Origin of the sequence: Streptomyces sp. AHA2, assembly GCF_036857595.1 — a bacterium.
GTDB lineage: Bacteria > Actinomycetota > Actinomycetes > Streptomycetales > Streptomycetaceae > Streptomyces.
Genome location: NZ_JAUQWJ010000026.1, coordinates 1 through 85,340 on the forward strand (window position 1 = coordinate 1; position 85,340 = coordinate 85,340).

The 85,340-nt window shown below is 73.3% G+C and carries 69 protein-coding genes, 3 pseudogenes and 1 riboswitch; of the genes and pseudogenes, 26 read left to right on the forward strand and 46 right to left on the reverse strand.

Annotated elements, in window-relative coordinates:
- The first annotated feature begins 393 nt into the window (after positions 1-393).
- Entirely contained in the window at positions 394-843 is a 450-nt protein-coding gene (locus Q5694_RS31455; protein ID WP_333936917.1) for a PTS sugar transporter subunit IIA, read from the forward strand.
- A 77-nt stretch (positions 844-920) separates the two neighbouring features.
- Positions 921-2,591 carry a phosphoenolpyruvate--protein phosphotransferase gene (gene ptsP / locus Q5694_RS31460; RefSeq protein WP_333936918.1) on the forward strand — a complete coding sequence of 557 codons (1,671 nt, stop codon included), beginning with the start codon at positions 921-923 and terminating at the stop codon, positions 2,589-2,591.
- 70 nt (positions 2,592-2,661) lie between these two features.
- On the opposite strand, the gene Q5694_RS31465 is transcribed toward ptsP, so the two are convergent.
- Together Q5694_RS31465 and Q5694_RS31470 are read right to left on the reverse strand one after the other, a co-directional pair.
- Positions 2,662-3,552: a hypothetical protein gene (locus Q5694_RS31465; RefSeq protein ID WP_333936919.1), complete on the reverse strand. Its 891-nt coding sequence runs from the start codon at positions 3,550-3,552 to the stop codon at positions 2,662-2,664.
- Positions 3,553-3,741: 189 nt separating this feature from the next.
- Positions 3,742-5,709 (reverse strand): acetoacetate--CoA ligase, encoded by a 1,968-nt coding sequence (locus Q5694_RS31470; RefSeq protein WP_333936920.1) that lies wholly within the window; start codon positions 5,707-5,709, stop codon positions 3,742-3,744.
- 211 nt (positions 5,710-5,920) lie between these two features.
- Here Q5694_RS31470 and Q5694_RS31475 point away from each other — a divergent pair, with 211 nt between their 5' ends.
- Positions 5,921-8,278 (forward strand): glycoside hydrolase family 31 protein, encoded by a 2,358-nt coding sequence (locus tag Q5694_RS31475; protein ID WP_333936921.1) that lies wholly within the window; start codon positions 5,921-5,923, stop codon positions 8,276-8,278.
- Positions 8,279-8,280: 2 nt separating this feature from the next.
- Here the strand turns inward: Q5694_RS31475 and Q5694_RS31480 are convergent, their stop codons facing one another.
- Positions 8,281-8,814 (reverse strand): NUDIX domain-containing protein, encoded by a 534-nt coding sequence (locus Q5694_RS31480; protein WP_333936922.1) that lies wholly within the window; start codon positions 8,812-8,814, stop codon positions 8,281-8,283.
- A gap of 58 nt (positions 8,815-8,872) precedes the next feature.
- Positions 8,873-9,688, reverse strand: a complete 816-nt coding sequence (locus tag Q5694_RS31485) for a M15 family metallopeptidase (RefSeq protein ID WP_333936923.1) — start codon at positions 9,686-9,688, stop codon at positions 8,873-8,875.
- A gap of 719 nt (positions 9,689-10,407) precedes the next feature.
- Between Q5694_RS31485 and Q5694_RS31490 the strand changes: the two genes are divergently transcribed.
- Positions 10,408-11,205, forward strand: coding sequence for an MIP/aquaporin family protein (locus Q5694_RS31490; protein ID WP_333936924.1), 798 nt, complete (start codon positions 10,408-10,410; stop codon positions 11,203-11,205).
- Positions 11,206-11,224: 19 nt separating this feature from the next.
- Entirely contained in the window at positions 11,225-12,745 is a 1,521-nt protein-coding gene (glpK, locus tag Q5694_RS31495) for a glycerol kinase GlpK (protein WP_333936925.1), read from the forward strand.
- Between the two features lie 84 nt (positions 12,746-12,829).
- Here the strand turns inward: glpK and Q5694_RS31500 are convergent, their stop codons facing one another.
- The 4 genes from Q5694_RS31500 to Q5694_RS31515 form a co-directional block, all read right to left on the reverse strand.
- The gene (locus Q5694_RS31500) at positions 12,830-13,435 is read right to left on the reverse strand and encodes a GTP-binding protein (protein WP_333936926.1); all 606 of its coding nucleotides are present in this window, start codon (positions 13,433-13,435) and stop codon (positions 12,830-12,832) included.
- Positions 13,436-13,522: 87 nt separating this feature from the next.
- On the reverse strand, positions 13,523-13,918 hold the full coding sequence (locus Q5694_RS31505) for a DUF742 domain-containing protein (protein ID WP_333936927.1): 396 nt from the start codon (positions 13,916-13,918) through the stop codon (positions 13,523-13,525).
- Between the two features lie 9 nt (positions 13,919-13,927).
- Entirely contained in the window at positions 13,928-14,362 is a 435-nt protein-coding gene (locus Q5694_RS31510) for a roadblock/LC7 domain-containing protein (RefSeq protein ID WP_333936928.1), read from the reverse strand.
- Complete coding sequence (locus Q5694_RS31515; RefSeq protein WP_333936929.1) at positions 14,359-17,376, reverse strand: sensor histidine kinase; 3,018 nt, start codon at positions 17,374-17,376, stop codon at positions 14,359-14,361. Before Q5694_RS31515 ends, Q5694_RS31510 begins: the two co-directional genes overlap by 4 nt.
- A 418-nt stretch (positions 17,377-17,794) precedes the next feature.
- Between Q5694_RS31515 and Q5694_RS31520 the strand changes: the two genes are divergently transcribed.
- A complete protein-coding gene (locus tag Q5694_RS31520; protein ID WP_443040979.1) occupies positions 17,795-18,355 on the forward strand; it encodes a hypothetical protein in 561 nt (186 codons plus the stop codon).
- Between the two features lie 111 nt (positions 18,356-18,466).
- On the opposite strand, the gene Q5694_RS31525 is transcribed toward Q5694_RS31520, so the two are convergent.
- From Q5694_RS31525 to Q5694_RS31540, 4 genes are all read right to left on the reverse strand, one after another.
- Positions 18,467-23,104 (reverse strand): hypothetical protein, encoded by a 4,638-nt coding sequence (locus Q5694_RS31525; protein WP_333936931.1) that lies wholly within the window; start codon positions 23,102-23,104, stop codon positions 18,467-18,469.
- 48 nt (positions 23,105-23,152) lie between these two features.
- Positions 23,153-24,034, reverse strand: a complete 882-nt coding sequence (locus tag Q5694_RS31530) for a hypothetical protein (protein ID WP_333936932.1) — start codon at positions 24,032-24,034, stop codon at positions 23,153-23,155.
- Between the two features lie 433 nt (positions 24,035-24,467).
- A complete protein-coding gene (locus Q5694_RS31535; RefSeq protein WP_333936933.1) occupies positions 24,468-25,994 on the reverse strand; it encodes a hypothetical protein in 1,527 nt (508 codons plus the stop codon).
- 78 nt (positions 25,995-26,072) lie between these two features.
- A complete protein-coding gene (locus Q5694_RS31540; RefSeq protein WP_333936934.1) occupies positions 26,073-26,768 on the reverse strand; it encodes a GntR family transcriptional regulator in 696 nt (231 codons plus the stop codon).
- Positions 26,769-26,938: 170 nt separating this feature from the next.
- Here Q5694_RS31540 and Q5694_RS31545 point away from each other — a divergent pair, with 170 nt between their 5' ends.
- The 5 genes from Q5694_RS31545 to Q5694_RS31565 are packed head-to-tail and all read left to right on the forward strand — an operon-like array spanning position 26,939 to position 31,320.
- A complete protein-coding gene (locus tag Q5694_RS31545) occupies positions 26,939-28,240 on the forward strand; it encodes an MFS transporter (RefSeq protein ID WP_333936935.1) in 1,302 nt (433 codons plus the stop codon).
- On the forward strand, positions 28,237-29,064 hold the full coding sequence (locus Q5694_RS31550) for a putative hydro-lyase (RefSeq protein ID WP_333936936.1): 828 nt from the start codon (positions 28,237-28,239) through the stop codon (positions 29,062-29,064). Before Q5694_RS31545 ends, Q5694_RS31550 begins: the two co-directional genes overlap by 4 nt.
- A gap of 17 nt (positions 29,065-29,081) precedes the next feature.
- Positions 29,082-29,840, forward strand: coding sequence for a LamB/YcsF family protein (locus Q5694_RS31555; protein ID WP_333936937.1), 759 nt, complete (start codon positions 29,082-29,084; stop codon positions 29,838-29,840).
- Entirely contained in the window at positions 29,837-30,454 is a 618-nt protein-coding gene (locus Q5694_RS31560; protein ID WP_333936938.1) for a 5-oxoprolinase subunit B family protein, read from the forward strand. The genes Q5694_RS31555 and Q5694_RS31560 overlap by 4 nt, the downstream gene beginning before the upstream one ends.
- Positions 30,451-31,320, forward strand: coding sequence for a biotin-dependent carboxyltransferase family protein (locus tag Q5694_RS31565; protein WP_333936939.1), 870 nt, complete (start codon positions 30,451-30,453; stop codon positions 31,318-31,320). Before Q5694_RS31560 ends, Q5694_RS31565 begins: the two co-directional genes overlap by 4 nt.
- 51 nt (positions 31,321-31,371) lie before the next feature.
- Here the strand turns inward: Q5694_RS31565 and Q5694_RS31570 are convergent, their stop codons facing one another.
- The 5 genes from Q5694_RS31570 to Q5694_RS31590 form a co-directional block, all read right to left on the reverse strand.
- Positions 31,372-32,247: an SGNH/GDSL hydrolase family protein gene (locus tag Q5694_RS31570; protein ID WP_333936940.1), complete on the reverse strand. Its 876-nt coding sequence runs from the start codon at positions 32,245-32,247 to the stop codon at positions 31,372-31,374.
- A 176-nt stretch (positions 32,248-32,423) separates the two neighbouring features.
- The gene (locus tag Q5694_RS31575; protein ID WP_333936941.1) at positions 32,424-33,779 is read right to left on the reverse strand and encodes a glycosyltransferase; all 1,356 of its coding nucleotides are present in this window, start codon (positions 33,777-33,779) and stop codon (positions 32,424-32,426) included.
- Complete coding sequence (locus Q5694_RS31580) at positions 33,776-34,903, reverse strand: glycosyltransferase family 4 protein (protein WP_333936942.1); 1,128 nt, start codon at positions 34,901-34,903, stop codon at positions 33,776-33,778. The genes Q5694_RS31575 and Q5694_RS31580 overlap by 4 nt, the downstream gene beginning before the upstream one ends.
- A gap of 197 nt (positions 34,904-35,100) precedes the next feature.
- Positions 35,101-36,519: a HEAT repeat domain-containing protein gene (locus Q5694_RS31585; RefSeq protein WP_333936943.1), complete on the reverse strand. Its 1,419-nt coding sequence runs from the start codon at positions 36,517-36,519 to the stop codon at positions 35,101-35,103.
- 299 nt (positions 36,520-36,818) lie between these two features.
- Complete coding sequence (locus Q5694_RS31590) at positions 36,819-37,211, reverse strand: ankyrin repeat domain-containing protein (protein WP_333936944.1); 393 nt, start codon at positions 37,209-37,211, stop codon at positions 36,819-36,821.
- A gap of 299 nt (positions 37,212-37,510) precedes the next feature.
- Here Q5694_RS31590 and Q5694_RS31595 point away from each other — a divergent pair, with 299 nt between their 5' ends.
- Together Q5694_RS31595 and Q5694_RS31600 are read left to right on the forward strand one after the other, a co-directional pair.
- Positions 37,511-37,705, forward strand: a complete 195-nt coding sequence (locus tag Q5694_RS31595; RefSeq protein ID WP_030843336.1) for a hypothetical protein — start codon at positions 37,511-37,513, stop codon at positions 37,703-37,705.
- 52 nt (positions 37,706-37,757) lie between these two features.
- Positions 37,758-39,291: pseudogene (locus Q5694_RS31600) on the forward strand (hypothetical protein); the annotation flags it as partial.
- Between the two features lie 565 nt (positions 39,292-39,856).
- On the opposite strand, the gene Q5694_RS31605 reads toward Q5694_RS31600, so the two are convergent.
- Positions 39,857-41,356: an SCO1417 family MocR-like transcription factor gene (locus Q5694_RS31605; protein ID WP_333936946.1), complete on the reverse strand. Its 1,500-nt coding sequence runs from the start codon at positions 41,354-41,356 to the stop codon at positions 39,857-39,859.
- Positions 41,357-41,457: 101 nt separating this feature from the next.
- On the opposite strand from Q5694_RS31605, the gene yczE reads away from it, so the two are divergent.
- The 4 genes from yczE (at position 41,458) to Q5694_RS31625 (ending at position 44,915) form a co-directional block, all read left to right on the forward strand.
- Positions 41,458-42,111 (forward strand): membrane protein YczE, encoded by a 654-nt coding sequence (gene yczE, locus Q5694_RS31610; RefSeq protein WP_333936947.1) that lies wholly within the window; start codon positions 41,458-41,460, stop codon positions 42,109-42,111.
- Positions 42,108-42,875, forward strand: a complete 768-nt coding sequence (locus tag Q5694_RS31615) for a glycerophosphodiester phosphodiesterase (protein ID WP_333936948.1) — start codon at positions 42,108-42,110, stop codon at positions 42,873-42,875. Before yczE ends, Q5694_RS31615 begins: the two co-directional genes overlap by 4 nt.
- 55 nt (positions 42,876-42,930) lie before the next feature.
- Positions 42,931-44,274 carry an MFS transporter gene (locus Q5694_RS31620; RefSeq protein ID WP_333936949.1) on the forward strand — a complete coding sequence of 448 codons (1,344 nt, stop codon included), beginning with the start codon at positions 42,931-42,933 and terminating at the stop codon, positions 44,272-44,274.
- Between the two features lie 266 nt (positions 44,275-44,540).
- The gene (locus Q5694_RS31625) at positions 44,541-44,915 is read left to right on the forward strand and encodes an RNA polymerase-binding protein RbpA (RefSeq protein WP_003977404.1); all 375 of its coding nucleotides are present in this window, start codon (positions 44,541-44,543) and stop codon (positions 44,913-44,915) included.
- A gap of 104 nt (positions 44,916-45,019) precedes the next feature.
- Here the strand turns inward: Q5694_RS31625 and fxsA are convergent.
- From fxsA to Q5694_RS31645, 4 genes and pseudogenes are all read right to left on the reverse strand, one after another.
- Positions 45,020-45,594 (reverse strand): annotated as a pseudogene (fxsA, locus tag Q5694_RS31630) (FxsA family membrane protein).
- Positions 45,595-45,911: 317 nt separating this feature from the next.
- The gene (locus Q5694_RS31635) at positions 45,912-46,715 is read right to left on the reverse strand and encodes a polyprenol monophosphomannose synthase (RefSeq protein WP_333936950.1); all 804 of its coding nucleotides are present in this window, start codon (positions 46,713-46,715) and stop codon (positions 45,912-45,914) included.
- Between the two features lie 532 nt (positions 46,716-47,247).
- Positions 47,248-48,849 (reverse strand): amidohydrolase, encoded by a 1,602-nt coding sequence (locus Q5694_RS31640; RefSeq protein WP_333936951.1) that lies wholly within the window; start codon positions 48,847-48,849, stop codon positions 47,248-47,250.
- A 100-nt stretch (positions 48,850-48,949) separates the two neighbouring features.
- Positions 48,950-49,390, reverse strand: a complete 441-nt coding sequence (locus Q5694_RS31645; protein ID WP_004002750.1) for an Lrp/AsnC family transcriptional regulator — start codon at positions 49,388-49,390, stop codon at positions 48,950-48,952.
- Between the two features lie 268 nt (positions 49,391-49,658).
- Between Q5694_RS31645 and Q5694_RS31650 the strand changes: the two genes are divergently transcribed.
- Positions 49,659-50,090, forward strand: coding sequence for a hypothetical protein (locus Q5694_RS31650; RefSeq protein ID WP_333936952.1), 432 nt, complete (start codon positions 49,659-49,661; stop codon positions 50,088-50,090).
- 398 nt (positions 50,091-50,488) lie between these two features.
- Here Q5694_RS31650 and Q5694_RS31655 read toward each other — a convergent pair whose 3' ends face one another.
- Entirely contained in the window at positions 50,489-51,661 is a 1,173-nt protein-coding gene (locus Q5694_RS31655) for an acyl-CoA dehydrogenase family protein (protein WP_333936953.1), read from the reverse strand.
- 330 nt (positions 51,662-51,991) lie between these two features.
- Here Q5694_RS31655 and Q5694_RS31660 point away from each other — a divergent pair, with 330 nt between their 5' ends.
- Positions 51,992-53,257: a glycoside hydrolase family 18 protein gene (locus tag Q5694_RS31660; protein WP_333936954.1), complete on the forward strand. Its 1,266-nt coding sequence runs from the start codon at positions 51,992-51,994 to the stop codon at positions 53,255-53,257.
- 48 nt (positions 53,258-53,305) lie between these two features.
- On the opposite strand, the gene Q5694_RS31665 is transcribed toward Q5694_RS31660, so the two are convergent.
- From Q5694_RS31665 to Q5694_RS31675, 3 genes are all read right to left on the reverse strand, one after another.
- Positions 53,306-53,962, reverse strand: coding sequence for a TetR/AcrR family transcriptional regulator (locus Q5694_RS31665; protein WP_333936955.1), 657 nt, complete (start codon positions 53,960-53,962; stop codon positions 53,306-53,308).
- Between the two features lie 75 nt (positions 53,963-54,037).
- Positions 54,038-54,190: an SCO1431 family membrane protein gene (locus Q5694_RS31670; protein ID WP_333936956.1), complete on the reverse strand. Its 153-nt coding sequence runs from the start codon at positions 54,188-54,190 to the stop codon at positions 54,038-54,040.
- Between the two features lie 92 nt (positions 54,191-54,282).
- Positions 54,283-55,659, reverse strand: coding sequence for a peptidase C39 family protein (locus Q5694_RS31675; RefSeq protein ID WP_333936957.1), 1,377 nt, complete (start codon positions 55,657-55,659; stop codon positions 54,283-54,285).
- A gap of 194 nt (positions 55,660-55,853) precedes the next feature.
- Between Q5694_RS31675 and Q5694_RS31680 the strand changes: the two genes are divergently transcribed.
- Positions 55,854-56,510: a uridine kinase family protein gene (locus Q5694_RS31680; RefSeq protein WP_333936958.1), complete on the forward strand. Its 657-nt coding sequence runs from the start codon at positions 55,854-55,856 to the stop codon at positions 56,508-56,510.
- 430 nt (positions 56,511-56,940) lie between these two features.
- Positions 56,941-58,803, forward strand: coding sequence for an AAA family ATPase (locus Q5694_RS31685; protein WP_333936959.1), 1,863 nt, complete (start codon positions 56,941-56,943; stop codon positions 58,801-58,803).
- A 401-nt stretch (positions 58,804-59,204) separates the two neighbouring features.
- Here Q5694_RS31685 and Q5694_RS31690 read toward each other — a convergent pair whose 3' ends face one another.
- The 10 genes from Q5694_RS31690 to Q5694_RS31735 form a co-directional block, all read right to left on the reverse strand.
- Positions 59,205-60,281 carry a hemolysin family protein gene (locus Q5694_RS31690; protein ID WP_333936960.1) on the reverse strand — a complete coding sequence of 359 codons (1,077 nt, stop codon included), beginning with the start codon at positions 60,279-60,281 and terminating at the stop codon, positions 59,205-59,207.
- Positions 60,278-61,609 (reverse strand): hemolysin family protein, encoded by a 1,332-nt coding sequence (locus Q5694_RS31695; RefSeq protein ID WP_333936961.1) that lies wholly within the window; start codon positions 61,607-61,609, stop codon positions 60,278-60,280. The genes Q5694_RS31690 and Q5694_RS31695 overlap by 4 nt, the downstream gene beginning before the upstream one ends.
- Positions 61,610-61,857: 248 nt before the next feature.
- Positions 61,858-62,313 carry a PH domain-containing protein gene (locus Q5694_RS31700; RefSeq protein WP_333936962.1) on the reverse strand — a complete coding sequence of 152 codons (456 nt, stop codon included), beginning with the start codon at positions 62,311-62,313 and terminating at the stop codon, positions 61,858-61,860.
- Between the two features lie 13 nt (positions 62,314-62,326).
- Positions 62,327-63,175 carry an ATP phosphoribosyltransferase gene (gene hisG / locus Q5694_RS31705; protein WP_333936963.1) on the reverse strand — a complete coding sequence of 283 codons (849 nt, stop codon included), beginning with the start codon at positions 63,173-63,175 and terminating at the stop codon, positions 62,327-62,329.
- A gap of 47 nt (positions 63,176-63,222) precedes the next feature.
- The gene (locus Q5694_RS31710) at positions 63,223-63,495 is read right to left on the reverse strand and encodes a phosphoribosyl-ATP diphosphatase (RefSeq protein ID WP_028423093.1); all 273 of its coding nucleotides are present in this window, start codon (positions 63,493-63,495) and stop codon (positions 63,223-63,225) included.
- A gap of 34 nt (positions 63,496-63,529) precedes the next feature.
- Entirely contained in the window at positions 63,530-64,015 is a 486-nt protein-coding gene (gene ribH, locus Q5694_RS31715) for a 6,7-dimethyl-8-ribityllumazine synthase (protein ID WP_031116695.1), read from the reverse strand.
- A 20-nt stretch (positions 64,016-64,035) separates the two neighbouring features.
- Positions 64,036-65,328 carry a bifunctional 3,4-dihydroxy-2-butanone-4-phosphate synthase/GTP cyclohydrolase II gene (locus Q5694_RS31720; RefSeq protein WP_333936964.1) on the reverse strand — a complete coding sequence of 431 codons (1,293 nt, stop codon included), beginning with the start codon at positions 65,326-65,328 and terminating at the stop codon, positions 64,036-64,038.
- A complete protein-coding gene (locus tag Q5694_RS31725; protein WP_333936965.1) occupies positions 65,325-65,966 on the reverse strand; it encodes a nicotinamide mononucleotide transporter family protein in 642 nt (213 codons plus the stop codon). Before Q5694_RS31725 ends, Q5694_RS31720 begins: the two co-directional genes overlap by 4 nt.
- A complete protein-coding gene (locus Q5694_RS31730; RefSeq protein WP_333936966.1) occupies positions 65,963-66,571 on the reverse strand; it encodes a riboflavin synthase in 609 nt (202 codons plus the stop codon). The genes Q5694_RS31725 and Q5694_RS31730 overlap by 4 nt, the downstream gene beginning before the upstream one ends.
- Positions 66,572-66,715: 144 nt before the next feature.
- Positions 66,716-66,846, reverse strand: a riboswitch (FMN riboswitch).
- Between the two features lie 398 nt (positions 66,847-67,244).
- Positions 67,245-68,525 (reverse strand): ROK family transcriptional regulator, encoded by a 1,281-nt coding sequence (locus tag Q5694_RS31735; protein WP_333936967.1) that lies wholly within the window; start codon positions 68,523-68,525, stop codon positions 67,245-67,247.
- A gap of 135 nt (positions 68,526-68,660) precedes the next feature.
- On the opposite strand from Q5694_RS31735, the gene Q5694_RS31740 reads away from it, so the two are divergent.
- The 3 genes from Q5694_RS31740 (at position 68,661) to Q5694_RS31750 (ending at position 72,295) form a co-directional block, all read left to right on the forward strand.
- Positions 68,661-69,866, forward strand: coding sequence for an MFS transporter (locus Q5694_RS31740; protein WP_333936968.1), 1,206 nt, complete (start codon positions 68,661-68,663; stop codon positions 69,864-69,866).
- A gap of 111 nt (positions 69,867-69,977) precedes the next feature.
- Positions 69,978-71,357, forward strand: coding sequence for a uracil-xanthine permease family protein (locus tag Q5694_RS31745; RefSeq protein ID WP_333936969.1), 1,380 nt, complete (start codon positions 69,978-69,980; stop codon positions 71,355-71,357).
- Between the two features lie 224 nt (positions 71,358-71,581).
- Complete coding sequence (locus tag Q5694_RS31750; protein WP_333936970.1) at positions 71,582-72,295, forward strand: DUF5995 family protein; 714 nt, start codon at positions 71,582-71,584, stop codon at positions 72,293-72,295.
- Here Q5694_RS31750 and Q5694_RS31755 read toward each other — a convergent pair.
- Together Q5694_RS31755 and Q5694_RS31760 are read right to left on the reverse strand one after the other, a co-directional pair.
- Positions 72,292-73,989 (reverse strand): flavin monoamine oxidase family protein, encoded by a 1,698-nt coding sequence (locus tag Q5694_RS31755; RefSeq protein ID WP_333936971.1) that lies wholly within the window; start codon positions 73,987-73,989, stop codon positions 72,292-72,294. The two genes, Q5694_RS31750 and Q5694_RS31755, sit on opposite strands and share 4 nt — an antisense overlap.
- Positions 73,990-74,039: 50 nt before the next feature.
- Entirely contained in the window at positions 74,040-74,828 is a 789-nt protein-coding gene (locus Q5694_RS31760) for a carbon-nitrogen hydrolase family protein (RefSeq protein ID WP_333936972.1), read from the reverse strand.
- A 317-nt stretch (positions 74,829-75,145) separates the two neighbouring features.
- Here Q5694_RS31760 and Q5694_RS31765 point away from each other — a divergent pair, with 317 nt between their 5' ends.
- On the forward strand, positions 75,146-75,682 hold the full coding sequence (locus tag Q5694_RS31765) for a Repetin (protein ID WP_333936973.1): 537 nt from the start codon (positions 75,146-75,148) through the stop codon (positions 75,680-75,682).
- On the opposite strand, the gene Q5694_RS31770 is transcribed toward Q5694_RS31765, so the two are convergent.
- From Q5694_RS31770 to rpe, 7 genes are all read right to left on the reverse strand, one after another.
- The gene (locus tag Q5694_RS31770) at positions 75,651-76,847 is read right to left on the reverse strand and encodes an MFS transporter (RefSeq protein ID WP_333936974.1); all 1,197 of its coding nucleotides are present in this window, start codon (positions 76,845-76,847) and stop codon (positions 75,651-75,653) included. The two genes, Q5694_RS31765 and Q5694_RS31770, sit on opposite strands and share 32 nt — an antisense overlap.
- Positions 76,848-76,983: 136 nt before the next feature.
- Positions 76,984-77,436, reverse strand: coding sequence for an Lrp/AsnC family transcriptional regulator (locus tag Q5694_RS31775; protein ID WP_104778814.1), 453 nt, complete (start codon positions 77,434-77,436; stop codon positions 76,984-76,986).
- Between the two features lie 10 nt (positions 77,437-77,446).
- Positions 77,447-78,916 carry an amino acid permease gene (locus Q5694_RS31780; protein ID WP_333936975.1) on the reverse strand — a complete coding sequence of 490 codons (1,470 nt, stop codon included), beginning with the start codon at positions 78,914-78,916 and terminating at the stop codon, positions 77,447-77,449.
- A gap of 340 nt (positions 78,917-79,256) precedes the next feature.
- On the reverse strand, positions 79,257-80,699 hold the full coding sequence (locus tag Q5694_RS31785) for a GuaB1 family IMP dehydrogenase-related protein (RefSeq protein ID WP_333936976.1): 1,443 nt from the start codon (positions 80,697-80,699) through the stop codon (positions 79,257-79,259).
- 108 nt (positions 80,700-80,807) lie between these two features.
- Complete coding sequence (locus tag Q5694_RS31790) at positions 80,808-81,179, reverse strand: barstar family protein (protein ID WP_333936977.1); 372 nt, start codon at positions 81,177-81,179, stop codon at positions 80,808-80,810.
- 3 nt (positions 81,180-81,182) lie between these two features.
- Positions 81,183-82,226 carry a sugar-binding transcriptional regulator gene (locus Q5694_RS31795; protein ID WP_333936978.1) on the reverse strand — a complete coding sequence of 348 codons (1,044 nt, stop codon included), beginning with the start codon at positions 82,224-82,226 and terminating at the stop codon, positions 81,183-81,185.
- A gap of 78 nt (positions 82,227-82,304) precedes the next feature.
- On the reverse strand, positions 82,305-82,991 hold the full coding sequence (gene rpe / locus Q5694_RS31800; protein WP_333936979.1) for a ribulose-phosphate 3-epimerase: 687 nt from the start codon (positions 82,989-82,991) through the stop codon (positions 82,305-82,307).
- Positions 82,992-83,130: 139 nt separating this feature from the next.
- Between rpe and Q5694_RS31805 the strand changes: the two are divergent.
- Positions 83,131-83,448, forward strand: a pseudogene (locus Q5694_RS31805) (MMPL family transporter); the annotation flags it as partial.
- Positions 83,449-83,551: 103 nt separating this feature from the next.
- On the opposite strand, the gene Q5694_RS31810 reads toward Q5694_RS31805, so the two are convergent.
- Positions 83,552-84,970: an RsmB/NOP family class I SAM-dependent RNA methyltransferase gene (locus tag Q5694_RS31810; RefSeq protein ID WP_333936980.1), complete on the reverse strand. Its 1,419-nt coding sequence runs from the start codon at positions 84,968-84,970 to the stop codon at positions 83,552-83,554.
- Positions 84,971-85,340 lie beyond the last annotated feature (370 nt).

Consider the following 85,340-nt stretch of genomic DNA (forward strand, 5'->3'; position numbering starts at 1 on the left):
ACGCTGTTGAGTTCTCAAGGAACGGTCGCTTCCTTTGTACTCACCCTCTCGGGCTTTCCTCCGGGCGCTTCCCTTCGCTGTTCCAAACTCTATCAGTGTTTTTCCGGCCCTCCGACCACCGTCCTGCAGGCATGCAGAAGATGATCAAAGTTCGGATCTGATCAGTTTGGTTGCTGCCGGGCCGATGCGCGTACTCGCGTCGGTCAGCCCCAAGCAGGAGTTCGACTGTACACGCGGCCGCGGAGCGCATGCAAATCCCTTTGGGGTATGGTCTAGACCACTTCGGAGTGCCCGCGCGGAACGGGCACTTCAGGTGACATACGCTGCTGAACAGTGTGCCGTCCGGTACCTACAGGGACGGCCATACCGATCTCCACCCCTGGGAGGCTTCCCATGACCACCGTGACGTCCCCGCTCGCCGGACGCGCCATCGGACTGGCAGCCGTGCCGGATCCCGTCTTCTCCGGGGCCATGGTCGGCCCGGGTACCGCCATCGACCCCGTGCGTGAGCCCTCCGAGGCGATCTCCCCCGTGGACGGCGTCATCGTTTCCCTGCATCCGCACGCCTTCGTGGTCGTCGACGAGAGCGGGCACGGTGTGCTCACCCACCTCGGCATCGACACCGTGCAGCTCAACGGTGAGGGGTTCGAGCTGCTCGTGAACAAGGGCGACACGGTCCGGCGCGGGCAGCCCGTCGTGCGGTGGGACCCGGCGGCGGTCGAGGCCGCAGGCAAGTCCCCCGTCTGTCCGGTCGTGGCGCTGGAGGCCACGGCCGAAGCCCTCTCCGATCTTCGCGACGACGGCGATGTGAAGGCCGGCGACAGCCTCTTCCTCTGGAAGTGACCCGGTGCCGTCCGGGGACGGCGAGTACGACAACCAACGCGGGGGCGGGAGCCGCCGCACTAGCGGAGACGGGTGAGATGGAGACAACGCTGCGAGGCGTCGGTGTCAGCCACGGTGTGGCGATCGGCGAGGTTCGGCACATGGGGACGGCGGTGCTCGAACCGCCCGCGAAGCAGATCCCGGCCGAGGAGGCGGAGCGGGAACAGGGGCGCGCCCGCATGGCCGTGGAAGCGGTGGCGGCCGACCTGATGGCGCGGGGAAATCTGGCCGGGGGCGAGGCCCAGGCCGTGCTCGAGGCGCAGGCCATGATGGCGCAGGACCCCGAGTTGATGGCCGACGTGGAGCGGCGGATCGCCGTGGGCAGCACGGCCGAACGCGGGGTGTACGACGCGTTCGCCTCGTACCGGGAGCTGCTGGCCGGAGCCGGTGAGTACCTCGCCGGTCGTGTGGCCGACCTGGACGACGTGCGCAACCGCATCGTCGCCCGGTTGCTCGGGGTGCCGATGCCGGGTGTCCCGGACAGTGACGAGCCGTACGTGCTGGTGGCGCGTGACCTCGCGCCCGCCGACACCGCGCTGCTCGACCCGACTCTGGTGCTGGGCTTCGTCACCGAGGAGGGCGGTCCGACCAGTCACAGCGCGATCCTGGCCCGGGCGCTCGGTGTGCCCGCCGTGGTCGCGCTGCCCGGTGCCGGTGAACTGGCCGAGGGCACGATGATCGCGGTGGACGGCAGCAGCGGCGAGATCTTCGTCAACCCGAGCGATGAGAAGAAGGCGCAGCTCGAGGCGGCCGCCGCCGAGCGGAAGGCCGCGCTGGCGGCGTCGACCGGCCCGGGTGCGACGGCGGACGGCCACAAGGTGCCGCTGCTGGCGAACGTCGGAGGTCCCTCGGACGTCGAGGCCGCCGTCGAGGCCGGTGCCGAGGGCGTGGGGCTGTTCCGTACCGAGTTCCTGTTCCTGGACGACAGCGAGCAGGCGCCGGCCGAGGAGAAGCAGGTCGTCGCGTACCGGCAGGTGCTGGAGGCGTTCCCCGAGGGGCGTGTCGTGGTGCGCGTGCTGGACGCGGGTGCGGACAAGCCGCTGGACTTCCTGACGCCGGCGGACGAGCCGAACCCGGCGCTCGGGGTGCGCGGGCTGCGGACGCTGCTCGACCACCCGGAGGTGCTGCGCACGCAGCTGACCGCGCTCGCCAAGGCCGCGGAGGGCCTGCCGGTCCACCTGGAGGTCATGGCCCCGATGGTGGCGGACCGTGCCGACGCCCGGGCCTTCGCGCAGGCATGCCGGGAGGCGGGACTCCGGGCGAAGTTCGGTGCGATGGTCGAGATCCCGTCGGCCGCGCTGCGCGCCCGTTCGATCCTGCAGGAGGTCGAGTTCCTGTCCCTGGGGACGAACGACCTCGCGCAGTACACCTTCGCCGCCGACCGTCAGGTGGGTGCGGTCTCCCGTCTGCAGGACCCGTGGCAGCCGGCGCTGCTCGACCTGGTGGCGCTGTCCGCCGAGGCTGCCAAGGCCGAGGGCAAGAGCTGCGGCGTCTGCGGTGAGGCCGCCTCGGACCCGCTGCTCGCGTGTGTGCTGACCGGTCTGGGCGTCACCTCTCTGTCGATGGGCGCGGCGTCGATCCCCTACGTGCGGGCGACGCTGGCGAAGTACACGCTGGCGCAGTGCGAGCGGGCCGCCGCCGCGGCTCGGGCGACGGACAGCGCGGAGGATGCGCGCAACGCGGCCCAGGCGGTGCTGTCCGGCGAGTAGGACCGGGGACGGTCCGTGCGACCGGCCGGACGGGGGCGCTCCGCCATAAGCGGGGCGCCCCCGTCCGCGTTCAGTGCTGATGTCCGTGGGCGGGCCTGTCGTCGCCCAGGTCGGGTGGGGCGCAGTAGTCGACACCGGACTCCGGGGGGATGAGGTCTCCGGTGTCGACGTCGGTGCAGTAGGCGTCGAAGACCTCGCCGGCGGTGAGCGGCCGGAGTCCGTGGTCGCGCAGGCGCCAGCCGTAGACGCGGTCGGGCCGGTCCGGGGCGCTGGTGCGGACGACGAGCCCGCCGGGGCTTTCGGTGGCCAGTCCGAGGGCGAGGACGGTGGTGAACTCGAGTGCCTCCGTCTCGTCGAGTGCGAGGGAGTCGCCGTCCTGGGTGGTGTGCAGGGCGGCGACGAGGGTTTCGGGCCGTCCGGTGACACTGCAGACGAGGTGGCGGTCGCCCGCCGGGGCCGTGTCCAGGATGCGGGCGAGCAGGTCGGAGGCGCGGGTGAAAGCGGCACGTCCGATGTCCTCGCCGCAGGCGGTGCAGGCGCCGAGGCGGGCCAGGAGGGTCGTCGCGTACTCCCAGGTGGCCTGCCTCACCCCCTCGTCGACGAGCGAGGTGAGGAGGTCGGCCAGTGGCTGGCCCTCGTAGGGAACGGTGGGGCCGGTGACCGCGAGTCGAGCGGTGAAGCGGGTGCGGCTCGACGGATGGTCGGGGTCCAGGCCCTTGCGGGTGCAGAACTCCGCGTATTCCTCGGGGTCGAAGAGGGCCACGGTGGTGTGGCTGCCCTGGAGGGCGCGGGTCCTGAGCAGGCCCTCGACCTGTTGCAGGTAGACCGCGTGGTCGTCGAAGGTGAAGGTGCGGTAGCGCCGCATGGCACGGAAGTCGTGTTCGTCGGTGAGCAGGCCGATCGTGCCGGCGATCTCGCGGCGCAGGACGCGCCGCATGGTCCGGATGTCGGTGTGCGCCATGGTTCCCCCTGTTGCCTGTCGATCAATGCTCACTCACAGTAACCGGCGGCACTGACAACGGGGGCGGTGGTGCGGGCGCGGGCGAGGGCAGCCGCTGGTGCGACGCGGTGGCGCCGGCGGGAGTCTTCGCGGACGCCCCGCACGGTGAGTGACCGGGGCGTCCGCGAAGGCCGAAGGCGTCGGGCGCGCTCAGCCGCGCTTGCGGGCGATGTCCTCGTAGAAGCTCAGGAGGTCGAGGTTGTCGATGGAGCCCGGGTTGACGGCCTTCTCCAGCGGGGTGCCCTGCAGGAGGCGCTTGACGGGGACCTCGATGCGTTTGCCGGTGAGGGTGTGCGGGACGCCCGGCACCTCGATGATCTCGTCGGGGACGTGGCGCGGGGACAGTTGCTCGCGGATGGTCTGCTTGATGCGGTTCAGCAGGGCCTCGTCGAGGACGGCCCCGGGCGTCAGGTGGACGAACAGGGGCATCCAGTAGCCGCCGTCGGGCTGTTCGATGCCGATGACCAGGGATTCCTTGATCTCGGGCAGCCGTTCCACGGCTTCGTAGATGTCGGCCGAGCCCATGCGGACGCCCTGGCGGTTGAGCGTGGAGTCGGAACGGCCGTGGATGACGACGGAGCCGCGTGAGGTGACGGTGATCCAGTCGCCGTGGCGCCACACGCCGGGGTAGGTGTCGAAGTAGCTGTCGTGGTAGCGGCTGCCGTCGGGGTCGTTCCAGAAGTGGATGGGCATCGACGGCATGGGGTTGGTGACCACCAGCTCGCCGACCTCGTCGGTGAGGGGGTTGCCGCCGGGGTCCCAGGACTGCAGGTCGGTGCCGAGGCAGGGGGCCTGGAGCTCCCCCACGTACACCGGGAGGGTGGGGACGGCTCCGGCGAAGCAGGAGCAGACGTCGGTGCCGCCGCTGACGGAGGCGATCCACAGGTCGGCGCGGACCTCGTCGTGCAGCCAGCGGAAGCCGTCGGGCGGCAGCGGCGAGCCGGTGGTGGCGACGCACTGGACGCTGGAGAGGTCGAAGTCGCGGGAGGGGTGGACGCCGGCCTTGCGGCAGGCCATGACGTAGGCGGCGGAGGTGCCGTAGAGGGTGGCGCGGGTGCGTTCGGCGATGCGCCACTGGGCGCCGGTGTCCGGATGGCCGGGGCTGCCGTCGTACAGGACGATCGTGGTGCCGGTGAGCAGGCCGGAGACGAGGAAGTTCCACATCATCCAGCCCGTCGACGTGTACCAGAAGAAGCGGTCCCCGGGGCCGAGGTCGCAGTGCAGGCCGAGCTGTTTGAGGTGCTCGACGAGGATGCCGCCCTGGGACTGGACGATGGCCTTGGGCAGGCCTGTCGTCCCGGAGGAGTAGAGCACCCACAGGGGGTGGTCGAAGGGGACCGGCTCGAAGACCGGCTCGGTGTCGGCCGAGGTGAGGGCCGACCAGTCGAGGGCGCCCTCGGGTGCCTCGGTGCCCAGGAGCGGGATGTGGACGACGGCCCGCAGAGTGGGCAGTTCGCCGCGCAGTTCGGCGACGGTCTCGCGCCGGTCGTGCTCCTTGCCGCCGTAGCGGTAGCCGTCGACGGTGAACAGGACGACGGGTTCGACCTGCTGGAAGCGGTCGAGGACGCTGCGGGCGCCGAAGTCGGGCGCGCAGGAGGTCCAGACGCCGCCGACGGCCGCCGTGGCCAGCAGGGCGACGACGGCCTCAGGGATGTTGGGGAGGTAGCCGCTGACGCGGTCCCCGGGGCGCACCCCGAGGGCACGCAGTTCGGCGGCGAGGGAGCCGACCTGGCGGCGCAGCTCCGCCCAGGTCACGGGGCGTGGTTCGTGGGTCTCGTCGACGTACAGCAGGGCCGGTTCGTAGGCGCGGGTGTCGGCGGCGCGCAGGGCGTGTTCGGCGTAGTTGACGGTCGCTCCGGGGAACCACCGGGCGCCGGGCATGGTGCGGTCGTCCAGCACGCGCGCGTAGGAGGTCGAGAAACGGACGTCGAACCACTCGGTGACGGCTTTCCAGAAGGTGTCCAGTTCGTCCACGGACCAGCGTTGCAGTGCCGCGTAACCGCCTTCGGCGGGGGCTCCGTGGTGTTCGGCGGCCCAGGTCTGGAACTGGGTGATCCGTGCCCGGGCGATGCGCTCGGGGTCGGGCTGCCAGAGCGGCTGGGGACTTGCGGTCGACATGGTCGGCTCCCGGACTGTGCGCGTCGTGTGCGTCCTCCGCGCACGGGCTGGGGTGTGCGCGTGAGCGGCTGGCACGGACAATGCCACGTGATCGACTTCGACACCAGGGTGCGCCCCACATAGTCCGTGTCGTGAAGATGTGGTCTTGGCACGGGTGAACGGCAGTTGAACGACACGCCCGCGCGGGGCCGTCAGTGGCAGGCTGAGCAGCATGAACGGTCGTGACCTGGTGCGTTCGGTGAGAGCGGTGGCTTCGGTGGGGGCGGCGCAGGGTGTGCGTACCGTACGGGCAGCGTGGCGCAGGCAGCGGGCCGACGCCACCGGGCTGCCGCCGCGGGGGCCGGAGCGGGCCCGGGTGCCCGGGACCGTGCGGGACGCGGAGCCGGGGCCCGGGGGCGGTGTCGTCCGGTTCGGCCGGTCGGAGCTGCGGATCCTGGTGGCGGTCAACGGGGCGGTCTTCCTCGGCTGGGACGGGGCGGGGCCCGAGCCGTCGTACGCATTGGCCGGCCGGTGCCCGGAGCCGGATCCGCGGGCGGTGCTGGAGCCGGACACGGACGGCGGCTGGCGGGTGGTGGCCGAGCGGGTGACGGTCGTGGTCTCGCGGCACGGGGCGGTGGAGGTGCAGACGCCCGGTGGGGTGCTGCTGCGCCGTGATCTGCCGCCGCGCTGGTGGGAACCGGTCGGCGGGGGTCCGGCGCGCTGGGCGCAGCGGTCGGAGGTGCCCGCCGACGCCCGGTTCTTCGGGCTGGGCGGGCGCGCGGTGGGCCCCCGGCTGCCGGACGGGACGTACCGGCTGTGGAACACCGATCCGGGCCGGTCGTTCGCGCCGGGCGACGACCCGCTGTACCTGACGATGCCGGTGCAGCTGGTGGTGGCCGACGGCGGGACGCATCTGGTGTTCCACGACAACTCCTGGGACGGCACGGTCACCCTGCGGCAGGGCGAGGAGGGCGCGGGTTCCGGGCACGACCGGGCCGGGACGAGCGAGTGGCGCGTGGACGGCGGCCCGTCGCGGTACTGGGTCATGGCGGGCACCCCCGCGCGCGTGCTGTTCGCCTGGGCGTCGCTCACCGGGGCGCCCGCGCTGCCGCCGGCGTGGGCGCTGGGCCACCATCACGCGCGGTGGGAGTTCGGCAGCGAGGAGGAGGTGCGGCGGGTCGTCGCGGGCTATCTGGAGCGCGGGCTGCCGCTGGACGCCGTGCACCTGGACATCGATCATCTGGACGCCCGCCAGGTGTTCACCGTCGACCAGGACCGCTTCCCGAAGTTGCCCGTGCTGGCCGAGGAACTGCGGCGGGACGGTGTCCGGCTGGTGTCGGTCGTCGATCCGGCCGTGCGGGCGCTGCCCGGCAACGACGTGTACGACGCGGGCACGGCCGGGGACGTGTTCGTGCGGGACGCGGCCGGTGAGGTGGTGGAGGGGGTCGCGCGGCCCGGAGAGGCGGTGTTCCCGGACTTCACCGACGCGCGCGTGCGTGAGTGGTGGGGCGGCCAGTACGCGGAGCGGCTCGCGCAGGGGTTCTCGGGCTTCTGGCACGACATGAACGAGCCGACCTCGTTCACCGCCTTCGGGGAGGCGACCCTGCCGCGGTCGGCGCGGCACTTCCTGGAGGGCCGGGGCGGCGACCATCGTGAGGCGCACAACGTGTACGCCCTGTGCATGGCCAGAGCGGGCTTCGAGGGGCTGCAGAGGCTGGCGCCCGACGAGCGGCCGTTCCTGTTCTCCCGGTCCGGCTGGGCCGGGATGCAGCGCTACGGCGGTACGTGGTCGGGGGGCGTGGCCACGGGCTGGCCCGGGCTGCGGGCGTCGCTGTCGCTGGTGATGGGGCTCGGGCTGTGCGGTGTTCCGTACTCGGGGCCTGACATCGGGGGTTTCGGCGGGGAGCCGTCACCGGAGCTGTATCTGCGGTGGTTCCAGCTGGGCGCCCGCTTGCCGCTGTTCCGCACTCGCGCGAGCCCGGGGACGGGGCGGCGGGAGCCGTGGGAGTTCGGCCCCGAGGTGCTGGAGCACGCGCGCGTGGCGCTGCTGGAGCGACGCCGGCTGCTGCCGTACTTCGTGACGCTGGCGCATCTGGCCCGGCGTACGGGTGCGCCTTACGTGCGGCCCCTGTGGTGGCACGCGCCGGAGGAGCGGGCTCTGCGGGACTGCGGGGACGCCTTTTTGCTGGGCGACGCTCTGCTGGTGGCTCCGGTGCTGGACCCGGGCACGGACCGGCGCGCCGTGCGGCTGCCGCGCGGACGCTGGTACGACGTGGTGACCGAGGAGGCGTACGAGGGCCCGGGGCAGGTGCTCGTCGACGCGCCGCTGTCCCGGATCCCGGTGCTCGCGCGCGCGGGTGCCGTGCTGCCGGTGCGCGGGGAGGACGGCGGGCTGGAGCTGGAGGTGTGGGCGCCCGCCCGGGGCAGGACCGGCGGCGGGCTGGTCGTGCCGGACGGGGGCGAGGGGCGGGACGAGCCGGAGATCCGGCGCTACACCGTACGGTGGGCCGGCCCACGCGTGGTCGTGGAGCGGGAGGGCGGGGGTGAACCGCCCTTCCCGGTGCGTCTGCGCGGGGCCGGGGGCGGGTGAGGTCAGTAGCGGCCTTCGAACCAGGCCCGTACCGCCACCGTGTGCAGGGGGAAGGCCAGTTCCTGGGGCCTGCGCAGGAGGTGCCAGCCCTCCGTCTCGTCCGTCGCGGTGGAGGCCGGCAGTCCTTCCACCGGGCGCTCGGGCAGGAGACCGAACAGCAGCAGGTGCCCGTCGGGTGAGCTCATCGCGTCGACGAGCCGTACGTCGCGGACGGCCGCGTCGATGCCCGTCTCCTCCCCGAGCTCGCGGACGACGGCGTGCCGCCAGTCCTCCCGGTGGTCGACGAAGCCCCCGGGCAGGGCGATGCCCCCGCGCGCGGGGGCGACGGTGCGTGTGATGACGACCAGGGCGGTGCCCTGGGTGTCGTACACGGGTTGCAGGGCCACCGCCACGGGGAGCGGATTGCGGTAGGCGACGGCACCGCACGCGGTGCAGGTGCGGGGCCATCCGGAGACGCCCTCTCCGTAGGGCGCGCCGCAGCTCGAACAGTGGGAGTCCGGCGCGGAGTTGGGAACGGAGGCTTGAGTTTCGGACACGCGGCGGACTGTAGCCGATCACGGAGAGGGCGTTGCGGGCGGGCGGCTCGACGGTGCTTCAGCGGCCCCCGGACAGGGACTTCCCGGACACGGGGAAGTCGAAGTAGGTGTCCGGGTACGGCTCGGGCTTGAAGGTGTAGTGCCACCACTCCTCGGCGAGGTTCACGAAGCCGAGGCGCTCCAGGGTGGACTTCAGCAGCAGCCGGTTGGCGCGCTGTGGGCCCTGGACCCGGGGGTCGAGGGTGTGCGAGAGGGTGTCGAAGCAGTCGAAGCCGGTGCCCATGTCGACGGAGTTGTCGGGGAAGCGCTCGCCCTGCGGCGCGTGGCACGGGACGAGGGGTTCGCCGGGGCGGTAGGGCCGGGTCGGCTTCGCGGGCAGCCGGACCAGGGTGACGTCGACGGTCGATCCGCGGCTGTGGCCTGATTTCTCCGCGATGTAGCCGTCGGCGAACAGCCGGCTCTTGTCGACGTTCGGGTAGAACTCGCCCTTCATGGCCTCGTCGTCGAGGTCCTCGGCCCAGCGGACGAAGTGGTCGACCGCGCGCTGGGGCCGGTAGCAGTCGTAGACCTTGAGGGTGTGGCCCTGGCGCAGCAGCCGGCGCTGGGCCTTGTGCAGGGCCTCGGCGGCGGGGCGAGTGAGAATGCACAGAGGCCGGCGGTAGCCGTCGACGCGCTCGCCCACGAAGTTGTGCGCGGTGACGTAGCGCATCTCCTGGAGGATGGTCGGATCAACGCTGCGGAGCGCGACGAAGTCCTTCGGCGCCCGCGGTTCGGGCCGGGCCTGGGCGGGGGCGGGGGCGGTGGCGGCGGTGGCCGTGAGCAGGGCCGCGACGGCGGTGATCAGGGCGCGTGTCACGGTGGTGAGTCGTGTCATGGCCTTGCGTGTACCAGGAACCGGCTGGCGGTGGGAAGCGCCGGCGCCCGGACGGCCGGCGAAGGCCGGGTGCCTGCGGCCTACCGCGTGCACGGGGAGGGCGGGCAGGACCGCCGGCGGCTCCCTGGCCGCGGTCCGCCGACGGCCGGCCTCGTTCGTGCCCCCTGCCTCGTGCGGTTGAGAAACCTCCTGGTCAGGTGGATCCTGTACCTGAGCAAGCGACGAGTCGGTGGGGCCGGGAGCCGCCAGCGGCGGCGCTCAGCCGTGGCCGGACACCGCGACAGAGCCGCTCGGTTCGACCAGGGCCGTGCGGACCCGCAGAAGACGCGACAGCACGAGCCGCGAACAGATCTGAACAACGACCCGACCGGGCACCGCCGAGGCCGACGACCGGCCGCTCGGCCCGGCAGGCGCCCGGCGGCCGTCGGCCGGCCGTCATCGTTGCGGTCGGCGACCTTGACGCCCTTCGGGCGCCGGTGAACACTTCCGGTGTCAGCCGACATCGCCGTCCAAAGGCGGCGTAATCCGGCACGGTGGCGCGTGGTGCGCCAGCGCCAAGGCCCCTTCCCCCACGGGCGGTTCGGCTGCGACGGCACGCTCGTCACGGATGCCGGGCGGGGCGCGGGACCTCCCTGCCTCCGGCGGAAGTAGCCATGGGATACGCACCCTGCACGTGAGGCCCGGGGCGGTCCGTCCCGGGTCACGGCCTAGGAGCCGCCATGAGTAACGGAGACATCTTCTTCGGCGAGTTGATCGGTACGGCGATCCTCATCCTGTTCGGCGCCGGCGTGTGTGCCGCCGTCACTCTCAGGTTCTCGAAGGCCCGGGCCTCCGGGTGGATCGTGATCGCGTTCGGCTGGGGTTTCGCCGTGCTGGCCGGCGCGTACACCGCCGCCCCGCTCTCCGGTGGGCACCTGAACCCCGCCGTCACCCTGGGCCTCGCCGTGGACACCGGGGTGTGGGACAAGGTCTGGATCTACGTCCTGGGACAGATGGCCGGGGCCATGCTCGGAGCCGTCCTGGCCTACCTGGTGTACTTCGCGCAGTTCCGGGCGAACACGCGCAAGGGCGGCACCACCGAGGGAACGGTCGACGAACCGGTCCCGACGCTCGGCATCTTCTCCACGATCCCCGAGATCCGTAACCCGGTGGCCAACCTGATCACCGAGATCCTCGCGACGATCGCCCTGGTGCTGCCGCTGCTCGCCCTGGTGGGCAGCAACCGGCACGTCGAGGGCATCGGCATCGGGCAGATCGCCGGTCAGTCCGAGGGCATCTACGGGTCCGGCATCGCGATCATGCTGGTCGCCTTCCTGGTCGTCGGCATCGGCCTCTCCCTGGGCGGTCCCACCGGGTACGCCATCAACCCGGCGCGTGACCTCGGCCCCCGCATCATCCACTCCATCCTGCCGATCCCGAACAAGGGCACGTCCGACTGGGGCTACTCGTGGATCCCGGTCGTCGGCCCGCTGATCGGTGGACTGCTGGGTGGCGTCATCTACAACGCAGCCTTCTGAACCAGCCCGAGAGGTAGCCATGACGGACAACGCCGCGAAGTACGTCGCAGCCATCGACCAGGGCACCACGTCGAGCCGCTGCATCGTCTTCAACGAGGACGGCGCCATCGTCGCCGTGGACCAGCGCGAGCACCGGCAGATCTTCCCCAAACCGGGCTGGGTGGAGCACGACGCCACCGAGATCTGGTCCAAGACCCAGGCGGTCGTGGCCGGGGCGCTGGCCAAGGCCGGGCTGCGGGCCGACCATTTGAGCGCCATGGGCATCACCAACCAGCGCGAGACGACGCTCCTGTGGGACCGCACCACGGGCAAGCCGGTGCACAACGCCATCGTCTGGCAGGACACCCGGACGGCGGCGCTGTGCAAGCAGCTGGGCGGCTCCGACGGGCAAGACCGTTTCCGCGAGCAGACGGGGCTGCCTCTGGCGACCTACTTCTCCGGGCCCAAGGCGGCCTGGCTGCTGGACAACGTGCCCGACCTGCGGGCGCGGGCCGAGCGCGGGGAGATCGCCTTCGGCACGATGGACTCCTGGCTGATCTGGAACCTCACCGGCGGCACGGACGGCGGCCGGCACGTGACCGACGTGACCAACGCCGGGCGCACCATGCTGATGAACCTGGAGACCCTGCAGTGGGACTCCTCGATCCTCTCGGCGATGAACATCCCGGAGGCGATGCTGCCGGAGATCCGCTCCTCCGCCGAGGTGTACGGCACGGCCGTCGGCCAGCTGTCCGGCGTGCCCGTGGCCTCCGCGCTGGGCGACCAGCAGGCCGCGGTGTTCGGCCAGGCCTGCTACGACGTGGGCACGGCGAAGAACACCTACGGCACGGGCAGCTTCCTGCTGCTGAACACGGGCAACCGCCCGGTGACGTCGAAGAGCGGCCTGCTGACGACCATGGGCTACAAGATCGGCGGTGAGGCACCGGTGTACTGCCTCGAGGGCTCGATCGCCATCACGGGCGCGCTGGTGCAGTGGTTCCGCGACCAGCTCGGCATCATCCGCACCGCCGACGAGATCGAGCCCCTGGCGGCCAGTGTGGAGGACAACGGCGGGGCGTACATCGTCCCGGCGTTCTCCGGGTTGTTCGCGCCGTACTGGCGTTCCGACGCGCGGGGCGTGGTCACCGGGCTGACCCGGTACGTGACCAAGGCGCACCTGGCGCGGGCGGTGCTGGAGGCGACGAGCTGGCAGACGCGCGAGGTCGTGGACGCCATGTACCAGGACTCCGGGGTGCGGATCACCACCCTGAAGGTCGACGGCGGCATGACGAAGAACAACCTGCTGATGCAGCACCAGGCGGACGTGCTGGACGTCCCGGTGGTGCGGCCCAAGGTCTCCGAGACGACCTGTCTGGGCGCGGCCTACGCGGCCGGCCTGGCCACGGGCGTGTGGAACGACCTGGACGAGCTGAAGGCGCACTGGCAGAAGGACGTCGAGTGGACGCCGTCCATGGAGGCGTCCGTACGCGACCGCGAGTACCACAACTGGCGCAAGGCCGTGGAGAAGAGCTTCGGCTGGGAGGAGGGCGAGGACGACTGACCGGTCCGGCGGCGCACGCGCGCGGGGGCCGGCCGGTGGACGGCTCCGGGCTCCGGCTCCTGCCTCGCGGCGAGCCGGAGCCCGTCAGGTGGTGACGGCCCGGCGGTGCTCGGCGGCCCGGGCCATCGCGTGCTGGACGACGCCGATGAGCGTCTCCTTGACCGATTCCCGGTCGCGGGCGTCGCACATCACCAGCGGCACGCCGTCGTCGAGGTCGAGGGCCCGGCGGACGTCCTCGACCGGGTAACGGGGGGCGCCCTCGAAGCAGTTGACGCCGACCAGGAAGGGGATCGAGCGCCGTTCGAAGTAGTCGACCGCGGCGAAGCAGTCCTCCAGGCGGCGCGTGTCGGCCAGGACGACGGCACCGAGCGCGCCCTCGGAGAGCTCGTCCCACATGAACCAGAACCGCTCCTGACCGGGCGTGCCGAAGAGGTACAGCACGAGGTCCTCACGGAGGGTGATGCGGCCGAAGTCCATGGCCACCGTCGTGGTGTGCTTGCCCTCCACGCCGCTGACGTCGTCCACGGGGCGCCCGGCCTCGGTCAGCAGTTCCTCGGTGCGCAGCGGTCTGATCTCGCTCACCGCGCCGACGAGCGTGGTCTTGCCCACGCCGAATCCGCCGGCCACCAGGATCTTGAGCGTGACGGGCTCGACCGGGGGCTTGCCGCGCTCAGAACGCCCGAAGATCATCGGTCTTCTCTCCAGCTCGATGGGGGTCGGGCGGCGGGCCGTGGCGACCGCCGCCCGGGGTGTGGGCGGCGGTGGGCCGCCGCCTGCTCACAGGGCCCGCAGGCCGTTGATCACGTCGCGCAGGATGCTCTCGTCCGGCAGTTCCGCCGGCGGCACGGGACGGTTCACGTGGACGAACTCGGCGTCCACGAGGTCTCCGACGAGAACCCGTACGACCCCGATCGGCAGGTCCAGTTCCGCTGCGAGTTCGGCGACCGACTGGGGGTCCTCACGGCACAGTTCGACGATGTCCACGTGCTCCGGGGAGAGCATGTGGTCGGCTTCGGGGTCGTCCGCGTGCGGCTCCGCGACCACGACCGCGATCAGGTCCAGGCGGTGCTGGCCCTGGCTGCTGGTGCGGCCGCGGGTCATGGCGTACGGGCGGACGACCGGTCCGGCCTCGTCGTCGAACCAGTGCTTTCTTCCCTGACCGTCAGCGCTCATGTCATCCCACTACCCGCCTGCGGGCAGATCGTTGCGTGGAGCGGCACCCAGATGCACACCCACGCGCTTGACGAGGAGCGTCATCTCGTAGGCGACCTGGCCGACGTCCGAGTCGGCGTCCGAGAGGACGGCCAGGCAGCTGCCGTCTCCGGCGGCGGTCACGAAGAGGAAGGCGTCGTCCAGTTCGACGACCGTCTGGCGGACGTTGCCGGCCTCGAAGTGACGTCCCACGCCCTTGGCGAGGCTGTGGAACCCGGAGGCCACGGCCGCCAGGTGCTCGCTGTCCTCCCGGGTCAGGTCCTTGGAGACCCCGGTCGGCAATCCGTCACCGGACAGCACGAGTGCCTTGCGGATGCTCGCGACGCGGTCCACGAGGTCGTCGAGGAGCCAGTTGAGCTCGCCCTTGTCGGTCGCGGTGTGGCCGGTCGGCTTCGGTGCGGTCATCGACCGTCCCCCTCTGTCGTTCCCTGTGGTGCTGTGCCGCTGTGGGCGGCGTCGCCCGCGGCGTTCTCCTCACGGCCGCGCTGCCAGCCGCGCTGGAGCGAGGCCATACGGCTTCGTACTTCCTCGGCGTCCCGCTCGGCGGGCTCGGCCTCGTCCTCCGCGCGGGGCTCGGCGGTCCGCTTGAGCTGCGGGGCGAGGCTGGCCTGCCGGACGCGGCGGGGCAGGGGCGCGGTGCCACCGGCGTCGCCCGTGCCGGTGGTGTCACGCCTGCCCGAGGCGTCACCGGTCCCGGTCGTGTCACGCGTGCCGGGGGTGTGACCCGTGCCGGGGGCGTCGGCCTTCCCGTGGGCGCCCGGGCCGTCTGCCCTCGCGGCGGGGGCGGCGGTCTCCGGGCGGCGGACGCGCCTGGGCAGGGCGGACGGTTCGGTGCGGTCGCCGGGGAGCGGGGCCGGTGACGCGGTGGGTTCCTCGCCGTGGGCCGCCGTGCCGATGCCGCGGCGTGCGGGGTCCGCGCCCCGGCGTCGGGCCGGCAGGGGCGGCGGTGCGTCCGGCTGGGCCTCGCCGCGCAGGCCCGCGGGCGACGGGTCGTCGGTGCGGCGACGACCCGGAAGCGCGGAGGCGGCCCCGGAGTCCGTCCGGCCCGCCCCGAGGTCCTTCCGGCCCGGGTCGGTCTCCTCGTCGGGCCTGGGCCGCCGGGGGCGCTGGTCGGTGACCGGGCGGCCGTGCGAGCTGACCAGCTTGGGGGTGCGGCGGCGGGACAACGGGACGGGGCCGCCGAGTTCGTCGTCGGGGTCCGTGCGCTCCCGCGCCGCGCGGGCGTCCGCGGCCTGCCGGCTTGCGTCGGTGGCCCGGATGGCGAGGTCGTCCTCGGCGCGGACGAGGGAATGGCGCCGGGGCCGGAAGAGGCCTCCCTGCTCGCCGTCCTCGTCGTCCAGGGCGCCGGGGAAGGCGTCGAGGTCGACGGGCGCCTCCAGCTCGATCGGCCCGTCCAGCAGGGAGGCGGGCAGGCCCGGCCGTGGCGCGGACGCCGGGGACAGCGCCGTGCGCCGTGTGTCCTGCGGCTCGCTGTCCGGGGCGAGCCGGGGCCGGTCGAGCCGGAACCCGACGCCGTTGGTGTCCGGCACGTCGTCCGTCAGCAGCGCGTCGGGGATGAACACGACAGCGGTCGTACCGCCGTACGGGGAGGGCTGCAGGGAGACGCGGACGTTCTGGCGCTGGGCGAGGCGGCTGACCACGAACAGGCCGAGGCGGTCGGTGTCGGAGAGTTCGAACTCGGGTGTCTCGGCGAGCCGGAGGTTGGCGTCCAGGAGCGCCTCGGCGGCCATGCCGAGACCGCGGTCGTGGATCTCCAGGGTGAAGCCGTTGGCCACGCGTTCGCCGACGACCTGCACGGCGGTGTGCGGCGGGGAGAACACCGTGGCGTTCTCCAGCAGTTCGGCCACCAGGTGCGTGAGGTCGGCGACGGCCGGGCCGGTGACGGCGGTCCGCGGCAGTCGGCGGACCTCGATGCGCTCGTAGTCCTCGACCTCGGCGACGGCGGCCCGGACGACGTCCATGAGCTGGACGGGCTTGCGCCACTGGCGGGAGGGCGCGGCGCCGGAGAGGATCACGAGGCCCTCGGCGTGCCGCCGCATGCGGGTGGTCAGGTGGTCCAGGCGGAACAGGTCGGCGAGTTCCTCGGTGTCCTCGGTGCGGCGCTCCATCGCGTCGAGCAGGGTGAGCTGCTTGTGCAGCAGGACCTGGCTGCGGCGGGCGAGGTTGACGAACACCTCGGAGACGCCGGCGCGCAGTTCGGCCTGCTTGACGGCGGCCTCGACCGCGGCGCGCTGCAGGGTGTTGAGGGCCTGGCCGACCTCGCCCATCTCGTTCTTGTCGTACTCCAGACGCGGCACTTCCGTCTCTACGTCGACCTGTTCGCCCGCGGACAGGCGGCGCATCACGCTGGGCAGGCGCACGCCGGAGGCCTCGTGCGCCTCCAGCCGGAGCTGTCGCAGATCGCGGATGAGGGAGCGGCCGACGCGCACCGACAGGAACAGGGAGAGCAACAGGGCGATCAGGCCGAGCGCGCCCGCGATGACGGCCTTGGCGATGACACCCACGGCCACCGGGTGCACGCGGTCCTGATAGCGGTCGTTGGCCTGGTCGTTGAGGGTGGCGAGCTCGTCCAGCACGTTGCCCGCCGCGCTGTCCCAGCTCTTGGCGGTGACGCCGCGGGGCGTGCCGGCGCCGGAGTCGAGGGCGGCTTCCTCGGCGACGCGCAGCGGGGCGGAGGAGGCGTTCTTCCAGAAGCGTTCGTAGCGGTCGCGTTCGGCGACGGGCAGCAGCTGGAGGTTGACGTCGTACATGAGGGTGCGCTGGGCGACGAGGTCGGCGATGTCGCGCCCCTCCGAGCGGGAGATCCTGCCGACGATGAGGGCGGAGCCGAGCAGGGCGTCCTCGCGGGCGAGCAGTTCGCGGGCACGGGCGAGGTTGACCAGGGCGCGGTACTGCTTGTCCAGTTCGATGTTGTCGACGACGTGCAGGTTGGTCAGCAGGACGTAGCAGGGGTCGACCAGCCGGTTGTAGAGGTCGAGCGCCTGGGAACGGTTGACGGTTCCGTCCTCGACGCTGCGGCGCAGCGACTCGATGCCCTCGAAGGCGTCCAGCACCGCGGCCAGCCTCTCGCGGGTGTCCTCGCCCATCGCGTCGCGCACGTCCGGGTCGCGGGCGTTGCCGCGGATGCCGGCGACGGCCTCGTCGGTGGCGGTGCGGCTGCGCCGCAGCGCGGCGAGCCCGTCGGAGGCACGGGGGTCGGCGAGGTGGACCAGGGTCTGGCGGCGTTCTTCCTGCAGGACACGGACGGTGTCCTCGATCGGGTACCCGATCTTCTCCACGACGGTCGACACGTGGAACAGGTCGCTCGCCTCACGTCCCGTGAGGATCGTGGCGAAGGCCCAGATCGCGGTCAGGGACACCAGCGGCACGAGAAGCAGCGCCACGATCTTCCGGCGGATGGACTTCCCGCGAAAGCGCATGGCCTCCCCCAGCTCGGCCCCCGGGGCTACCCGGGGTACACGTGTGCGTCAACAAACGGCGCGAGCCTACTACCGACGCGCGGGGAACTCGAAGACCGGTCCGGAGGCCGAAGTTCCACGCCGGGCGCGCTGCATGGGGAGTTGTCCGGGCATTGCGGGAGTTGTCTCCCCGAAAGCGGGGGTGGCCGGGGGGTCCATCCCCTCGCTCGGCCACGGTGGTTGGCCGGAATTTTTCGACGCCGGGAATCTTCGGGGCGGGTCGTTCGTCCTTCTCTGTGGGAAATGGGGGCGGAATCGGCCACAGGAGCCGCATCCCGCACCCGGGCGGCGTAATACAGCGCAAGCCGGGCAGCCACTGGGGAGTACGCGTCTTCGGATGCGGGTGAGGGGTCTGCCGGCGGTGGGGAGTGACACGGTGATGGGCACGGCGGAACGGCGCGAGGCGTCCGAGGTCGCAGGGGCGCAGGTGACGGGGCATCGGGACCCCGGGCTGCTCGATCGCGACGATCCGGTCGGAGCGGCGACGGCGACACCCGGCACAGGTTCCGGTGCCGACGGCAGGGGCGGGGAAGGACGTGAGCGGCGCTCCTTGAGGCCGCTGTGGGTCGAGGAGCCGGCGCGGCGGCGCAGGCTGCCGGATCCGGTCCGCACAGCGGCCGTCCGGGCGGTGCTGCTCATAGCCGTGACGCTGCTTCAGGCCATGGTGGCGTTCCTGTGCACGATGGCCGGCTCCTGGCTTGCGTTCCCCATGGTCATCAGCACCGTGGTCAGCACGATCGTGGCCACCTGGGGAGCGCTCGACGTGTGGGTGACGCGCCAGGTCTGGAGCCAGCGCCACGGCGTGGTCTCCGAACCCAGCAGCACGGCACGGGCGCTGCGGCGGGAGCGGCGCCGGGCCCGGCGCCAGGCGCGCGTCGCCGAGCGGGCGCAGGGGCGGATACGCCGGCGTGGTGCGGCCGGGCAGTTGTCGCACTCGTGAACTGAGGCGCGCCCGAGGCCCGCTGCGGCCGGCGCGCCTCCCTGCGGGAAGGCCGCGCCGCGACTGCGCGGCCGACGCCTACGGCCGGTCGCGCAGTTCCGCCGGGACCCTCTACGACGTCGCCGGCGCCGGGCGCTTGTACATCCTGGTCGCGGTGATCTCGCTGTGGACCGCCTCGCCCGCCCGGGGCTGCTGCGGCAGTCCCGGGCGGAGGTGCTCCTCGACGCTGATGTACTTCAGGCCCGCCCTGAGGTCGGCGTCGTTGCGCATCCGGATCACCAGGGGGAACTCCGCCAGCGCGGTCGTGTCGAACAGGCCCGTGGTGTAGAGCAGTTGCACGCCGAGGGCGTCCGACACCGCCCGCTGCAGCTCCAGCAGGTAGGTGGCGTTGGCGCGGCCGATGGGGTTGTCGAGGAACAGGGTGCCCGCGTGCCGGTGCTTGTCGCGGCCGCGGTCGTTCGAGCGCAGCGCGGCCATCGTGCAGTACAGGGCGATGGCGGCGGTGAGCAGCTGGCCGCCGGAGAAGACGTCGCCCATCTGCCCGACGGGGACGCGCTCGGCGCGCAGCACCGCGTCCGGCTTGAGGATCTCGACGGCGACGCCCTTGGGCTGCAGGGCGGCGGCGACGCCCCGCAGCAGCAGGGACATGCCGTCGCGCCGCAGGTCGGAGTTCTTCTTCACGGCGGCACGCGTCGCCTCGTCGATGACCTCGCCCAGCCGCTCGGTGAGAGTGGCCTGGTCGGGCTCCTCGAAGCGGATGCGCAGGAACTCCTGCCCCGACCACTCGCCGAGCCCTTCCGGCAGCCGGGAGAGCCGCTGGGCCGAGCGCAGGGTGGCCAGGGCCGACTCGACCAGTCCGCGCAGCCGGTCCACGATCGAGTCGCGGTTGCGCTCCAGTTGTTCCAGCTCGTCGGTGAGGACCCGCAGCCGGGGTGCGAAGGCGTCCGCCCACTTCCGGGCGTGCTCGGGCAGCGCGGCGGCGGGCAGTTCGCGGATCTGCTGGCGGGCCGGGGTGCGGACCTGCTCATAGCGCGTGGAGTTGGCGTGCCGGACGAGGACGTCACCGGCCTCGCGGACCGCGGCCTCGGCGGCGGACAGGTCGGCGGCGCAGCCGCGCAGCGAGCGGCGGGTCTCGGCGGCGGACTGCCGGGCCTCCTCGAGGCTGCCCGGGTACGGCTCGGTCTCCTCCTGCTCCTCCTCGGTGCCGTGCTCGCGCAGCAGGTCGCGGAGCATGGCGGCGATCTCGTCGAAGCCGCTCGCCGCGTCCTCGGCGGCGCGGTGGGCGTCGAGGAGTTCGGCGTGCGCCTCGCGGGCCTGGTTCAGCGCCTCGGTGCGGGAGGCGAGTTCGGCCGTGGCGGTGCGCAACAGGGTCTGCGCGTGCTCGGCGTCGCGCGGCCGGAGTTCCTCGGGCAGGTCGGTGTGGGCCTCGCCGTCCTCGGGAGCGAGCCGTTCGGCCTCGCCGCGCAGCCGGCCGAGCTGCTCGCTCGCGGTGGACATCCGGGTCTCCAGGAGCTGCACCAGCTCCTCGGCACGGGCGGCGGCGGCCTGACGGCTGGGGCCGTCGGAGCCGTCGGGTGACTGGAGGAGCTGCTCCGCGCGCGTGCGGACCTTGTTGCTGAGCCGGTCCAGCTCGGCGCGGGCGGCGCTCTCGTCGCTCTCGGCGCGGGCCTGCTCGGCCCGCAGATCGGCTCCGACGCCGACCTTCTCGTACACCTGGGAGGCGGCCCGGTAGGCCTCGCGCAGCGCGGGCAGGGAGGCTTGCGGGGTGTGCGCGTCGTCCTCGGGCACGTCGTCCGGGGCGCCGGCGATCTCGGCACGCTCGGCGCGCAGGGCCCGGGCGGTGCGGCGGGCGTCGTCGGCGGCACGCTGGGCGCCGCGCCGGTCCTCGTCGGCGGCCCTCGCCCGTTCCAGGCAGGCCTGGGCGCCGGTCTCCGACTCGGCCGCCTCGTCGGCCAGTTCCCGCAGTTTCACCTGCCAGCCGGCGCGCTCGCGGAGCCGGAAGGCGAGACCGGCGAGGGCGTCGGCGGAGCGGCGGGCCTTCTGCGCGGCCTCCTGCCGTTCGTCCCGGACCCGCGCGGCCTCGGCGGCGGCCTCGTCGGCCTCGGCCCGCACCGTGCGCGCCTCGGCCAGCTCGGCCTCCGCCTCCTCGGCGAACGCGCGGGCGTCGTGCGCCGCCCGGGCCAGTTCCGCCAGCCGGCCGGCCGGGCAGCCGGTGCGCCAGGAGGCGAGCCGGGCGGCCAGTTCGCGGTCCTTGCCGAGCCGGGCGGCGAGCGTGCGGATCTCCTCGTCGCGCTCGGCCGCGCGGGCGCGCAGCGCCTGCCGTTCCTCGTCGGCGGCGTGCTCGTCGTGCATGGCGGGGTTCGGCGGGACGAGGAACACGCCACCGTCGCCGGTGTCCGGGGCGGGCGTCGGGGCGAGCAGGGCGGCGGCCGTGCCGACCGCGACGGCGGACCTCGGCAGCAGCGCCGCGTCGCTCAGGGCCTCCCGGGCGCGGGCGTGGGATCCGGGGTCGGTGATGATCACGCCGTCGACGAGTTCGGGCCGGGCGGCCAGGACGCGTGCGTGGTCGGCCGGATCGACGGCCTGGGCGAGGTAGCGCCAGCCGGGCAGCGCGGGGATGCCGTGCTCCCCGAGGAACTCGACCGTGGCGAGCACGTCCGGGCCGGGCGGCAGCAGCCCGCCGTCACCGAGGGCGCCGAGGATGCGGGCGTCGTCGGCGGCGGCCGTCCGCAGGTCGAACAGCTGCCGTTCGGCGAAGGAGACGGCGTCGTCGAGCAGTGCGCGCAGGTCGTCGGCGGAACGGTCGAGTTCCTCGGCGGTCAGGCCCTGCTCGCCCGCGGGGGCGGGCGGGGCGGGCTCCTGGTCGGTGCCGTGGCGGGGCTGGGGGATGCCGGGGCGGACCTCGGGGGCCAGACCGAGCAGTTCGGCGAGCCGCTCCTCCCCGGCCAGTGCCGCGGCGGTGCGGCGCTCGGCGTCGTAGGACCGCTCCGCCGCGGTGGCGGCGTCGGCCGCGCGGGCCGCGGTCAGTTCCGCGCGGGACTCGCCGGCGGCGGCCTCGCGGGCGTGCTCGGCGGCCCGCCGGGCGGCCTCACGGGCCGAGTCCCAGGCGGCGACGGCGGTCTTCTCGGCGTCGCTGGCGGCGAGGGCCGCGCGGGCGGGATCGGCGTCGGGTGCGCTGTCGTCGAGCCAGCCGGCCCGGACCGCTTCCGCGGTCTCCTGCTCGACCTCGGCGAGGCGCTGTCTGAGGTGCCCGATCTCGCTGCGGGCCCGCTGGGCCTGGGTGGCGGCGGCGGTGGAGTCGCGGTAGGCCGCGTCGCTGACCTCCTGGAGGGCCGCGGAGCGCTCCTCCTCCTCGTTGGCGAGGCTCTCGGCGCTCTCCGCGGCCGCGTGCAGAGCCCGTACGAGGTCGACGGCCGCCTTGGCGCGAGCGGCGAGTGCCGGGGCGGCGTCCCGCTCGGCCTCCCGGATCGCGGCGGACACGCGGGCGACGCGGTCGGAGGCCGCGCGGTGGCGCAGGACGGCCTCGGCGGCCTGCCACGCCGCGTACAGGGTGCGGGCGTCGGCGAGCTCGCGTTTCTGCGCGGCGGCGGACTTCTCGGCGGCGGCGAGCGCCAGCGAGGCGTGCCGGTAGGCGAGTTCGGCGGAGACGAGGGCGCTGCGCTCACGGGCGGCCTCGGCGTGCGTGACGGCGTAGGCGGCGGCCGTGACGCGCTGCGCCAGGTCGGCGGCGCGGGTCCGCTCCCGCACGCCGCGGGCGGACAGCCTGCGGGCCAGGGTCCGGGTGCGGCGCTCGGCTCCGGCGTGGACGTCACGCGCGCGGGCGCGGGCGTCGGCGGCCTCGACGATCCGCCCGAGCAGGTCCACCGACCCGGCGGTGAAGTCGCGTTCGGCCATCAGCTCCGAGCGCCGGCCCAGCTTGTTGCCGAAACCGCTCACCAGGTCGGCGAGCCCGTCGGTGTCGCGGGTGTCGGTGACCGCGCGCAGCAGCAGGTCGGTGAAGTCGGCGTCCTTCTTCACCGCGAAGAGGCCGGCGGCCTCGCCCTCGTCGGCGTTCATCTCGCGCTGGTAGCGGAAGAGTTCGGGGTCGAGGCCGAGGTCGCCCAGGTGCTCGATCCAGCGGTCGTGGATCTCCTCCCAGTGCACCTCCAGGTGCGGGTAGGTCTTGCCGGCCTCGGTGAGGGCGTCGCGGAAACCCTTCATCGTGCGGCGCCGTCCGCGTGCGCCCGACTGACCCTCGACGGGGGCGCGTACCGCGGTGGACTCGGCGACGGGCAGGTTGTCCAGGCTCAGTCCGGGCCCGGGCCGGAAGGAGTACCAGGCCTCGGCGAACTTGCGCGGGTCGTTGGAGACCTGCCGTCCGCGCCACTCGCTGACCTTGCCGACGACCACGCACTCGCCGGTCAGCACGTGCTGCCACTCCAGCGCGACGTGGCCGCAGTCGTCGGCGAGCAGGAACTTGCGCAGCACGCCGGAGCTGGCGCCGCCCAGGGTGTTGCGGTGTCCCGGCAGCATCACGGAGAAGATCAGCTTGAGCAGCACCGACTTGCCGCCGCCGTTCTCCAGGAACAGCACGCCCGCGGGGGCCGGCCGGCGCGGCGGGCCGACGGGCTCGTCCTCGAAGAACTCCGCCTGCGTGGGCGCGGGGTCGGGCACGATGTCGCCCACGCCGCGCAGGTCGAGCACGGTGTCGGCGTACCGTGCGCCGGCGGGCCCGATGGAGTAGAGGCGGACCCGGGACAGCTCGTACATGGCGGACTCTCGTAAGTCTTCGTGGGGTGGGGGATGAGCGGGGGGCGGTCAGGAGGAGTGGAAGGGCAGTCCGGCGTCGGCGACCAGCTCCAGGTCGTCGCCCTCCTCGGGGGGCAGCAGTGTCGGGGTGCCGTCGGTGACGGGGACGACGCCCAGCTCCAGCAGCTCGGCCAGGGCGGCGCTGCCGGCCAGGTCGCGGACCTGGAGCTGGTAGCGGGCGGTGGTGCGGTAGGTGCCGCCGTTGTCGTCGCCGGTGCGCTGCAGGAAGCCCGAGTCGGTGAGGAACGCGACGGCCTTGGCGACGATGCCGGTGGTGGAACCGGCGAGCCGGCGGGCGTCCTTGGTGGCGCCGGTCGCGCTGCGCCGCACCCAGATGCGCCAGGCGGCCTCCAGGCCGGGCGCGTCGGTGACCGGGTCGGTGTTCTCGCCCTGCTCGGCGGCGCGTTCCTCGAGCCGGTGGCAGGCCTGGCGCACGAAGGCGTCGACGCCGTTGACCGTGACGCGGCCGATGTAGCCGTCGTCGGCGAGGTCCTCGGGGCGCGGGAACGCCATGGCGGCGACGGCGAGATGGGCCAGTCCGTGCAGGAACCGGTCGCCGCCGTCGGCGGAGGTGCGACGCGCGTAGTCGCCCATGCGGACGGCGAACACGGAGTCCTCGGCGGCGGTCACGGCCATGCCGGCGCGCGGGGAGACCTCCAGCACGATGAGCCCCAGCCCGGTCGCCACGGCGTCGGCGAGCCGGGCGAACGGCGGGTCCTCCCGGTAGCGCCGCAGCAGGTCCGCGTACTCCTGGTCGCGGGCGGGCTGGAGCTTGGGCTGCAGTCCGAAGGACACGAGCCGGGCCGCGTCGGCGGCATCGGCGGGGATGACGGCGGCGGTGGCCGCGGGGGCCGGGCCTTCCGGCTCACTCCACTCGACGTGCTCGCTCACGGCTTGAACTCCTCGATCCTCGATACGTACGTGCGGGCGCCGTTCCCGGGCACCGTGCGATGACGAGCAGCCCGGGCGCCCTGGCAGGGCCGGGTTGCCCGCGAAACCGGGCCTTCCTGGGAAGGCCGCGCGCCCCGAGAGGCCCTGGTGCCCCGGGAAGCCGGGGTGTTCCGGGAACGCCGCGCACCCGGGGAGATCCGGGGGCCGTGCCGGCCCCGCGAACCCCCAGGCTCCTGCGAGCCCCGCGAACCCCCAGGCTCCTGCGAGCCCCGCGAACCCTCAGGCTCCTGCGAGCCGTGCGGACCCTGTGAAGCCCGCGGCTCCTGGGAGCCGTGCGGGCCCGCAAGGGCCCGAGGGGCCCGGCACCTCCGGGAGGCTCTTGCGGTCCCGGGGCCGGCCGCGGTGGGCCCGCGGCGGTTCGTCGGCCCGGGCATCAGGCGGCCTCCGTCCGGTCCGCCGCCATCCCCACCGCGTCCAGCAGCGCGGTGCCGACGATCAGGTCCGCGCCCCCGAACTCCTCGTCCTCCAGCTCGGTCCCGTCGTCCACGGCGAACAGCAGCTTCTGCTCGCCCTGCCGGTAGGCCGTGCCGACCGGCGGACTGGCCGCGTGCACGGCCAGCAGCGCGACCAGGTAGGGCAGGTCGGGGTCGAGGCGGCGGGCCTCGGCCAGCAGCCCCGACAGCCGGCGCGGCGCGTCGGCCGGCAGGTCGAGCAGCTCCTGGGCCGCCGCCATCTGCTCCTCGCTGAACCGGCTGTCGTCCGGGGTGGCGATGAGGTCCGGCTCGGGCATCTCGGCCCCGAGGTGCTCCCGCTCGACCGGCGGCGTGAGCAATATGTCGACGAGGTCGGTGATCCGGACGGACACGGGTGTGCGCAGCCCCGTGCCCCGCCCGAAGAAGGCGTCCGTGACCCGCACGGCCTGCTCCAGCGGCAGGGGCAGGACCGGCGAGACGAGATGGCCGTAGAGGTCTATCCCGGAGCTGGTCATGGGCGTGGCGAAGGCCTGCCGGTCCTGCTCGGCGCGGAACAGCGGCCCGGCCTCCAGCAGCCGCGACTGCAACTGGGTGTGGCGCCGGATGCAGTCCTTGACGATGTCGACCAGCTCGGCGGCGCGGCGCTTGTTCTCCGGGTCCTCCGACTCGTCCCGCGCCTTGCGGATGTTGGTGAGGATCGCGTTCTCGTGCCGGTAGCGGTCGGCCACGTGCTCGAGGGCCTCGGCGATCATGTCGGGCACGGCGGTGAGCCAGTCGACCGCGCGGACGTTGCGCCGGGTGGCGTCCAGGGCGCGGCGCAGCGTCTCGGAGTACTGCACGGTCCGGTAGCGGGCCTGTTCGGCCGCGAGCTGGGCGTCGGCGAGCCGGCCGCGGCTGATCAGCACCTCCAGCTTGACCTCGGCGGCGATCTGGGCACTCGTGACGTCGGTGTCGAGGGCGCCGACCAGGACGTTGACCGCCTCGTCCGTGGTCCGCAGGTAGACCTGGCCGCCGGGGCCGGGGACCTCCTCGATCAGCTTGAAGTCGTAGTCGCGCCGCACGTACGTGCCGTCCGCGCCGAACGTGCCGTACACGGCGCGGAACCCGCGGTCGACGCTGCCGACGTTGATCAGGTTCTCCAGGACCCAGCGGGCCACCCGTTCGTGCTCGGCGGCGGGGCGCTGCGGGGCCTGGGCGGCGATGCGCGGGACGAGGCGGGTGACGATCTGGTCGTGGTCGGCGCCGGTGTCGAAGTCCATGTTCAGGGTGACGAGGTCGATGGCCGCGAGAGCGACCTCCGCCATGCCGTACACCGTGTACTCACCCGCGAGGTTGGCCTTGCGCGCGTCCAGGTCGTGCAGGGGCGCGGTGCAGGCGAGCGCGCGCAGGCGCCGCGCCAGGCCCTCGTCGGCGGCCGGCCCCGGAGCGGGACGCGGCCCCGCGCTGAGCTGGGGCGGAACGCTGTCCGTCGATGCAGGCGAAGTCACGGTGCACAGACTAGGTCCTGGGTCTGACATCGTCCCAAACGACGCGGTACGCCTCCCCGGCGGGCCGGCGGCGGGGCCTCAGCCGTCGTCGCCGACCCGCCGCCGGTAGACCTCGACGACGCGCCGGAGGGAGTCGTCGAGGTAGCCCGCGAGGAGACGTTCGGCCTGTGCGCGGTCTCCGTCCTGAAGCGCCTGGAGGATGGCGACATTTCGTGCGATGTACGGTTCATGCAGCCGCTGGGGTTCGTCCACGACGTGGAAGGCCAGGCGCAGTTCGGCGAAGACGCTGCGCATCAGCTCGGCCGTGCGCTCGCTTCCCGACAGGGCGACCAGTTCCCGGTGGAAGTGGATGTTGGCCGTGCCCACGGCTTTCCAGTCGCCGTCCCGGGCGGCGGCCTGCCCGTCCTCGACCGCGCTCGCGAGCCCGTCGAGAGGGTGGGGCGGCTCGCCGAGACCGCGTACGACCGCGCACTCGACGAGCCGGCGGGTGCGGTAGATGTCCTCGACGTCCTCCACGGTCAGGACCCGGACGAAGACCCCCCGGTTCAGCTCGTGGACGAGCAGGCGTTCGTGGGTGAGCAGCCGGAACGCCTCGCGCAGCGTGTTGCGGGAGACGCCGAGCGCGCCGCCGATGCTGTCCTCCGACAGCCGGGTGCCGGGCGGGAAGTACCCCTCGGCGATGCGGCTCCTGAGGATGTCCGAGACCCGTTCCGCAGTGCTGGTGCGCCCCAGGAGAGCCCGGTCGTCGGCGAGGTCCTTCAGCTGCTCTGCCATGCCCGAATTCAATCGCACATCCCGGGAACAACCAACATGGGTATTGAGGGATCGTTGAACAATCCTCTACGGTGCTGGACATGGCGCCGCGCCCCCACCCCGGTGCCGACCGCTTCGCACGGCACGGCTCACTTCCGTAGCACCCTCCGTCCTCACTCTGCGAGGTGCCCATGAGCACGACCCCTCCACCGCAGGCACTGCCCGGCGACACCCGCGACCGGGCCGCCGGACCCGGCCCGGACGCCGGGGCGCTGGGCTGGCTGCGCGCCCTGGGCCCGCGGGGCCGCCGCGCCTTCGCCGGCGCCTTCGGCGGCTATGCCCTGGACTCGTACGACTACTTCACGCTGCCGCTGAGCATGGTCGCGCTCGCCGCGTACTTCGGCCTGGACAGCGGCCAGACGGGTCTGTTCACCACGGTCACCCTGGTGGTCTCGGCGATCGGCGGCGCCCTCGCGGGAGTTCTCGCCGACCGCGTCGGCCGGGTCAAGGCGCTGATGATCACGGTGATCACCTACGCGGTGTTCACCGTCGCCTGCGGATTCGCGCCCAACTACGAGACGCTGCTGGTCTTCCGCGCCCTGCAGGGCCTCGGTTTCGGCGGTGAGTGGGCGGTCGGCGCGATCCTGGTGGCCGAGTACGCGAGCGCGAGGCACCGGGGCCGCACGCTGGGCGCGATCCAGAGCTCCTGGGCGGTGGGCTGGGGCCTGGCCGTGATCGTCTACACCGTGGTGTTCTCCGTGGCCGGTGACGACCTGGCCTGGCGGATCATGTTCTGGACCGGGGCGATGCCGGCCCTGCTGGTGATCTGGCTGCGGCGCAGCGTCCACGACGCCCCCGAGGCGGCCGCCGCGCGTGAACAGAGCGCGCAGAAGGGGTCGTTCACCGCCATCTTCAAGCCGGGCCTGCTGCGCGTGACGCTGTTCGCCGGGCTGCTGTCGACCGGTGTGCAGGGCGGCTACTACACGCTGGCCACCTGGGTGCCGACCTACCTCAAGTCCGAACGCGACCTGTCGGTCGTCGGCACCGGCGGCTACCTGACGTTCCTGATCTCGGGCGCCTTCATCGGCTACCTGACCGGCGGTTACCTCACCGACAAGCTGGGCAGGCGGCGCAACATCTGGCTCTTCGCCCTGCTGTCCGCGCTGTGCATCCTGGCCTACGCGAACATCCCCAGCGGCGCCAACACCCTGCTCCTGGTGCTGGGTTTCCCGCTCGGATTCTGCATGTCGGCGATCTTCAGCGGCTTCGGCTCCTACCTGAGCGAGCTGTACCCGACCGCGGTGCGCGGGACCGGGCAGGGCTTCACGTACAACACCGGGCGCGCGGTGGGTGCCGTGTTCCCGACCACCGTGGGGTTCCTGGCCGACAGCTGGGGCGTGGGCGGCGCGCTGGTCTTCGGCGCGATCGGCTACGGCATCGCCGCACTGGCCCTGCTGGGGCTGCCCGAGACGCGCGGGAAGGAGCTGACGTGAACCGCACCGGTACCGAGGACCGCCCGCTGCTCCTCGTCGACGAGCAGGCGCGCGCGTGGAGCCCGGCGGCGGCCCGGGCCCGCTTCCGGGAGGGCCTGACCGGGCCCACGGCCGGGGTGGCGGCGGGCCACACCCAGGTCAACCTGATCTCCGTGCCCGCGGACTGGGCCTACGAGATGCTGCTGTTCTGCCAGCGCAACCCCAAGCCCTGCCCCGTCCTCGACGTCACCGACGCCGGCTCCTGGACCACCGTGCTCGCCGAGGGTGCCGATCTGCGCACGGACCTGCCGCGCTACCGGGTGTGGCGGGACGGCCAACTGGTGGACGAGCCGACCGACGTGCGCACCCACTGGCGGGACGACCTGGTGTCGTTCCTCATCGGGTGCAGCTTCACCTTCGAGTGGGCGCTGGGCGAGGCCGGCGTGCCGATCCGCCACGTCGAGCAGGGCCGCAACGTCCCGATGTACGTGACGAGCCGGCAGTGCCGTCCCGCGGGGCGGCTGCACGGCCCGATGGTGGTGTCGATGCGGCCGGTGCCGCCGCGGCACCTGGCGGCGGCGATCCGGGAGAGCAGCCTCCTGCCGGCCGTGCACGGCAGTCCCGTGCACTGCGGCGACCCCTCGGGGCTCGGCATCGGCGACCTGGGCCGCCCCGACTTCGGCGACCCGGTGGACGCCGAGCCGGACGACATCCCGGTGTTCTGGGCCTGCGGGGTGACGCCGCAGGCGGCCGTGATGGCCTCCCGCCCGCCGTTCGCGCTCACCCACGCCCCGGGGCAGATGTTCGTCACCGACGCCCGTGACGAGCAGTACCGCGTGCTCTGACAGGAGACACTGAAACCATGGCCTGCATCGATCTGAACGCCGATCTCGGCGAGGGCTTCGGCCGCTGGCGGCTCACCGACGACGAGGGGCTGCTGTCCGTCGTCACCAGCGCCAACGTAGCGTGCGGTTTCCACGCCGGGGACCCGGCCACGATGCGCCGGGTGTGCGAGCTGGCGGCCGCGCGCGGTGTGCGGATCGGCGCCCAGGTCTCCTACCGGGACCTGGCCGGGTTCGGGCGGCGCGCGATGGACGTGCCGCCCGCCGAACTGGCCGCGGAGGTCGCCTACCAGATCGGCGCCCTGGAGGTGTTCGCCCGCGCGGCGGGCGCCCGCGTCGCCTACGTCAAACCGCACGGCGCGCTCTACAACCGGGTCGTGCGCGACGAGGAGCAGGCCGCGGCCGTCGTCGAGGGCGTGCTCCTCGCGGACGCCGCCCTGCCGGTCCTGGGTCTGCCCGGCTCGCGCCTGCTGGAGCTGGCCGCGAAGGCGGGACTGCCGGCCGTCACCGAGGCGTTCGCCGACCGCGCGTACACCGACGCGGGCACGCTGGTGCCGCGCACCGAGGAGGGCGCCGTGGTCAGCGACCCGGAGGCGGTCGTCGGGCGGTCGGTGGAGCTGGCCCGCACCGGCAGCGTCGTCGCCCGCTCGGGCACGCGCATCGAGGTACGCGCGCGTTCCCTGTGCCTGCACGGCGACACACCCGGCGCGGTGGACCTGGCCCACCGGGTGCGCCGGCGGCTGGAGGCGACGGGGGTCGTCGTGGAGGCCTTCGCATGAACGTGCTGCCCGCCGGTGAGGACGCCCTGCTCGTCGAGGTCTCCTCGGTCGACGAGGCGCAGGCCCTGCACGCGGAGCTGCTGCGCCGCCGCGCCGAGGGCTCGCTGTCGGCCCGCGAGATCGTGCCGGCGGCCCGTACGGTCCTCCTGGACGGCCTCGACTCACCCGCCCGGCTGGCCGCCGAACTGACCGCCGCCGAACTGCCGCCTCCTCCCCCGCCCTCGCGCGAGGTGGTCCGCATCCCGGTGCGCTACGACGGCCCGGACCTGGCCGACGTCGCCGCGCTCTGGGGCGTGCCGGCGGCGGAGGTCGCCCGGATCCACGCCGGAACGGAGTTCCTGGTCGCCTTCTGCGGCTTCGCCCCCGGCTTCGGCTACCTCACCGGCCTGCCGTCCCGCTACGACGTGCCGCGCCGCTCCACCCCGCGCACGGCCGTCCCCGCCGGCTCGGTGGCGCTGGCGGGACCCTACACGGGCGTGTACCCGCGTTCCTCGCCGGGCGGCTGGCAGCTGATCGGCACCACGGACGCCGTGCTGTTCGACCACGCGCGCGTGCCGGCCGCGCTGCTGTCGCCGGGCACCCGTGTGCGGTTCGTCCCCGAGGCGGGATCATGACCGACCGGGCGCTCGCCGTCGTACGGGCCGGGGCCCTCACCACCGTGCAGGACCTCGGCCGGCCCGGCCACGCCCACCTCGGCGTCCCGCGCTCCGGCGCCCTGGACCGGCCCGCGGCGGACCTCGTCAACCGGCTGACCGGGAATCCGTCCGGGGCGGCCGTGCTGGAGACGACCCTCGACGGCTGCGCGCTGCGGCCCCGTTCGGACGTCACCGTGGCCGTGGCCGGTGCGCCCTGCCGCGTCACGGTGGACGGCCGGCCCGCGGCCTGGGGCGCGCCGCTGCGCGTGCCGGCCGGCGCGCTGCTGGACATCGGCCCGGCCCTGACCGGCGTACGGACCTACGTCGGCGTCTGCGGGGGCGTCGCGGTCGAGCGCGTGCTCGGCAGCCGCTCCACCGACCTGCTGTCGGGTCTCGGCCCGCCCCCGCTCACCGACGGCACGGTCCTGCCCCTGGGGCGGCCGACGGGGGTCCACGCGCGCGTGGACGTGGCCCCGCAGCCGGCGCCGCCGGCCGAGCTGGTCCTCGGAGTGACCCTGGGACCGCGCGACGACTGGTTCACCCCGCACGCCGTCCGCACCTTCGTCTCCCGCCCCTACCGGGTGTCCTCCGCGAGCAACCGCATCGGGCTGCGGACGGAGGGGCCCGCCCTGGAGCGGGCCCGGGCCGGGGAACTGCCCAGCGAGGGGATGGTGCTGGGCGCCGTCCAGGTCCCGCCGGACGGCAGGCCGGTGGTGTTCCTGGCCGACCACCCGACCACGGGTGGCTACCCGGTGATCGCCGTGGTCCGCGCATCCGACCTCCCGGCAGCCGCCCAGGCGTCCCCCGGCACTCCGGTCCGCTTCGTGGCGGTACGCCGCCGCTGAGTCCGGTGGCACGGGCCTGACGACGCCCGTCCGACGGATCGGGCCCTTCCGTCAGACAGGTCCCGGGTGTTCCACCGGTGAGAGGGCGGCGAGGGCCGCCGAGACCGCCGCCGAGGCCCGCAGGTCGAGACGGGCGCTCGTCCCGCGGGCGCGGTGCCCCAGCTCGTCGGCGGCGAGGGCCAGGAGCTGGGGCAGCAGATCGGTGCACCGGCGCGCCACCCAGCCGGTGCCGGCCGTGGCCAGCCACCACAGACGCGCGGGGACGGTGGGGCCGGGCGACTCGGGCTCGGGCGAGGGAGCGGGCCCGCTCGCCAGACCCCGCTCCGCGAGCAGCGCGTGGAAACGCAGGGCCAGTTGCCGGTGCCCGCGCTCCCCCGGATGCAGCCGGTCCGCGCTCCACATCGCCCGGTCGGTGATCCACTCGCCCCCACAGACGTGCAGGTGCAGGGCGCCGTACCGCTCCGACAGCGCGTGCACCACCGCGTTCACGGCCCGCTGCCGCCGCGCCAGTGGACGGGCGAGGGCCGGCGGCAGGCCCAGCATCCGGCCCGGGTCGGGCAGGCAGGCGGTGAGCAGGACGGCCCCCCGAGCGGTCAGGGACGCGTACACCTGGTCGAGCCGGGCCGCCACGGCCTGGATGTCGAAGCTGTGGCGGAGTGTGTCGTTGACCCCGACGATCACGGACGCGAGGTCGGGGCGGCACTCCAGCGCGGCCGGCAACTGCCGTTCCAGCACGTCCCGGCTCTGGGCGCCGCTCACCGCGAGGTTGGTGAACCGGACGGGTGGCCCGGCGGCTCCGCCTGCGGTGAGCCCGGTTGCGAGCAGGGCTGCCCAGCCTCGCCAGCCGCCGCCGACCGGATCACCCACGCCCTCGGTGAGCGAGTCGCCCAGGGCCACGAACGCCCGGTGCCCGCTGCGCTGCGCCACGCCCTCGCACCGCGAGCCTTCGCACAGCGCGACCCCTTGCTGCAGCCCTTCGTCCCGCGGACACCCCCGGAGCCCGGCGGCCCGGCGGGCGCCCGCCCGCCGCAAGCACCCCGAATGCCCCGAGGTCCCGGCCTGCGGGCGGTCCCCGCCGACCGGCGTCACGGCCCCCGGCGGTCTCATACCGGCTCCCCCGGCACGAGCGGCCGGGACGCCACGGCCCCCGGCCCGGCCGCCCCGGCGGGTCCGGCCGACCCGGTCGGTCCGGCAGGCCCAGCCGGTCCGGTCACCCCGGCCGCCCCGGCCGACCCGGTCAGCCCGGCGGGACGGGCCACCCCAGGGGACCCGGTCGACGTCATCGGCGTCGGCACGGGGGTCGACGGCCGGGCCGGGACGGCCGCGTCGTGCGCCGCCAGGAAAGCGTCCACCGCCGCGTCCCACCCGAAGCACTCCGCACGCGCGCGTGCGGCCTCCCGCCGGTCCGCTTCCGGCCGGTCCAGCAGCCGGTCCACCCCGTCCGCGAAGGCCTCCCCGTGGTCGGCGGCGACCGCACCGGCGGACCCGACGACCTCCGGCAGCGCGGACGAGGCGCTCGCCACCACGGGTGTGCCGCAGGCCATCGACTCCAGGGCGGCGAGCCCGAAGGTCTCGGCGGGGCCAGGGGCCAGGACGAGGTCGGCGGACGCCTGGAGCGCGCCGAGCACCCCGTGGTCGGCGACGTGGCCGAGGAAGGCGACCGGCAGGGCACCGGCTCGCGCCCGCTGTTCGAGCCGGGCGCGCAGCGGACCGTCCCCTGCGACCACCAGCACGGCCCTGCGCCCTCGCCTCAGCAGGGCCTCCAGGGCGTCCAGAGCCGTACCGGGACGCTTCTCGACGGACAGACGCGAGCACATGAGCAGGAAGGTCCGGTCCGCACGCGCGTACCGCGCCCGCAGCTCGGGGTCCCGCAGGCCGGGGTGCCGCGCCACCAGGTCGACGCCCAGCGGGGCCCGGACCACGTTGCGCGCCCCGACGCGCACGAACTCCCGTTCGGCGAACTCGGTCGTGCACACCACGCGCGCGTACGTGTGGGCCGTGCGGATGTTGAGGGCGTCGGCGGCCTTGCGTGCCGCCGGTGCGGGCAGGCCCCAGGTGCGCAGGACGCCGTCGGCGGTCTCGTGGGAGACCATGACGGCCGGGACCCGGGCGCGCCGCGCCCACTTGCCGGTCCAGCGCAGGGTCGTGCGGTCGGACACCTCCAGCCGGTCCGGTGCGAGTTCCTCCAGCAGCCGGGCCACCTGCTGCTTCCCGGTGAGGACGCGGTAGCCGCCGGTGCCGGGCAGCAGCGGTCCGGGGAGGGTGATCACCCGGCCCTGTCCGGTCTCCCGGTCGCTCGCCCGCTCGCCGGGGATCACGAGGACGGGTTCGTGTCCCGCCGCCCGGTATCCCTTGCCGAGTTCGCGCAGGGCGGTGCGCAGGCCCCCGGAGGAGGGCGCGACGAAGTTGGCGAGCCGGACGATGCGCAGCGGCCGGCTGCCCGTGCCGCTCCGGTTCATGCCGCCACCGCCGTCCGGCGCCCCGCGAGCACCTGCGCGTAGTACCCGATCAGCCGGTCGCCGACGGCCGCCCAGGTGCGGCCCTCGACCGTGGCCCGTCCGGCGGCGCCGAAGGCCGCCCGCACCCCGGCGTCGGCGGCCAGGGCGCGTACCGCGTCCCGGACGGCGTCGGGGTCGTGCGGCGGCACGAGCAGTCCGGTGCGCCCGTGGGCGACGAGGTCCAGCGGTCCGCCCGCGGCCGGTGCGACGACCGGCAGGCCGCTGGCCATGGCCTCCTGGACCGTCTGGCAGAAGGTCTCGAAGGGACCCGTGTGCGCGAAGACGTCGAGGGAGGCGAAGATCCGGGCGAGGTCGTCCCCGGTGCGCCGGCCCAGGAAGACCGCGCCGGGCAGCGCCTCCTCCAGGCCGGGGCGGCTGGGGCCGTCGCCGACGACCACGACGCGCACGCCGTCCAGCCGGCAGGCACCGGCGAGGAGTTCGACGTGCTTCTCGGGGGCGAGGCGGCCGACGTAGCCGACGATCAGTTCGCCGTTCGGGGCGAGTGAGCGGCGCAGGGCCTCGTCGCGCCGGCCGGGCCGGAACCGTGCGGTGTCGACGCCGCGCGGCCACAGCCTGACCCGCGGGACGCCGTGTGTCTCCAGGTCGCGCAGGGCGGCGCCGGACGGGGCCAGGGTGAGGTCCGCGGCGCCGTGCACCGAGCGGATGCGCCGCCACGCGGCGGCCTCGCCGGCCCCCATGTAGGTGCGGGCGTATCCGGCCAGGTCGGTCTGGTAGACGGCGACGGCCGGGACGCCGAGACGGGCTGCGGCCGCCATGCCGCGCACGCCGAGGACGAAGGGACTGGCCAGGTGGACCACGTCGGGGCGGTGCCCGGCGAGGGTGGCGGCGAGCCGCCGGCTGGGGAGGGCGACCCGGACCTGCGGGTAGCCGGGCAGCGGGAGGGAGGGGACGTGGACGACGGGGCACGGCGTGGACGCGTCGGGCCTGCTGCCGGGCGCGGGAGCCGGGGCCACGACGACGGGGGCGTGACCGCGGTCGGCGAGGTGCCGGGCGGTCTGGAGCGCGCAGTGGGCCACGCCGTTCACATCGGGAGGGAAGGACTCGGTGACGATGACGACACGCATACCGGTGTTGTCGCCGTGCCGGACGTGGTCACGTCAACGTCGATCTGTCAGGGCGAGGAACGGCCCATGAGCGTTGCGCTGTGCACCCGCGCGGGTCGGGCCGCGTCCACGACCTCCTGCCCCGCGCGTCACCGGACGTTCATCCGCGCGGCCTGACACGGCTGCGGCGTCGTCCGGAAGGGCCTGTCCGAGAGGGCCTACACGGCGGTCTCCCCGGGACCGATCCGGCTGCGTACGGCCGTCTGCACCTCGGCCTCCTCGGCCGGGTCGGCGGCGAGCCGGCGCAGGCGCTCCACGACACGGGTGTCGCCGGTCTCGGCGTGCCGGGCGGCGAGTTCGCGGGTGGTCTCCTCGCAGTCCCACAGGCACTCGACGGCGAAGCCGGTGCCGAAGGCGGGGTCGGTGGCGGCGAGGGCCCGGGCGGCCCGGCCGCGCAGGTGGGAGGAGGCGGTCTCGCGGTAGATGTGCCGCAGCACGGGTGCGGCACAGACGATGCCGAGCCGTCCGGTGCCGTCGACGAGGGTCCAGAGGGTGGGGGCGTCGGGGCCTTCGCCCCGCACGGCCTCGCGCAGAGCGGCGAGGACCGGCTCGCGGTCCCGGGCTCCGCCCCGGCAGGCGAGGACGCGCCCGGCGGCGGCGCCCAGCGCGTCGGGCCGCCGGGCCCAGCCGCGCGCCCGGTCGACGGCGGCGAGCGAGCGCATGCGCTCGAAGGCGTCGACGGCGGCGTCGACGACCAGCGGCGTCCCGGAGGACACGGCCGCCTCGATCAGGTCGAGGGCCTCGGGGTCGCCCGCGTCGGCGAGGTAGCGCAGAGCCGTGCAGCGGGCCCCGTCGCCGCCGGCCTCGGCCGCGCGGACGATCTCGTCACGGTCCTCGGGACCCGCGACGGCGCTCAGACAGCGGGCGGCCGGCACATGGAGTGCCGCGCCCCGGTCGATGCCCTGCTGGGCCCACTCGAAGACCGCCTGCACGCTCCACCCGGGGCGTGGGCCCGCCGGCCGCATCTGCCGCTGCCATCGGTCGAAGCTGCCGGCCTCGTGGGCGGCACGCACGCGTGCGGAGACGGACTCGCGGGGATCCTCGGCCCACAGCCGCCAGGGGCGGGGCTCGAAGGCGTCCCTGACGGTGGCGGCCAGCTCGGCCTCGCCCTCCGGGTCGGTGGAGAAGCGCGCGAGGACGGGTGCGGCGAGGGCGCGCAGGCCCGCGTCGTCGTCCCTGAGGGCCAGTTCGTCCAGCGCCCAGGCCCAGTTGGAGCCGTGGGCGGCGTACCTGCGCAGCAGGTGGAGCGCGTCGCGCCTGCCGTAGGAGGCGAGGTGGCCGAGGACGGCGAGGGCGAGCCCGGTGCGGGACTCCTCGGTGTCCACCACGTCCTCGGCGTCGAACAGGTGCGCCTCGATCTCGTCCAGTTCGCCGTCGAGGTCGAGGAAGAGGCGGGCGTAGTAGAGGGAGCGGTTCTCCACCTGCCAGTCGTGGCGGGGATCGTTCAGCACGCAGTGGTTCAGTGCCGCGAGCGCCTCGGGGCGCGGGGCGGTGAGCGCGTGCAGTGTGCCGTCGCCGCGGCCCCGCTGGAGCAGGCCGAGCAGCGTACCGCTGGGCGCTATGACCGGATCGAACATGGGAAACAGCCTCACATCAAGCGTCGACGCAACCGGGGACGTGTACTACCTGGCCGCGCGACAACACGTCGGAGTGCCCGCCGTTTCCTGCTTGCTGTAGACCATCTTCCTCTGCCTCTCGTCGGTGGCCCTTGCGGGCCGCTCACGGCCCGCGCGGTGCGGCAACACCTGCCCAGCCGTCACGTCCGTGAATCACGTCGTCATGATGACCCGGCACTTCCGTCCGCCGCGACCGAAATTTCGGCGGCCCCGTACCGCCTCCCCCGTTTTCCGTGTCGTTCCAGGTCAGACCGGTCGTCTCACAGCTCGCCGAACAGTTCGAGCAGTTCCGTCCGGCCGAACATGCGCGCGGTGTCCACAGCCGAGGGGGTGCCCGCGGAAGGGTCGGCTCCGGCCTCGAGGAGAGCCTTGACGACGTCCGTCTCCCCCTTGAAGGCCGCTCCCGCGAGCGGGGTCTGGCCTCGGTCGTTCACCCGGTCCGCGTCCGCGCCGCGATCGAGCAGGGCGCGCACGGCGTCGGAGTGGCCGTGGTAGGCGGCGAGCATGACGAGCGAGTCGCCGCGGTCGTTGGTGAGGTTGGCCGGAACGCCCGCGTCGACGTACGCCACGAGTTCCTCGGTCCGTCCCCGCCGGGCCAGATCGAAGATCTTGGTCGCCAGCTCCACGACCTCGGGGTCGGGGACTTCGGTCATCGGCCGGACCACCTCTCCACTACGCGTCACGTCGGGTGCGTACGCCTGCGCGTGCCGCAGCCGTACGAGTGAATCGCCAGGGTACTGGCTCGCGCGGCACATGACCCGAAGTGCCCGAGGTAAAGATCACCGCAGACGCGGACCGGCGCAACAGGCCGGCCCGCCCACGCCCGAGGACCGCTCCACCGACCGGGGGAAATCGTCCGATTTTCACCCAGTTGCACCTTTTATCGTATGGATACATGCTGTGAGCCTGGAAGTACTCATGGTGACTGTCCCCGCGAACCAGGAGAACTCACATGATCCTCTCGATCTCAGGCGTGGTCCTGCTCGGCATCGTCGTCTTCATCTTCTTCCGCAAGGACGGGCTGAAGGCGTCCCACGCCGTGGTGGCCATGCTCTTCGGCTTCTACCTCGCCAGCACGGCCATCGCGCCGAGCATCAAGGCGGGCGGCGAGAGCCTGGCGAGCCTCCTCGGCGGAATCAAGTTCTGACGACCCCGCTCTCCGTACGCATCCCGCCCGTACGCACCCACTGGAGGCAGTAGTGGCCCGGCGCCCCCTCCCCCGCATTCTGAGCAACGGCAGCGCGCAGCTCGCCCGGAGCCGGGAGCTGGCCCGGACGGCCGCCGACAGCGCCACGGACGTCCTCCATCCGCTGATCACGATCGCGCGCGGTCTGCGCCGGCTGGCCGGGGCCGGGCGGCGCAGGTGGACGCAGACGCCCAAGGAGAGACGGGGAGCGCTGCTGTTCCTCGTCGCCTCGGTCGTCCTGGTCGTGGCCCTGGTGCCGTACGGACCGCTGCTGGCCGCCATCACCCTGATGGCGGCTGCGGCGTGGCAGGGCAGGGACCGCACGCCGGCGGCACCCGACGGGCCCGACGAGTCGCAGGCCCAGCGCCTGAAGTCGCTCTACGAGGCGCTGGTGCCGTACTTCTCCACGGCCGAGGACCCCGAGCCGCTGTACGCGCACGGTGGCGCGTGGGACAAGGCCTTTCCCACCTACGCGTTCGACGGCGGCGGCCGCATCTCCCAGCTGGTGGTGCGCTACCCGGCGTACTTCACCGACGGCGAGCCCGACTCCCGCGCCCGCATCGAGCACCTCCTCGCGGCCAAGTCCGGCCGGGGCCGCGAGTACCACTTCACGTGGGACGAGGAGGGCAACCAGCTGACGCTCGGCGTGCTGCAGCCGCTCCCCGTCGACATCACCGCCCAGCGCTTCGTCACCGCGCCCGGCGAGACGGTCCTCGGCTTCACCGACTCCACGCAGGTGCGGCGCACCCTCCCCCTCGGTTCCGGTCAGCGGCAGCGCGACGTCCCCCCGGTGGTCTGGCGCACCGGTCTGCGCTCCACCGAGCCGCATCTGCTCGTCCTCGGCCAGCCGGGCAGCGGCACCTCCACGCTGCTGCGGTCCATCGCCCTGCAGGCGCTCCAGCACGGCGACGTGGTGATCGTGGACGGCGGCGGCACCGGCGAGTACGCGTGCCTGACCGGCCGGGACGGCGTCCTGGCGGTCGAGTGCGGTCTGGCCGGGGCCACGGCCAGCCTGGAGTGGGCCGCGACCGAGACGGAGCGCCGTCTCATCGCCGCCAACCGGGCCCACCAGGCAGGGCACCCGCCGCCGGAGGACACCAAACGTCCGCTCTGGATCCTCCTCGACCGGCCCACCGCGTTCACCCATCTGGCCGCGGCGGACGACCGCAAGGATCCGCAGACCCTCCTCCAGGTCCCCCTGCGCCACGGCCGTCCGGCGAACGTGACGGTGGTCGTGGCCGACCAGCTCGACGCGCTGGACGCCCTGGCCGAACCGGTCCGCCAGCACACCCGCGCGCGCATGGTCCTCGGCCCTGCGACGGCCGACCGGCTGGAGACGGTTCTGGGCGCACCGCCGCAGTCCACCCCCCTCGACCAGGTCCCGCCCGGCCGCGGCTACGCACGCCTCGGCAACGGCCCGGTCCACCGCCTCCAGGTCCCCGGCACGCCGAACCCCTTCGACGACGCGGCCCCCGAGGCGCACCGCGAGGCGGTCCTCGCCCTGCTGCCGCCCCGTACGACGCCGGCGGACGGGGAGACGGTCCCCGAGCCGGACGGGGCGGACGGCACCCCGGAGCCGCTGCCGGCGGACCTGGAGGAGCAGCCGGTGGCCGCAGCGGCGGAGCCCGCGCCGCAGCGGGCCGAACCGGTGGCCGTGCCGACGAAGGGGCCCGCGACGGGCCCGGTCCAGCTGATGACCAAGGGGCCGGCACCCACTCCGGTGCAGGTGATGGCGAAGGGGCCCCTGCCGACGGCGGTCCAGGTGGTGGCCAGGGGGGCCGTGCCGGCCGCGGTCGCCCTGCGGACCGGCAGCTCCGCCGCGGCTCCGGCGCAGGCCGCGAACCCCGCCCCGGGCCCCGCCCCCGCCGCGACGGGCGGGCCCGCCGCCGGGTCCGCCCCGGCCGGACATCCCGAACCGGGCCCGGCCCGTGTCCCCGCCGGCGAGCACAGGCCCGACCCGGCGGCGGTCGCCGCAAGGGAGCGGCCGGCGAACCCGGTGCCCGTACTGGCCGAGCCGGAGAAGGCGGAACGGCCCTGACCGCCGCCCGCTGACGAGAGCGGTTCCTCTCCTGGGAGGAACCGCTCTCCCCGTTCCGGGCGGCCCTGTCCGTCCTACGCCACGAACGTGCGGGGCGGCTCGGAGCCGCCGACCCCGCCCGACTCCACCAGCGCGGCCGCAGCGGCGAGCCGTACCGCCGCCTCCTCGGCCACCGCCCCGCCGACGGTGAACGGCAGCCGCACGTACCCCTCGAACGCGCCGTCCACCCCGAACCGCGGCCCCGACGGCACACGCACGCCCACCCGCTCGCCCGCCTCCGCGAGCCTCGACCCCGACAGCCCGCCGGTGCGCACCCACAGCGTCAGACCGCCCTGCGGAACCTCGAACTCCCACCCGGGCAGCTCCCGCCGCACGGCGGCCACCAGCTCGTCCCTGTTCGACCGGGCCTGCTCGCGCCGCACCTGCACCGCCTGCTCCCAGCCGCCCGTCCCGAAGAGCCAGTTGACGGCCAGCTGCTCCAGGACCGGGGTGCCGAGGTCGGCGTAGGCCCGCGCCGCGACGAGGCTGCGGATGACGTCCGGCGCGGCCCGCACCCACCCGATCCGCATGCCGGCCCAGAACGCCTTGCTCGCCGAACCGACCGTGATCACCGTGGACCCGGCCGGATCGAAGGCGCACACCGGGCGCGGCATCTCCACCCCCGGGTCGAGCCACAGCTCGCTCATCGTCTCGTCGGCGATCAGCACGGTCCCGGCGGACCGGGCCGAGTCGACGAGCCGCCGGCGCTGGTCCTCGCCGGCGAGGGCCCCGGTGGGGTTGTGGAAGTCGGCCACGACATAGGCGAGGCGCGGCGCCGCGTCCCGCAGCACCTGCCGCCAGCGGTCCATGTCCCAGCCGGAGAGCCCCTCGGCCATCGCGACCGGCACCAGCCTGGCCCCCGCCTCGCGCATCAACTGCAGGATGTTGGCGTACGAGGGGGACTCCACGGCGATGCGTTCGCCCCGTCCGCCGAACAGGTGGCAGATCGCGTCGATGGCCCCCATCGCGCCGGTGGTCACCATGATCTGCTCGGGCATCGTGGGGATGCCGCGCGCGGTGTAGCGCTCGGCGATCATGGAACGCAGCGCCGGCAGTCCCGCGGGGTAGTCGCCGTGCGTGTGCGCGTACGGCGGCAGTTCCTCGAGTGCGCCCTGCACGGCCCGGGTGAGCCACGGCTCCGGGGCGGGCAGCGCCGCGCAGCCGAGGTCGATCATCGAGCCGAGCGCCTCCGGCGGCAGCGGCTCCAGTCCCCGGGCGGGCAGCGGATTCCCGGCGGGGACGGCGGTCCAGCTGCCCGCGCCGCGCCGGGATTCCAGGAACCCCTCGCTGCGCAGGGCCTCGTAGGCGGCGGCCACCGTCGTACGGCTGACGGACAGGGCCAGGGCGAGTTCCCGTTCGGCGGGCAGCCGGGCGGCCACCGGGACCCGGCCCTCCAGCACCAGCAGGCGGATGCCGTCGGCGAGGGCGCGGTAGGCAGGGGGGCGGCGGGTGCCGGGCCCCGCGGGGCGGTCCTGCTGGGAGTTGAGGAGCCGGGCGAGCTGTGCCGCCCCCACGGCCGAGGTCCACTGCGCCATCGAAATCAGTCCACCTTCCCCGAATTGGCCCTGGATGGCCATTCCATCCACGCCACAGGGTGTCATGTGTCAGTCCACTACCACCACCAGGGGGGCACCACATGGCCACGCGGGGGCATCTCGCCCGGCGGCTCGTCCAGCTCTACGCCGGACTCGCGCTGTACGGGGCGAGTTCGGCGCTGCTCGTCCGTTCCGGGCTGGGCCTGGAACCGTGGAACGTGCTGCACCAGGGCCTCGCCGAACTCACCGGGCTGTCCATCGGCGTCGTCCTCACGATCGTGGGCGCCGCGGTGCTGCTCGCCTGGATCCCGCTGCGTCAGCGGCCGGGCCTGGGCACGGTCTCCAACGTCCTGGTGATCGGCATGGCCATGGACGCGACCCTGGCGCTGGTGCCGGACGCGCACGGCTGGCCGCTGCGGGTGGGCCTGATGGTCGGGGGGATCGTCCTCAACGGGGCGGCGACCGGCCTCTACATCGCGGCCCGCTTCGGCCCCGGGCCGCGCGACGGGCTGATGACCGGACTGCACCAGCGCACCGGCGTCTCGATCCGTCTGGTGCGCACGGGCATCGAGCTGACCCTCGTGGCGACGGGCTTCGTCCTGGGCGGCACCGTCGGCATCGGGACGCTGCTGTACGCCGTGGCGATCGGCCCGCTGGCGCAGGTGTTCCTGCGGGTGTTCGCCGTCCCCGCGGCGCCCGCCGGCAGCGCGGTCGTTGCCACCGGTCAACCCCGAGGGGCGATACTGCGTCCGTGACCCCGCGGATACGCCATCCCTACCTCGACCATCCCGGCCCGATCCCCTTCGCCCACCGGGGCGGGGCGGCGGACGGCCTGGAGAACACGGTGCGCCAGTTCCGGTGCGCCGTCGAGGCGGGCTACCGGTACCTCGAGACCGACGTCCACACCACTCGCGACGGCAGGCTCGTCGCCTTCCACGACACGACCCTGGACCGGGTCACGGACGGCGCGGGCCGGATCTCCGACCTGCCCTGGCAGGAGGTGCGGCAGGCGCGGGTGGCGGGCGTGGAGCCCCTCCCCCTCTTCGAGGAGCTGCTGGAGACCTTCCCCGACGTGCGCTGGAACGTGGACGTGAAGTCGGAGTCCGCCCTGCTGCCCTTCCTCGACCTGGTCGGCCGCACGGACTCCTGGGACCGGATCTGCCTCGGCTCGTTCTCCGAGGCCCGCGTGGTGCGCGCCCAGCGGCTGGCCGGCCCCCGCCTGGCCACGTCCTACGGCACCCGGGGCGTGCTCGGCCTGCGGCTGCGTTCCTGGGGGCTGCCTGCGGCGGTGCGCCGCTCGGCGGTGGCCGCGCAGGTGCCCGAGGCGCAGTCCGGCATCCAGGTCGTGGACGGCCGCTTCGTCCGCGCGGCCCACACGCGCGGGCTCCAGGTGCACGTGTGGACCGTGAACGAACCGGAGAGCATGCACCGGCTCCTGGACCTCGGCGTGGATGGCATCATGACCGATCACATCGACACACTGCGCAAGGTCATGGAGGACCGCGGCGTCTGGGTCTGAGACCCCGGGCTCGCTCGGCCGGCTGCGCGCGTTTCACGGGGAAGCGAGGGCACGGGTGGGTACGGACACCGTGCGGACGCCGCCGGCCGGCGGGGCGGAACTCAGACGCGAGCAGCGCGGCTGGTACTTCTACGACTGGGCCTGCTCGGTCTACTCCACGAGCGTGCTCACCGTCTTCCTCGGCCCCTATCTCACGTCGGTGGCCGAGTCGGCCGCCGACGCCGACGGCTACGTCCACCCCCTGGGCATCCCGGTGCGCGCCGGGTCGTTCTTCGCCTACTCGGTGTCGCTGTCGGTGATCGTGGCGGTGCTGGTGATGCCGCTGGTGGGCGCCGCCGCCGACCGCACGGGCCGCAAGAAGCCCCTGCTCGCGGCCGCCGCGTACACCGGCGCCGGGGCGACGACCGCCATGTTCTTCCTGGCCGGCGACCGCTACCTGCTCGGCGGCGCCCTCCTGGTCGTGGCGAACGCCGCCCAGTCGGTGGCGATGATGCTGTACAACTCCTACCTGCCGCAGATCGCCCCGCCCGAGCAGCGCGACGCGGTCTCCTCCCGGGGCTGGGCCTTCGGCTACGCGGCCGGTTCGCTGGTCCTGGTCGCCAACCTGGTGCTCTACACCGGGCACGAGCGCTTCGGCGTCTCCGAGAGCACGGCGGTGCGCATCTGCCTGGCGTCGGCCGGCCTGTGGTGGGGCGCCTTCGCCCTCGTCCCGCTGACACGGCTGCGCGACCGCGCCGCGTCCCGGCGCGAGGCGGCCCTGCCGGGGTTCAGGCAGCTGGCGGCGACGATCCGGGACATGCGCCGCCACCCGCTGACCCTCGCCTTCCTGCTCGCCTACCTCGTCTACAACGACGGCGTCCAGACGGTGATCTCCCAGGCCTCGGTCTACGGCTCCAGAGAACTGGGCCTCGGCCAGTCCACCCTCATCGGCGCGGTCCTGCTGGTGCAGGTACTGGCGGTGGCCGGGGCACTGGCGATGGGCCGGCTGGCCCACACCTACGGCGCCAAGCGGACGATCCTCGGCTCGCTGGTCGCGTGGACGCTGACCCTGGCGGCCGGATACTTCCTCCCCGCCGGGGCCCCGCTGTGGTTCTTCGTCCTGGCCGGCGGGATCGGACTGGTCCTCGGCGGCAGCCAGGCGCTGTCCCGCTCCCTGTTCTCCCACCTGGTCCCGCCCGGCAAGGAGGCCGAGTACTTCTCCGCGTACGAGGTGAGCGACCGCGGCATGAGCTGGCTCGGGCCGCTGCTGTTCGGGCTGACCTACCAGGTCACCGGCAGTTACCGGGACGCGATCATCTCGCTGGTGGCCTTCTTCGTGCTCGGGTTCGTGCTGCTCGCCCGGGTGCCGGTCCGGCGTGCGATCGAGGAAGCGGGGAACCCGGTTCCGGACCGGATTTAGCACTGAACGCGAAAGGGCGGTAGTGTACGCGTTTGGCCTGCCAGGCGTACCGTTACTGCGCGTCAAAGATGTCGAAACGCTGGGTTACATCTGGTATCAGATGTGACAAACCGGGCGCTGGTGGGTACAACAAGGGCGGCTACGACGGCGACGCATGACCCGGAACGGGACTCGGAACGGGAATCTTTACCGCCGACCGGACGTTGACCGGATGACGACGACAGCGACACCTGTCCTGTGGGCGACAAGCCCGGGAGGCACGATTCATGAGTGAGCGAGCTCTTCGCGGCACGCGCCTCGTGGTGACCAGCTACGAGACGGACCGCGGCATCGACCTGGCCCCGCGCCAGGCCGTGGAGTACGCATGCGAGAAGGGGCACCGCTTCGAGATGCCCTTCTCGGTCGAGGCGGAGATCCCGCCGGAGTGGGAGTGCAAGGTCTGCGGGGCCCAGGCACTCCTGGTGGACGGCGACGGCCCGGAAGAGAAGAAGGCCAAGCCCGCGCGTACGCATTGGGACATGCTGATGGAGCGGCGCACCCGTGAGGAGCTCGAAGAGGTCCTCGAGGAGCGTCTGGCGGTTCTGCGCTCCGGTGCGATGAACATCGCTGTTCATCCCCGGGACAGCCGCAAGTCGGCCTGACCCGACCCGGCCTGGTCGATTGATCAGCGCACGTCAGTAACCGAGGGCGCCGTACGGTTCGTACGGCGCCCTCGGTTTGTCGTGCTCCGGTTCCCCCGGGCGGGTCAGTGCGTCAGCGGCGGGCGCGGCTGCTGCGGGGCGTCACCGCCCGGCTCGTCGCGGACGACCTCGCCCTGGACGACCTTGCCGTCCGGCTGGTGGATGCGCGCCTGCCGGAAGACCCCGCCCAGCGTGCCCGGGTCGGCCTCGCGGAGCTTGCGCTCGAAGGTGCGCTCGGCGGAGCGGCTCACGGCCCTCTGCACCGGCGGCAGCAGCAGGAGCAGGCCCACCGCGTCCGACAACAGCCCCGGGATGATCAGGAGCAGGCCGCCCAGCATCATCAGGCCGTTGCCCTCGCCGGCCGGCCGGGCCCCGGCGGGTGCCGTCCCGCTCTGCTGCTGTTGCAGCGTCTCGGAAAGGCTGCGGAACGCGCGCCGCCCGGCCCGCTTGATCACCACCGAGCCGGCGGCGACCCCGGCCAGCAGCACGAGCAGCACCACCAGTGCGCTCGACGCCCCGGCGACCAGCGTGAGCAGCCAGACTCCAGCACGAGCCACACGGCGACGCCCAGCGGCAGGAACGTACGCAGCCGGGAGCGCCGGGGCGGAGCGGAGTAGGGGGTCTGAGCGCCAGTCGTCATGCCCCCAGTGTGCCTGGCCCCGGCTCAGCACGGGATAAGCGCCCGGCCAGGGGTTCCTGTGCGGGGCGCTCGGAGCCGCGAGCGCGACGCGCGGGCCGGGCGTGCCGCCCGGCGGCACCGGCGCCTGACGGCTCGCCGCCTCCGCGGTCGTTCGGGCCTCGCGCCCGCACTCTCCGGTGACGGAGCGAAACCGTTCGGACGGCCGCACGTTGCTCCCGGCGGCGGACCCGCCGGGCGCCGGCCACGGACCGCCGGTCAGGAACGCGCCCGGGCGCCCCCCTTCGCCGGTGCCCCGCGACGAGCAGCGGGTGCGGCGGCTAGGCCTTGGGGGGCTTGGCGCCGCGGCCCGTCGCCTTGCCGACCCTCTCCCCCACGCCCCACGCCGTGACCCGCCACAGCGCCTCGACGAGGATGTCCCGGCTCATCTTGGAGTCGCCCAGCTCGCGCTCGACGAACGTGATCGGCACCTCGACGACGTGGTAGCCGGCCTTGACGGCGCGGCGGGCCAGGTCGACCTGGAAGCAGTAGCCCTGGGAGGCGACCTCGTCGAGGCCGAGGCCCTCCAGGGTCTCCCGGCGGAAGGCCCGGTAACCGCCGGTGATGTCACGCAGCGGCAGATCGAGCGCCAGCCGGGAGTAGAGACTGCCGCCCCGGGAGATGACCTCGCGGGACCGGGGCCAGTTCACCACGCGGCCGCCGGGCACCCAGCGCGAGCCGAGCACGAGGTCGGCGCCCTTGAGGGCGGTGAGCAGACGGGGCAGTTCCTCGGGCTGGTGGGAACCGTCGGCGTCCATCTCGACCAGCACGCCGTAGCCGCGCTCCAGACCCCAGCGGAAACCCGCGAGGTAGGCGGCGCCGAGGCCCTCCTTGCCCTTGCGGTGCAGCACGTGGACGTGGTCGTCCTGGACGGTCAGCTCGTCGGCCAGCTTGCCGGTGCCGTCCGGGCTGTTGTCGTCGGCCACGAGGACGTGCGCCTCGGGGACGGCCCCCCGCACCCGGCCGACGATGCTCTTGACGTTCTCCGCCTCGTTGTAGGTCGGGATGATCACCAAGACCGTGCCGAGCGGGCCGAACTTCCTCCCCTGGGCCCCTGCCGCGAGGGTTCCGTCGCCGTCGTTCACTGATGCCCCTTCATGTCCTCGTTCAGGGGTCCACCATAGTGCGCCCGGCCTGCGATGACGTGACCGGACGTTCGAATTGTCGTGTCGGGACCGCGAGAGGTGGACGCGAACGCCTCCTCCGGAAGGGTGTACGACGAATGGGGGCCCGGCGCCCTTCGGGCCGACCTGGGATCCGCTGGCTGCGGATCGACCGAAAGCCGTTGTCTACTGAGCGCCCGGGCCCCACCCGGGTCACACCTCCCCGACCGGCCGGAACGTTCCCTCGGCGCGGCTCCGGCCTGAGCCTGGCTCCCAGTGGCGGTGCCCCGGTGCGGCACACCGTCCCTGACCCGGCGGTGCCGCGGCGAGTGCTCGGACGTTCCCGGTCGGGCGTCCGGTGGTGGACTCGGCAGAACCTACCGGCAGTCCGCGGCTGCCTGTCAACAGCCCTCCGACCTGCCCGTTCCGCCTCCCCGCGCTGGTCAGGGCAGAGGACGCGCAGGTCGCGCGCCGGGGGCGTGGCGCGCTATTTCCCACGCGCCACCCCCGTAGATCACTCGCCCGGCCGTACGAAGACCGTGCGGCCACCGACCACCGTGCGCAGACATACGGGCAGGTCACGGCCCGGGGTGAGGTCGGGCAGGCCCGGGGTGCCGGAGCGCGGGTCGGTGGACCAGCGGGCGACCCGGTCGTCCGGTGCCTGGACCACCAGCTCGCCGGTGCGCCACACGGCGTAGTCGGCGGGTGCGCCCGGGACCAGGACGCCGGCGTCGTCGCGGCCCACCGCCCGCCAGCCGCCGCGCGTGTGCGCCGTGAACGCGGCGCGCACGGAGACGCGGTGCTCCGGCGTGCGGTGGAAGGCGGCCGCGCGGACCGTGCCCCAGGGGTCGAGCGGGGTGACGGGGCTGTCCGACCCGAAGGCGAGCGGGACCCCGGCGCGCAGCAGGGCGGCGAACGGATTCAGGGTCCGTGCCCGCTCCACCCCGAGGCGCTGGGCGTACATGCCCTCGTCGCCGCCCCACAGGGCGTCGAAGGCGGGCTGGACGGAGGCGGTCAGGCCCAGCTCGGCGAAGGCCGCGACGGCCTGCGGGGTGAGCATCTCGGCGTGCTCGACGCGGTGCCGGGCGGCCCGGACGCGGGCGAGGCCCAGGTGCCCGGCCGCGGCGCGCACCCCGTCGACCACGGCGTCCACGGCCGCGTCGCCGATGGCGTGGAAACCGGCCTGCAGACCCGCCTCCGTGCACGCCACGACGTGCGCGGCGACCGCGGCGGCGTCGAGGTACGCCCAGCCGGTGTGCGCGGCGTCTGCGTACGGCTGGTGCAGGCAGGCGGTGTGCGAGCCCAGGGCGCCGTCGACGAAGAGATCGCCCGCGGCGCCGATCGCCCCCAGTTCCCGGGCCTTGGCGACGTCCTGCTCGGCCCAGTAGCCGACGACGCGCGGGCCGCTCTCCCGGGCGGCGAGATCCAGCAGGCCGGTGAAGTCGTCCTCCGAGGAGATCTCGGGGCCGGCGCACTCGTGGACGGTGCCGATGCCGAGGGAGACGGCGTGCGCCAGCGCGGCCCGCTGAGCCTCGGTGCGCTGTCCCTCGGTGACGGCGCCGAACGCGGCGGCCCGCACGGCGTGGTGGGCGTCGGCCGTGAGCGGTCCGTCCTCGCGTCCCGCCGCCGGGACGAGATCGAGCAGCGCCGTGGTGACGACCGCCGAGTGCACGTCGATCCGGCTGAGGTAGAGGGGGCGGTGCCCGGTGGCCTCGTCGAGTTCGGCGCGGGTCGGGGGCCGGCCACCGGGCCAGCGGGCGGCGTCCCAGCCGTGGCCGAGCAGCACGCGGTCGTGCGGCCGGGCGGCGGCGAACTCGCGCACCAGGGCGAGGGCGGCTTCGAGGGTGGGCGCGCCCGACAGGTCGAGCCCCGTCAGGGCGAGGCCGGTGGCGGTGGTGTGCACGTGTGCGTCGGTGAAGGCGGGGGTGACCAGCGCGCCGTCGAGATCGACGACCTCGTCGACCCCGTCGGCGAAGGCGTCGGCGGCGCCCTCGGACCCCACCCAGGCGACCTGCCCGCGCTCGACCACCATCGCGGTGGCGAAGGGATCGGCGGGACTGTGGACCTCTCCACGGCGGAGCAGGACGGTCTTCGGCGGCGCGGGGGACTCACTCATGGGCAACAGTGTCACAGGGGCGCGGTGTCCCGAGTCGATCAGGGGCGCGGGAACCGCCCGGCCGCTTGCCGGTCCGCCCGGAGGAACGGCGCCCGGCGGGTCAGATCCTGGGCGGCCGGGCCTCGTACGGCGTCGACAGGACCACCGTCGTCCGCGTGGACACCCCGGCCAGGGACCGCAGCCGGGCGAGCAGCTCCTCCAGCTCGTGCGGCGTGGCGACCCGCACCTTGAGGATGTAGTTCTCGTCCCCGGCGACACTGTGGCACGCCTCGATCTCGGGTACTCCGGCCAGCCGGTCCGCGATGTCGTCCGGCGCGCTGGGGTCGAACGGCTTCACCGAGATGAACGCCGTCATCGGCAGGCCCACCGCTTCGGGGTCGACGACCGCCGCGTAGCCGCGGATGACACCCCGCTGCTCCAGCCGCCGCACCCGCTGGTGCACGGCCGAGGTGGACAGGCCGGTGGCCTTGCCCAGGTCGGTGTAGCTCATCCGCCCGTCCTTGACGAGCAGCTGCACGATCTGTCGGTCCAGCTCCTCCATGGCGCTAGAACCTACAGGGCGCTTGATCTCCTCGGATAGCCGAGGAGTCCAGGTCATGGCCGGTTGATGCCGCGCGGGAACGGGAGGGTCGCCCGTCCGGGGGACAAATGCGCCGCAGCGGACACCCGGACCGGCGATGTGACGAACGCCACATCACTCGAACAGTCTCCGTGATGTTCCCGTGATTACCACCCGGGGGCGACGGGAAGTGCTTGCTGTGGTCGAGGCCGCAGTGCCTGATACGGCCCAGCCCGAGGGGGAGAACCCAATGCAGAGTCTCAAGCGCCCTGGTCGCACCGCACCCAAGCGCCAGCAGCCCGTCGTCGAGCCCGAGCCGGAGGGTGTCGAACCCGACGCCTTCGACGACGAACTCGACGCCTACGACACGTTCGAGATGTTCCGGGTGGTCTGCCCGGACTGCGCGCAGCCCATCGCGCTGCTGGCGGACGAGGAAGTCCTGCCGGAGCACGCGCTGTGCGCCTCGCCGTGGAACCCGTTCGGGCTCACGGTCTGTGCCGGCACCGGCCGCAGGGCCTCCGACGCCCGCCCTGCCGACGAGTCGGTGGAGCCCCAGGAGCAGGACACCGCCCTGCTCCTGACGCTTCCTCAGGGACTGGACTGGCGGACGCAGCCCTTCTCGCACGTCGGCGGCCCGGGCTCGCGCCCGATCAGGGTCCCCGTCATGCGCCGCGCGGCCTGAGCGCGGGTCTTCCCGCCCGCGCGCACCCGTCGCCCGACTCCCCCGCACCACGGTCCCCGCGGGACCGCCGTGGTGCGGGGCCGGTGCGGCCGGATCGCGCATGGGGGACGGCAGCCCGGACGTCGCTGAACGCACGGCCGATTCCGTGCCCCGGTGACCTGTCCGGCCTTCGCCGCGTTGTCCTGGTATGACCCCCATCTCCTCAGCGACCGGGCGTCAGCGCCTCCTGTACGTGCCGCCGCCCGCAGAATCGCTTCGGCCCGTTCCGCCCCGCTACCAGGACCCGCCGATCTTCCGTGATCTGATGCGGACCTGGGCCGAGGGCGGTCGCACCCTGCCGGGCCGGCACGACCCGGAGTGGATGCGGCTGGCGGCCCCGTGGCGGGGACTCGACCAGTTCAGCGCCCCTCTGGACCCACGAGATGGCGGGCGATGACCATCCGCTGGATCTGGTTGGTGCCCTCGACGATCTGCAGCACCTTGGCCTCGCGCATGTAGCGCTCGGCCGGGAAGTCGGCGGTGTATCCGTAGCCGCCGAGGACCTGCACGGCGTCGGTGGTGACGCGCATCGCCGTGTCGGTGCAGAACAGCTTGGCCATGGCCGCCTGCCGGGCGAACGGCCGGCCCGCGTCCCGCAGCCGTGCCGCCGCGAGGTACAGCGCGCGGCCCGCCTCGATCTGCGTCGCCATGTCGGCGAGCATGAAGCGCAGGCCCTGGAAGTCGGCGATCGGCTTGCCGAACTGGCGCCGCTCGACCGCGTACGCCGTCGCCTCGTCGAGCGCCGCCTGCGCCACGCCGATCGCGCACGCGGAGATCCCGAGCCGTCCCGAGTCGAGGGACGACAGGGCGATGGCGAAGCCGTGCCCCTCCTCGCCGATGCGCCGGTCGTCGGAGACCCGGACACCGTCGAAGTGCACCTGGGCGGTGGGCGAGCCCTTCATGCCCATCTTCTTCTCGGGCGGCGCCGCGCTCACGCCCTCCGCGTCGCCCGGCACCAGGAAGGCCGTGATCCCGCGCGGGCCCTCCCCGCCGGTGCGGGCCATGACCGTGTAGAAGTCGGCGACACCGCCGTGGGTGATCCAGGCCTTGGTGCCGGTGACGACCCAGTCGTCGCCGTCGCGCACGGCCTTGGTGCGCAGGGCCGCCGCGTCCGATCCGGAGTGCGGCTCGGACAGGCAGTAGGCGCCGAGCAGGCCGCCGCCGAGCATCGCCGGCAGGTGCTCGACCTGCTGCTCCTTGGTGCCGTGGGCGGCGAGGGCGTAACAGGCCAGGGAGTGCACGCTGACGCCGAGGCCGACGGTGAGGCGGGCCGCGGCCAGCTCCTCCAGGACCTGGAGGTACACCTCGTAGGGCTGGTCGCCGCCGCCGTACTCCGAGTCGTACGGCAGGCCGAGCAGGCCGGAGCGGGAGAGCAGGGTGAACAGCTCGCGCGGGAAGCGGCCGGCGTCCTCCTCCTCGGCCGCCTTCGGGACGATCTCCTGCGCCGCGATGTCGCGGACGAGTGAGATGAGGTCCCGGGCCTCCTCCGTGGGCAGTTGCCGGTCCACCGGCTGCGGGGCGCGGTCGGGCATGGCGACGCTCTCCTCCCTGTCGGGCACTGGCGGACGGGCCCAAGGGTGGGGGCGGCGCCGCCGGGTCGATCTGGTGCCTGGCCGATGCTTGCAGTCCCGGGTCGCGGACGCTGCTGACCAGCGGCTGTGCGCTGTGAGTATGCCCGATCGGAGGCATCCCGTCACCAGTTAACGACCGCTTACTTCAGGAAAGGGCCGGGCATCGACCGAGCGGCGAAATTGGTCCGCACCATTGACCCAACTGGTCTAGTCCTCCTACTGTTTCGCTCCACCGACTCACCGCGTTCATGCCAATGAGCGCGTGTTCCTCTCCCCCACGAGGAGACACGGATGCACACCCCCCACCCCTCCCGATTCCGGGCGATGGTGTCCGCGGCCTGTTGCGCCGTCCTGGGCGCCGGTCTGCTCGCCGGCGCGGGCACCTCCGCCACCGCGGCGACCTCGGCTCAGGAGGCCGCCGCCGGCTCGAAGGCCGCTCCCCGGGCCGAGGCCGCCGGCTCGAAGGTCCTCGGGTACTTCACCGAATGGGGCACCTACGACCGCAAGTACTACGTCAAGAACATCGAGACGTCCGGCTCGGGCGCCAAGCTGACCCACATCAACTACGCGTTCGGCAACGTCACCGGCGGCAAGTGCGCCATGGGCGACGCCTACGCCGCCACCGACCGGGCCTACACCGCCGCCGAGTCCGTCGACGGCAAGGCCGACACCTGGGACCAGCCGCTGCGCGGCAACTTCAACCAGCTGCGCAAGCTGAAGCAGAAGCACCCGAACCTCAAGGTGCTGTGGTCCTTCGGCGGCTGGACCTGGTCGGCCGGATTCGGCGAGGCCGCGAAGAACCCGGCCGCCTTCGCCCAGTCCTGCTACGACCTGGTCGAGAACTCCAAGTGGGCCGACGTCTTCGACGGCATCGACATCGACTGGGAGTACCCCAACGCCTGCGGCGCCACCTGCGACACCAGCGGCAAGGCGGCCTTCAAGAACGTGATGCAGGCACTGCGCGCCAAGTTCGGCTCGAAGAACCTGGTCACCGCGGCGATCACCGCCGACGCCACTCCGGGCGGCAAGATCGACGCCGCCGACTACGCGGGCGCCGCCCAGTACGTCGACTGGTACAACCCGATGACCTACGACTTCTTCGGCGCCTGGGACGCCGCCGGACCGACGGCACCGCACTCCCCGCTGACCTCGTACGCCGGCATTCCCAAGGCGGACAACCACAGCTCGGCGACCATCGCCAAGCTGAAGGGCCTCGGCATCCCCGCCTCCAAGCTGCTGCTCGGCATCGGCTTCTACGGCCGCGGCTGGACCGGCGTCACCCAGGCCGCACCCGGCGGCACCGCCACGGGCCCGGCGGCCGGCACCTACGAGCCGGGCATCGAGGACTACAAGGTGCTCAAGACCAAGTGCCCGGCGACGGGGACGGTGGCCGGCACCGCGTACGCCAAGTGCGGCAGCGACTGGTGGAGTTACGACACCCCGGCGACCATCGCGACCAAGATGAACTACAAGAACCAGCAGGGTCTCGGCGGGACCTTCTTCTGGGAGCTGAGCGGCGACACCGCCGGCGGTGAGCTGATCAAGGCCATCAAGTAGGGCCGCAGTGAGGGGCGGAGGGGCCGTGGCGGCCCCTCCGCCCCTCACTCATGCCCCGCGGCGGGACGGCTGCGGGGCGGGGTGGGCGCGGTCCAGCTCCTCGATCGCGCGCAGGGCGCCGCCGAGCGTCTTCACCAGCAGCTCGCACATGGTCGCGCGGGCCAGGTCCGGGCGGTCGATCCACTCCAGGGTGGCGCCCTCGACGCCGCACACCCAGGCCAGCAGCCCCATGCGGGCCAACGGGCTGATGTCGGTGCGGCCGTAGGCACCCTCTGCGATCGTTGTCACGACGGACTCGCGCACCCCGTCGCGCAGGGCGTGCACCTCGGCGTCGAAGCCGACACCGCCGCTGACGATCGTGCGGTACGCGGCCTGATTGTGCTCGGCGTAGTGCAAGTAGCCGTCGATCGTGCGCTGGACCCGGTCGACCGGGGGCAGTTGGAGGCCGCCGGCCGCCAGCCTGAGCAGCTCGGTGACGGAGTCCTGGATGATGGCCAGGTAGTACCCGCGCTTGGACTGGAAGTAGTAGTAGATCAGCCCCTTGGCGACGTGCGCCTGCCGGGCGATGTCGTCCATCGACAGGGCGTCGTAGGACGTGTCGGCGAACAACCTCCGCCCGATGGCGATGAGTTCGGCACGACGTGCCGTCGAGCGCTCCGTCCCGCGGGCTCTGGGGCGGGAGGCGGGCTGTGGGCTGATGTTCACTTGCGACCCTGGTCTCACGGGCGGGGGCGGGACCTCCGCAGTATGGCAGGCCCCACACCCCGTCCGTGGGTCAGGTCACAGCAGTCCGAGCTGGGTCACGAGCATCGCGACGACCACGACCAGGGCCCAGCCCATGGCGTGCTCGACGATCTTCGGTCCGTCCTCCCGCGGGCCGCCGGTGCGGGCACGCGGGGCGGAGGCGGAGGCGGTGGCGGAGTGCGCGGTCATGGTGTCTCGCTGGTTCGGTGGTGCGGTCGGACTTCCCCCCGAGGCTGTGTCCACCTTGCCACCTCGGGCGGCTTTTGCGGCCGAGAGCTTGGTCACACGCGCACACCCACGGCGTTCAGCGCCTCGCTCTGGGCCGCGGTCGGGCGCGCCGGGAAGTACAGGTAGCAGACGCCGCCGCTGCCGGAGGCGACCTTGCCGGAGGCGTTGTACCGCTTGGTCCGCAGCCAGATGTTCTCGAACTCGCGCCGCCGGTAGACGCGCCGCACGGCCTCGTTGCTCTCCGACGCGGGGTCGTTGGCGATCACGTCGCCGTCCGCGGTGAAGCCGATGACCGTCATCAGGTGCCCCGCGGTGCCGTACCCGGCGCCGGTCAGCTCCTCCTTCAGGAAGGACTGGGACGTTATGGCCGGCACACCGGCCGCGATCAGCGTCTCCAGGTCGGTCAGCGAACCCAGCCGGGTGACCACGCCCCGGAGGTCCTCGAAAGTGGCCGCGTACGCCACGTTGAAGGGCCAGTTGCCGCAGCCGGCGTACTGGTGGTCGTAGGTGTGCCGGGCCGCGTGGCAGACCTGTGGATCCGCGAACGACGGGTCGACCCACGCCAGTTGGGCGGGGGTGAGCCGGCCGCCCCAGTACTCGATGATCATCTGCGAGGAGGTGGGGCTGCACCAGGCCTCGCCGCCGTTGTCGTACTCGGGGTACTGGCCCTTGTGGATCTCCTGGGAGTACCTCGGGACGACGAGTTCCTTCGCGAGGCCGGGCGTGGAAGCCGGGACGGTGAACCGGTCGGGCACGTCGGAGCCCATGGCGCCGAGCCGCCACACGGTGGGCGTGGCCTTCCCTCCCGGCTTGCGGTACAGCGTCAGGCGCAGCCGGTAGGCGGCCAGGCGCAGGCCCGCCGACGGGTCGTCGATCGCCAGGGTGTCGGTCCAGACGGTGCTGCGGCCGTCGCTCTGGCCGTCGACCGAGGTGCGCCGGATGTCACGGTCGCCGGCGGCCCAGCGGCCCATCACGTACCAGGGAGTGCTCGTGCCGTCGGTGTAGGTGCCCTTGATGTCGGCCTGGATCCAGGTGCCGGCCGGGGTGCGCGCGTTCCAGGAGACGATCGCCTCGGTCGCGGGGACGGTGAGCCGGTGCGTGGGCGAGGTCCAGGTGCCGTACTCCCAGCGGGCGGTGATGCCGGTGTGCGGGTCGGTGTAGGAACGGGTTCCCGCCGGCTTGGCGATCTCCAGGCCGGGGCGGGTGCCCGCGACGGCCCGGGTGCCCTTGGCGGTGCCGCCGCTCCAGTCCTGGTGCGAGAACCAGGCCCGGTTGTCGACGGCGCCGGGGAGCGCCCGGGCGGGATCTGCGGTGTCGGGGGTCATGCCGTTCTCGGGGTCGGCGGACGCCGGGCGCGTACTCGCCGCGACGGCGGCGGCGACCGCGGCGGCCAGGACGGTTCTGCGGGACGGCTGTTCGGCTCTGCTCATGGCGGGGACCCCCGGATGTCGGAGTCGGGCAGGAGAGGGCAGGTCCGTTGCACGGTCGGGAACACACGTGTGTGGGCCACATATGAGCACAGCACGCCGGGCACTGCCAGCACTTCGACGCGCGCCGCGCCCACCAATATTGGCGTCGACCAGTGGCACCCGCGCCGGACCCCGTCGCTAGAGTGCTGCGCGAGATGAACGCCCCCTTCCGCCCCGCGCCCGGGCCTGCCGTCCGCGACCTCGCCGCCCGGATCGGCCGCCTGCCCCCCTCCTGCGGCCCGGTCCGCCTGGTCGGCGTCGACGGGCACGCCGGCTCCGGGAAGACCACGTTCGCCGGGCACTTGGCGGCGGCCCTCGGTGGGGCCCCGGTCCTGCGCCTGGACGACATCGCGAGCCACGAGGAGCTGTTCGCCTGGACGGGGCGGCTGCGCCGGCAGGTGATCGAACCGCTCGCACACGGCCGGAGCGCCCACTACACCCCCTACGACTGGCGGGCCCGCCGCTTCGGGCCCGCGCGGGCCCTGCCGCCGGCGCCGGTGGTGATCCTGGAGGGCGTCGGTGCGGGACGCCGTGCCCTGCGGCCTCGTCTGGCGCTCCTGTTGTGGATGGACGTGCCGTGCGAGGTGGCCTGGGCGCGGGGGCGCTCGCGGGACGGGGAGGAGCAGCGGGCGTTCTGGGACGGGTGGGTCCCGGCGGAGGAGGCGCATTTCGCGCAGGACCCCTCGCGGCCCTTCGCCGACCTGCTGGTGCGGGGGCGGGAGACGGGATACGAGGTGCTGGAGGGGCTGGCCGCACGATCTGGACCGGACCGGTTTTTCACAGAGGGTGACGGACCGCCCGCAGTGTGCTGAAGTTGTGAAGACCCTTGCGGTTCGACTTCCCGGAGTGTCTCAACTCGGCTTGACCGGGGGGCCGTACAGGTCTTACGTTCTCAATGTGCGGCCCAGTGGGCCGCCCGTGGACGCGAAGCCCCCGGTTGTTCCCCCGTGACCGGGGGCTTCGTTCTGTCCTTTTCCGGTTTCCCGGCCCGCGCGGCACACGGAACGCTCACTCTGGGTCACCGTCCGCGCGATCGGTGCAAGCGCCTCCCACCTCCTCGGACAGCCCCTCAGGCCCTCTACGGACGCGCGTCACCCGAAGGTACGATGCCCTCGTTGCGACCTGCGGACGGTTGCTTCGCACGGCGCAACTCCGGTCCGTAGCACAGCGGTTCGAGTGGAGCAGCCGGCCGGGGGACGGCTCGTTGGCATACCGACGGGGGCACGGTTCGTGGGGGACGGGATGGACTTCGGCACGCGGGGCCCTCAGGCTCCGGCCGACCTCGCCTGGCTGCGAGGCGTGGACGCCTGCACGATGGGTGCCTATCCGCAGGCGGAGGAGGAGTTCCGCGCCGCCGTGCGCATGGATCCGGGGATGGCCGACGGCTGGCTGGGACTGCACGCGCTGCGCGTCGACACCTCGACGGCCCTGCTGCGGATGTTCCGCCACCGCGAGCGCTTCGGGGAGCAGCGCGCCCGCTACCGGCGCGCTCTCAACTCCTGGTACTGGCTGGGCTGGTGGGTGCAGCCCGTGCTGGAGAGCCCGCGCGACCTGCTGCTCGCGCACGCCTCGCACTGGCTGGACGGCCGGCACGTCCCCGAGCTGGACCGGGCGCTGGCGGGACTGCCGCCCGTGGACGCCGACCACCAGGTCCGCTTCCTGCACGCCTGCCGCGCCTATCTGGTGAAGGACTGGGAGCAGCTGGTCCGCCACACCGACCCGCTCCTGGACGATCCGATGCTCGGCATCGAGGCCGGTCTGTTCGGCGGCATGGCGCGGGTGAGGCTGGAGATGTACGGCCAGGCCGAACCGCTGCTGTCGGCCGCGCTGATGCGCTGCCGCAGCGAGCAGCCCCAGCGCAAGGAGCTGCGCTACTGGCTGGCCCGGGCGCACGAGGGCACCGGACGCAGCGCCGCCGCACTCCCCCTGTACCGGGCCGTGCACCGTGTGGACGCGGCGTTCATGGACACCTCGGCCCGGCTCGCCGCGATCGCCGAGGGCGACGGCTTCGACGAGTCCGCCGACCTCGCGGCGATCACCCTCACCGGCACCGGCCAGGACAGCGTGGACGGGCCGGACGGGTTCGACGCGTTCTTCGGCACGGAGGGGCGTGACCTGCGGCTGCCCGACCTCGACCCGCCGCTGTCCGTTCCCCTGTCGCCGGTGACCGGGCCGTCGGTCCGCGAGCGGACCGGCCCGGCTCCGTCCCTGCCCACCGGCCCCACCGATCCCGCGCTGCTGGAGGAGGCTCTCGCGCAGTTGGAGGGCATGGTGGGTCTCGAGCCGGTCAAGCGCCAGGTCAAGGCGTTGTCGGCGCAGCTGAACATGGCCCGGCTGCGGGCCGGGCAGGGCCTTCCGGTGCAGCCGCCGAAACGCCACTTCGTCTTCTCCGGCCCCTCCGGTACCGGCAAGACCACCGTCGCCCGCATTCTGGGCCGGGTGTTCTACGCCCTCGGGCTGCTCGGCGGCGACCACCTCGTGGAGGCGCAGCGGGCGGATCTCGTCGGCGAGTACCTCGGGCAGACGGCCGTGAAGGCCAACGAGCTGATCGACTCCGCCCTCGGCGGCGTGCTCTTCGTCGACGAGGCGTACGCGCTGTCCAACTCGGGTTACGGCAAGGGCGACGCGTACGGCGACGAGGCGTTGCAGGTGCTGCTGAAGCGGGCTGAGGACAACCGGGACCACCTCGTGGTGATCCTGGCGGGTTACCCGGAGGGCATGGACCGCCTGCTCGCCGCGAACCCGGGGCTGTCCTCCCGGTTCACCACCCGCGTCGACTTCCCGTCCTACCGGCCGCTGGAACTCACCGAGATCGGCAAGGTGCTCGCGGCGGAGAACGGGGACGTGTGGGACGAGGAGGCCCTCGACGAGCTGCGCTCCATCGCCGGGCACGTGGTGGACCAGGGGTGGATCGACGAGCTGGGCAACGGCCGGTTCCTGCGGACGCTGTACGAGAAGAGCTGCGCGTACCGGGACCTGCGGCTGTCGGTGTATCCCGGCGCCCTGGGCCGGGAGGACCTGGCGACCCTGCGGCTGCCGGACCTGATGCAGGCGTACGGGGAGGTGCTGTCCGGGCGGGGGCCGCAGGATCCGCCCGGGCTGTGACGGCCCGGCCGCGTCGAGGCGGACGGCCCCGGCGCCGGACGGGGCGCGCGTCCTGAAGCCTGTCCGTTCATGCGCGTCGTCGCCCGAAGGGCGGCCGCGCGGCGTCGGGTGCCCGCTCTCGGCGGGCCGGCCCCGGATCCTCGTACGGGACGTACGTCGGTCCGGGGCCGGTGCGGCGGGAGTGCGTGCACGGCGTCGCGCGGCGAACGGCGATCGTGGGACAGCCCTCGGGCCTGTCTGACAGTTCCCGCCGTCGCCCGGAGGGCGGCCTCGCGGCGTCAGGTGCGTGCTCTCGGCGTGCCGGGCGTGGAGCGTCGTACGGGATGTACTCGGCTCTGCGCCCGGTGCGGCGAGAGTGCGTGCACGGCGCCGCGAGGCAGGAGGGAATGGTCAGACAGGCCCTAGGTGGCCAGGACCTCCTCGCCCGACCTGGGCTCGGTCAGCCGGACCTCGCGCACCTGGCGGTGGGCGGGGTCGCGCACCTCCCCCACGAGCAGTTCCAGCACGTCCTCCAGGGCGACCAGGCCCAGGACCCGGCCCGACTTGTCGGTCACCTGGGCCAGGTGGGTCGCCGCCCGGCGCATCACCGTCAGGGCGTCGTCCAGCGGCAGTTCCGGCCGCAGGGTCGTCATGGGCCGCCACAGCTGCTGCGGCACGGCCCGGTCGGAGTCCTCCAGGTCGAGGACGTCCTTGACGTGCAGGTAGCCCATGAAGGCACCGCTGTCCGCGGCGACCGGGAACCGGGAGTAGCCGGTGCGGGCCGTGAGCTCGACGATGCGGCCGGGCGTCACCGACGGGCTGACCGTCACCAGGGACTCACGCCGGAGCAGGACGTCCGTCACCGGGCGGGTGCCCAGTTCCAGGGCGTCCTCCAGGCGCTCGGCCTCCTCCGGGTCGAGCAGGCCGGCCTGGCCGGCGTCCTCCACCAGCCGGTTGAGCTGCTCGCTGGTGAAGACGGCCTCGACCTCGTCCCTGGGTTCGACGCGGAAGAGCCGCAGGATGCCCTGCGAGCAGGCGCCGAGGGCGAAGGTGACGGGCCTGCAGAAGCGGGCGAACCACACCAGGCCGGGGCTGAGCCACAGTGCGGCCTTCTCGGGGGCCGCCATGGCCAGGTTCTTCGGGACCATCTCGCCGATGACGAGGTGGAAGAAGACGACCGTCGCCAGGGCGATGACGTACCCGAGCGGGTGGATCATCGCGTGCGGCAGGTGGATCCACGCGAAGACCGGCTCCAGCAGGTGCGCCACCGTCGGTTCGGCGACCGCGCCCAGGGTGAGGGAGCAGATCGTGATGCCGAACTGGGCCGCCGCCATCATCTGCGGCAGCCGCTCCAGGCCGTGCAGGACCTGCCGGGAGCGGGCGGTGCCGAGCGGTTCGATCTGGCTGCGCCGCACGGAGACGAGCGCGAACTCGGCGCCGACGAAGAAGCCGTTGGCGAGCACGAGGAGGCCGGCGAAGGCCAGTTGGAACACGCTCATCGGACGGCCTCCGCCACGACGACGGGAGCGGTTCGCACCAGTCGCACCCGCTCGGCGCGGTAGTGGCCGACCTGGCGCACCGACAGCCGCCAGCCCGGCAGCTCCGCCCTGTCGCCGACGGCCGGGATCCGGCCCAGCAGGTCGGCGACCAGGCCCGCGACCGTCTCGTAGGGGCCCTCGGGCACGTCGAGGCCGATGCGCCGCAGGACGTCGACCCGGCAGCTGCCGTCGGCGTCCCAGGCGGGCCTGCCGTCCTCGGGGGGCGCGGAGGCCAGTTCCGGCAGGTCGTGCCCGTCGTGCTCGTCGCGGACCTCACCGACGATCTCCTCGACGATGTCCTCCAGCGTGACGACGCCGGCGGTGCCGCCGTACTCGTCGACGACGACCGCGATGGGCTGCTCGCTGCGCAGCCGCGTCAGCAGCGGCCGGACCGGCAGCGTCTCGGGGACGAGCAGCGCCGGCCGGGCGATGCGTCCGACGGGGGTGCGCAGGCGGTCCTGGACGCCGACGGCCAGGGCGTCCTTGAGGTGGACCATGCCGACGACCTCGTCGATGCGTTCGCGGTAGACGGGGAAACGGGACAGGCCGGTGGCGCGGGTCAGGTTGACCACGTCCTCGGCGGTGGCCGAGGACTGCAGGGCGCTCACCTTCACCCGCGGTGTCATCACGTGCTGTGCGGTCAGCTCGCCCAGGGACAGGGTCCGCACGAACAGGTCGGCGGTGTCCTGCTCCAGGGCACCGGCCCGCGCCGAGTGGCGGGCGAGGGAGACGAGCTCGCCGGGGGTGCGGGCGGAGGCCAGCTCCTCGGCGGGCTCGACGCCCATGGCCCGCACCAGCCGGTTCGCCACGGCGTTGAGCGCGGCGATGACGGGCCGGAAGAGGCGGGCGAAGACGGCTTGCGGTCCCGCGACGAAACGCGCGACCTGCAGCGGCCGGGACACCGCCCAGTTCTTGGGCAGCAGCTCGCCGATCACCATCTGCACGGCGGAGGCCAGCAGCATGCCGACGACGACCGTGACCCCGGAGACGGCTCCCTCGGGGATGCCGATCGAGGTGAACGGCCCGTGCAGCAGCTCGGCCAGCGCCGGCTCGGCGAGCATGCCGACGACGAGGGAGGTGATGGTGATGCCGAGCTGGGTGCCGGACAGCTGGAAGGACAGTTCCTTGAGTGATTCGACGACGCGGTGGGCGCGCCGGTCGCCTTCGGCGGCGGCCTTCTCGGCCTCGGGCCGTTCGACCGTGACGAGCCCGAACTCGGCCGCCACGAAGAATCCGTTGGCGAGAATCAGCAGGAACGCGGCTGCCAGGAGCAGCAGGGGGGTGGTCATGATGCCGCCGCCCGGGCACGGTCGCGGACGCGGTCCGCGCTATGTCGGCAGGGGGCGGCGCAGGTACTGCAGGACGATCCGTCCATCGCCGGAGGGAGTCACTCCTCGGTTAGCAGGAGCCCTCTGCGCACCGGTCGGGGCAGCAGGGGCGAAGGCGCGTCCGTCGCGCCTCCGCCACCAGATTAATCAAGACACGGGCCGGTGCGGCAGTGGCGACCGGCGTGACCATCATCCGGATCTGCTCCGGTTCAGCTCCGGTGCGGTTCGCCGTCCGCGGTGGAACGGGCCTCCACCAGCGCCCGCAGGGCACGGGCGTCGGCGATGGCGCGCTGCCGGGCCAGCCCCGGCTGGATGCCGAGGGCGGGCAGGCTGGTGCCGTCGCTGAGGTTGAGGAACACCCAGGCGTCGCCCGGCCGGAGGGTCACCTGGAGGATCTCGGCCCACTCCAGCCGGCGCTTGTTCGTGAGGTTCACCACGGTGACGCCGTCCTCGTCGGCGACGACCTTGGGCCGCGCCAGCAGGAGCAGGACGGCGTCCAGCAGCAGGGCGGTGACGACGAAGCTGAGGCGCTCGGCGGGGCTGAGCTGCTCCAGCATCATCGCGACGGCCGTGATCACCACGAAGATCGCGACCGCGGCGGTGAGCAGCACCGCGCGGGTGCTGCCCGGCCGGAAGGTGACGGGGAGGGCGGGAAGCTCGGACACGGAGGTTCACCCCTCACAGACGGCAGGCGTGGATGGCCGTGGTCAGGATGGCCCGGGCGCCGATGTCGTACAGGTCGTCCATGACCCGCTGGGCCTCCTTGGCGGGGACCATGGCCCGGACGGCGACCCAGCCCTCGTTGTGCAGCGGGGACACGGTCGGCGACTCCAGGCCCGGGGTGAGGGCGACGGCCTTCTCCAGCTGCTCGACGCGGCAGTCGTAGTCCATCATCACGTAGGTCCGGGCGACCAGGACGCCCTGGAGGCGGCGCAGGAACTGCTGGACCTTGGGGTCGTCGGGGTCCGCGCCGGTGCGGCGGATCACCACGGCCTCGGACTGCATGATCGGCTCGCCGGCGATCTCCAGGCCCGCGTTGCGCAGCGAGGTGCCGGTCTCGACGACGTCGGCGATGACCTGGGCGACGCCGAGCTGGATCGCGGTCTCGACGGCGCCGTCGAGGTGGACGACGGAGGCGTCGATGCCGTGCTCGGCGAGGTGGCCGGCGACGATCCCCTCGTAGGAGGTGGCGACGGTCTTGCCGGCCAGGTCGGCCAGGCCGCTCATGGTGCCGGGCTTGGCCGCGTAGTGGAAGGTGGAGCGGGCGAAGCCGAGGGGGAGGATCTCCTCGGCGTCGGCGCCGGAGTCGATCAGCAGGTCCCGGCCGGTCAGGCCGATGTCCAGCTGGCCGGAGGCGACGTAGAGGGCGATGTCGCGGGGCCGGAGGTAGAAGAACTCGACCTCGTTGGCCGGGTCGACGATCCGCAGCTCCTTGGACTCGCGGCGCTGCCGGTAGCCGGCCTCATGCAGCATCTCCGCCGCAGGGCCTGAGAGGGAACCCTTGTTGGGGACGGCGATGCGCAGCATGAGGTCGGCTTCCTTTGCGTGGGTGTGGTGCGGGAACGGAACGCGGCTTACAGGTGGGCGTAGACGTCGTCGAGGGAGATGCCGCGGGCGACCATCATCACCTGGACGTGGTACAGCAGCTGCGAGATCTCCTCGGCGGCCGCCTCCTTGCCCTCGTACTCGGCGGCCATCCACACCTCGGCGGCCTCCTCGACGACCTTCTTGCCGATGGCGTGGACGCCCTTCCCGACGAGCTCGGCGGTGCGGGAGGAGGCGGGGTCGCCGTGGGCGGCCTTGTGCTGGAGCTCGGTGAAGAGCTCCTCGAACGTCTTCTTGGACATGGTGACGCTCAGCCTATGCCACAGGTGCCCTTCGTCAGCGCCAGGGTTCGGATACTGAACGCAGGGTGGCCGCGGTGGCCACCGCGGCCGTCACCGCCTCGTGCCCCTTGTCCTCGCTGGATCCCTCGATCCCGGCGCGGTCGAGGGCCTGTTCCTCGGTGTCGCAGGTGAGCACGCCGAAGCCGACGGGGACGCCCGTGTCGACGGACACCTGGGTGAGGCCCTGGGTCACGCCCTGGCACACATAGTCGAAGTGGGGCGTCCCGCCGCGGATGACGACGCCGAGGGCGACGATCGCGTCGTAGCCGCGGCCCGCGAGGACCTTGGCCACGACCGGGAGCTCCCAGCTGCCGGGGACCCTGAGCAGGGTCGGTTCGTCGATGCCCAGGTCGTGCAGGGCGCGCAGGGCGCCGTCCACCAGGCCGTCCATCACCTTCTCGTGCCACTGCGCCGCGATGACGGCGACCCGCAGGTCACCCACATTGCGTACGGACAGTTCCGGTGCACCCTTGCCGCTCACGTCTCTCCCTGTGTGCTCTGTTACTGGTTGCCGCAGGCCGGCACGGTGGTCGTGTCGAGCCAGGGCAGGTCGTGGCCCATCCGGTCCCGCTTGGTGCGCAGGTAGCGGAGGTTGTGCTCGCCGGCGCTGACCGGCATCGGCACGCGCGCCTTGACGACGATGCCGTGCCGGGTGAGGGCGTCGGTCTTGTCGGGGTTGTTGGTCAGCAGCCGGACGCTGCGCACGCCGAGGTCGGCGAGTACCTGCGCACCCGCGCCGTAGTCCCTGGCGTCGGCGGGCAGGCCCAGTTCGAGGTTGGCGTCGAGGGTGTCGCGGCCGCGCTCCTGCAGCTCGTAGGCGCGCAGCTTGGACATCAGGCCGATGCCGCGGCCCTCGTGCCCGCGCAGGTAGACCACCACGCCGCGGCCCTCCTGCTGGATGCGGGCCAGCGAGGCGTCGAGCTGGGGTCCGCAGTCGCAGCGGGCCGAGCCGAAGACGTCGCCGGTGAGGCATTCGGAGTGGACGCGGACGAGGACGTCCTGACCGTCGCCGATCTCGCCGTGCACGAGGGCGACGTGCTCGACGCCGTCCGCGGTGGAGCGGTAGCCGTGCGCCGTGAAGGTGCCGTGGGCCGTGGGCAGCCGGGTCGTGGCCTCCCGGCGGACGGTGGGCTCGCTGCTGCGGCGGTAGGCGATCAGGTCCTCGATGGAGATGATCGTCAGGCCGTGCTTGCGGGCGAAGGGGACCAGCTCGGGCAGGCGCAGCATGCGCCCGTCCTCGCCGGCGATCTCGACGATGGCGCCGGCCGGGCGCAGGCCCGCGAGGCGGGCCAGGTCGACGGCGGCCTCGGTGTGGCCGTTGCGGGTCAGGACGCCGCCGGACCGTGCGCGCAGCGGGAAGATGTGGCCGGGGCGGACGAAGTCGCCGGGCCCGGACACGCCGTCGGCGAGCAGCCGGAGGGTGGTGGCGCGGTCGGCGGCGGAGATGCCGGTGCTCACGCCGTGGGCGGCGCAGGCGTCGACGGAGACCGTGAAGGCGGTCTTCATCGACTCGGTGTTGTCCTCGACCATCTGCGGCAGCTGGAGCCGGTCGAGTTCGTCGCCCTCCATGGGGGCGCAGATCAGGCCGCGGCACTCGCTCATCATGAAGGCGACGATCTCGGGCGTCGCCTTCTCGGCGGCGATGACGAGGTCGCCCTCGTTCTCCCGGTCCTCGTCGTCGACGACCACGACGGGGCGGCCGGCGGCGATGTCGGCGACGGCCTGTTCGACGGGGTCGAGCGCGAGGTCCTCGAACTCGCCGTCGGCGCTGTACAGGATCGGTGCCGTGCTCATGCCGGCGCTCCTTCCAGGGTGGGCCGCGCGGCTTTGCGCGAGCGCAGCCACCAGTCGCGCATGCCCCACAGGACGAGCGCGCCGTAGATGACGTAGACGAAGCCGGAGAAGGCGTAGCCGTTGGCGAAGTTGAGGGGCACGCCGACGAGGTCGACGAGCAGCCAGGCGAACCAGAACTCGACCATGCCGCGGGCCTGGGCGTACATGGCGACGACGGTGCCGACGAAGATGTAGGCGTCCGGCCAGGGGTCCCAGGACAGCTTCGGGTACGCCGTGAACAGCAGGGCCACCGCGACCGTGCCGGCGGCGGCCGCGGCGGCCATCGCGGCGCGTTCGCGCCAGGTGGCGAACCGGACGGCGATGTGGCCGTCCTCGCCCCGGCCCTCGCCGCGCTGCCACTGCCACCAGCCGTACAGGGCGACGACCATGACGACCGCCTGCTTGCCCGCGCTTCCGGTGAGGTGGCCGAAGAAGGCGCCGAAGAGGATGAGGCCGGCCAGGAACTGCACGGGCCAGGTCCAGATGGAGCGCCGCCAGCCGAGGGCGAGGGCGGCGAGGCCGAAGAGGTTGCCGATCATGTCGGCCCACTTGATGTGCTGGCCGAAGAGGGTGAAGGCCTCGGAGTTCAGCGTGTTCACCGGGTCGCCCCCTGCGCGCGGTCGCCCAGCATGCGCTCGACGTACTTGGCGATGACGTCCACTTCGAGGTTGACCGGATCCCCGGGCTGCTTGTGGCCGAGCGTGGTCAGGTCGAGGGTGGTCGGGATGAGGCTGACCGTGAAGTGGTCGGGTCCGGCGTCGACGACGGTCAGGCTGACGCCGTCGACGGTGATGGAGCCCTTCTCGACGACGTACCGGGTGAGGTCCGCGGGCAGGGAGATCTTCACGATCTCCCAGTTCTCCGAGGGCCTGCGCTCCAGGATCTCGCCGGTGCCGTCGACGTGGCCCTGGACGATGTGCCCGCCGAGACGGTCGCCGACGGCCATGGGGCGTTCGAGGTTGACGCGGGAGCCGGCCCGCAGGGCGCCGAGGCTGGAGCGGTTCAGGGTCTCGGCCATGACGTCGGCGGTGAACTCGTCGCCCTCGTGGTCCACGACCGTGAGGCAGACGCCGTTGACGGCGATGGAGTCCCCGTGTTTGGCGTCTCGGGTGACGAGGGGGCCGCGCAGGCGGAAGCGACAGGCGTCGTCGAGGGTCTCGACGGCGGTGACCTCGCCCAGCTCTTCGACGATTCCGGTGAACACTTCCCGGGTCCTCCTGCCTCTTCGGGCACGGACTCCGGGGCTGTCGATGACGACAGATGACACGAACGGAACACCGGGGACGACGCCGGACGGAGTCCGCCCTCAGGACGGACTTCTCGGGCGGCGCGCACGGATGCCCGCTCGCCGCGCACTGCCTCCCATCCGGACTTTAACCGTCGGTCCAGGAATTTCACCTGGTCAACCGGCCGCTGGAGGCGACCGGGTCGCGGACTGTAACCGCCGGTTCGGACTTTCACCGACCCCGGAGTGCGCTGCTGTTGATACAGGGCCAGTGTGCCACGACCGATCGGCGTGCAGAGAGGCGAGAAGTGTGGGCTGCCTCACAGGCCGTGCCGCCTCCCTTCCTCAGTGCGACGAACGCCGCAACTCCCGCGCCCGCTGCCGCCGCTCGCCCGACCAGCCGGTCCGACCTATTGACGCAATGGTCTAGTCCTTTCTAGGGTCGTCGCACGGTCGGTGCACCCCCACGAACCGGCCCGGCGGCGGTGACGACGGCCCTTGCCCGCCGTCGGGCCTTCCCAACGCCCTCTTGCCGGGCGCGCATGTCACATCCGATGGGGTGCAGTCCTGTCCTGGCGACGAGGGCGCTCCGCACGGGAGCGCCGGACGTCCGGAGGGACTGAACGGCAGTGTGGCCCGCCCCCCGTCGCCCCTATCGGTCCGCTGCGGGCCGGCTCGGCCGCCCACCCGGTGCGAACAGTTCCTCCTGGGCGCGGTCCCGGGCCGTCAGGAGGGCGCCGCGCAGGACCGCGCCGCCGCCCAGCGTGGTCGGCCGGACCTCGGTCGGCAGTGGTGTCATCCGGGCGAGGCGGTCCTGCACGCGGGCGGCGAGGACCTCACCGCCGGCCTGGCCGATCTCACCGCCCAGCACCACGCAGCCGGGGTCCAGGATCGCCACGACGGAGGCCGCTCCGACGGCGACCCGGCCGGCGAGGGCGTCGAGGAACCGGGCGGACGGATCCGGGCCGGACTTCGCCGGGGCGACCGCACACCCGGCCCCGGGGTGGTCCCCCCGGACGCGCTCCACCGCCGCGCGCACCAGGTCCGCCGCCGCCCGCACGGCCCCCACCACGGGTTCCTCCCGCCCGGGTTCGGGCCGGACCCCGTGCTCCGCCGCAAGCCGCAGCACGGCCGCCGAAGCGACCAGGGAGTGGAAACCGCCCTCGCAGTCCGTCGACGACGGCAGCGCGCTCGTGCCCGGGACGGGCAGGAAGCCGATCTCACCGGTGCCGCCGGAGGCACCGCGGCGCAGGGCGCCGTCCAGGACCACCGCCGCGCCCGTCCCGTGGCCCAGCCAGAGCAGGACGAAGGTGTCCCGGTCCCGGGCGGCGCCGTCGCGCTGCTCGGCCAGGGCCGCGAGGTTGGTCTCGTTCTCCACGCTGACGCGGGTCTCGGGCAGCCGCTCCTTGAGGGCGGCGGCCAGCCGCCGGTGCCACGCCGGCAGCCCGGTGGAGTTCCGCAGTTCGCCGCCGGACGGGTCGATCAGACCGGGCGCGCCGATCCCGACGGTGTGCAGCCGGTCCGCGCCGGCCTCCTTCACCACGCGCTCCACCAGCGAGACGGCCTGCTCCACGGCGGGCCCCGTCCCCGTGTCGCCTCCGATCGGCACCGACGCCTCGGCCAGCACCCGCCCGAGAAGGTCCGCGACCGTCACGGCGACGCCCTCGGTGCGGACGTCGAGCGCGGCCAGGTGGGCCCGGTCGGCGACGATGCCGTACACCCTGGCGTTGGGTCCGCGGCGCTGCTCCCCCGCCTCGCCCACGACGGCGATCAGCCCGGCTGCGGTGAGGCGTTCGACGAGGTCGGCGACGGTCGGCCGGGACAGGCCGGTCAGCTGCTTCAACTGCCCTGCCGTCAACGGGCCTTCCTGCTGCAGCAGACGCAGGGCGAGCCGGTCGTTGATGGCCCGGGCGGTGCTCGGGGATGCGGGCATGCCGGGGATCCTCCCAGATCGGCGGCGGCCGTCGGCCGGGGTGCGCCGGAAACCCCTCTTATTATCAGGCAGGGTTCCTGATAGTTTGCGCCTCCACGAGACGAGCACGGCGGAGAGCCGGAGGGGGACCGCAGCATGGGCAACGTGGTCGACGAACTGCACGAGGTGAAGCGGTCCCGGTACGCCGTGGCCGCGGTCTTCGCCGTGCACGGCGCCGTCACCGGTTCGTTCGCCACCCGCGTGCCGTGGATCCAGGACCACGCCGACGTGAGCACCGGGCAGTTGGGCATCGCGCTGGCCTTCCCCGCGCTCGGCGCCTCCGTCGCGATGCCGCTGGCCGGCAGCATCAGTCACCGCTTCGGCGCCCGGAACGCGCTGCGCGGCCTGATCGCCCTGTGGACGATGGCGCTGGTCCTGCCCTCCCTCGCCCCGAACCTGCTGACGCTGTGCCTCGCCCTGTTCGTGTACGGCGCGACGGCGGGCATGGCCGACGTGGCGATGAACGCGCTGGGCGTCGAGGTCGAGAACCGTCTCGGCCGGTCCATCATGTCCGGGCTGCACGGCATGTGGAGCGCGGGCGCCCTGGTGGGCTCGGCGGCCGGCACGCTCGCCGCGCACCTCGGCTCCGACGCCCGGCTGCACCACGCCCTGGCCGCCGCGGTCCTCACGGCCGTCGGTGTGCTGAGCTGCCAGTGGGTGCTCGACCTGCAGCCGGCGGAGGACGAGGAGCCGCCGCCGAGGTTCGCCCTGCCGCCCCGCTCGGCGCTGCTCATCGGCGCGATCGGCTTCTGCGCGGTGTTCGCGGAGGGCGCGAGCCTGGACTGGTCGGCGGTGTACCTGCGGGAGCAGCTGGAGACCTCGGCCGGCCTGGCCGCCGCGTGCACCACCGGCTTCACGCTCACCATGGCGCTGGCCCGCATCGCGGGCGACAAGATCGTGGACCGCTTCGGGGCGGTGCGCACGGTGCGGGCGAGCGGGGTGTTCGCCGTACTGGGCGGGGTGCTGATCGTGGTCGCGGACCATCCGGCGGTGGCGATGAGCGGGTTCGCGCTGATGGGCCTGGGCATCGCCGTCGTCGTACCGCTGTGCTTCGCGGCGGCGGGCCGCAGCGGCTCCAACCCGAGCCTGGCCATCGCGGGTGTCGCGACCATCACCTACACCTCCGGACTGATCGCGCCGAGCGCGATCGGCATGCTGGCCCAGGCGACCAGCCTGATGGTGTCGTTCTGCCTGGTGACGGCCCTGTCCTGCGGGCTGGTGGCGTTCGCGGGGGTGCTGCGCCCCGGTGAGCGGACCAAGGTCGGGCCGCGGGAGACGGCGGTGCCGGACCCGCGCCCCTGAGCCGGCGCGGGCCGGGACGGACCCTCCGGGTCGGCCCCGGTCACGACCGCTCCCGGCGCACCCCGACAATGGTCCGGACACTCGCACGCACGACGAAAGCGAAACCGCACCATGGATCTCGGCGTCCGCTGGAAACTGCACGGCGACGGCAAAGTACCGGCGCCCGGCGCCGTGGTCCGCCCCGACGAACGGCTCTCCTGGCCCCGCACGGCCGGGCTGGGCGCCCAGCACGTGGTGGCCATGTTCGGGGCGTCGTTCGTGGCGCCGGTCCTGATGGGTCTGGACCCCAACCTCGCGATCATGATGTCGGGCGTCGCGACCGTGGTGTTCCTGCTGGCCACCCGGGGACGCGTGCCCAGCTACCTGGGGTGTTCGCTGTCCTTCGTCGGTGTGGCGGCGGTGATCCGCGCGCAGGGCGGCAGCAGCGCCACCGTCACCGGCGCGGTGTTCGTCGTCGGGGCCGCGCTGTTCCTGGTGGGGCTCGCCGTGCGGCGGTTCGGGGCGCGGATCATCCACGCCGCGATGCCGCCGATCGTCACCGGCGCGGTGGTGATGCTGATCGGCTTCAACCTGGCCCCCGTGACGGCGTCGACGTACTGGCCGCAGGACCAGTGGACGGCGCTGCTGGTCATGCTGTTCACCGGTCTGGCGGTCGTCTGTCTGCGCGGATTCTGGTCGCGCGTCGCGATCTTCCTCGGGCTGGTCTTCGGGTACGGCATCTCCTGGATCTTCGACCTGGTGTTCGGCAGGATCCACTCGGTGGACGCGAGCGGCAAGGTCACCGACCACTGGCGGCTGGACCTGTCCGGCGTGGGCCAGGCCGACTGGATCGGGCTGCCGACGCTGCACGGCCCGTCCTTCGAGTGGTCGGCGATCCTGGTCGCGCTGCCGGTCGTCATCGCCCTGGTCGCCGAGAACGCCGGGCACGTGAAGGCGGTCGGCGAGATGACCGGCGACCCGCTGGACGACAAGCTCGGCACGGCGATCGCCGCCGACGGCGTCGGCTCGATGCTGTCGACCGCGGTCGGCGGCCCCCCCAACACCACGTACTCCGAGAACATCGGCGTGATGGCGGCGACCCGCGTCTACTCCACGGCGGCCTACTGGGCCGCCGCCGGCTTCGCCCTGCTGTTCGGCCTCTGCCCGAAGTTCGGCGCGGTCGTGGCGGCGATCCCGGGCGGGGTGCTCGGCGGCATCACCGTGATCCTCTACGGCATGATCGGCCTGCTCGGCGCGCAGATCTGGATCAACGCCGAGGTGGATCTGCGCAATCCGCTGAACCTCGTCCCCGCCGCGGCGGGCATCATCATCGGCGTCGGCAACGTGTCGCTGAAGTTCACGGACACCTTCTCGCTGAGCGGCATCGCGCTCGGCACACTGGTCGTCATCACCGGCTACCACGCCCTGCGGGCCTTCGCCCCGGCCCACCTGAAGACGCAGCAGCCCCTGCTCGACGAGGGCACGTCCTCCTACGGCGACGCCAAGTCGTAGGCGTACCCGGCCGCAGGCGGTACCGCGGCCGGCGGGGGCGGGCGCCGGGGGTCGGGCGCTGGCGCCGGGGGCCGGGCGCCGCGCGGCATGCGCCGGGCGTCGGCGCGCGCGAGCATGACACGGGACGGGTCCGCCTCGCCCCACGGCGGGCCGCGTTCCCCCGTTTCGGGGAAGCGCCGGGCCCGCCGGCACTGCCGCGGGCCCGGAACTGGGACTCTGCCCGCATGCCACGATGCGAACCACTCCCCCCAGCCGTGGACACACCGGTCGACGGAGTCATCCACCGGATGCGCGCCCTCGACGCGGCCCTGCACCCGCGCGACGGCGTGGCGGTCTTCAACCGCGTCTACCTCGCCGTGACACAGGAGGTGGACCGGTACGTCGACACCGGGCGGTTCGCCGACCCGTACGCGGCGGTCACGCTGGACGTGCGGTTCGCGCGGCGGTATCTCGACGCCGTCGAGGCGGTCCTGGACGAGCGGCGTCCACCGGCCTGCTGGCGGCCGCTGTTCCAGCTCCGCCGCCATCCCGGGGTGCGGCCGCTGCAGTTCGCGCTGGCGGGCATCAACGCGCACATCGGCCACGACCTCGCCCTGGCCGTCGTGGACACCTGCCGTGCGCTCGGCTGCGCCCCGGCCGAGCTGGAGGACGAGTTCGACGCGGTGGGCGATCTCCTCGTCTCGCTGGAGGAACGCATCCGCGAGGACCTGATGCCGGGCCCCGACCTCCTGCAGATCGCCGATCCGCTGACGCACCTGCTCGGCTCCTGGAGCCTGGAGCGGGCACGGGACGCCACCTGGACGGCGGCCCGCGCACTGTGGGCCCTGCGTGAACTCCCCGACGTCGCCGAGGAGTTCACCGACCGCCTGGACACGGCGGTGGGCTTCGCGGGCCGCATGCTGCTCACGCCTCTGTCCCAGCCCGCGAGGTGGTGCTAGTCCTCCGGCAGTTCCACCGGCGCGATCTCGTCGTAGAGGTCGCCGGGGCCCGGGTTGGTCGGGTCGGTCGCGCCGCCGAGGTGGTGCATGACGCCCCAGACCGCGTTGAGGGCGGTCTGGATCGCGCCCTCGGCCCAGCCGGCCGTCCAGGAGATGTCGTCGCCGGCGAGGAAGATGCCCCGCTTGTCCTCCGGCAGCCGGTCCTGCATGAAGTGCGTGAACAGGCGCCGCTGGTAGCGGTAGTGGCCGGGCAGGTTGGCCTTGAACGCGCCCATGAAGTAGGGCTCGTTCTCCCAGGAGACCGTCACCGGGTTGCCGATGATGTGCTTGCGGATGTCGACCTTGGGATAGATCTCGCCGAGCGACTTCAGCATGACCTCCATCCGCTCGTTCGCGGACAGCGGCAGCCACTTCAGGCTGTCGTCGCACCAGGTGTACGACAGGCAGATGACGGCGGGCTTGTCCGGGCCGTCGTCCAGCAGGTACGTGCCGCGGGTCATGCGGTCGGTGAGCGTCATCGACATGACGTCCCGGCCGGTCTCCTCGTCCTTGTCCAGCCAGAACGGGCGGTCCACCGGCACGAACAGCTTGGAGCTCTCCATGTAGTGGGTGCGCTCGATCGCGGTCCAGTGGTCGATCGGGAAGAGCGAGTCGTCGCACTGGATCTTCGACAGCAGCATCCAGGACTGTGCGGTGAAGATCGCCGCCTTGTAGGTGCGGATGTCGCCGCGGGCGTCCGTCACCGTGATCCGGTTGCCGGCCGTGCGGTGCAGCCGGGTGACGGCCGGGCGCGGCTCGCCGCCCGCGTGCAGGGTCGCGAGCGAGGTGCCGAGCGGCCAGTGGACGATCTTCTGCGGCTCGCGCTCCCACAGGCGCAGCGGCAGCTGCTGGGAGCCGCCCACGATGCCGCGGTGGTGGTCGTCGGCCTCGGTGTAGACGACGCGGAGGATCTCCAGGATGGAGTTGGGGAAGTCGGTGTCCCAGCCGCCGGTGCCGAAGCCGACCTGGCCGAAGATCTCCCGGTGCCGGAAGGACTTGAACGCCTCGGATTCGCACAGGAAGCCGTAGAAGGTCTGGTTGTCGAGCTTCTCGACCAGCTTGGACCAGATCTCGCGGATGCGCGGCACGTCCCGCTCGCGCAGGGCCCGGTTCATGTCGGAGAAGTCGGCGCCCTCCTCCAGGCACCGGCCCCAGGCCTCGGCGACGTCCCGGTAGACCTGCGGCAGGTCGTCGATGGTCTGGGCGTAGTGCGACTCGCCCTTGAGGTCGACGACGGTCGAGGGGGTCGCCTCGGCCAGGGGGTTGGGGAACGGACGCGTCTGCAGGCCGACGAGGTCGATGTAGTGCTGCAGGGCCGTCGAGGACGGCGGGAAGCGCATGGCGCCCATCTCGGCGGTGAGGGACTCGTCGCACCCCTCGAAGCCCACGGTGCGCAGCCGCCCGCCGATCTGGTCGGCCTCGTACACGACCGGCTTGAGACCCATCTTCATCAGCTCGTACGCGGCGACGATGCCGGACAGCCCGCCGCCGATGACCGCGACCTCCGTGCCGTGCTCGGTCGCGGGTATCTGCCCGAGACCGGCCGGGTGGGCGAGGAAGTCGTCGTAGGCGTACGGGAAGTCCGGGCCGAACATGGTGATCGGCGGCTGCTGCGCGTCTGCGTGCTCGACGGCGTTGGGCACGGTGGACGTCATGGGGTACGGACTCCTTGCACGGGTACGAACGAACGGTTCAGGGGGAGTTGTCAGACGAGCGGCCGGTACAGGCCGGGCCGCCGGTCGCTCAGATACGGGTTGGCCTCGCGCGAGGCGGCCACGAAGGCGGGGTCGACGTCGGCGAGGACGAGGTCCTCACCGCGGCCGGCCCGGGTGCGGGCGATCCCGTCGGGGCCGGCCAGCGTGGACAGGCCCACGAACTCGAACTCGCCCTCCCGGCCGACCCGGTTGACGTAGGCGACGTACATCTGGTTCTCGAAGGCCCGCACCGGGATCATCGACTCGGCGACGAACTGGAACGGGTGCATCTGCGCGGTCGGGACGATCAGCAGGTCGGTGCCGGCCAGGGCGTGGGCGCGGACGTTCTCCGGGAACTCCACGTCGTAGCAGATCAGGATGCCGACGCGCACGCCGTCGATCTCGGCCTGGACGACCGGCTGGTCGCCGGGGGTGAAGTGGTCGCGCTCGAAGCAGCCGAAGAGGTGGGTCTTGCGGTAGTTCGCGAGCCGGGTGCCGTCGGCGGAGATCAGCTGGGCGGAGTTGAACACCGTGTCGCCCGCCCGCTCGGGGTAGCCGTAGGCGATCGCCAGGCCGTGGTTCGTGGCGATCTCGGCGATCGCGTCCGCGCAGTCGCCGTCGGCGGGTTCGGCGAGCCGGCCGATGTCGTCGCCGATCGCGTAGCCGGTCAGGAACATCTCCGCCGTGACGAGCAGCCCGGCGCCCGCGGCGGCGGCCCGGCCCGCGGCCTCGTCGAGGACCTTGAGGTTCTCGACGGTGGAGCCGGGGCGGCCGGAGCTCTGGAGCAGGGCGGTGCGCATGCGTGTTCCTCACCGGACGGAAGGTGGTCGGAGGGCCCACGAAGTCGTTGGAGGGGCCACGTAGACGGTACGGGCGGCTGACCAGGGGGGACAAGAAGGAGCCGTTGCGCGCTGGTGAACGGTTCGTTGCGTGCGCCGGGGGCCGGGCGGCGATTCGTTGCGCGACCCGGGGCGCAGCCCGGGTGGTCCCGGGAGCCCGGGTGCGTCCCGGCTCCTCCGCCGCCCGGCGGAGACGGGGTCCGCCCCGAGCGCGATGTCCCGGCCGCCGCGGACCGGAAGAGTGAGGACCGTCCGCACGACCTGGGGAAAGGACCGCGATGAAGCGCCGTACGAAGATCGCCGTGCTGGGTTCCGCGCTGCTGTTCACCGCCGGGGCGGCCTCGGCCGCGACGGCCTCCGGCACGCCCCGGCAGCGTGAGGCCGCCGCGCTCACCGGCACCGCGAAGCTGTACCGCTCGGCCGGGGACGACATCACGTTCACGTTCGACGCGCACCTGGCCGCGAAGGACAAGGCCGACCCGGCGAAGGCCACCGGCACCTTCACGTTCAGCCACTACCTCGACGGCTTCGGGGCCCGGGCCGAGGTGCAGGTGGACTGCCTGGTCACCGGCGGCACGGTGGCCGTCGTCTCCGGTGTCGTCACCGAGTCGGACCTGCCGGGCGCCGAGGGCAAGCGGGTCGGCGTCACCGTCCACGATCTCGGCCGCCACGACCGGCTGGGGTACAGCTGGGCCGCCACCGGCCGTCCCGGCGAGGGCGAGGAGCCGCCCAAGTGCGTCAGCTCCGCCCCGTTCGAGAAGGTCAGGAAGGGGACGGGGGACTTCACGGTCGTGCCGTGGCAGCCCGAGCTCTGACCAGCGCCAGGGCCGTCACCAGGTAGGAAATCGCCAGGACCGCGAAGACGGTGCCGTGCGCCAGCTCCGTGCCCAGCAGGGCGTAACCGCCGAACGTGGCGATCGTGGCCAGTTCGGTGCCCAGCCCCGCGACGGAGGTGACCGTGGCCCGGCAAGACTCGGCGATCCGGTGCTGGAGCCGGACGTCGGCGAGCACCTCCGCCAGCTGGAAGGCCGCGAAGGCCACGGCGACCAGGGCGATCCCGGCGAGCGACCGGGCCGCGGCGCCCACGGCCAGGGCGAGGGCGCCGCCCGCGAGCAGGGCGGCGAGCCCGGCCCGGCCGAGGCGCTCGGCCGGGCCGGTCAGCAGGCTGCCGGCGGTGACGCCCGCCCAGATCAGCATGATCAGCCAGGGCACGGTGGCGTCGGCGACGCCGGTGTCCCGGACCAGCAGCGGGGTGTACTCGTCGAGCGCGCCCCACACCGCGGCCACGGCCGGGACGAGGAGCAGGGCGCCGCGCACCGCGCGGTCCCCGCGGACCTCGGCGAGCCCGGTCCGCAGGGTCGCCGCCCAGCCCTCACCACCGCCCTCGGGCCGGGGCCGGTGCTCCGGGAAGCGGGTCGCGGTGACGGCGGCCAGCACACAGGCCAGGACGCCGGCGCCGCCGACCGCCGCGTAGCCGCCCCGGTCGAACACGGGTGCCGCGAGGCCGATGGAGGCCACCGTGCCGAGCAGCCGGGCGGCCCGGGCCCGGCCCATGACCCGCGCGTAGGAGCCCGCGGCGCCCCGGTGGTCCAGTTCGTCGTAGACCAGCGCCTCCAGGGCGCCGGACCCGAGGGCACCGCCGGCGCCCCACAGGACGAACCCGGCGGCGAACGCCCCGTACGAGGGGACGGTCACCCACAGCGCGAAGCCGAGGGCGGTGAGCAGCGGGCCGATCCACAGCAGTCTGCGGCGCGACACGGCGTCGGCCCAGGCGCCGGAGGGCACTTCCAGCACCACGGAGGTCAGGGACCACAGGGCGAACAGGGAGGAGATCTGCCACAGCGGCAGGCCGGTGTCGGCGAACAGCAGCGCGTACAGCGGGTACAGCAGGACGAAGTCGTCGAGGAACGCGTAGCCGTACAGCGTGCGCGTCAGGCGGCGGACGCCGGGTGCGGGCACGCGCGCGGGTGCGGGTGTCATGGGGCCTTCCCGTCAGGACCGATCGGACGCCGGAGGTACGGCGGCCGAGGCGGTCCCCGGGAGGCACGGCGGGTGGATCAATGTCGCCAGGTCATGACACCGATGCTAGGCGCCGGACGGCGGATCGGCCCCTCGTTTACGTGGGCGACCCCGACGAGAAGCGCCGCAGCAGCGGCGACAGGACGAGCACGGACTTGGTGCGCTCGACGAACGGCTCCCCGGCGATGCGCTCAAGGACCCGTTCGAAGTGACGCATGTCGGAGGCGAAGACCTGGGCGATCGCGTCCGCGTCCCCGGTGACGGTGGACGCGGCCACGACCTCCTGGTAGCGCTCCAGGCCGCGCTGGATGGTCTCCGGGGAGGTGTTGCCGCGGCAGTAGATCTCGACGAACCCCTCGGTCTCCCAGCCGAGGGCGCCCGGGTCCACCCGTACGGTGAAACCGGTGATGGCCCCGGTCGCCCGCAGCCGGTCCACGCGCCGTTTCACGGCGGGCGCGGACAGGCCGACGAGCGAGCCGATGTCGGCGTAGGAGCGGCGGGCGTCCTCGGCGAGGGCGTGCACGATGCGTTCGTCGAGATCGTTCAGCACTGTGGGTCGATCACTTCTCGGATGGTGCCAGTCGGGAACGGCGGTAGCCGTACACGAAGTAGAACACGAGCCCGGCGGCCATCCAGACACCGAAGACCACCCAGGTCACGGTGGACAGGCTGCCCATCATCCAGACGCAGAAGCCGAAGCCGAGCGCCGGCAGCACCGGCGAGAGCGGCACCCGGAAGGTGCGGGGCAGGTCCGGCTTGGTCCGGCGCAGCACCACCACGGCCACGTTGACCAGGGCGAACGCGAACAGGGTGCCGATGCTGGTGGCGTCGGCGAGCTGACCGAGCGGGATCGCCGCGGCCAGGACGCCGCAGAACAGCGACACGATCAGGGTGTTGGCGCGCGGAGTGCCGGTCTTCGGGTGGACCCTGGCGAACACCCTGGGTACCAGTCCGTCGCGGGACATGGCGAACAGGATGCGGGTCTGGCCGTAGAGCACGGTCAGCACCACGCTGGCGATGGCGATGACGGCGCAGAAGGCGAGGAGGGTGCCCCAGAAGGTCTGCCCGGTGACCTCGCGCATGATCTGGGCGAGGGCCGCCTCGGAGTCGGTGAAGCCCTTCCAGGGCTTGGCGCCGACGGCGACGGCCGCGACCAGGACGTACAGCGCGGTGACGATGACGAGGGACAGCATGATCGCGCGGGGCAGGTCGCGCTGGGCGTTCTTGGCCTCCTCGCCGGCGGTGGAGGCGGCGTCGAAGCCGATGTAGGAGAAGAACAGCGTGGCACCGGCGGCGCTGACCCCGGCCATGCCGAGCGGCATGAAGTTCTCGTAGTTGCCGGAGCGGAAGCCCTGCACGCCGATCGCGCAGAACATCACGAGCGCGCCGATCTTCACGACGACCATGATCGTGTTGGCGCGGGCGGACTCGCGGGCGCCGCCCAGCAGGAACGCCATGGCGAGCAGGACGACGATCAGGGCGGGCAGGTTGAACACGCCGCCGTCACCGGGCGGCGCGGACAGGGCCGCCGGGATCGTGACGCCTATGGTCCCGTCGAGCAGCTCGTTGAGGTACTCGCCCCAGCCGACCGCCACGGCGGCGACGGACACGCCGTACTCCAGCACCAGGCACCAGCCGCAGACCCAGGCGATCAGCTCACCCATCGTTGCGTACGCATACGAGTAGGAGGAGCCCGAGACGGGGATGGTGCCCGCCAGCTCGGCGTAGGACAGGGCCGAGAACAGGGCGGTCAGACCGGCGATGACGAAGGAGAGGGTGACGGCCGGTCCCGCCTTGGGGACGGCCTCGCCGAGGACCACGAAGATGCCGGTGCCCAGGGTGGCACCGATGCTGATCATGGTGAGCTGCCACAGCCCCAGGGAGCGGCGCAGCGACCCTCCCTCGCCCTGTCCACCCTCCGCGACCAGGCGTTCCACCGGCTTGCGCCGCATGAGGCGCGCGCCGATGCCGGGGGACGCGGGGGCGGCTGTCTGGCCTGGGTTCTGCGGGGGTGCGCCTTGGTCGAGCACGCGCTGGCTCCTTTTCGCTGCCGGTCAGGGCGGCAGGGACCGCGGGCACCCTTGAACAGGGACCCACCGAGCGGAGTCCCCGCCACGCCACGTACGAGGCGACAGCCTACGAGGATCGGCGTTGCTGCCGAAATGCAGCAAGCTTGCGCGTACCCGCAAGATCATTGCGTTGACGGGGGCGCGGTGAGCGTTCGTTGCAGGGCGGCTGTCGACTGTTGCACCCGGCCCTCGTCGCAGGGCTCCAGCGGGGTCGCCGTGGGGTGCGGCCGGCACGCGGAACGGCCCCCGCCGTCCCGCGGGGGCGGGTCGGCGGGGGCCGATTGCCGGCGGTGGCCGGCCGTCAGCTCCAGCTGGCGTGCAGGGGCTTGCCCTCGGCGTAGCCGGCGGCGCTCTGGATGCCGACGATGGCCTTCTCGGCGAACTCCTCCAGGGAGCCGGCACCGGCGTAGGTGCAGGAGGAGCGGACGCCCGCGATGATCGAGTCGATCAGGTCCTCCACGCCGGGGCGGGCCGGGTCGAGGAACATCCGGGAGGTGGAGATGCCCTCCTCGAACAGCGCCTTGCGGGCCCGGTCGTACGCCGACTCCTCGGAGGTGCGGTTGCGCACGGCACGGGCGGACGCCATGCCGAAGGACTCCTTGTAGGCACGGCCCTGGGCGTCGTGCTGGAGGTCGCCCGGGGACTCGTAGGTGCCGGCGAACCAGGAGCCGATCATGACGTTGGAGGCGCCGGCGGCGAGGGCCATGGCCACGTCGCGGGGATGACGGACACCGCCGTCGGCCCAGACGTGCTTGCCGTACTTCCTGGCTTCGGCGGCGCACTCCAGGACGGCGGAGAACTGCGGCCGGCCGACGCCGGTCATCATGCGCGTGGTGCACATGGCGCCGGGCCCGACACCGACCTTGACGATGTCCGCGCCGGCCTCGACGAGGTCGCGCACGCCGGCCGCGGCCACCACGTTGCCCGCGACGATCGGCACCTGCGGGTCGAGGTCGCGCACCAGCTTCAGGGCGCTGATCATCGACTCCTGGTGGCCGTGCGCGGTGTCGATGACGAGTGTGTCGACACCGGCGTCGAGCAGCTGCTTCGCCTTGCCGGCGACGTCGCCGTTGATGCCGACGGCGGCCGCGACGCGCAGCCGGCCGCGGTCGTCGGTGGCCGGGGTGTAGAGCGTGGCGCGCAGGGCGCCCTTGCGGGTCAGGATGCCCGCGAGCGTGCCGTCGGGGTTGACCGCGGGGGCGTAGCGGCGGTTGGCGTGGTCGAGGACGCCGAAGGCCTCGCCCGGGTCCTTGTCGGCGTCGATCAGCAGCAGGTCCCGGGACATGACCTCGGAGAGCTGCGTGAAGCGGTCCACGCCGGAGAGGTCGGCGTCGGTGACCACGCCGACGGGCCGGTGGTTGTCGTCGACGACGACACCGGCGTCGTGCGCCCGCTTGGGCAGCAGGCCCAGTGCGTCGGCGACGGTCTGGTGCGGGGACAGGATGATCGGGGTGTCCAGCACCAGGTGGCGGCTCTTGACCCAGGACACGACGTCGGTGACCACGTCGATCGGGATGTCCTGCGGGATCACCACCAGCCCGCCGCGGCGGGCCACGGTCTCGGCCATGCGGCGCCCGGCGATGGCGGTCATGTTGGCGACGACGAGCGGGATGGTGGTGCCCGTGCCGTCCGGGGAGCTGAGGTCGACGGCCTGCCGGGAGCCCACCGAGGAGCGGCTCGGCACCATGAAGACGTCGTCGTACGTCAGGTCGTACCCGGGCTGGATGTCATTGAGGAAACGCACGTGCTGCACATCCCAGTCGATCAGAGGTGACCCCCGGACCGGCCGGCCAGGGGGAAAGAGCACGTACTTCATTGTCCCATGACACCGGCGCTCTCGACCCCGGGCGGATCATCCAGGCTGGTCAGGGCCCCCTTCGGAGGATGCTCCAAGGCCGAGGGTCACGAACAGGCCCGGGCCGCGGTCCGTGGCCTCGGCGAAGATCTCCTCGGCGACCCGCCACTCCTCGGGCCGCGCCTCGGCGTAGCCGCGCCAGCCGCGCACGACGACCAGCAGACCCCGCTCCACGGCCCCCTCGGGCCACAGGGCGGGGTCGGACAGGCAGTCGGCGAGCGCGTCCCAGTTGCGGCCGAACCAGTCGGGCAACGCCAGGTCGCGGACGCAGCGGTCCATCAGGCCGGCTTTGTCCGTGACCCCGTCGAGGTCGAGGACGAGCACGATCCGGCCCGCCGGATCGTGCGGCGGGTGCGCCCGGCCGGCCATCCGTCAGGCCCCGTCCGGGTCGGCCCGGTTGAGCGCGGGCTTCGGGGCCGGGCCCGCGGTCATCAGGTAATCGGCGGCCGAGGTGTCCGTCACCAGGCTGGTGACGAGCCCGGAGCGCAGCACGGCGTCGATCGCCGGTCCCTTGCGCTGCCCGCCCGCGATCGCGACGACCTCGGGGATGCGGCGCAGCTGCTCGGCCTTGACGGTGATGCACCGCTCGCCCAGGTCCCGGCCGACCCGGCGGCCCTCGGCGTCGAAGAGGTGCGCGGACATCTCCGCGGCGACACCGAGCGAGGCGTAGTGCGCGCGCTCCTCGTCGCTGAGCATGTCGTGCACCGTGGAGATGCCCGGCTCCCAGGAGCCGATGGAGACGCAGGCGACGGTGACCTTGTCGAAGTGCTCGAAGGCCCGGGCGATGCCCGTCTGGTTGCGCAGCGCCGAGGCGGTGGCCGCGTCGGGCAGCAGCATCGGGGCGTAGATGGGATGGGCGTCGCCGCCGGACACCTGGGCGGCCCGCCGGACCGCCTCGACCGAGCCGCGCTCCGCGGTTCCGGCGTCGTAGACGCCGGTCAGCTGCACGACCGTGCACGGCGGCAGCCGGTCGAGCGCCGCCGCCATGTGGATGGTGGAGCGGCCCCAGGCCAGCCCCAGCACGTCGCCCTCGTCGACCAGTTCGCCGAGCAGGTCGGCGGCCACCTCCCCCAGGTTCTCCGGGTCGGGCGTCTCCTCGGCCTCGGCCGGCGACTCGACCACGACGGCGTGCCGGAGGCCGTACCGGGCGCGGAGCGCGTCCGAGCGGTCGGCGTCCAGTTCCGCAGGCACCCGGATCTCGATTCGTACGAGGTCCCGTTCGAGGGCGGTCTCCAGGACCCGGGCCACCTTGAAGCGGCTGACGCCGAACTCCTCCGCGATCTGGATCTTGGATTTCCCCTCGAGGTAGAAGCGGCGGGCCATGGCCGCCGCCTGCACCAGCTCAGCGGGTCCCATCCGCATGGCTGACCGGCCCGCCGACATACCCGACACGGCGATCTCCTCACTGCTGTTCACACTCTGGATTCGCCGTTCATCCTTGCAGATCCGGCGCGGATGATCAGCCCTGATGAGAGCCGTTCACTTTGCTGTGGCTCAGTGGCCGCACGCCCAGGTGGCCTTCGCCGTCGCCGCCTCGGCCTGCGTGCGTAGTGCACGTACCGCTCCTGCCGGGTCGTTCGCCCCGTAGACCGCCGATCCGGCCACGAAGACGTCGGCTCCGGCGTCCGCGCAGCGCTCGATCGTGGAAGCGGAGACTCCGCCGTCGACCTGGAGCCAGAGCTCCAGTCCGTGCTTGCTGATCAACTCGCGGGTCCGGCGGATCTTCGGAAGCATGATGTCGAGGAAGGCCTGTCCCCCGAAGCCCGGTTCGACCGTCATGATCAGCAGCATGTCGAGCTCGGGGAGCAGGTCCTCGTACGGCTCGACGGGAGTCGCGGGCTTCAGCGCCATCGAGGCGCGGGCGCCCTTGGCGCGGATCTCCCGGGCGAGCCGGACCGGTGCGGCGGCGGCCTCGACGTGGAAGGTGACCGAACCGGCCCCCGCCTCCACGTACTGGGGCGCCCACCGATCGGGGGCCTCGATCATCAGGTGGCAGTCCAGCGGAGTGTCCGTCGCACGGGCGAGCGACTCCACGACCGGCACCCCGAGCGTGAGGTTCGGGACGAAATGGTTGTCCATGACGTCGACGTGGAGCCAGTCGGCTCCCTGCACGGCCTTCGCCTCGTCCGCGAGGCGGGCGAAGTCGGCGGACAGGATGCTGGGGTTGATCTGCACGGCCATGTCCTAAGACTGCCATGCCCCGAGGGGGTTGTGGGCATCGGTGCCCGGCGGGAACGGTGGTGCGCCGGCCGGGGGCCGTCGCGGGGCGCCCGCACGGTCCCCCACTGCCGTCGCGGGGCGCCGGGAGCGAGGGGGTCGCCAGGCGACCCGGCGGGGCACCGGAACGGGCGTGATCACGGGCCTCGCCGCCACCGGCGCGGTCGTCACCTCCGCCGGCCCGGTCCTGGCCGGGACGTTCGCCGCGCTCGGCACCCTGCACGATGGTCGCCTTCGCCGAGATCGGCTTCGCGGTCGCCCTCGGCGTCCTCATCGACACGTTCGTCGTGCGCTCGGTGCTGGTGACGTCCCTGTTCCGGACGTCGGCCCCGAGGTGCGGTGGCCGCACCGGCTGGCCCGCGAGGACGGCGGGGCGCCCGCCCCGGGAGACGGCCGGGGCGGGCGCCGGCCGGCCCGGTGAGTGGTCCGGGCCGGGGCGGGCGCCGGCCGATGACGGACGGCGGCTTCGACGCGTGCCTCCCGGGCCTGGCCGAGAGGCGTGCCCGGTCAGGCCGACGCGGGGGTCAGCCGGTGCGGCGGATGAGCGCCAGGTACATCGCGTCGGTCCCGTGCAGGTGCGGCCACAGCTGCACGTCCGGACCCTCCCCCAGGTCCGGGACGCCCGGCAGCAGCGGCCGGGCGTCGATCAGGTCGGTCTCCGGGAACTGCTTGAGCACGTCGGCGACCACGGCCCGGGTCTCGGCGAGGTGCGGCGAGCACGTCGCGTAGCCCACGACACCTCCGACGCGCACCGACTCCAAAGCGGTCCGCAACAGCCCGCGCTGGAGCGGCGCGAACCCCTCCAGGTCCTCCGGGCGGCGCCGCCAGCGCGCCTCGGGACGGCGGCGCAGGGCGCCCAGACCGGTGCAGGGCACGTCGACCAGCACCCGGTCGAAGCTGCCGGGCCGCCACGCCGGCCGGGTCCCGTCCGCGGCGATCACCTGGTACGGCCCGGGGTTGCCGTCCAGGGCACGCGCCACCAGCCCGGCCCGGTGGGTCTGCTTCTCGGACGCGACGAGGAACGCGCCCCGCTGCGCGGCCAGGGCACCCAGCAGCGCGGCCTTGCCGCCCGGCCCGGCACACCCGTCCAGCCACCGCCGGTCGGGCCCTTCCAGCGGCGCGCCGGCCAGGGCGATCGCGACGAGCTGGCTGCCCTCGTCCTGCACTCCCGCGCGCCCGTCGCGCACGGCGGCGACGGCACCCGGCTCCCCGCCCTCGCTCAGCCGCACGGCGTACGGCGACCAGCGCCCCGGCACGGCGGCGTCCTCGGCCAGCAGTTCCCCGGCGTCGGAGCGCCCGGGCCTGGCCACGAGGGTCACCTCGGGCCGCTCGTTGTCGGCGCGCAGCAGGTCCTCGATGCCGGCGCGCCCGCCGCCCAGGGAATCCCACAGCGCGGACACGACCCACCGCGGGTGCGAGTGCACCACGGCGAGGTGCTCCTCGGGGTCGTCGTCGTAGGACGGTGCGACCCGCTCCAGCCAGCCGTCCAGGTCGTGCTGCGCGACCTTGCGCAGCACGGCGTTGACGAACTTCGCCCGCCCGTCGCCCAGCACGACCCGTGCGAGTTCCACGGTGGCGGAGACGGCCGCGTGCGTCGGGATGCGCGTGCCGAGCAGCTGGTGCGCCCCGAGGCTCAGCACGTCGAGCACCGGCGGGTCGACCTCCCCGAGCGGCCGGTCCACGCAGGCCGACAGCACCGCGTCGTACGTCCCCTGCCGGCGCAGCGTCCCGTACACCAGCTCCGTGGCCAGCGCCGCGTCCCGGGCGTCGAAGTCGCCCTGCTCACGGGCCTTGCGCAGCAGGGGCGGCAGAACGAGGTTGGCATAGGCGTCGCGCTCGTCCACGGCCCTGAGCGCCTCGAAGGCGAGGATGCGGACGGGGTCCTTCTTGGGCCGGCGGTAGGGCTTGCCGGACGGGCGGGGCCGGCGGGGCTGTTCACTCACGAAAAAGGTGCTCCGGGTGTGGGAAGAAGTGCGCGCTCAAGCCTACGCCGCCGGGTGCCGCGCGGCGGGACGGCCTCGACCGGGACCGGGCCCCGGCATGCCCCTCCCGCTCCGGATGCGGGGACCGGCGAAGGCACGTGAGGCCGGAGCCGAGCGGAACCGGCGGAGGCGGACGCGGCGGGGCGCCGGACGGCGGGGCCACGCCGAAGGCCCCCCGGGCACCGGGCGGCCGGACAACAACGACGAAGACAGGCGATCCGGCGTCGCACGACCCGACAGCCGACGGAGGCACGCCGCCGGGAGCCGAGCGGAACCGGCGGAGGCGGACGCGGCGGGGCGCCGGACGGCGGGGCCACGCCGAAGGCACCCC

Bases quoted from the DNA above. Each gene is read 5' to 3' on its own strand.
- Q5694_RS31695 (WP_333936961.1), bottom strand. From the start codon at position 61,609: ATGACCACCCCCCTGCTGCTCCTGGCAGCCGCGTTCCTGCTGATTCTC.
- Q5694_RS31710 (WP_028423093.1), bottom strand. From the start codon at position 63,495: ATGTCCAAGAAGACGTTCGAGGAGCTCTTCACCGAGCTCCAGCACAAG.
- Q5694_RS31685 (WP_333936959.1), top strand. From the start codon at position 56,941: ATGGACTTCGGCACGCGGGGCCCTCAGGCTCCGGCCGACCTCGCCTGG.
- Q5694_RS31500 (WP_333936926.1), bottom strand. From the start codon at position 13,435: ATGATCTTCGGGCGTTCTGAGCGCGGCAAGCCCCCGGTCGAGCCCGTC.
- Q5694_RS31790 (WP_333936977.1), bottom strand. From the start codon at position 81,179: ATGGCCGGCCGGGCGCACCCGCCGCACGATCCGGCGGGCCGGATCGTG.
- Q5694_RS31595 (WP_030843336.1), top strand. From the start codon at position 37,511: ATGATCCTCTCGATCTCAGGCGTGGTCCTGCTCGGCATCGTCGTCTTC.
- Q5694_RS31485 (WP_333936923.1), bottom strand. From the start codon at position 9,688: ATGACACGACTCACCACCGTGACACGCGCCCTGATCACCGCCGTCGCG.
- Q5694_RS31640 (WP_333936951.1), bottom strand. From the start codon at position 48,849: ATGAGTGAGTCCCCCGCGCCGCCGAAGACCGTCCTGCTCCGCCGTGGA.
- Q5694_RS31650 (WP_333936952.1), top strand. From the start codon at position 49,659: ATGCAGAGTCTCAAGCGCCCTGGTCGCACCGCACCCAAGCGCCAGCAG.
- Q5694_RS31510 (WP_333936928.1), bottom strand. From the start codon at position 14,362: ATGACCGCACCGAAGCCGACCGGCCACACCGCGACCGACAAGGGCGAG.
- Q5694_RS31520 (WP_443040979.1), top strand. From the start codon at position 17,795: ATGGGCACGGCGGAACGGCGCGAGGCGTCCGAGGTCGCAGGGGCGCAG.
- Q5694_RS31645 (WP_004002750.1), bottom strand. From the start codon at position 49,390: ATGGAGGAGCTGGACCGACAGATCGTGCAGCTGCTCGTCAAGGACGGG.
- Q5694_RS31735 (WP_333936967.1), bottom strand. From the start codon at position 68,525: ATGCCCGCATCCCCGAGCACCGCCCGGGCCATCAACGACCGGCTCGCC.
- Q5694_RS31760 (WP_333936972.1), bottom strand. From the start codon at position 74,828: ATGCGCACCGCCCTGCTCCAGAGCTCCGGCCGCCCCGGCTCCACCGTC.
- Q5694_RS31680 (WP_333936958.1), top strand. From the start codon at position 55,854: ATGAACGCCCCCTTCCGCCCCGCGCCCGGGCCTGCCGTCCGCGACCTC.
- Q5694_RS31575 (WP_333936941.1), bottom strand. From the start codon at position 33,779: ATGAACCGGAGCGGCACGGGCAGCCGGCCGCTGCGCATCGTCCGGCTC.
- Q5694_RS31585 (WP_333936943.1), bottom strand. From the start codon at position 36,519: ATGTTCGATCCGGTCATAGCGCCCAGCGGTACGCTGCTCGGCCTGCTC.
- Q5694_RS31745 (WP_333936969.1), top strand. From the start codon at position 69,978: ATGGATCTCGGCGTCCGCTGGAAACTGCACGGCGACGGCAAAGTACCG.
- Q5694_RS31565 (WP_333936939.1), top strand. From the start codon at position 30,451: ATGACCGACCGGGCGCTCGCCGTCGTACGGGCCGGGGCCCTCACCACC.
- Q5694_RS31670 (WP_333936956.1), bottom strand. From the start codon at position 54,190: ATGACCGCGCACTCCGCCACCGCCTCCGCCTCCGCCCCGCGTGCCCGC.
- Q5694_RS31580 (WP_333936942.1), bottom strand. From the start codon at position 34,903: ATGCGTGTCGTCATCGTCACCGAGTCCTTCCCTCCCGATGTGAACGGC.
- Q5694_RS31660 (WP_333936954.1), top strand. From the start codon at position 51,992: ATGCACACCCCCCACCCCTCCCGATTCCGGGCGATGGTGTCCGCGGCC.
- Q5694_RS31515 (WP_333936929.1), bottom strand. From the start codon at position 17,376: ATGCGCTTTCGCGGGAAGTCCATCCGCCGGAAGATCGTGGCGCTGCTT.
- hisG (WP_333936963.1), bottom strand. From the start codon at position 63,175: ATGCTGCGCATCGCCGTCCCCAACAAGGGTTCCCTCTCAGGCCCTGCG.
- Q5694_RS31605 (WP_333936946.1), bottom strand. From the start codon at position 41,356: ATGGCGCAGTGGACCTCGGCCGTGGGGGCGGCACAGCTCGCCCGGCTC.
- Q5694_RS31545 (WP_333936935.1), top strand. From the start codon at position 26,939: ATGAGCACGACCCCTCCACCGCAGGCACTGCCCGGCGACACCCGCGAC.
- Q5694_RS31470 (WP_333936920.1), bottom strand. From the start codon at position 5,709: ATGTCGACCGCAAGTCCCCAGCCGCTCTGGCAGCCCGACCCCGAGCGC.
- glpK (WP_333936925.1), top strand. From the start codon at position 11,225: ATGACGGACAACGCCGCGAAGTACGTCGCAGCCATCGACCAGGGCACC.
- Q5694_RS31770 (WP_333936974.1), bottom strand. From the start codon at position 76,847: ATGACACCCGCACCCGCGCGCGTGCCCGCACCCGGCGTCCGCCGCCTG.
- Q5694_RS31765 (WP_333936973.1), top strand. From the start codon at position 75,146: ATGAAGCGCCGTACGAAGATCGCCGTGCTGGGTTCCGCGCTGCTGTTC.
- Q5694_RS31740 (WP_333936968.1), top strand. From the start codon at position 68,661: ATGGGCAACGTGGTCGACGAACTGCACGAGGTGAAGCGGTCCCGGTAC.
- yczE (WP_333936947.1), top strand. From the start codon at position 41,458: ATGGCCACGCGGGGGCATCTCGCCCGGCGGCTCGTCCAGCTCTACGCC.
- Q5694_RS31525 (WP_333936931.1), bottom strand. From the start codon at position 23,104: ATGTACGAGCTGTCCCGGGTCCGCCTCTACTCCATCGGGCCCGCCGGC.
- Q5694_RS31690 (WP_333936960.1), bottom strand. From the start codon at position 60,281: ATGAGCGTGTTCCAACTGGCCTTCGCCGGCCTCCTCGTGCTCGCCAAC.
- Q5694_RS31655 (WP_333936953.1), bottom strand. From the start codon at position 51,661: ATGCCCGACCGCGCCCCGCAGCCGGTGGACCGGCAACTGCCCACGGAG.
- Q5694_RS31465 (WP_333936919.1), bottom strand. From the start codon at position 3,552: ATGGCGCACACCGACATCCGGACCATGCGGCGCGTCCTGCGCCGCGAG.
- Q5694_RS31625 (WP_003977404.1), top strand. From the start codon at position 44,541: ATGAGTGAGCGAGCTCTTCGCGGCACGCGCCTCGTGGTGACCAGCTAC.
- Q5694_RS31590 (WP_333936944.1), bottom strand. From the start codon at position 37,211: ATGACCGAAGTCCCCGACCCCGAGGTCGTGGAGCTGGCGACCAAGATC.
- Q5694_RS31505 (WP_333936927.1), bottom strand. From the start codon at position 13,918: ATGAGCGCTGACGGTCAGGGAAGAAAGCACTGGTTCGACGACGAGGCC.
- Q5694_RS31555 (WP_333936937.1), top strand. From the start codon at position 29,082: ATGGCCTGCATCGATCTGAACGCCGATCTCGGCGAGGGCTTCGGCCGC.
- Q5694_RS31750 (WP_333936970.1), top strand. From the start codon at position 71,582: ATGCCACGATGCGAACCACTCCCCCCAGCCGTGGACACACCGGTCGAC.
- Q5694_RS31490 (WP_333936924.1), top strand. From the start codon at position 10,408: ATGAGTAACGGAGACATCTTCTTCGGCGAGTTGATCGGTACGGCGATC.
- ptsP (WP_333936918.1), top strand. From the start codon at position 921: ATGGAGACAACGCTGCGAGGCGTCGGTGTCAGCCACGGTGTGGCGATC.
- Q5694_RS31755 (WP_333936971.1), bottom strand. From the start codon at position 73,989: ATGACGTCCACCGTGCCCAACGCCGTCGAGCACGCAGACGCGCAGCAG.
- Q5694_RS31540 (WP_333936934.1), bottom strand. From the start codon at position 26,768: ATGGCAGAGCAGCTGAAGGACCTCGCCGACGACCGGGCTCTCCTGGGG.
- Q5694_RS31720 (WP_333936964.1), bottom strand. From the start codon at position 65,328: ATGAGCACGGCACCGATCCTGTACAGCGCCGACGGCGAGTTCGAGGAC.
- Q5694_RS31675 (WP_333936957.1), bottom strand. From the start codon at position 55,659: ATGAGCAGAGCCGAACAGCCGTCCCGCAGAACCGTCCTGGCCGCCGCG.
- Q5694_RS31455 (WP_333936917.1), top strand. From the start codon at position 394: ATGACCACCGTGACGTCCCCGCTCGCCGGACGCGCCATCGGACTGGCA.
- Q5694_RS31475 (WP_333936921.1), top strand. From the start codon at position 5,921: ATGAACGGTCGTGACCTGGTGCGTTCGGTGAGAGCGGTGGCTTCGGTG.
- Q5694_RS31560 (WP_333936938.1), top strand. From the start codon at position 29,837: ATGAACGTGCTGCCCGCCGGTGAGGACGCCCTGCTCGTCGAGGTCTCC.
- rpe (WP_333936979.1), bottom strand. From the start codon at position 82,991: ATGGCCGTGCAGATCAACCCCAGCATCCTGTCCGCCGACTTCGCCCGC.